Annotated in this window: 103 protein-coding genes (1 of these 103 running past the window's edge); 51 read left to right on the plus strand and 52 right to left on the minus strand. The window is 53.7% G+C overall.

What is annotated here, in order from left to right; genetic code table 11:
• Positions 1-614: DDE-type integrase/transposase/recombinase (locus tag MWU62_RS16090; protein ID WP_247113765.1), on the plus strand; the 614-nt coding region annotated here is incomplete at its 5' end.
• Between the two features lie 322 nt (positions 615-936).
• On the opposite strand, the gene MWU62_RS16095 is transcribed toward MWU62_RS16090, so the two are convergent.
• Positions 937-1,470, minus strand: a complete 534-nt coding sequence (locus MWU62_RS16095; protein WP_247115843.1) for a shikimate kinase — start codon at positions 1,468-1,470, stop codon at positions 937-939.
• Between the two features lie 108 nt (positions 1,471-1,578).
• Between MWU62_RS16095 and MWU62_RS16100 the strand changes: the two genes are divergently transcribed.
• Complete coding sequence (locus MWU62_RS16100) at positions 1,579-1,830, plus strand: TIGR03643 family protein (protein ID WP_281494951.1); 252 nt, start codon at positions 1,579-1,581, stop codon at positions 1,828-1,830.
• 93 nt (positions 1,831-1,923) lie between these two features.
• Positions 1,924-2,844 (plus strand): lipid A biosynthesis acyltransferase, encoded by a 921-nt coding sequence (locus MWU62_RS16105; protein ID WP_247115844.1) that lies wholly within the window; start codon positions 1,924-1,926, stop codon positions 2,842-2,844.
• A gap of 64 nt (positions 2,845-2,908) precedes the next feature.
• Here MWU62_RS16105 and MWU62_RS16110 read toward each other — a convergent pair whose 3' ends face one another.
• On the minus strand, positions 2,909-3,364 hold the full coding sequence (locus MWU62_RS16110) for an MgtC/SapB family protein (protein WP_247115845.1): 456 nt from the start codon (positions 3,362-3,364) through the stop codon (positions 2,909-2,911).
• A 14-nt stretch (positions 3,365-3,378) separates the two neighbouring features.
• Complete coding sequence (locus MWU62_RS16115) at positions 3,379-4,545, minus strand: AI-2E family transporter (RefSeq protein ID WP_247115846.1); 1,167 nt, start codon at positions 4,543-4,545, stop codon at positions 3,379-3,381.
• Between the two features lie 239 nt (positions 4,546-4,784).
• Between MWU62_RS16115 and MWU62_RS16120 the strand changes: the two genes are divergently transcribed.
• The 4 genes from MWU62_RS16120 to ahpC all read left to right on the plus strand — a co-directional run bounded on the left by MWU62_RS16120 (position 4,785) and on the right by ahpC (position 8,291).
• The gene (locus MWU62_RS16120; RefSeq protein WP_247115847.1) at positions 4,785-5,795 is read left to right on the plus strand and encodes a DctP family TRAP transporter solute-binding subunit; all 1,011 of its coding nucleotides are present in this window, start codon (positions 4,785-4,787) and stop codon (positions 5,793-5,795) included.
• Positions 5,795-6,289 carry a TRAP transporter small permease gene (locus MWU62_RS16125; RefSeq protein ID WP_247115848.1) on the plus strand — a complete coding sequence of 165 codons (495 nt, stop codon included), beginning with the start codon at positions 5,795-5,797 and terminating at the stop codon, positions 6,287-6,289. The genes MWU62_RS16120 and MWU62_RS16125 overlap by 1 nt, the downstream gene beginning before the upstream one ends.
• Entirely contained in the window at positions 6,279-7,583 is a 1,305-nt protein-coding gene (locus MWU62_RS16130; RefSeq protein WP_247115849.1) for a TRAP transporter large permease, read from the plus strand. The genes MWU62_RS16125 and MWU62_RS16130 overlap by 11 nt, the downstream gene beginning before the upstream one ends.
• Positions 7,584-7,727: 144 nt before the next feature.
• Positions 7,728-8,291, plus strand: a complete 564-nt coding sequence (ahpC, locus tag MWU62_RS16135; protein ID WP_247115850.1) for an alkyl hydroperoxide reductase subunit C — start codon at positions 7,728-7,730, stop codon at positions 8,289-8,291.
• Between the two features lie 108 nt (positions 8,292-8,399).
• Here ahpC and MWU62_RS16140 read toward each other — a convergent pair whose 3' ends face one another.
• Complete coding sequence (locus tag MWU62_RS16140; RefSeq protein WP_247115851.1) at positions 8,400-9,131, minus strand: DUF3581 domain-containing protein; 732 nt, start codon at positions 9,129-9,131, stop codon at positions 8,400-8,402.
• 306 nt (positions 9,132-9,437) lie between these two features.
• Between MWU62_RS16140 and ahpF the strand changes: the two genes are divergently transcribed.
• Positions 9,438-11,003, plus strand: coding sequence for an alkyl hydroperoxide reductase subunit F (gene ahpF, locus MWU62_RS16145; RefSeq protein WP_247115852.1), 1,566 nt, complete (start codon positions 9,438-9,440; stop codon positions 11,001-11,003).
• 123 nt (positions 11,004-11,126) lie between these two features.
• On the opposite strand, the gene MWU62_RS16150 is transcribed toward ahpF, so the two are convergent.
• The 3 genes from MWU62_RS16150 to MWU62_RS16160 form a co-directional block, all read right to left on the minus strand.
• Positions 11,127-11,795, minus strand: coding sequence for a transglutaminase-like domain-containing protein (locus tag MWU62_RS16150; RefSeq protein WP_247115853.1), 669 nt, complete (start codon positions 11,793-11,795; stop codon positions 11,127-11,129).
• Between the two features lie 139 nt (positions 11,796-11,934).
• Positions 11,935-12,669, minus strand: coding sequence for an RNA methyltransferase (locus tag MWU62_RS16155; RefSeq protein ID WP_247115854.1), 735 nt, complete (start codon positions 12,667-12,669; stop codon positions 11,935-11,937).
• Positions 12,666-14,303 (minus strand): NAD(P)/FAD-dependent oxidoreductase, encoded by a 1,638-nt coding sequence (locus MWU62_RS16160; protein WP_247115855.1) that lies wholly within the window; start codon positions 14,301-14,303, stop codon positions 12,666-12,668. Before MWU62_RS16160 ends, MWU62_RS16155 begins: the two co-directional genes overlap by 4 nt.
• 184 nt (positions 14,304-14,487) lie before the next feature.
• Here MWU62_RS16160 and rlmE point away from each other — a divergent pair, with 184 nt between their 5' ends.
• Complete coding sequence (rlmE, locus tag MWU62_RS16165) at positions 14,488-15,108, plus strand: 23S rRNA (uridine(2552)-2'-O)-methyltransferase RlmE (protein WP_247115856.1); 621 nt, start codon at positions 14,488-14,490, stop codon at positions 15,106-15,108.
• A 72-nt stretch (positions 15,109-15,180) separates the two neighbouring features.
• Here the strand turns inward: rlmE and MWU62_RS16170 are convergent, their stop codons facing one another.
• The 3 genes from MWU62_RS16170 to MWU62_RS16180 form a co-directional block, all read right to left on the minus strand.
• Positions 15,181-16,338, minus strand: a complete 1,158-nt coding sequence (locus tag MWU62_RS16170; RefSeq protein ID WP_247115857.1) for an iron-containing alcohol dehydrogenase — start codon at positions 16,336-16,338, stop codon at positions 15,181-15,183.
• A 100-nt stretch (positions 16,339-16,438) separates the two neighbouring features.
• Positions 16,439-17,020, minus strand: a complete 582-nt coding sequence (locus tag MWU62_RS16175; protein WP_247115858.1) for a TetR/AcrR family transcriptional regulator — start codon at positions 17,018-17,020, stop codon at positions 16,439-16,441.
• Between the two features lie 19 nt (positions 17,021-17,039).
• Entirely contained in the window at positions 17,040-18,095 is a 1,056-nt protein-coding gene (locus MWU62_RS16180) for a histone deacetylase family protein (RefSeq protein ID WP_247115859.1), read from the minus strand.
• Positions 18,096-18,254: 159 nt separating this feature from the next.
• Between MWU62_RS16180 and MWU62_RS16185 the strand changes: the two genes are divergently transcribed.
• From MWU62_RS16185 to MWU62_RS16195, 3 genes are all read left to right on the plus strand, one after another.
• Complete coding sequence (locus tag MWU62_RS16185; RefSeq protein WP_200362683.1) at positions 18,255-18,545, plus strand: ferritin-like domain-containing protein; 291 nt, start codon at positions 18,255-18,257, stop codon at positions 18,543-18,545.
• Between the two features lie 15 nt (positions 18,546-18,560).
• On the plus strand, positions 18,561-19,274 hold the full coding sequence (locus MWU62_RS16190; protein WP_247115860.1) for an SGNH/GDSL hydrolase family protein: 714 nt from the start codon (positions 18,561-18,563) through the stop codon (positions 19,272-19,274).
• Positions 19,275-19,382: 108 nt separating this feature from the next.
• Positions 19,383-20,909 (plus strand): NAD(P)/FAD-dependent oxidoreductase, encoded by a 1,527-nt coding sequence (locus tag MWU62_RS16195; RefSeq protein ID WP_247115861.1) that lies wholly within the window; start codon positions 19,383-19,385, stop codon positions 20,907-20,909.
• Positions 20,910-20,918: 9 nt separating this feature from the next.
• On the opposite strand, the gene MWU62_RS16200 is transcribed toward MWU62_RS16195, so the two are convergent.
• Positions 20,919-21,986: a transporter substrate-binding domain-containing protein gene (locus MWU62_RS16200; protein WP_247115862.1), complete on the minus strand. Its 1,068-nt coding sequence runs from the start codon at positions 21,984-21,986 to the stop codon at positions 20,919-20,921.
• Between the two features lie 334 nt (positions 21,987-22,320).
• Between MWU62_RS16200 and MWU62_RS16205 the strand changes: the two genes are divergently transcribed.
• Positions 22,321-23,628: a DEAD/DEAH box helicase gene (locus MWU62_RS16205; protein WP_200362675.1), complete on the plus strand. Its 1,308-nt coding sequence runs from the start codon at positions 22,321-22,323 to the stop codon at positions 23,626-23,628.
• Between the two features lie 91 nt (positions 23,629-23,719).
• Here MWU62_RS16205 and MWU62_RS16210 read toward each other — a convergent pair whose 3' ends face one another.
• Together MWU62_RS16210 and MWU62_RS16215 are read right to left on the minus strand one after the other, a co-directional pair.
• Positions 23,720-24,445 carry an OmpW family outer membrane protein gene (locus MWU62_RS16210; protein ID WP_200362673.1) on the minus strand — a complete coding sequence of 242 codons (726 nt, stop codon included), beginning with the start codon at positions 24,443-24,445 and terminating at the stop codon, positions 23,720-23,722.
• Positions 24,446-24,602: 157 nt separating this feature from the next.
• Positions 24,603-25,073 (minus strand): helix-turn-helix domain-containing protein, encoded by a 471-nt coding sequence (locus tag MWU62_RS16215; RefSeq protein ID WP_247115863.1) that lies wholly within the window; start codon positions 25,071-25,073, stop codon positions 24,603-24,605.
• Positions 25,074-25,214: 141 nt separating this feature from the next.
• On the opposite strand from MWU62_RS16215, the gene MWU62_RS16220 reads away from it, so the two are divergent.
• The gene (locus tag MWU62_RS16220) at positions 25,215-26,327 is read left to right on the plus strand and encodes an NADH:flavin oxidoreductase (RefSeq protein ID WP_200362669.1); all 1,113 of its coding nucleotides are present in this window, start codon (positions 25,215-25,217) and stop codon (positions 26,325-26,327) included.
• A gap of 97 nt (positions 26,328-26,424) precedes the next feature.
• On the opposite strand, the gene pntB is transcribed toward MWU62_RS16220, so the two are convergent.
• A complete protein-coding gene (gene pntB, locus MWU62_RS16225; protein ID WP_247115864.1) occupies positions 26,425-27,819 on the minus strand; it encodes a Re/Si-specific NAD(P)(+) transhydrogenase subunit beta in 1,395 nt (464 codons plus the stop codon).
• A gap of 12 nt (positions 27,820-27,831) precedes the next feature.
• A complete protein-coding gene (locus tag MWU62_RS16230; RefSeq protein ID WP_247115865.1) occupies positions 27,832-29,409 on the minus strand; it encodes a Re/Si-specific NAD(P)(+) transhydrogenase subunit alpha in 1,578 nt (525 codons plus the stop codon).
• A 157-nt stretch (positions 29,410-29,566) separates the two neighbouring features.
• Here MWU62_RS16230 and MWU62_RS16235 point away from each other — a divergent pair, with 157 nt between their 5' ends.
• Both MWU62_RS16235 and MWU62_RS16240 read left to right on the plus strand, forming a co-directional pair.
• On the plus strand, positions 29,567-30,205 hold the full coding sequence (locus MWU62_RS16235; RefSeq protein ID WP_200362663.1) for a MarC family protein: 639 nt from the start codon (positions 29,567-29,569) through the stop codon (positions 30,203-30,205).
• A 9-nt stretch (positions 30,206-30,214) separates the two neighbouring features.
• Complete coding sequence (locus MWU62_RS16240; protein WP_247115866.1) at positions 30,215-30,778, plus strand: gamma-glutamylcyclotransferase; 564 nt, start codon at positions 30,215-30,217, stop codon at positions 30,776-30,778.
• Positions 30,779-30,913: 135 nt separating this feature from the next.
• On the opposite strand, the gene MWU62_RS16245 is transcribed toward MWU62_RS16240, so the two are convergent.
• Positions 30,914-31,831: a DMT family transporter gene (locus tag MWU62_RS16245; protein ID WP_247115867.1), complete on the minus strand. Its 918-nt coding sequence runs from the start codon at positions 31,829-31,831 to the stop codon at positions 30,914-30,916.
• Between the two features lie 122 nt (positions 31,832-31,953).
• Here MWU62_RS16245 and MWU62_RS16250 point away from each other — a divergent pair, with 122 nt between their 5' ends.
• From MWU62_RS16250 to MWU62_RS16260, 3 genes are all read left to right on the plus strand, one after another.
• Positions 31,954-32,901: a LysR family transcriptional regulator gene (locus tag MWU62_RS16250; protein WP_247115868.1), complete on the plus strand. Its 948-nt coding sequence runs from the start codon at positions 31,954-31,956 to the stop codon at positions 32,899-32,901.
• A 118-nt stretch (positions 32,902-33,019) separates the two neighbouring features.
• Positions 33,020-34,411 (plus strand): D-arabinono-1,4-lactone oxidase, encoded by a 1,392-nt coding sequence (locus MWU62_RS16255; RefSeq protein ID WP_247115939.1) that lies wholly within the window; start codon positions 33,020-33,022, stop codon positions 34,409-34,411.
• Between the two features lie 37 nt (positions 34,412-34,448).
• The gene (locus MWU62_RS16260; protein WP_247115869.1) at positions 34,449-35,741 is read left to right on the plus strand and encodes a DSD1 family PLP-dependent enzyme; all 1,293 of its coding nucleotides are present in this window, start codon (positions 34,449-34,451) and stop codon (positions 35,739-35,741) included.
• A 68-nt stretch (positions 35,742-35,809) separates the two neighbouring features.
• On the opposite strand, the gene MWU62_RS16265 is transcribed toward MWU62_RS16260, so the two are convergent.
• From MWU62_RS16265 to MWU62_RS16275, 3 genes are all read right to left on the minus strand, one after another.
• On the minus strand, positions 35,810-38,311 hold the full coding sequence (locus MWU62_RS16265; RefSeq protein WP_247115870.1) for an acyl-CoA dehydrogenase: 2,502 nt from the start codon (positions 38,309-38,311) through the stop codon (positions 35,810-35,812).
• A gap of 128 nt (positions 38,312-38,439) precedes the next feature.
• Positions 38,440-39,330 carry a prenyltransferase gene (locus MWU62_RS16270; RefSeq protein ID WP_247115871.1) on the minus strand — a complete coding sequence of 297 codons (891 nt, stop codon included), beginning with the start codon at positions 39,328-39,330 and terminating at the stop codon, positions 38,440-38,442.
• Between the two features lie 11 nt (positions 39,331-39,341).
• Complete coding sequence (locus MWU62_RS16275; protein ID WP_247115872.1) at positions 39,342-40,286, minus strand: AEC family transporter; 945 nt, start codon at positions 40,284-40,286, stop codon at positions 39,342-39,344.
• 147 nt (positions 40,287-40,433) lie between these two features.
• On the opposite strand from MWU62_RS16275, the gene MWU62_RS16280 reads away from it, so the two are divergent.
• Positions 40,434-41,627 (plus strand): PatB family C-S lyase, encoded by a 1,194-nt coding sequence (locus MWU62_RS16280; RefSeq protein WP_247115873.1) that lies wholly within the window; start codon positions 40,434-40,436, stop codon positions 41,625-41,627.
• Here MWU62_RS16280 and MWU62_RS16285 read toward each other — a convergent pair.
• Together MWU62_RS16285 and MWU62_RS16290 are read right to left on the minus strand one after the other, a co-directional pair.
• Positions 41,620-42,000 carry a hypothetical protein gene (locus MWU62_RS16285; protein ID WP_247115874.1) on the minus strand — a complete coding sequence of 127 codons (381 nt, stop codon included), beginning with the start codon at positions 41,998-42,000 and terminating at the stop codon, positions 41,620-41,622. The two genes, MWU62_RS16280 and MWU62_RS16285, sit on opposite strands and share 8 nt — an antisense overlap.
• Before the next feature lie 53 nt (positions 42,001-42,053).
• On the minus strand, positions 42,054-43,403 hold the full coding sequence (locus tag MWU62_RS16290) for a succinylglutamate desuccinylase/aspartoacylase family protein (RefSeq protein ID WP_247115940.1): 1,350 nt from the start codon (positions 43,401-43,403) through the stop codon (positions 42,054-42,056).
• Positions 43,404-43,661: 258 nt separating this feature from the next.
• Between MWU62_RS16290 and MWU62_RS16295 the strand changes: the two genes are divergently transcribed.
• Positions 43,662-43,820 carry a YqaE/Pmp3 family membrane protein gene (locus MWU62_RS16295; RefSeq protein ID WP_200362641.1) on the plus strand — a complete coding sequence of 53 codons (159 nt, stop codon included), beginning with the start codon at positions 43,662-43,664 and terminating at the stop codon, positions 43,818-43,820.
• A gap of 49 nt (positions 43,821-43,869) precedes the next feature.
• Here the strand turns inward: MWU62_RS16295 and MWU62_RS16300 are convergent, their stop codons facing one another.
• The gene (locus MWU62_RS16300; protein WP_247115875.1) at positions 43,870-45,525 is read right to left on the minus strand and encodes an MBL fold metallo-hydrolase; all 1,656 of its coding nucleotides are present in this window, start codon (positions 45,523-45,525) and stop codon (positions 43,870-43,872) included.
• A gap of 188 nt (positions 45,526-45,713) precedes the next feature.
• On the opposite strand from MWU62_RS16300, the gene MWU62_RS16305 reads away from it, so the two are divergent.
• Positions 45,714-46,139 (plus strand): thioesterase family protein, encoded by a 426-nt coding sequence (locus tag MWU62_RS16305; RefSeq protein WP_247115876.1) that lies wholly within the window; start codon positions 45,714-45,716, stop codon positions 46,137-46,139.
• Here MWU62_RS16305 and MWU62_RS16310 read toward each other — a convergent pair.
• From MWU62_RS16310 to MWU62_RS16330, 5 genes are all read right to left on the minus strand, one after another.
• Positions 46,125-47,417, minus strand: a complete 1,293-nt coding sequence (locus tag MWU62_RS16310; RefSeq protein ID WP_247115941.1) for an MATE family efflux transporter — start codon at positions 47,415-47,417, stop codon at positions 46,125-46,127. The two genes, MWU62_RS16305 and MWU62_RS16310, sit on opposite strands and share 15 nt — an antisense overlap.
• 309 nt (positions 47,418-47,726) lie before the next feature.
• Positions 47,727-48,224, minus strand: coding sequence for a thiol peroxidase (gene tpx / locus MWU62_RS16315; protein ID WP_247115877.1), 498 nt, complete (start codon positions 48,222-48,224; stop codon positions 47,727-47,729).
• Positions 48,225-48,322: 98 nt separating this feature from the next.
• Complete coding sequence (locus MWU62_RS16320) at positions 48,323-49,543, minus strand: Bcr/CflA family multidrug efflux MFS transporter (RefSeq protein ID WP_247115878.1); 1,221 nt, start codon at positions 49,541-49,543, stop codon at positions 48,323-48,325.
• A gap of 219 nt (positions 49,544-49,762) precedes the next feature.
• Positions 49,763-50,674 carry a LysR family transcriptional regulator gene (locus MWU62_RS16325; protein WP_247115879.1) on the minus strand — a complete coding sequence of 304 codons (912 nt, stop codon included), beginning with the start codon at positions 50,672-50,674 and terminating at the stop codon, positions 49,763-49,765.
• Positions 50,675-50,720: 46 nt separating this feature from the next.
• Positions 50,721-51,872 (minus strand): alpha/beta fold hydrolase, encoded by a 1,152-nt coding sequence (locus MWU62_RS16330; protein WP_247115880.1) that lies wholly within the window; start codon positions 51,870-51,872, stop codon positions 50,721-50,723.
• A 167-nt stretch (positions 51,873-52,039) separates the two neighbouring features.
• Here MWU62_RS16330 and MWU62_RS16335 point away from each other — a divergent pair, with 167 nt between their 5' ends.
• A complete protein-coding gene (locus MWU62_RS16335) occupies positions 52,040-52,933 on the plus strand; it encodes an acyltransferase (RefSeq protein WP_247115942.1) in 894 nt (297 codons plus the stop codon).
• A 15-nt stretch (positions 52,934-52,948) separates the two neighbouring features.
• Here MWU62_RS16335 and MWU62_RS16340 read toward each other — a convergent pair whose 3' ends face one another.
• The 10 genes from MWU62_RS16340 to folE all read right to left on the minus strand — a co-directional run bounded on the left by MWU62_RS16340 (position 52,949) and on the right by folE (position 65,016).
• Positions 52,949-54,982, minus strand: a complete 2,034-nt coding sequence (locus tag MWU62_RS16340) for a VacB/RNase II family 3'-5' exoribonuclease (protein ID WP_247115881.1) — start codon at positions 54,980-54,982, stop codon at positions 52,949-52,951.
• 70 nt (positions 54,983-55,052) lie between these two features.
• Entirely contained in the window at positions 55,053-56,771 is a 1,719-nt protein-coding gene (locus tag MWU62_RS16345) for a diguanylate cyclase (protein WP_247115882.1), read from the minus strand.
• Between the two features lie 175 nt (positions 56,772-56,946).
• Positions 56,947-57,396 carry a DUF411 domain-containing protein gene (locus MWU62_RS16350; RefSeq protein ID WP_247115883.1) on the minus strand — a complete coding sequence of 150 codons (450 nt, stop codon included), beginning with the start codon at positions 57,394-57,396 and terminating at the stop codon, positions 56,947-56,949.
• A gap of 141 nt (positions 57,397-57,537) precedes the next feature.
• Entirely contained in the window at positions 57,538-60,165 is a 2,628-nt protein-coding gene (locus MWU62_RS16355; RefSeq protein WP_247115884.1) for a heavy metal translocating P-type ATPase, read from the minus strand.
• 6 nt (positions 60,166-60,171) lie between these two features.
• A complete protein-coding gene (locus MWU62_RS16360; RefSeq protein WP_247115943.1) occupies positions 60,172-60,603 on the minus strand; it encodes a MerR family transcriptional regulator in 432 nt (143 codons plus the stop codon).
• A gap of 221 nt (positions 60,604-60,824) precedes the next feature.
• Positions 60,825-61,145 carry a hypothetical protein gene (locus MWU62_RS16365; protein WP_247115885.1) on the minus strand — a complete coding sequence of 107 codons (321 nt, stop codon included), beginning with the start codon at positions 61,143-61,145 and terminating at the stop codon, positions 60,825-60,827.
• Between the two features lie 68 nt (positions 61,146-61,213).
• Positions 61,214-63,382 carry an EAL domain-containing protein gene (locus tag MWU62_RS16370; RefSeq protein WP_247115944.1) on the minus strand — a complete coding sequence of 723 codons (2,169 nt, stop codon included), beginning with the start codon at positions 63,380-63,382 and terminating at the stop codon, positions 61,214-61,216.
• A gap of 192 nt (positions 63,383-63,574) precedes the next feature.
• Positions 63,575-64,012: a CoA-binding protein gene (locus tag MWU62_RS16375; protein ID WP_247115886.1), complete on the minus strand. Its 438-nt coding sequence runs from the start codon at positions 64,010-64,012 to the stop codon at positions 63,575-63,577.
• Between the two features lie 35 nt (positions 64,013-64,047).
• The gene (folX, locus tag MWU62_RS16380; protein ID WP_216006932.1) at positions 64,048-64,422 is read right to left on the minus strand and encodes a dihydroneopterin triphosphate 2'-epimerase; all 375 of its coding nucleotides are present in this window, start codon (positions 64,420-64,422) and stop codon (positions 64,048-64,050) included.
• Between the two features lie 24 nt (positions 64,423-64,446).
• On the minus strand, positions 64,447-65,016 hold the full coding sequence (gene folE, locus MWU62_RS16385) for a GTP cyclohydrolase I FolE (protein WP_247115887.1): 570 nt from the start codon (positions 65,014-65,016) through the stop codon (positions 64,447-64,449).
• Positions 65,017-65,226: 210 nt separating this feature from the next.
• Here folE and MWU62_RS16390 point away from each other — a divergent pair, with 210 nt between their 5' ends.
• Entirely contained in the window at positions 65,227-66,150 is a 924-nt protein-coding gene (locus MWU62_RS16390; protein ID WP_247115888.1) for an alpha/beta hydrolase, read from the plus strand.
• Here the strand turns inward: MWU62_RS16390 and MWU62_RS16395 are convergent.
• Positions 66,147-67,214, minus strand: a complete 1,068-nt coding sequence (locus MWU62_RS16395; protein WP_247115889.1) for a GGDEF domain-containing protein — start codon at positions 67,212-67,214, stop codon at positions 66,147-66,149. The genes MWU62_RS16390 and MWU62_RS16395 overlap by 4 nt on opposite strands.
• A gap of 206 nt (positions 67,215-67,420) precedes the next feature.
• Here MWU62_RS16395 and MWU62_RS16400 point away from each other — a divergent pair, with 206 nt between their 5' ends.
• Positions 67,421-68,503, plus strand: a complete 1,083-nt coding sequence (locus MWU62_RS16400) for a patatin-like phospholipase family protein (protein WP_247115890.1) — start codon at positions 67,421-67,423, stop codon at positions 68,501-68,503.
• A gap of 19 nt (positions 68,504-68,522) precedes the next feature.
• On the opposite strand, the gene znuB is transcribed toward MWU62_RS16400, so the two are convergent.
• The 11 genes from znuB to pilG form a co-directional block, all read right to left on the minus strand.
• Positions 68,523-69,347, minus strand: coding sequence for a zinc ABC transporter permease subunit ZnuB (gene znuB, locus MWU62_RS16405; protein ID WP_247115891.1), 825 nt, complete (start codon positions 69,345-69,347; stop codon positions 68,523-68,525).
• Positions 69,334-70,122 (minus strand): zinc ABC transporter ATP-binding protein ZnuC, encoded by a 789-nt coding sequence (gene znuC, locus MWU62_RS16410; protein WP_247115892.1) that lies wholly within the window; start codon positions 70,120-70,122, stop codon positions 69,334-69,336. Before znuC ends, znuB begins: the two co-directional genes overlap by 14 nt.
• Complete coding sequence (locus tag MWU62_RS16415; RefSeq protein WP_247115893.1) at positions 70,115-70,606, minus strand: Fur family transcriptional regulator; 492 nt, start codon at positions 70,604-70,606, stop codon at positions 70,115-70,117. The genes znuC and MWU62_RS16415 overlap by 8 nt, the downstream gene beginning before the upstream one ends.
• A 76-nt stretch (positions 70,607-70,682) precedes the next feature.
• Positions 70,683-71,141 carry a chemotaxis protein CheW gene (locus MWU62_RS16420; RefSeq protein ID WP_247115894.1) on the minus strand — a complete coding sequence of 153 codons (459 nt, stop codon included), beginning with the start codon at positions 71,139-71,141 and terminating at the stop codon, positions 70,683-70,685.
• 11 nt (positions 71,142-71,152) lie between these two features.
• Positions 71,153-72,205 carry a chemotaxis protein CheB gene (locus tag MWU62_RS16425; RefSeq protein WP_247115895.1) on the minus strand — a complete coding sequence of 351 codons (1,053 nt, stop codon included), beginning with the start codon at positions 72,203-72,205 and terminating at the stop codon, positions 71,153-71,155.
• A complete protein-coding gene (locus MWU62_RS16430; RefSeq protein ID WP_247115896.1) occupies positions 72,205-79,722 on the minus strand; it encodes an Hpt domain-containing protein in 7,518 nt (2,505 codons plus the stop codon). The genes MWU62_RS16425 and MWU62_RS16430 overlap by 1 nt, the downstream gene beginning before the upstream one ends.
• A gap of 11 nt (positions 79,723-79,733) precedes the next feature.
• Positions 79,734-80,633, minus strand: coding sequence for a CheR family methyltransferase (locus MWU62_RS16435; protein ID WP_247115897.1), 900 nt, complete (start codon positions 80,631-80,633; stop codon positions 79,734-79,736).
• A gap of 27 nt (positions 80,634-80,660) precedes the next feature.
• Positions 80,661-82,736 carry a methyl-accepting chemotaxis protein gene (locus MWU62_RS16440; RefSeq protein ID WP_247115898.1) on the minus strand — a complete coding sequence of 692 codons (2,076 nt, stop codon included), beginning with the start codon at positions 82,734-82,736 and terminating at the stop codon, positions 80,661-80,663.
• A 93-nt stretch (positions 82,737-82,829) separates the two neighbouring features.
• A complete protein-coding gene (locus MWU62_RS16445; RefSeq protein WP_247115899.1) occupies positions 82,830-83,375 on the minus strand; it encodes a chemotaxis protein CheW in 546 nt (181 codons plus the stop codon).
• Positions 83,376-83,395: 20 nt separating this feature from the next.
• Positions 83,396-83,758 (minus strand): twitching motility response regulator PilH, encoded by a 363-nt coding sequence (gene pilH / locus MWU62_RS16450; protein ID WP_200202388.1) that lies wholly within the window; start codon positions 83,756-83,758, stop codon positions 83,396-83,398.
• A 34-nt stretch (positions 83,759-83,792) separates the two neighbouring features.
• Positions 83,793-84,185, minus strand: coding sequence for a twitching motility response regulator PilG (pilG, locus tag MWU62_RS16455; RefSeq protein WP_071268417.1), 393 nt, complete (start codon positions 84,183-84,185; stop codon positions 83,793-83,795).
• 297 nt (positions 84,186-84,482) lie between these two features.
• On the opposite strand from pilG, the gene gshB reads away from it, so the two are divergent.
• From gshB to MWU62_RS16495, 8 genes are all read left to right on the plus strand, one after another.
• Positions 84,483-85,436, plus strand: a complete 954-nt coding sequence (gene gshB, locus MWU62_RS16460; RefSeq protein ID WP_247115900.1) for a glutathione synthase — start codon at positions 84,483-84,485, stop codon at positions 85,434-85,436.
• A 45-nt stretch (positions 85,437-85,481) separates the two neighbouring features.
• A complete protein-coding gene (locus MWU62_RS16465) occupies positions 85,482-86,348 on the plus strand; it encodes an energy transducer TonB (protein ID WP_247115901.1) in 867 nt (288 codons plus the stop codon).
• Positions 86,345-86,911: a YqgE/AlgH family protein gene (locus tag MWU62_RS16470; protein WP_247115902.1), complete on the plus strand. Its 567-nt coding sequence runs from the start codon at positions 86,345-86,347 to the stop codon at positions 86,909-86,911. The genes MWU62_RS16465 and MWU62_RS16470 overlap by 4 nt, the downstream gene beginning before the upstream one ends.
• Positions 86,904-87,335, plus strand: a complete 432-nt coding sequence (gene ruvX, locus MWU62_RS16475) for a Holliday junction resolvase RuvX (RefSeq protein ID WP_247115903.1) — start codon at positions 86,904-86,906, stop codon at positions 87,333-87,335. The genes MWU62_RS16470 and ruvX overlap by 8 nt, the downstream gene beginning before the upstream one ends.
• A gap of 15 nt (positions 87,336-87,350) precedes the next feature.
• Positions 87,351-87,860 carry a bifunctional pyr operon transcriptional regulator/uracil phosphoribosyltransferase PyrR gene (gene pyrR / locus MWU62_RS16480; RefSeq protein WP_200362571.1) on the plus strand — a complete coding sequence of 170 codons (510 nt, stop codon included), beginning with the start codon at positions 87,351-87,353 and terminating at the stop codon, positions 87,858-87,860.
• Between the two features lie 27 nt (positions 87,861-87,887).
• The gene (locus MWU62_RS16485; RefSeq protein WP_247115904.1) at positions 87,888-88,919 is read left to right on the plus strand and encodes an aspartate carbamoyltransferase catalytic subunit; all 1,032 of its coding nucleotides are present in this window, start codon (positions 87,888-87,890) and stop codon (positions 88,917-88,919) included.
• A complete protein-coding gene (locus MWU62_RS16490) occupies positions 88,916-90,217 on the plus strand; it encodes a dihydroorotase (protein ID WP_247115905.1) in 1,302 nt (433 codons plus the stop codon). The genes MWU62_RS16485 and MWU62_RS16490 overlap by 4 nt, the downstream gene beginning before the upstream one ends.
• 215 nt (positions 90,218-90,432) lie before the next feature.
• Positions 90,433-91,470, plus strand: a complete 1,038-nt coding sequence (locus MWU62_RS16495; protein WP_247115906.1) for a putative solute-binding protein — start codon at positions 90,433-90,435, stop codon at positions 91,468-91,470.
• A gap of 73 nt (positions 91,471-91,543) precedes the next feature.
• On the opposite strand, the gene MWU62_RS16500 is transcribed toward MWU62_RS16495, so the two are convergent.
• On the minus strand, positions 91,544-91,822 hold the full coding sequence (locus tag MWU62_RS16500) for an HU family DNA-binding protein (protein WP_247115907.1): 279 nt from the start codon (positions 91,820-91,822) through the stop codon (positions 91,544-91,546).
• Positions 91,823-92,218: 396 nt separating this feature from the next.
• On the opposite strand from MWU62_RS16500, the gene MWU62_RS16505 reads away from it, so the two are divergent.
• The 8 genes from MWU62_RS16505 (at position 92,219) to MWU62_RS16540 (ending at position 100,231) form a co-directional block, all read left to right on the plus strand.
• Positions 92,219-93,166, plus strand: a complete 948-nt coding sequence (locus MWU62_RS16505) for a hypothetical protein (protein ID WP_247115908.1) — start codon at positions 92,219-92,221, stop codon at positions 93,164-93,166.
• A 27-nt stretch (positions 93,167-93,193) separates the two neighbouring features.
• Positions 93,194-95,257, plus strand: coding sequence for a TRAP transporter large permease subunit (locus MWU62_RS16510; RefSeq protein ID WP_247115909.1), 2,064 nt, complete (start codon positions 93,194-93,196; stop codon positions 95,255-95,257).
• Between the two features lie 266 nt (positions 95,258-95,523).
• Positions 95,524-96,777, plus strand: a complete 1,254-nt coding sequence (locus tag MWU62_RS16515; RefSeq protein WP_247115910.1) for an immunity 49 family protein — start codon at positions 95,524-95,526, stop codon at positions 96,775-96,777.
• A 133-nt stretch (positions 96,778-96,910) separates the two neighbouring features.
• Positions 96,911-97,312: a hypothetical protein gene (locus tag MWU62_RS16520; RefSeq protein WP_247115911.1), complete on the plus strand. Its 402-nt coding sequence runs from the start codon at positions 96,911-96,913 to the stop codon at positions 97,310-97,312.
• A gap of 281 nt (positions 97,313-97,593) precedes the next feature.
• Positions 97,594-98,760: an immunity 49 family protein gene (locus MWU62_RS16525; protein WP_247115912.1), complete on the plus strand. Its 1,167-nt coding sequence runs from the start codon at positions 97,594-97,596 to the stop codon at positions 98,758-98,760.
• Positions 98,761-98,893: 133 nt separating this feature from the next.
• On the plus strand, positions 98,894-99,289 hold the full coding sequence (locus MWU62_RS16530) for a hypothetical protein (protein WP_247115913.1): 396 nt from the start codon (positions 98,894-98,896) through the stop codon (positions 99,287-99,289).
• Positions 99,290-99,418: 129 nt separating this feature from the next.
• The gene (locus MWU62_RS16535) at positions 99,419-99,607 is read left to right on the plus strand and encodes a hypothetical protein (RefSeq protein WP_247115914.1); all 189 of its coding nucleotides are present in this window, start codon (positions 99,419-99,421) and stop codon (positions 99,605-99,607) included.
• Positions 99,608-99,670: 63 nt separating this feature from the next.
• The gene (locus MWU62_RS16540) at positions 99,671-100,231 is read left to right on the plus strand and encodes a hypothetical protein (RefSeq protein ID WP_247115915.1); all 561 of its coding nucleotides are present in this window, start codon (positions 99,671-99,673) and stop codon (positions 100,229-100,231) included.
• Between the two features lie 115 nt (positions 100,232-100,346).
• On the opposite strand, the gene MWU62_RS16545 is transcribed toward MWU62_RS16540, so the two are convergent.
• A complete protein-coding gene (locus MWU62_RS16545) occupies positions 100,347-102,233 on the minus strand; it encodes a serine/threonine-protein kinase (RefSeq protein ID WP_247115916.1) in 1,887 nt (628 codons plus the stop codon).
• Positions 102,234-102,238: 5 nt separating this feature from the next.
• Entirely contained in the window at positions 102,239-102,529 is a 291-nt protein-coding gene (locus MWU62_RS16550; protein ID WP_200362556.1) for a PAAR domain-containing protein, read from the minus strand.
• A 301-nt stretch (positions 102,530-102,830) separates the two neighbouring features.
• Between MWU62_RS16550 and tagH the strand changes: the two genes are divergently transcribed.
• The 10 genes in view from tagH to tssC are tightly spaced (at most 52 nt apart) and all read left to right on the plus strand, a layout consistent with a single transcriptional unit that may run on beyond the window.
• Positions 102,831-104,099: a type VI secretion system-associated FHA domain protein TagH gene (tagH, locus tag MWU62_RS16555; RefSeq protein ID WP_247115917.1), complete on the plus strand. Its 1,269-nt coding sequence runs from the start codon at positions 102,831-102,833 to the stop codon at positions 104,097-104,099.
• Positions 104,096-104,560 carry a type VI secretion system lipoprotein TssJ gene (tssJ, locus tag MWU62_RS16560; RefSeq protein WP_247115918.1) on the plus strand — a complete coding sequence of 155 codons (465 nt, stop codon included), beginning with the start codon at positions 104,096-104,098 and terminating at the stop codon, positions 104,558-104,560. Before tagH ends, tssJ begins: the two co-directional genes overlap by 4 nt.
• Positions 104,561-104,612: 52 nt before the next feature.
• Positions 104,613-105,935 carry a type VI secretion system baseplate subunit TssK gene (tssK, locus tag MWU62_RS16565; protein WP_247115919.1) on the plus strand — a complete coding sequence of 441 codons (1,323 nt, stop codon included), beginning with the start codon at positions 104,613-104,615 and terminating at the stop codon, positions 105,933-105,935.
• 29 nt (positions 105,936-105,964) lie between these two features.
• Positions 105,965-107,269 (plus strand): type VI secretion system protein TssL, long form, encoded by a 1,305-nt coding sequence (tssL, locus tag MWU62_RS16570; protein ID WP_247115920.1) that lies wholly within the window; start codon positions 105,965-105,967, stop codon positions 107,267-107,269.
• A gap of 17 nt (positions 107,270-107,286) precedes the next feature.
• Positions 107,287-110,796, plus strand: a complete 3,510-nt coding sequence (tssM, locus tag MWU62_RS16575; RefSeq protein ID WP_247115921.1) for a type VI secretion system membrane subunit TssM — start codon at positions 107,287-107,289, stop codon at positions 110,794-110,796.
• A gap of 16 nt (positions 110,797-110,812) precedes the next feature.
• Positions 110,813-111,490, plus strand: coding sequence for a type VI secretion system-associated protein TagF (gene tagF, locus MWU62_RS16580; protein WP_247115922.1), 678 nt, complete (start codon positions 110,813-110,815; stop codon positions 111,488-111,490).
• Position 111,491: 1 nt separating this feature from the next.
• Entirely contained in the window at positions 111,492-112,277 is a 786-nt protein-coding gene (locus MWU62_RS16585) for a protein phosphatase 2C domain-containing protein (protein ID WP_247115923.1), read from the plus strand.
• Between the two features lie 15 nt (positions 112,278-112,292).
• A complete protein-coding gene (gene tssA, locus MWU62_RS16590; RefSeq protein WP_247115924.1) occupies positions 112,293-113,438 on the plus strand; it encodes a type VI secretion system protein TssA in 1,146 nt (381 codons plus the stop codon).
• Positions 113,439-113,480: 42 nt separating this feature from the next.
• A complete protein-coding gene (gene tssB, locus MWU62_RS16595) occupies positions 113,481-113,990 on the plus strand; it encodes a type VI secretion system contractile sheath small subunit (RefSeq protein ID WP_200362537.1) in 510 nt (169 codons plus the stop codon).
• Positions 113,987-115,343 carry the 5' portion of a type VI secretion system contractile sheath large subunit gene (tssC, locus tag MWU62_RS16600; protein ID WP_216006967.1) on the plus strand. 140 nt of this gene lie beyond the right edge of the window, so 1,357 of the gene's 1,497 nt are visible here — the first part of the coding sequence; it begins with the start codon at positions 113,987-113,989; the stop codon falls past the right edge of the window. The genes tssB and tssC overlap by 4 nt, the downstream gene beginning before the upstream one ends.

The following is a 115,343-nucleotide window of genomic DNA, read 5'->3' on the forward strand; positions in this document are numbered from 1 at the left end:
GTCCGTCCGCTGTGCGTGGCCAGCATTGGTACCTGTACCTGATTATGGACATATACAGTCGCAAGATCGTTGCTTGGGAAATCCATGAAATGGAATCCGGTGAACTAGCCAGGAAACTGGTCGAGCGTGCATTGCTGCGCGAGAGCTGCTGGCACAACCCGCCGGTGTTGCATGCCGATAATGGAGCGCCAATGACGTCTTATACGCTCAAGGCCCGGCTGGCCGATCTGGGCATGCTGATGTCGCACAGTCGTCCGAGAGTGAGCAACGATAATCCATACTCGGAATCGTTGTTCCGCACGGTCAAATACTGCCCGGAGTGGCCCTCAAAAGGCTTTAAATCGCTCACGGCTGTGCGTGAATGGATGCTGGCGTTCGAGTGCGCCTACAACGAAAGACATCTGCACAGTGGTATCAACTTCGTAACACCGGCAGATCGGCATCGTGGCGTTGATCACCAGCGCCTGGCGCATCGGAAAATGGTTTATGAAAGAGCAAAGCGCAGGAATCCACAGCGCTGGTCTGGCAATACCCGGAACTGGGAAGTCACCGGTCCGGTATCGCTCAATCCTGGCAAATTGCAGGAGGTTGAGCTTAATAGATTAGCTGCTTAGGTGCAGCTATTTGGACAACTGGGTTGAAAATCGCCGCTTCCATTGGAGGCCCTAGTCGGGTGAATCTAAAATTTCGAGGAATAGAATATGAGTTTAAGGCTTATCGGTACCATTGGGACATTTCTTTTGGTTTTTCTGGGGCTAATGTACAAAGTTGGCGACTTTAACACTGAAGAGTTCTTTGTTTTTCTTGGATTGGCGTCGATCGCGGGCTTAATCGCTTGGTTTAAGCTTTTCAAGCCAGGCCCTCAACGGGAAAGCAACTAAGGGCAGGTACTCGGTCATAAGCCACTATGGCGGTTGGTGGAGACCCCCGGTCACACTAAAAAGCCAAGGCCCCGATTTCAGTAGTCATGGCGGCTTTTAGGATTTCTTCACACACCTGATTTTGGCTTTTGTGCTCGCCGTTAACGACCACATCGGCGTAGCGGGTATATAGTCCGTGGCGTTCGGTAAACAAGTCTTCCAGTGTCTGCTCTGGACGTTTGGATATGCCTCTTAGGCTGAAGTCGCCAATACGCTGTCGCACCGTTGTGAGAGAAATATCCAAGAATACGATGATGCTGTTTTGCTTAAGGTGCTGCATTGCGCGGTCGCTGTAAACGGCACTCCCGCCGGTAGCAATCACGTGGCCTGTTACGTTTAAATTGCACAAGACCTGTTCTTCAATACGGCGCAGAGCCTCATAACCCTCACCATCAACAATAGACTGTAAGGTTTGGCCTGAGTGGGATTGAATTAGCAAGTCTGTATCTACGAAGTCCAGGGCACCAGCTTTGGCTAGCAAAACACCCAAAGTGCTTTTGCCTGAACCTGGCATACCGATTAGTACAACATTGTTTCGCGGTGACGACATAGTTACAGCCTACTTATTCATCCGAAGGGCGTCGAAAGGTTTGTGATGATACAAAACCACACCTGCTCCGTAATGTTGAGGGTAATCGTAAAGAGAGGATAGCGCACGATGAGCCCCGCTGACGAGTCTCGGGTCATTGAAATGGCTTGGGAAGATCGAACCCCATTTGAAGCAATTTTCCGGCTTTATGGCATGTCGGAGACGGACGTAATACGGTTTATGCGACGGTCGCTCAAGCCCGGGAGTTTTAAGCTGTGGCGTGAGCGGGTATCGGGGCGTTCAACAAAACACCTGAAATTGAGAGATCCCAAGGTTGGGCGCAGTCATTGTTCAACACAGTACAAGCACCGATCTCGTTAAATCACCTTACTTTTATAATTATTCGTAGTATCAACTACACCATGGCTTGAAAATGTGTCAGGCTCATCGCAAAATTTTTGCGGACACGGAAGTATGGCCAGATCATCCAAGTATAAAAAAACGCCCCTTTGGCACCCACGTTTGTGGCCATCATGGGTAATTGTATTTTTACTATATCTCCTTTCTTTTTTACCCATGTCATCCAAGCAGCGGCTAGGTGCTCGATTAGGTCGTTTTTTGAGTCGCAAGCTCAAATCCCGTGCGCGAGTGGCTGATCGAAACCTCGAACTCTGCTTTCCTGAGCTAGATAAAGAAGCACGCAAAAAGCTTGTGCAAGACAACTTTATTGCCTGCACCCGCGGGTTTCTGGAAAGCGCTCATGCATGGTGGCGTGATATATCGCCCTATTGTGAGGTGGCCGAGGTGCAGGGGTTGGAGCATCTTCGAGAAGCTCAAAGCATAGGTAAAGGTGTGCTTTTGATAGGCGGCCACTACAGTATTTTTGACTTTGCGTTACCGCTGGTTGCCTGCCACTTGAAAAAACCCGGATATGTTTATCGGCCTAATAACAATCCGGTTATTGACCGAATGATTGAAAACGGCCGCCGCCGCCACTTTGGTATCCGGCCGTTTACTAAGCGCGAATTACGGCCAATGGTGACTTTTTTGAAGAAAGGGGGCGAAGTTTGGTTTGCCTGTGATCAGGATTTCGGTGGTAAAACGGAACTGTTTGTGCCGTTTTTTGGTGTGGAAGCAGGCTGTATTACCTCTTCAAGTTACATTGCTAAAGTCTCCGGCGCATCGGTTATTTGTGTGAGCCATCTACGGATGCCAGATGGCGGCTACCGTGTTGTTTTCTCTCCGATACAGGCTGGTTTTGGGGCTGATAAAGTTAAGGATACCGAGGTTTGGAATCGGTATATTGAAGACTCAATTCGCGAACAGCCTGATCAGTATTTGTGGTTGCACAAGCGGTTCAAATCCCGCCCCGAAGGAGGGTGTAAAGTCTACTGAGCAGGTGGGCTTCCTTGTGCGGAAAAGCGTGAAGAGCTAACTAAGCAACCCTGGCAAGCGGGTTTCAGTCGCCATTGATGACCTCATGCTGGAAGCGGCCGAGCACCGACATAATGATTAACGCCATTAAGGTCACCATGCCTGCTAGGGCAAAGATTCCCAGACCACAGGCCACGCCAATGGCGCCTGCCATCCAGATCGATGCCCCCGTGGTTATACCCTGAACGCTGCCACGGCTTTGTATAATGCTGCCAGCCCCGAGAAATCCGATCCCGCCGATAACCCCTTCTACAATACGAGTTGGATCAATGCTCGCTGAGGGATCGCCTTCTGCTGTAGCAAACAGAATGTGCATGCCCATGATGATAAAAGCAGAAGCCCCGAGCGATACAAGCATGTGAGAGCGCAAGCCCGCTGCCTTGCCTCTAAACTCTCTCTCCAGCCCTAAAACAAGGGCTAGGCCAGCTGCCGCAAGAAGCCGGATGAACATATCCAGCACAGGGATTTCTGTATCGAACATGGCGTACCTCTCGCTTATTTGCCCAACAGCTCACCCACGGGGCGCAGGTTTACAATGTGGTCGCATAAAGACTTTATAATCATGAGGATAGGCGTGGCTATGATTAGCCCTATCGGCCCCCAGAGCCAGCCCCAAAAAAGCAGGCCGATAAAGATCGCTACGGCGTTCAGGCTGGATATCTGGCTGGTAAGCCAAGGCGTCAAGAGATAGCCCTGAACACTGGTGATGGCCAATGAGGTGCCAGCTACGATAATGGTCATATCCATTTCACCAAACTGGAGAAATGCTGCAATGCCGGTACCGACCAACACCAAAAACGGGCCGAGGTAGGGTATCGCACTGGCGATACCGGCAACCACGCCCCAAAGCATCGCCTGCTCCACGCCGAGGGCTAGAAATGCAATCCAGGTAACCAGCCCCACGAACAGGGCACCAAGCAGCATTACAAAAAGAAACCGCCGCACCTGGCGGTGAAAGTCGACCATAATCCGGGCAGCTTTACGCATGCGCCCGAACGATGGGCCTGAAAGCTTTACAATCTTGCGTTTATACAGCGACCCTACTGCCAGTATGAAATACACCAGAAGTAACACGGAAAAAAACTGCGAGATAAGTACCAGTGCCGCCGGCGAGCCTTTCAACACGTATTGCTGAATATCCATCGGTTTATCTACTATGCGCACCGGCGTCACGCCTTCATGTGCTGGGTGCTTGTCACTTTGCCCCTTAGCTGCGGATTCCTCGATTTTTTTAGCGGCCACCTGAGCTTTTTCCATCAGTCCCTGCTCTTGGTCCGGAGCTTTAGCTTCATTGCGCTGAAATTCATTGATCGCGACAGGGATCTTGTCCAGCATAGCCATGGCTTCACGTTGTAGGGGGATGCTGGTTGCGGCTATCGCTCCAAGCAGTGTGATCATGACGACGGCAGCGCTTAGGGCTCTGGGGAGCCTCAGCCGGTCAAGTGCTGAGACTAGTGGATCGAGGGCGTAGCTGATTAAAACTGCGACCATTAGCGGAAGGAGCACCGCCTGAGCCCAATTGATAAAATAGATGGTGGCTATGCTGGCGAGGATAACCATCGACGTGCTGCGAACACTTACGGCTTCAATCAGCGCTTGTTCGGGGTTGCGGTTGTTAGCGGCATTATTTGGGCCGAGCTCACTTTGTTCGTTGCTTGCCATGGTTTCCACTGTGGTAGTTATCAGGTCTATATCCCGTCAATTGTAGACCGCTCTGGCGGTGCGCGAGCAAAAACAACAGAGTTGTAATGACGCGCCAACTTTTATTACGAGGTGCCGGGCTCTACTCAAGTGCTTTTCTTTTGCGTCGCGGCAACACCCGCTCCTATAATCCCTCACTACCGTGATGTGCTCGGCATCTATCCCCGAGCTTTGCCATGCCAATAAAAAAGGAAAACAACATGTTGAAAACCCGCTCTTTAATCGCTGTTGCTGCGGCGACTTTGTTGCTCAGCTCCGCTGCGAACGCCCAATACAAAGATGAATACACAGTTTCTACGGTTTTGCCGTCTGCATTTCCTTGGGGACAGGCTGCCGATAAATGGGTTGAGTTAGTGAAGGAACGCTCAGAAGGGCGCATCAACATGAAAATCTACAGCAACTCCCAGCTGGTTTCCGGAGACCAAACCAAAGAGTTTTCTGCCATGCGCTCCGGGTTGATTGATATGGCCGTAGGTTCGACCATCAACTGGTCGCCTCAGGTGCCTGAGTTGAACCTGTTCTCCTTGCCGTTCCTGATGCCGGATAACGCTGCGATTGATGCCATTACTCAAGGTGATGCTGGCAAGGCAGTGTTCAAAGCGATTGAAAAGCGCGGTGTAACGCCGTTGGCTTGGGGTGAAAATGGCTTTCGTGAGCTGTCCAACTCCAAGTTGGCTATCAGCGAGCCAGCGGATCTTGAGGGCTTGAAAATTCGAGTTGTAGGCTCGCCTTTGTTTCAGGACACCTTCTCCGAGTTGGGCGCTAACCCCACGCAAATGAGCTGGGCAGACGCTAAGCCGGCACTGACCACCGGAGCGGTTGATGGTCAGGAAAATCCGCTTTCGGTTTTTGACGTAGCGCGTATTGATCAGGTTGGACAGGAACACCTCACACTTTGGCACTACATGGCCGACCCGCTGGTATTTGCGGTAAGCAACCGTGTTTGGGGCCAGTTCAATGCGGAAGATCAGGCGCTGCTGAAACAGGCGGCAATCGACGCTGGCAAATGGGAAATTGAAAAATCCCGTGCCGAGCTTGCAGACACGCTTCAGGCCATCAAAGATCGTGGAGTAACCGTAACGGAGTTGACTCAGGCACAGCACGATGCGTTCGTGAAGGCGACTCGTCCGGTTTATGAAAAGTGGACACCGCGCATTGGTGAAGACCTGGTGAAACAGGCCCAGTCTGCTGTCGCTAACCGTAAGCAGTAATGTCCTCACGACCCCCGAAGTTCCGGCCGGAAGCCTGGTTGGCATCGTTGGCGCTGATCGCAATCTGTGTGATCAGCTTGGGCAACGTGATTGTCCGCTACACCACCGATGCCTCCTTTGCGTTCACTGAAGAGTTCTCGGTGTTTCTACTGGTAATGCTTACGTTTGCTGGGGCCGCTGTGGCTGCTCGCAATAATCAGCACATCCGAATTGAGCTGATTGAGCATTACCTGCCACCCGCTGCGTTGAAGGTATTGTTTGTGGTGCAGTGGCTGGTGGGCGTGTCGGTTATGGGGGTCACGACTTGGTATGGCGCTATTTTTGCGATGCAAGAATACGACTGGGAGTCCTTATCGCCCGGGTTGGGGTTGCCCAACTGGATATATGTAATCTGGTTGCCGCTGATGTCAGCTGCCATTATTTTCCGGATGACCCAGAACTTCATCGACCGCATGCGGGGCAAGAAAGACGCGGAGGTCATCCATGAATCCTGATCTGTTGATGATCGGTAGCTTTTTGGTGGCATTACTGCTGGGTGTTCCCGTCGCCATCGCGCTGGGGTTTGGTGGGTTGGTGGGAATCGTCGCTGGCTTGTCACCCGACATGCTCGCGACGTTTGGCACCAACACCTACAACAGTGTGTCTAAGTACCCGCTGATTGCGATACCTCTGTTCATCCTCACCGGGCTTATTTTTGAGCGGGCAGGTGTGGCGGCCAGTTTGGTGCGCTTTGCTCAGGCCATTATCGGCCCTCGTCATGGCAGCCTAACGGTTGTTGCAGTTCTCGTGTGCCTTATCATGGGCGGAATGAGCGGTTCAGGGCCTGCAGATGCGGCAGCCGTAGCTATGGTGATGCTGCCCAGTATGCGCAAGGCGGGCTACCCGCAGCCATTTTCTGCCGCGCTGATTGCGGCTTCATCCTCCACTGCCATACTGATTCCCCCATCCATTGCATTGATTCTCTATTCTATTGTGGTGCCGGGTGTGGATTTACGGGCGCTGTTTGCTGCAGGCTTGTTTCCGGGCATTCTGGCCGGGTTGTCGCTGCTGGTACCGGCGCTGTACCTCGCCCGCAAGTTTGGTTGGGAGAACCCCGAAACCTCGGAGCGCCCGCCTTTCTGGCCCAGTTTCAAGGCGGCGTTGCCCGCGTTGTTTGCACCGGTCATCATTCTAGGCGGTTTGCGCTCCGGGCTATTTACCCCCACCGAAGCCGCAGTGGTCGCCGTGGCTTACGGTGTACTTGTAGGCTGCGTGGTATACCGAAACCTGAGCTTACGCAGCTTGTTTGATCTGATGACCGACGCGGCGGTCACATCCGGTGTGGTTATGTTGATCATTGCGCTGGCGGGTATTTTCGCCTGGGCGGGAACAACGCTGGGTACCTTCCAACATCTGGCGGATGGACTGCTGTCTCTCTCAGAAAACGGTTGGGTGTTATTGGGCTTGGTGATGGTGCTGGTGTTGATTGCTGGCATGCTACTGGATGCGGTGTCGATTTACCTGATACTCATCCCTATTGTATTACCGTTGATGAACCATTTTGGCTGGAACCCTGTGTGGTTCGGTATTTTGCTGGCAATGAACATCGCCATTGGGCAATTCACACCACCCGTAGCGGTTAACCTGATGGTTACAACACGTATTGCGAATATTCGCCTGGAACATACCATTGGCTGGGCGTTGGTCTTTATTGCCGCTATGAGCGTCAGCTTGCTTTTGGTGATGCTGATGCCCGGAATTGCCCTCTGGCTTCCGGAGCAGCTTGGTTATGTTGTTGGGCCTTGGTAGAAGCGCAATAACAAGGTAATGATAGGGAATAGGTAAGCCCTATTGCTATCTTAAATATAATCAATTTTACTAAAGCTGCCCCTTTGCTTAATATTGCGATCGTAGATTCATTAACACGCAAACGAACCAACAGGAGTCATACTCATGGGCGTGATCAACAGCGAAATCAAACCATTTAACGCAACCGCCTTCAAACAGGGCGAGTTTGTAGAAATTTCCGAAGCCGATGTTAAAGGCAAGTGGGCGATCTTTTTCTTCTACCCAGCAGACTTCACCTTTGTTTGCCCAACAGAATTGGGCGACGTAGCAGACAACTACGAAGAGCTGCAGAAGATGGGTGTTGAAGTATTTTCCGTGTCTACCGACACGCACTTTACCCACAAAGCATGGCACGATAGCTCCGAGACCATTGGTAAGATCAACTACTTCATGGTTGGCGACCAGAATGGCAGCATCACCAACAACTTTGGTGTGATGCGCGAAGGTCAAGGCCTTGCAGACCGCGCTACCTTCCTGATCGATCCTGATGGAATCATTCAGGCAATGGAAATCACTGCAGAAGGTATTGGCCGTGATGCAGACGATCTGATGCGCAAAGTGAAAGCTGCCCAGTACGTGCGCAACCACCCAGGTGAAGTGTGCCCGGCTAAGTGGAAAGAAGGCGAAGCGACATTGGCTCCGTCTCTAGATCTTGTTGGCAAGATCTAAGCTTTTTACAAAACGGAAAGCAGGTAGTGCAGGCTCGCTAAGAGCTTGCTACTAAAACAAAACCCCGGAGTTCCCGGGGTTTTGTGTGTTTGCGGCTAACGAATACGGTTAGGGCTCGACCGTATCGACACCGTACTGGGATCCGCGAGCCTTCAGTCGATAGAATTCTTCAACCACGCCCGCCATGGCCTCTGGGCAATAGGGTCGGAGTCCGCCCAGAACAAGGCGTTTGGATACTTCACCCACAGCTTGGCCATTGGAGTTGAGCCGGTACTCAAGGGTGACATTACCGCGTTTGCCACTGTCTTCCAGCTCAGCCTTGTGAAGTTCCAGCTCAGGTGATGATGCATCCAGATTATCCAGAGTCAGGCTCATGCTCTCGTACATCACCATGGGCCGATCGGGATTGAACATCACGCCCTTTGATTCCATCAGTGGTATCAAGGTGTGCGGGAAGTTCTTGCCAGAAGCCGCTACATAACAACGGGTAAACTCTTCAATCACTGTTTCATCCCGGGTTATGTCGCCACTGCGTGTGACTTCCAGGTACACCTTGTCGTTCTGGTCGCAAACTTGAATGGACTCTTCACCGTTTTCGCGGAACTCCAAAGGAACCCCGTCTCCAAGCAGGGCGCGGAACTGGAAGGTCATCTGCCGGGAAAGGCCGAAGCGAGAAACCACTACGGCAAAAAGTAGGTCCCCGGGAACACAGAAGCGGCGGGCATCGGGATCGTGAATCGGGTTGAAATCTCCGGCTACTTCCTTGGCAAATTGGCTGGCCTGAGGGGCGGAAATATATACGCGTCCGTCTTGAATCGAATAAAAACGGTCTAGAAACATTTGCTACCTATCCTGAATGCAAAAGGGTGACGACACTGCGTCTTGCAACATGGTACCGAGGTCTGGCGTGTATGGGTATGCGCTATTTGTACATTCACAGGATCAGGTGCTTTTTTGAATGCGTTTTTAATGTTGTTATTGTCATGCAATCAATAGCATTCGGCTATCAATTCGTTTGCATCAATTAATTTGAGCATTTAGTTGCGAGTGCGTATCTTTAAATCATATCCCAAACAAAGATCGTTTGAGGTGTGAATTCAATCACTCAAGCGATCGCTTTAAGAATCGACAAAGGAGAATCCGTACATGTTGGATGCCAATATTAAGCAGCAACTGAAAGCCTACATGGAAAAACTGCAGCAGCCGATTGAGTTAGTGGCAGCCTACGACGATGGCGCTAAGTCTCAAGAGTTGCGAGAGCTTCTCGAAGAAATCGAGCCAATGTCTGAGAAGATCAGCTTGCGCACAGAAGAGTCGAATGATGTGCGCCGTCCTTCCTTCGCGATAAACCGCGTGGGCAGCGACATGGGTGTTCGCTTTGCGGGCATTCCCATGGGCCACGAGTTTACTTCACTGGTTTTGGCCTTGTTGCAGGTGGGAGGTCATCCATCCAAGGCGTCTCAGGATGTCATTGAGCAGATTCAGCAGTTGGATGGTGAGTTCGAGTTCGAAACCTACTTTTCGCTGTCGTGTCAGAACTGTCCGGATGTGGTGCAGGCTCTGAACCTGATGAGCGTACTGAACCCGAATATTCGCCACACGTCTATTGACGGTGCCTTGTTTCAGGACGAAGTGGAAAAGCGCGAGGTTATGTCTGTGCCCAGTGTTTACCTGAATGGTGAGCCTTGGGGTCAAGGACGTATGACTCTGGAAGAGATTGCGTCCAAGCTGGATACCAAATCTGACGAGAAGGAAGCCGAGAAGATTAACCAGAAAGACACCTTTGAAGTGCTGGTGATTGGTGGTGGCCCGGCTGGCGCAGCCGCCTCTATTTATGCCGCTCGTAAGGGTATTTCGACAGGCATTGCCGCAGAGCGTTTTGGTGGTCAGGTTGCGGACACCATGAGTATCGAGAACCTGATTTCTGTGCCTTACACCGAAGGCCCGAAGCTGGTGGCGGCCATGGAGCAGCACGTTAAAGAGTACGACGTGGATATCATGAACATGCAGTTGGCCGAGAAGCTGATTCCGGCGTCGAAGCCCGGCATGCCCCATGAGATACGTCTTGCTAATGGCGCGTCACTCAAAGCACGCACCCTCGTACTCTCTACCGGTGCTCGCTGGCGCCCGCTGGGTGTTCCCGGTGAGGCGGAATACCGCAACAAAGGCGTTGCCTACTGTCCGCACTGTGACGGCCCATTGTTTAAGGGCAAGCATGTTGCTGTGATAGGTGGTGGTAACTCCGGTGTGGAAGCGGCGATTGATCTTGCCGGTATTGTGCGCCATGTAACGCTGATTGAGTTTGGCGCTGAAATGCGCGCAGACGACGTGTTGCAGAAAAAACTGCGCAGCCTGAATAATGTGGACATTATTACCTCTGGCCAGACTACCGAAGTGGTTGGTGAGAATGGCAGGGTGAGTGGCCTGAAATATACAGATCGCAACACGGGTGAAAATCATCACGTGGAACTGGAAGGTGTATTCGTGCAGATTGGTTTAGTGCCGAACACCGAATGGCTGAAAGGTGATATTGAACTGAGCCAGCATGGTGAAATCATCATCAACGACCGCAACGAAACCTCTATTCCGGGTGTGTTTGCGGCTGGCGACGCTACCACAGTGCCGTTCAAACAGATTGTGATCTCTATGGGCGAAGGCTCGAAAGCTGCACTGAGTGCGTTTGATTTCTTGATTCGCAATTCTGTGGAATAAAAATGGAATAGAGGAAGCTGGCAAAACAAACATGAGCCGGGGCGAACGCTCCGGCAGTGTTTTGGGCATGCTGGGAAGCACTGAAAACGGCATTCGTCACGCAGGCGAGTGCCGTTTTGCGCTTCAGCTCCCGGAAATATCCTGTACCAGACTGCCTTCGATCGCGTCTGGCGCTTTTCCATCCGGAAACAGGTGCCCGTAAGCGGCTTTTATTCCAGATAAAATGAAATCATGGGGAACGTCGTCGAAAACACCATGATCGTTCACATACTCCATGTGTGCTTTGCCGGATTCTGTGTATTCCTGAAACACCGAGTCGTTCACCCCGTCAAACTCCAGCGGTTCTACCTTCATCAACTCACAAAGCTGTTTGTTGAACGCAGGGGTAGCCTTTACCCAGTGGCCGTTTAGGTACAGTTCGATAAACCCGTGCATACGAAAAATATCTGAGCGCAGCCACTCAATAAGCTTGGGGCTTGATAGATGATTACGCACATCAGCGAGGCCCAAGCGGCTGGGAATGCCGATAGCCCTTGCTGCGGCGCCGAGCAATACTGCCTTAGGAATGCAGTAGCTTTCACCGGTTTTTAGTGCGTAGCTGGCGCTGAAGGTTTTGGGTTCGGGGCGGAAAACGTAGGGGTTGTAGCTCACGCTGTCCCGAACTGCTAAATAGAGGGCTTTAGCCTGCTCTACCTCGTCATCCGGTACGCCTTCCAATTGGCTGGCAATCCAGTCTTTCAGTTCGGGCTGGTTGTAGTCGAAATACTCTGTGGGCTGGAGGTAGCGTTCCATTTTTGTTGTCTATCCAGTTAGGGGGGAACAGACCCCTGATCATCTCTGATTAGCTTGCTACACGCAATACCGATAACGATCATTGAAAGAGCCTGAATGAATCATCCTTGCGCCCTCGGTGACGGGCTAGGTATTGCGCTTATTCGCAGCGCCTGAGCTCATACGCACACATGTTGACTGCAGAGGCCAGATTCAGGGATTCAATTTTGCCATTGCCTGAAATGGTGTAGGGTTTTGCAGATATCTGGGTCAGGGCTTCCTGCGGCACGCCTCGGGCCTCGTTGCCGAACAGATAGCAATCGTGCTGTTGGAACGACTCGGCGGTCAGCCTGTCGCCGTTTAGATCGAGGCAGGCAATAGACGTGTAGCGGCTGTTTAAGCCAGCAAGAGGTACTTCGGTTTCAATCGGTACGTGGAAGATAGCGCCCATGCTAGCGCGCACCACTTTCGGATTGTAAGGGTCAACACTACCGGGGCTCAGCAGGCAACGAAAGCCGCCAAACCATGCCAGTGTGCGCAAAATAGTCCCGAGGTTTCCCGGGTCTTGAACTTCGTGCAGGTAAACGGCTTTTTCGCCGGGCTCTGGCGCCTGTACGCTCTCGCTGTTTGGCATGGGCACTACGGCGAGAATGCCCTGAGGCGTGCGGGTGTCGGCGAGCTGGGACATCTGGCGCTCGCTCACTTGATGGGTTTTGAACGGGCTGGCCCATTGTTCATACCCGCCTGTTACATACAACTCGGATGAGCTCAGTTCAGGTTTGTGAATAGCCGCTTTCTGTAGTTCCAAAACCAGATGTTCGCCTTCAACCAAATAATGGCTCAGCGACTGCCGGTATTTTTTTTGATGTAGCTTTTTGATGTCGTCCAGCTTCACAAATGAGCTCCGCTGTTATTTTCCAGATCTTCCAGCATGGCTAGAGCCAGCGCCTCAGCAACTTTTATACCGTCCACGCCAGCAGAAAGAATGCCGCCAGCATAGCCCGCACCTTCACCGGCTGGGTACAGGCCACGTGTGTTTAGGCTTTGCAGGCTGGTGCGATCTCTGGTGATGCGCACGGGCGAAGATGTTCGAGTTTCAATGCCGGTCAAAATGGCGTCTTTCCGGTCAAAACCCCGGATCTGCTTGCCGAAAGCCGGTAGGGCTTCACGGATGGCTTCGATGGCGTAAGGCGGCAGTGAGGGCGCTAAATCCCCTAACTTGATACCGGGCTTGTAGGAGGGCTCCACTTCGCCCAATTCAGTAGACGCTTTGCGTTTGATGAAGTCCCCCACCAGCTGGGCAGGAGCGCAATAATCACTACCGCCGAGTGTGTACGCTCGGGATTCCAGCGCCTCTTGAAATTCCACTCCGGCCAGAGGGCCGCCGGGGAAGTCTTCTTCTGGGTGAATGGCTACGACAATACCGGCATTGGCGTTGCGTTCGTTGCGGGAGTATTGGCTCATGCCGTTGGTGACAACTCGTTCAGGCTCAGAGGTTGCAGCCACCACCGTGCCGCCCGGGCACATACAGAAACTGTAGACTGCCCGACCGTTGCTGGCGTGATACACCAGCTTGTAGTCTGCAGCGCCTAAGGCCGGATGACCGGCGTATTTGCCTAAACGCGCATTGTCGATCAGAGATTGCGGGTGCTCGATGCGAAAGCCGATGGCAAAGGGCTTGGCTTCAATAAATACGTCGTTCCGTTGGAGCATGCGGAAGGTGTCGCGCGCGCTGTGCCCAAGCGCCAGAACCACATATCGGCTGTCTAATCGCTCGCCGGAGGCCAGTTCGACCCCGGCAACACGGCCATCGCGAACGCTCAGATTGGTGACTTTGCTTTCAAACCGGATTTCGCCCCCAAGGCGGATGATCTCTTCACGCATGGTAGCCACCACGCCAGTAAGCCGGAAGGTGCCTATGTGGGGCTTGCTTACGTACAGAATTTCATCGGGTGCTCCGGCCCGGATAAACTCATGCATTACCTTGCGGCCATAGAACTTCGGGTCTTTTATCTGGCTGTACAGCTTGCCGTCGGAGAATAGGCCCGCGCCGCCTTCGCCGAACTGTACGTTCGATTCTGGAGATAGCTGCTTTTTCCGCCACAGGGCCCAGGTGTCTTTGGTGCGGCGGCGTACGTCTGTGCCGCGCTCCAGCACAATGGGCCGGAATCCCATCTGGGCTAGAATCAGAGCGGCGAAAAGGCCGCAGGGGCCGAATCCGATCACAATCGGACGCTCGGTTAGGCCGGCGGGTGCCTTAGCAACTGGGTAATAGGCGGTATCGGGTGCTTGCCGGATGTGCTGGTCTTTTTCAAAACGGGCGAGAATGGCGTCTTCATTGCGCGCGTTTAGATCAACAATGTAAACGAACTTGATCTCAGTGTTTTTCTTACGGGCGTCGTAGCTGCGCTTGAATACGGTGAAATCCACCAGATCGGCGTCGTTGATGCCCAAGCGTTCGAGTATCGCGGCCCGGAGGGCGCTTTCGGGGTGATCCAGCGGCAGCGCCAGTTCGGTAAGGCGGATCATAATAGGTCCTGCGCGGTCTCTAGCCGCCAATGGCGGTTCAGATGCCGAGTATAAGAAATCGGAAAATAATGCGGCAATTGTACGTGCGGTTCGTGCGGTTGTCAGGGTTTTGCCGGGAGTGCCCGTGACACGTACAATGAAAGCTTGAGTAACCCCTTTTTGATACACCTTTTAAAGAACCCCTATGGCACGTTCCAAAAGCAGTGGCCGCTGGCTTGATGAGCACGTAAACGATCCCTTCGTGAAACAGGCGCAGGTCGATGGCTATCGTTCCCGGGCCAGTTACAAACTTCTTGAAATCAACAAAAAAGACAGGTTAATTCACCCCAACATGGTGGTGATGGATCTTGGCTCAGCGCCGGGAGGCTGGTCGCAGGTGGCGGTCAATTTGGTGGGCCACAAGGGCAGGGTGTTGGCGTCCGACATATTGCCAATGGATGCCATTGCCGGTGTGGAGTTTGTGCAAGGAGACTTTACAGAAGACTCAGTATTCGATGCCATTATGCAAGCGCTCGGCGATAGCCGTGTGGATGTTGTGATTTCTGACATGGCTCCGAATATCAGTGGTGTCACTGTAGCTGATCAGGCCTCATCGATGTACTTGGTGGAACTTGCTTTGGATATGGCTGGGCAGGTGCTCAAACCCAAGGGCAGCTTTGTGGCCAAGGTGTTTCAAGGCGAAGGCTACGATGAGTATTTGAAAGCCGCCAGAGAGGTATTCGATAAGGTGGTGGTGCGTAAGCCAGATTCTTCCCGCGCCCGCTCTCGGGAAGTTTATGTTGTGGGCAAGGGTTTCAAAGGCTGAATTTGCCGACCGTGTAAGCAAAAAAGGGGCACCTGAAGTTTCAGGGCCCCGCAAAAGGAAAACGGTTTTTGCTTACAGGCTTGCTTGAAGCACCCGACGGCATACATCGGGCGTGACGTCGCCGTGCTCACCAAGCGCTGTCATACCGTGGCTTTCGAGGCTTTTGATCAATGGCTCGATGTGCTCTTCGCCAAGGCCGTAGTCGCCAAGGCGCGTTTTAACACCGAGTGACTCGAAGAAGTCTTGAGTTTTTGCAATCGCGGCCTCGGCTTTTTCCTCAGTGCTTCCCTCACGAATACCCCACACCCGCTCGCCGTACTGAACCAATTTGTCCAGTTTGGATGCTTTGCGCTCACGTAGCATTGATGGCAGCACAATGGCTAACGTCTGAGCGTGATCCAGATTGTGCAAGGCGGTCAGCTCATGCCCCAGCATGTGTGTGGCCCAATCTTGGGGCACACCGCTACCAATAAGGCCATTCAAAGCCAATGTCGCTGTCCACATTAGGCTGGCCTTAACCTGATAGTTCTCGGGCTCCGCGATGGCTTGTTCGCCGATTTCGGAGAGTGTCAGTAGTAGGCCTTCTGCAAAACGATCCTGTACCGGCGCCTGAGCTGGGTAGGTTAGATACTGCTCAACCACATGAACGAAGGCATCTACAACGCCATTGCCTACCTGACGCAGAGGTAAGGTGTAAGTTTTAGTGGGGTCGAGTATTGAAAACTGCGGGAATACAAGGTCACTATGGAACGGTAACTTCGCCTTCAGCGACCGACGAGTGACCACGGCACCTTTGTTCATCTCAGAGCCTGTGGCAGGGAGAGTCAGCACCGAACCAAAAGGTAGTGCGCTTTTAATATTGCTGCCGCCTTTGAGAAGGATATCCCACTCATCACCCTCAAAAACCGCGGCTGCCGCTACAAACTTAGTGCCATCGATGACTGACCCACCACCTACAGCTAGCAGGAAATCTATATTCTGTTCGCGAACCTGTGCAACTGCTTTGGTCAACGTTTCAAAGCTTGGGTTTGGCTCAATACCGCCAAACTCGGTTACTTGACGGTCGCCAAGTGCTTGGGTGACTTCACCCAAAGTGCCGGTGCGGCGAGCGCTTTCCCCACCAAACAGTACGAGTACCTTGGCATCTTTAGGGACAAGTTTGTCGAGCTCGGCAATTTTGCCTTCACCGAAGGCGATGCGGGTTGGGTTGTAAAAGTTAAAGTTATTCATTTGGAATCCTTAATGTTGATTCTGCAAATATAAAATAGACCGGTCGACTAGTAATTAGGCAAAAAACAGCCACAACAGTCCGCGTGAGATAAACCTTGATTTAATTTACGAGCAGTTTTTGAGTGCACGCCATGGCATGCGCCATGTGTTGGTCGTCTCGATGAAGCTTGGTTAGCAGGCTTGCGCCAAGCCAAAGCTGATAAAGACTTGCCGCCAGTTGTCGGGCGCTTTGGTCAGGTATAGAGCCTTCAGTCATGGCGGCTTCAACGCATCGGGTAATTCCGCCGATAATCCGATCAGTGCCGTCTTTCAATGTCAGGCGCATGGCTTCAGATAAATCGGCGACTTCAGCGCTCAGCTTCACCACTAAGCAGTCCCTCAAACCTACAGGGCCGCAGTATTGTTGCTGCCAGTCTTGCCAGTACCTCACGAGTCGATCTAGCGCCGACTCGCTGCTATCACTGAATCGAGTCTCCAGATTGTCCATGTAATCGACAAAGTAAGCCTCCAGTACCGCTTGGCCAAAGCTCTCTTTCGACCGGAAGTAATGGTAGAAGGAGCCTTTCGGCACACCTGCTTGCTGGAGAATAGCGCTCAGGCCAACCGAGCTGAAACCTTGCGCCGCGAGAATATCGCGACCAGTAGTCAGTAGGTGTTGGCAGGTGTCTTTATGTCGATTCATGGCGCCATAGTAAAGATGATTAGACCGGTCGTCTAGAGTTTTCTTGTTTCTCGGACTCAAAGCCCTGCATTACGTTCACCACGTTCACTCCAATGGCTTCCACATCGTAACCGCCTTCCATAGTGAACACGGTAGGCAACCCGAGTTGAGCAATACGTTCGCCCAGTGAGACATAGTCTTTTGATTTCAGCTTAAAGAATGAGATCGGATCTTCTTCGAAAGTATCCACACCCAACGCAATTATCAGAGCACTTGGTTGGAAATCTGCAATGCGTTTACAAGCGGTTTCCAACCCTTTGCTCCACTGACTGTAGGGCGTTCCGGGGGGATAAATCACGTTGAGATTATAGCCTTTCCCATCGCCTTCTCCGGTTTCATCTTCAAAGCCCAGAAAGTGCGGGAATACTAGGTCCGGGTCTCCGTGCAGGCTTATGGTCAGCACATCACTGCGATCGTAGAAAATGGCCTGCGTGCCATTGCCATGGTGAAAATCCACATCCAGGACGGCAACACGTTCGTAGCCTTGGTCTCGAAACGCCTGCGCAGCAATGGCGGCGTTATTGAAGAAGCAGTAGCCCCCGAAGAGATCAGCATGGGCGTGATGGCCGGGTGGGCGACACAGCGCAAACGCAGCCCCTTCGCCGTTTGCCACCAACTTTTGTGCTGTTAGTGCGACGTTGGCAGAGGCGCAGGCTGCTTCCCAAGTGCCCTTAGAAATAGAGGTTTCGGCTGCAAAGCTAAAGTACCCTAGGCGGCCATCAATGTCTTTGGGCATGCGGGGTCGCATACCCCGGCCACACCACACAGCTGGAATAGCCTCCCCCGGTTTCCCTTCAGCCACCCAGTCTGCCCAGCAGTGTTCCAGAAACTCTACGTAATCGGCTGTATGCACCCGCTTTACAGGGTCCAAACCAAACTCGTCTGGCTCAATCACTTCTCCCAGAGTTTGTGACCTCACTCGGGCCAGAATGGTCTCCGCACGGGATGGCTTTTCATGGGGTTCGATCAGGATTCCGCCATCCAGCTCGGTTTTAGCAGAGCGGAGGCTGTGCAAAGGTGAGAAAACAGTTTTCATAGGGTGCTGTCCGGATCAGTTTGGTGTTCGACTTTGCCATAGCTTTTGCGGTGGCTCAAACTAAGCTAAGGTGTTTTGGTGGCGCATTTTGGTCTATTGTCAGAGCGTACAAGTATGCTGAGAATTACCTCATTCACTATCGGATAAAAGGTTTCTTTTATGGCGAACGAGAGTTATCACGAACCTGTTGGCGAATTGACTGATGAAACCCGCGAGATGCACCGGGCCGTAAGCTCCCTAATGGAAGAGTTTGAAGCGGTAGATTGGTACAACCAGCGGATGGACGCTTGCAAGGATCCGGAACTGAAAGCAATTCTTGAGCACAACCGCGATGAGGAAAAGGAACACGCCGCCATGGTGCTGGAGTGGATACGCAGAAGAGATCCGGTGATGGACAAGCACCTACGTGAGTTTCTGTTTACCGAAGGCCCGATTGGCCACCACGACTGAACGGGCGTAGTCGTTATGTTGTACCCCTTGTCGACGTTTGCGCTGGCACCGGTGCTTATCGGCCAGGGGCGCTATGTACGCCGGGTAACACCGAGTTTGCAGGAGCCTGAGGGAGACCGCCAAGGTAGCCTTGGCGAAGGGCAAGAGCTTCGCCTGCTCATTCTCGGAGACTCGGCTGCCGCCGGGGTGGGCGTGACTACTCAGCAGGATGCGCTGGCGGGCCAGTTGGTTCGGGAGCTTGCCAACGATCACCGGGTTATTTGGCGCTTGTTGGCAGAGACTGGCCACAAAGCGGTCGATGTTCTGGCTGCGCTCAATTCCTCGCCTCATAGTCATTATGACGTTGTGCTGGTTTCTGTTGGTGTTAATGATGTGACTGGCCGCACTGGTAACAGGCAGTGGCTTACTGCACTCAATGAGCTGTCGGACCGATTAATTAATGGCATGAGCGCCACCCGCGTTATTTTTACCGCCATTCCTCCGATGCATCTTTTTCCAGCCTTGCCGCAGCCTTTACGCTGGTATCTGGGTATGCGGGCCAAACAGCTGAACACGTTGATGGAAAGCTTCTGCAATAACTGGAACTCTGGGGTGGGCAGCCCTGAGTATCTTTGCATTTCCTTTCCTTTAGAGCCCGGTTTCATGGCTTCGGACGGCTTTCATCCAGGGTTGGATGCCTACGGAGTGTGGGCCGAGCACGCTGCAGCCAGTATTCGCAAGCTGGCCTAATATCAGGGGTTTTAGACCCCACCTGCCAACCACTACCGGTACCCTGTTGCGCTATCGTGATTCTCAATGTGTTCACTGAATAACGACAGCGAAACTGAGAGGCCGGCTATGAGCGAGCAGCACTTTGACGTATTGATTATCGGTGCCGGGGTGTCTGGCATAGGTATGGCTTGTCATTTGAAGCGGGAGTGTTCGGGCAAGACGTTTGCTATTCTGGAGCGGCGCCAGTCACTCGGCGGCACTTGGGATTTGTTCCGTTATCCCGGTATTCGATCCGATTCCGACATGTTTACCTTTGGCTACAATTTCCGCCCGTGGACTGGCGGTAAGGTGCTGGCGGATGGTGCATCCATCAAAAACTACGTTAGTGAAACCGCGCAAGAACATGGCATTGGACAGCACATCCGTTATGGCCTTGCGGTAAAAACCGCAGACTGGTCGAGTGTGGACAAGCGCTGGACGCTAACGGCGCTGAATGAAACAACAGGCAAAACCGAAAAATATACCGCCAGTTTTATGATTGGTTGCACCGGTTACTACAATTACGATCAGGGCTACAAGCCCGATTTTCCCGGCGAAGCGGATTTTAAAGGACAGGTTGTCCACCCACAGCACTGGCCCGAAAATCTGAATTACACGGGTAAAAAGGTTGTCGTTATTGGTAGCGGCGCGACGGCGATTACGCTGGTGCCCACGCTGGCCGAAAAAGCCAAGCATGTAACCATGCTGCAGCGCTCGCCTACCTATCTGATGCCCCTGCCATCAATAGATAAGGTAACGCTCGGTATTCAGAAGGTGTTACCTGCAAAAGCCGCGTACCGGCTCACTCGGGCTCGTAATATCACCGTTGCCCGGCTGCTTTACCAACGCTCCCGTAAGAACCCGAAATTCATGCGACGGCTGTTTTTGGGCGTTATCAAGCGCCAAGTGGGTGATCAAGCCGACATGCGCCACTTTACTCCGGACTACAACCCTTGGGATCAACGCTTGTGCGTGGTGAAAGACGGTGACCTGTTTGGTGCTCTGAAAGCGGGCAAGGCTTCCATGGCGACGGACCACATTGATCGCTTTACTGAAACCGGTATCCGCCTCAAGTCTGGTGAGCATCTGGATGCGGATATCATCGTTCCTGCAACTGGCTTGGATATTCAAATGCTTGGGGGCATCAAACCGAAAGTGGACGGCCAGGAAGTGGTTCTAAAACATAAGGTTGTTTACAAGAATGTGATGGTAGAGGGCGTACCCAACGCCGGTATGATCTTCGGGTACACCAATATCTCCTGGACCCTAAAAGCAGATATTGCCAGTGAATACCTATGCAGACTGATAAATTACATGGACCAGCACAAGGTGCGTGTGGCGGTCGCCAAAGATAATGAAAACAGCTTGGGTGAGGATACGGTGATGGGCGCCTTGGACGCAGGTTACGTTAAGCGTGCAGCGGATCGCCTTCCCCGTCAGGGTACCCACGGCCCGTGGAAAGCCGCGCAGAATTATCTGGCGGACGTGAAAGTTCTGCGGTTTGATCCGATTGAAGATGGCTACATTGAGTTTGATGGCAGGAAATCCAAGGCCCGCGGAAGCGAGCCCCGTGGTTTTCTCCGGCCTTTGCGCTCAGCGCTGTTCGGGTCCTGAGAAAAGAGTTCAATCTTTACCCAGATAGCTTGCCCGGGTGTCTGCCCAGCTATCCTCTTCTGTTACCCGAAGGACCTGCTGGGATATCGGTGCCCTCAGAGGGCTGCCGTCCGGGAGCGCTAGTGCGTAAAGCTGCTCTGCAAATACACCGGGAAGAACCGTCAGTTTCTGTTGGCCAAGTTGCAGGTTTCGGTATTGCATCAAGGCCCGGTCGTACACAATGGCATCGGTTTCGCCTTCGGCTACAGACACCATGGCGGAAGTGAGATCCGGGTAGGTTTGGTAGCGAATACGTTGCTCTTCTAGATAGCGCTGGCTGGCGGTATTACCAATGGTAGCTACTACCTTGCCGGGCAGGTCATCCGTGCCTTGAATGCCTGAGCGCAAGTTGCTCACGGTCAAAGAGGATGTGATGGCGGCGGTAAAGCTGGCCACCATAATCAAACCTGCAAACATCCAGATCAGGCCAATCAGTCGGCCTGCGAGAGAAACTGGCGCCTTGTCGCCATAACCTACCGTTGTCATGGTAACCGCTGCCCACCAGAAGCTGGAACCAATGCCTTCTGCGGCAGACCCTCCGAATTGCTCCGGGTTGCGGTGCCGTTCCACCAGCCAAAGCACAAAGCCAACGCCTAATAGAAGTGCGCCCAACCCGAGGACAACGCTGAGAAACTTCCAGCTTATTAGCGCTTTCAGACTGCTCAGCAAGCTTGTTTCCGGAACCGGCGGGACCGCAATCGACAGGCCGGTCTGATAGAAGGGGTGACTGAAATCGAAACGGGCTTCCCGATCGGCCGTCATGGTCAGAGCGCCCACGGCCACATCAATATCACCGTTTTCCACGGCGGCAAGCAGCTCGTTAAAGCTCATGGGAACCCATTCAAACTCCCGCTCCATGCCTGCCGCAACATCGTCCCAAAGATCGATACTGATGCCTTCCCAGCGCCCATCGTTTGCTTGCATAACGAACGGAGGCACTTCGGTAATGCCTATCTTTAAAGGTTGCTCTTGAGCCTGAGTGTGGCTGGCGATGCCCAGTGCAAGTAGAAAAATGCAGGATAGACTTCGTATAAACATAACTGTGTGCGTCCCCAAGGCAGGGTGGCGCTCCTTTTAAGTTAAGTGGGTTTGCGGCGATCAATAAATGTAAACTACAGGATTATCGGTTGTAATTCCTTATGGCCAATTCTATGAAGCTCTGTTACTGTGCACGCATCCTACCTCTAAGGATTCTGCAGTTTCCGGCTTTATAGCCGCGTTGCGAACCATCCATACGACCTGTCAGAGGACGTCACCCCGATTACCGGCGAGTGGCTGTAGTCGTCTAATATTCCATGAATCTTCATGGCATCTGCCCGCATTCGCCTAAAACGGTGTTCGTGGAGGCAGAACAATCAAGAGTTAATCAACTATGAGTTTTTCTTCACTCGGTTTGTCCGAGCAGCTTGTCCGTGCCACCGCCGATCAAGGTTACGATACCCCTTCTCCCATTCAGCTTCAGGCCATTCCTGCCGTACTTTCTGGCAAGGACGTGATGGCGGCAGCTCAGACGGGTACCGGCAAGACCGCCGGTTTTACCCTGCCGTTACTGCAGCGCTTGGCTGAAAAACCCCGCACGGGCAAAGGCCCTCGTGTACTCATTTTGGCACCTACACGAGAGTTGGCCGCACAGGTTCACGATAGCGTTAACCTGTACAGCAAATATGTTCCCACCAAGGCCGCTGTGGTTTTTGGTGGCGTAAAAATCAATCCGCAGATGATGAAACTGCGCAAAGGCTTAGATGTTCTGGTTGCCACCCCAGGCCGCTTGATGGACTTGTATCAGCAGAATGCTGTGAAGTTTAACGAAGTGGAAATTCTGGTTCTGGATGAAGCCGACCGCATGTTGGACATGGGCTTTATTCGCGACATCAAGAAAATTCTTGCTCTGTTGCCCGCCAAGCGCCAGAACCTGCTGTTCTCGGCGACTTTCTCCGGTGAAATTCGCGCATTGGCCCAAGGTCTGCTGAATAATCCGGTTCAGATCGACGTAGCGGTCAGAAACACCACCGCTGAAACAGTTAAGCAGTCTGTGTACGCGGTTGATCAGAGCCAGAAGACCGCTCTATTGAGCAAGTTGGTTCGTGAGAACAGCTGGGAACAAGTGCTGGTGTTTACCCGCACCAAACACGGCGCCAACCGCCTGACCCAAAAGCTGGAAAAAGACGGCATCACAGCAGCAGCCATTCACGGCAATAAGTCACAGGGTGCTCGCACCCGCGCTTTGGCCGATTTCAAACAAGGGCAGGTGCGCGTGTTGGTTGCCACGGATATTGCGGCCCGGGGTTTGGACATTAAGCAGTTGCCGCAGGTGGTGAACTTTGAACTGCCTAACGTGCCGGAAGACTACGTGCACCGTATCGGCCGGACCGGTCGAGCAGGTGAGAGCGGGCATGCGTTGTCGCTGGTAAGCGCTGATGAGCTCAAGATGCTGGTTGGCATTGAAAAGCTGATCAAGAAGCAGTTGCCGCGCAAGGAAATGGAAGGTTTTGAGCCAAAAAACCATGTGGCCATGAAGCCGAAAGCCAAGGCGGATCCGAGCAAGGCTCGTAATCGCAGTGGTGGTAACGGTCGGCCGGGCGGCAAGCCCCGCAGCTTTGGTGATAAGCCGGGCGGGCGTAGCGGTGGACGCAGCCAAAACGGCGGTGGCCAGCGCGGACGTTCAAGCCAGAGTGCGTGAAGAATAGACTAAGAGTGCCTGAAGCCAGATAGGCCTCGGGTAACTGACCAAACAATGCGGAGCTTCGGCTCCGCATTGTTGTTTTCAGGGATCAGAACTTGTAGGTGAAACCTACCATGTAAACCATGGGGTCGATCTCAACTTCAAATGTGTCTGCGTTAGTAACGAAGTTACCTGCGCCATCGTAAACTTTTACGGTAGCGTCAGTGTTGATGTCTGCCCACCAGATCGCCGCGTTCAAACCAAAGTTCTCACTGAGCATATAGTCGACACCAGCTTCAAACGCTACGCCAACGCTGTCATCAAGCTCCAGTTCAGTGGTAGCGCCTGCCAGCGGTACCGTTGCAGCTACCGCACCGTCTAGTGTGCTGGTGGTCTTGGTTTCAAAAAACGTCGTGTAATTCACGCCCACGCCCACAAACGGCTGAAGCGCAGAAGAGCTGTGCATTGGGAAGTATTGCAATGTCAGTGTTGGTGGCAAGTGCTTGGTTTCACCCAGTTTGCCCGCGCCGTAAAGGTCTCCGGCACCATTGATGTTGTGTTTGAACGGAGTCGCGCCCAACACGCCTACGCCCAGATTGCTGGTAAACATGTAGGTGGCACGAATACCGAGTTGGGTGTTGGTATCAACAGAAACACGTGCGTCAGCTCCAAAAATCGGCGCGCCACCAACTTTAATCACATCGCTTGAGTCATCGGGTGCCACATGAACAGCCCCGGCACGTAGAATGAAATCACCACCCTCAAAAGCTTGGGCTGCGGGCGCAACGGCCATAACGGCGGCTGCCATAACACTAAGTTTGAACGTACGGGACATAAACATCTCCTTAACCTGAATCGTTGTTGTGCTCAGGTTAAAGGCCACGGAGACAGGAAACTTGATATAGCGCAATAATTGCGATTAGGTGATTCGTGTTCCGGCATCAGATTGATGCAACTCAAGAAATAGGTCGGGAGCGTAGTTTTGCGGATTGTCAGGCGGGGTCTTTTTTGCTGCCAAGTGTTGGCTCACCAGATACAAACACATCTCGCACGGTGATTGGCTTGCCTTCGGCATTCTGAACTTGAACCGTTTGAATTGGTTGCCCGGTGGCCCTGTCTCGAAGATCCAAGGGGGCTTCATCGGGCGCAGGGTTCCACTTATCTCCCCATTGGCGCAGCGCAATGACTACCGGGAATAGATCACGACCCTTCTCGGTGAGGCGATACTCAAAGCGAGAGCCGTGCTCACCCACATCTACTTTCTTCAGGACGCCGTTTTCCACCAACCGGGCCAAGCGATCGCACAGGATATTTTTTGCGATGCCCAGTTCCTGTTGAAAATCCACAAAGCGCCGGGTGCCGTACATGGCGTGCAGCACAATAAGCAAGGACCACCAGTCTCCCACCTGATTCAGGGCGCGGGCGACGGAGCAGTTGGAATCATCAAAACGTTTTCTAGCCATGCGCTGAAGTGTACAGAATAGGGTTGCATCTTAAAACCAGATTAAATAAAGTTGCGTTAAGAGACCAAATTAGCAAGGTAGCTAACTTCTGTTGTCGAGTTATTGCCTTTAACGCCCAATGTTGTCAGGGAGTAGTATCGAATGACCATGAATCTCGGCCCCATGTTTGAACCTTTTGAGCTTCACAACCTTACCCTCCGTAACCGCGTAGCCATGGCACCTATGACCCGGAACTTTTCGCCCAAAGGCGTGCCCGGAGAAAATGTCGTGGCCTACTACCGGCGCCGTGCCGAAGCCGGTGTGGGCTTGATCATCACGGAAGGTACAACGGTAAACCACGTCGGTGCCAACGGTTACCCGAATGTACCCGCGTTTTATGGTGATGAAGCGCTGGCGGGTTGGAAGAATGTTGTCGATGCAGTACACGCGGCTGGCGGTGCCATCTTCCCGCAGCTTTGGCACGTGGGTGCGGTGCGCAAGGAAGGCACAGAGCCTGATCCTTCGGCTCCCGGTTATAGCCCATCTGGCCTATTTGCGCCGGGTAAGCCCAATGGCAAGGCTATGAGCAAAGGCGATATCGACGATGTGATCACCGCGTTTGCGGATGCGGCTCAGGATGCTAAAGCGCTGGGTTTTGATGGCGTTGAGATTCACGGTGCCCATGGTTACTTACTGGACCAGTTTCTTTGGGAAGGCACCAACCAGCGTGAAGATGAATACGGCGGCAGCATGGAAAACCGCCTGCGCTTCGTTGTCGAGATCGTGGAGGCAGTGCGCCATCGCGTGGGGCCTGATTTCCCCATTATGCTGCGCTTCTCACAGTGGAAACAGCAAGATTACGACGCAAAACTGGTGAACAGTCCTGAAGAGCTAGAGCAATTCCTCAAACCCCTCGTTGACGCCGGTGTGGATATTTTCCACGCTTCGACTCGTCGGTTCTGGGAACCTGAGTTTGAAGGCTCCAGCCTCAACTTGGCAGGTTGGACGCAGAAGTTATCCGGCAAGCCCACCATGTCGGTTGGCAGTGTTGGCCTAACGGAAGACTTTATTAGCGGCACCATGGCCAGCAAACAAGAGTCGGTTGAGCAGTCTGGTATCGACGAGCTGGTAGAGCGCATGAACAACCACGAGTTCGAACTGATTGCTGTGGGTCGGGCGTTGCTGCAAGACCCGGAATGGCTCATCAAAGTGAAGGAAGGACGGCTTGGCGAGGTAGATGACTTTGCCCGTAAGTCACTTACCAAGCTGTACTGAGCTTAGGCAAGCTATGCCCTCGTGATCGCAAAACACTCCCATCGCTTGAGCAAGCGATGGGAGTGTTTTTATGGAATTCTCACGTAGACTCTATGGCTTATTCCCGCAACCCGCTCACTAACTTGTCGATACTGTCTTTGGCATCGCCGAACAGCATGCGTGAGTTGTCCTTAAAGAACAGCGGATTTTCCACCCCGGAATAGCCTGTTGCCATACCCCGTTTAAGAATGACCACTTGCCGAGCTTTCCACACCTCAAGCACCGGCATGCCCGCGATGGGGCTGCCCGGATCTTCCGCCGCTGCCGGGTTTACCGTGTCGTTGGCGCCGATCACCAGCACCACGTCAGTTGACGGGAAATCCTCGTTGATCTCGTCCATTTCCAGCACTATGTCGTATGGCACATGAGCTTCTGCCAGTAACACGTTCATGTGTCCGGGCAGGCGACCGGCAACCGGGTGAATGCCAAAGCGCACATTCACGCCGCGCTCCCGCAGCAGCTTGGTCATATCGCTCACACCGCTCTGGGCCTGAGCTACCGCCATGCCGTAGCCGGGCACAATAATGACTGAATCGGCGTTGCGCAGCTCTTCGCATACCTCGTCTGCATTGGTTTCCAACGCTGTTTGTTCCGGCCCTGCAGCGGCAGAACTGCCACTGGTCTGACCAAATCCGCCGAGGATAACGCTGATAAACGAACGGTTCATGGCCTTGCACATGATGTAACTGAGAATAGCGCCACTGCTGCCCACCAAGGCACCGGTCACGATCAGCAGGTCGTTGCCCAGCATAAAGCCGATGGAAGCCGCGGCCCAACCGGAATAGCTGTTGAGCATGGATACAACCACCGGCATATCGGCACCGCCAATGGCCATGATCAGGTGCACCCCGAGAACGGCGGCAATAGCAGTCATGAGTACCAGAGCGACTAAGCCTAGCGCCATGCTACCGGTGTTCAAGAACCAGACACCTAACAGAATCGATACGCCTAGGGCGGCCAGATTCATCAGGTGTCGACCGGGCAGGGTAAGCGCCTTGCTATCGATACGACCGTCCAACTTGCCGCATGCCACTAGGGAGCCGGTGAAAGTGACGGCGCCGATAAAGATGCCCACAAACACTTCCACCAGCTTGATGGTGTGTTCGGCACCCGTGCTATGGATCAGCGGATCTATATAACCGGTGAAACCCACTAACACAGCGGCCAGACCTACAAAACTGTGCAGCAGGGCTACCAGTTGTGGCATTTGGGTCATTTCGACTTTGTTGGCGATGACAATACCGATACTGGCTCCCGCCAGCACAGCAATCACGATAGCGACAACTCCGCTGTCACTCACGCTGGCCATGGTAGCCACGAGAGCAATAAGAATACCGGCTACACCATAAAGGTTGCCCCGGCGCGCGGATTCTTGATGGCTCAAGCCTCCAAGGCTGAGAATAAACAATACGCTGGCGACCACGTAGGCCACACTGACGAGTCCTGTACTCATGGCGGTGACCCCTTATTTGCGGAACATTTTGAGCATGCGATGGGTGACCCGGAAGCCGCCCCCTACGTTGATGCTGGCAATCAGCACCGCCACAAAGGCCATAATCCCGACCGCGACGTTATCCGCCTGAGCCAGATGCAGAATGGCACCGATCACGATAATGCCGCTGATGGCGTTGGTGACACTCATCAAGGGGGTATGCAGGGAGGCGGTTACGTTCCACACAACCTGCCAGCCAATGAAGCAAGCCAGCACAAACACAGTAAAGTGACGCAGAAAGCTCTCCGGCGCATGAGCGCCCACGCCATACAGCGCAGCAAGGGTGACAACCAGCACGGCGCCTTTGCCAATCAGGCTACGGCGCTGGGATTCCTTGTGCGCAGCCGCTTTCTGCTCTGCCGAGGGCTCTTCTGTGCCGGGCGCTGGCTTAGGGCTGGTTGGTGTCTGGGGTTGCGGTGGTGGCCAGGTTACATCCTTGCCCAGCACGACGGTGAGGCCGCGAATAACGTCGTCTTCCATGTTCACCTGTGGCTTGCCGTCTTTATCCGGTGTCAGTTCGGTAAGTAGGTGAAACAGGTTGGTAGCGTATAGATCACTGGCCACCTTGGCCATGCGGCTGGGCAGATCTGTATAGCCGATCAGCGTCACATCATGTTGCTCAACGATTTTCCCGGGTTCTGTGAGTTCGCAGTTGCCGCCGCGCTCTGAGGCCAGATCCACAATCACACTGCCGGGTTTCATGGATTTCACCATGTCCGCCGTTATCAGTTTCGGTGCGGGCTTACCGGGAATCAGAGCGGTGGTGATGATGATATCCACCTCTTTGGCCTGCTCTGCAAAAAGCGCCATTTCCGCCTTAATGAACTCATCGCTCATCTGCTTGGCGTAACCGCCGGTGCCGCTGCCTTCCTCCTCGCCAAAATCCAGCTGCAGAAATTCGGCACCCATGCTTTCAATCTGTTCCTTCACTTCCAGTCGGGTATCGAAGGCCCGGACGATAGCCCCCAAACTGTTGGCTGCACCTACCGCCGCAAGCCCCGCTACACCGGCCCCGATCACCATCACCTTGGCTGGCGGTACCTTGCCCGCTGCGGTCATTTGGCCGGTGAAAAAGCGCCCGAAGTGATTGGCTGCTTCTACCACCGCACGATACCCGGCGATATTGGCCATGGCGCTCAGCGCATCCATTTTCTGCGCACGGCTAATCCGGGGCAGACTGTCGATGGCAAACGTGGTGATGTTGCGGGCCGCAAGCTTATTAAGAAGCTCGGAGTTTTGAGCTGGCCAGATGTAACTGACAAGAAAGGAGCCTTCCTTCATGAGGTCGGCTTCGTGCTTACCCAGTGCCGGATTCCGCATGGGCGCACGCACTTTTAGAATGAAATCCGCGTTGTTCCATAAGGAACGGGTGTCTACAGCGATTGTTGCGCCAACGGCTTCATAGGCTTCATCGCGGTAATGCGCCGCTTCGCCTGCTCCGGCTTCAACGGTAACTTCGTAGCCCAGATTGATCAGTTTGTGTACTGAAGGCGGCGTTGCTGCCACCCGCCGTTCGTCGCTAAATATCTCTTTTGGAATGCCAATCTTCATGATGCAAACGCCCTGTGTTTGAGCCGATGAAATGAAGGGGAGCTACACTCAGCCTAGTGCAAATTCGGGACTTTGCTTGCCATACGTCCTGTTGCGTACGGAAGGCATTGCGGATTGGCGCTATGCTTTGCATCTTTTTCCGGACCGGATATTTTTGATGATTGAAATGTTTTTCAGTACCTATGTCAGCAGCACGATTCGCTTCCTGTTTCTGTTGGCGCCCTTCTTTGCCGTCTCTATGTTTATTGCCTTGACCCGAGGGCTGCCTGCGGCTGAAAAAGCCTCGATTATTCGCCGGGCCTGTATCGCGGCATCCGTTATGGGCGTGATATTGTTCTTTGGCGGTCCGGTGCTGTTCAGTGCCATTGGCATTACCTTGAACTCTTTCCGTATTGGTGCCGGTACGCTGCTGTTCCTCACTGCCATCAGTCTGGTCACCAGCGGCACCCGTAACCACGCCACCGGCCTGCCGGAAGAAGAGCGGGATGATATAGCGGTTGTACCCTTGGCCGTTCCGGTGATGATCGGCCCCGCCACCATTGGTGCTATTCTGGTATACGGCGCTGAGCTCAAGAGTGCCCCGGAAGTTGCTGGCGGGCTGCTGGGCCTGCTTTCCGGCCTCCTGATTTTGGGTATTTTGCTGCACTTGTCCGGTTATCTGGAAAAAGCCTTGGGCAAAACCGGCCTTAACATCCTTTCAAAGATCAGCGGTCTTGTGCTCTCGGCCATGGCGGCAGAAATTGTGCTGTCCGGCATTACAGGTTTTATCGCCAATTCGGGGTTATTGGGAGCATAAGGAAGAGTAATGTCCACCGACACCACTGAGCACAACCGCAATCGACAGGACTTCTCCGGTATCGATTCGATCTGGTTGTTTGGCTATGGCTCGCTGATTTACAAAGTGGATTTCCCATATTTGGAAAAATGCCCCGCCTCGATTCAGGGCTGGGCCCGCCGGTTCTGGCAGGGTTCTCACGACCACCGGGGCACTCCTGAAGCGCCGGGGCGCGTAGTGACTCTGATCGAGCAGCCTGGAGCGGTTTGCAAGGGCATGGCGTTTCGGGTTTCACCAAAGGTTTTCGAGCATTTGGATGTGCGGGAAAAGAATGGTTATCTGCGATTCACCACAACTTTGACGTTCGATAACGGCAGTCACGGTGAGGGGCTGGTTTACATTGCCACGGAAGATAACGAAGCCTTTCTTGGCCATGCGCCGGATGAAGACATAGCGCGGCAGATTGCTTCTGCGGTTGGTCCGAGTGGCCCCAATTCTGAATATTTGCTCAGGCTTGCAGAGTCTTTGCGGGCATTGGGTGATGAGTGCACCCACACATTCTCAATTGAAGCCTGCCTAAAAGCAGACTCATAAACCGGGTACGCAATGCCAAACAAGCAGTAGGGGGAGAAACGCCTCCCGAAACTGTGCGGAGCCATGGATGGCGGAGCCAAGCGTACACGGACGTATTCACAGCGTGTTTCGGGAGGCGTTTCTCCCCCTACTGCGTCAGGCCTCCACCGAAGCGACCCGAGACTCTTCCCGGGTAGCAGGATTAAAGCCTCTAGGAGGTGATTTGCGACGCTGGTTCAGGCCGATCATCACCAATGGCACAATAACCATCAAACTGCCCGCCAGAAACCACCAGTCCGGCACTTCATTAAACCAGATCCAGCCAATACCTACCGCCCAAATCAGTCCTGTGTACTCGGCGCTGGTTACCTGGTTTGCATCCACCTGCCTGTAGGCGAGCAAAACGGTGATGTTGTACCCCAGAATAAAAAACGCCGAAGCTGCCGCTGTAAACAGAATTTCTGGGTGCCAAGTAGCACCCTGTTGCCACTCCCATACCGCCAGCAATCCAGACACCGGAATCACCAGCAAGTAGTTAAGAAACAGCTTGTGCACAGTGGTCTGGCCCTTGGGCAACTTGCGCACCATCACCGCGTTGATGGCCAGAGTAATCGCCGACCCCAGTGCAGCTACAGCCGCCCAATTGAATTCTACCGGGCGCAAAATAACGATGATGCCTGCAAAGCCGCTGAATACCGCAAGCACACTCAAAGGCGACAGCGACTCCCGGAAGATAACTACCGAAAACACCATGACCAGAATCGGCGCTGCGTAAAACACCGCGTTGGCTGTGGCCAGAGGCAGGTTGCTCAGGGCGACGATCATGCACAGCAGGCCTACCAGATGAACGTGCGCTCTTATGGCGTGAACTTTTATGCCGCCAAACAAGTTGGTGCGGTCGATCTTGCGGGCCAAAGGTAGCAGGAATAAGAGAGTGATCAGACAACGTAAAAACGCGAACTGAAGAATGGGCGCGCCCGGTTCCATCAGTTTGATAAATACGTCCGATATCAGCGCCATGGCGTTGCCAAGCACAAGCAAAAGAATAGCGCTGTTAACAGTTTTGCCTGACATCTTCTTTTCCTGATTGTTGGGAGTGACTAAAGCGCGCACGTAGGAAGTGGCAGTCTTAGTCTAGGTGCGTTTTAATATCCGATAAAATGATGTTTATTCGTAAGGCATTAGGAAATTAGATAATGAAGCTGCCACCTCTGAAAGCTTTGCCGGTATTCGAAGCGGTTGCCCGTCTTAACAGCTTTTCATTGGCTGCGGAGGAGCTGGCGGTATCCCAGAGCGCGGTGAGCCATCAAATCAAACAACTGGAAACCTATCTCGGTGAAAAGTTGTTTTGGCGCAGTGGGCGAACTCTCTCGATGACCGACGAGGGCCGCCAGTATCTGGATGCCATTGGTACGGCTTTGCTGCAGATAGAGCGCGCCAGTGAGCAACTTATGGGGCGCGAAGAGTCCCGGCTGCGGCTCGCGCTCTTTAGCTCCTTTGCGGTGCGCTGGCTTGTGCCACGGCTGCCAGATTTGCAGCGCCTGCATCCGCAGGTGGAGTTGGCCTTGGAAATGACCAGCCAAAATCCGGTGCTATCGGATCGGGTAGCGGATTGTTTTATTACCATCCACCGAGACTCTCCAGCCTACAGTTATGAGCTTTTGTATGTGGAGCGGCTTTTCCCGGTATGCAGCCAAGACTATTGGCAACGCATCCGAAGAGAGCTTGGGCGGGAAACGGACGTTACCGGGCGCGATGAGCCAGCTATGACCCCCGCCGAGGTAGCGCGCTTCCCTCTGTTATCCACCTACAGCATCTACGATAAAGCCGCTGGAGACTGGGAAGCCTGGTTTCAAACCGTGGCAGAGCCCTTGCCTTCCGGCAGTCGTGTTCAGCATTTCAGCCACATGCTGCTGGCTCTGGAAGCGGCGCGCTTTCATCAGGGCATTGCCCTGACCAACGACTACATGTTGAGCACCCGTAAAGACTCTGAAGAGTTTGTGCGCTTGCCTTGTCACCCGTTGGTAACCGGCGACCGGTTCTATTTCGCCTGGAAAACCAGCAGGCGCAGGGAGCGGAGTATTCAATTGCTAAGAGGCTGGCTGGTGGGTGAGGCCATTAGAGGGGGATTGAGGTCGGAATAGTGAAAATCGTCGGTATTCAATCCGATTTATGAGCGCTAGTACTCTCAAACAATCGTTGCGTAGCCGGTATCCTTGCACCAAGAACAACTTAGCTGCCAGAAAGCGCAGTGAGCAAGGAATCCACATGTCGTTAAATCGTCGCCAATTTTTACAAGTCGCTGGCGCCCTCGGTGCTCTGGGTGCTTTTGCCAGCCCCACTGCACTCGCACAGGCGCTGAACCCGGAACGCATGAGCCCATGGCGTAACTGGTCCGGTGCGCAGAGCTGTTTGCCAGCGCATCAATTAACGCCAAAAAGTCTGGATGAGTTGGTGAGCATCATTGCCAACAGCACTGGTACCATTCGCCCGGTTGGCGCAGGCCACTCGTTCAGCCCGCTGGTGCCAACCGATGACACGCTGCTTTCTCTAGGTTATTTCAGCGGAATGCTTAGCCATGATTCGGTAACCCATCAGGCAGAGTTTGGAGCCGGTACTTCCATGGCGCTTATGGGCATGGCATTGAATGAAGTGGGTCAGGGTTTTATCAATATGGCGGATATTGATCACCAGACTCTGGGCGGCGCTGTTGCTACATCCACCCATGGCACAGGCATCAAATATGGCTCCTATTCCAGCTATGTAGCGGGTTTGCAGCTAGTGACGGCGGGCGGAGAGGTTCTGGATTGCGACGCTAGCCGTAACCCTGAAATTTTCAATGCTGCCAAAGTATCCATGGGTGCATTAGGAGTTATCACCCGGCTAACCATGCAAAACCGCCCCGCGTACCGCCTGCGGGAAAACATGTGGGTCGCCAAAACAGAGGACTTGCTGGCAGATATAGACAAGCATGTTTCCGAAAACCAGCACTGGGAAATGCTGGTGATTACCCACTCTGATTACGCTCTGGCTGTTGCCTTGAACGAAACCGACGAGCCAGCCACCCCTCCGGTAAACAAGGCCGAAAGTGGCGGCAATGAATTCGTAACTCTGCTGGAAAAGCTCGACAAATACGGCAGTGACTTCCCGGCGGCCCGACGGTTTTTGCTCAACAACCTGCAGCACTTTGCCACCTTTGATGAGCGTATTGGCGAGTCCTACGAGATCTATTCCAACGTGCGTTCCGTGCGCTTTAACGAAATGGAATACTCCGTGCCTGCAGAGCAGGGCCCAGCCTGCCTACGAGAAATTTTGCAACTGATCGAGCGCGACAACCTGTCTACCTGGTTTCCCATTGAATATCGCTATGTGAAGGCTGACGATGCGCCATTGAGCATGTTTCAAGGGCGAGATAGTTGTGCCATTTCAGTGCACCAGCATTACAGCATGGATTACCACAACTTTTTTGCGGCTATAGAACCGGTCTTCTGGAAGTACAACGGCAGGCCCCACTGGGGCAAGCTGCACACATTGAACTCGCGACATCTGAAACAACTTTACCCCCAGTGGAGCGAGTTTACCGGGCTACGGCAGAGTCTGGACCCGCAGGGGCGATTTTTGAACGGCCACTTACGCAAAATTATGGGGGCGTGAGGGAAATTTTGAAGGAGGCTTTTAAGGAGAGAGCATCGTGAATCGTCGTGGTTTTCTGTTCACCGGCCTGCTGGGTGGTGCCGCTATGCTGGCCAGCGCTGCATGGTTACGTCCTGCAGACAAAGGCAGGCCTTATAAGGCCTATTTTCTAGCCCTGAACGCAGAGCTCAAAAACACCGGGCCTATGCGGCCGGTTTTGCTGGTAGATCTCGATCGGCTTGATCACAACATTGATGTGGTGACTGCCTCTGTGCAACGCAGTGGCAAAGCCTTGCGTCTGGTTGAAAAGTCACTGCCTTGCCGGGGCCTATTGCAGTACATTGTTAGCCGCACGGGCACAGACAAGTTGATGTCCTTCCACCAGCCTTTTTTGAACCAGACTGCCGAGTATTTTCCGCAAGCAGACATTTTACTGGGTAAGCCGCTGCCAGCCCGCTCGGTTCAGGTGTTTTACCAGCAGCATCAGGGGCAGGGTGATCCAACCGCGCGCATTCAGTGGCTGATTGATGCCCCCGAGCGGTTGCAGGAATACCTGCAGATAGCGCAAGCACGTAACAGCAAGTTCCGGATCAACATTGAGCTGGATGTAGGCCTGCATCGAGGCGGTGTGGCCAATAACAACTCGTTGGATGCTCTGCTTGGCCTGATTGCAAGTAACCCGGAGCATTTGGAATTCACGGGCTTTATGGGTTACGACCCCTTTGTGGGCATGAAGTTGCCTTCGGTTCTCGGTTCTCCAGAAGCACTTCTTAGCAAGGTAATGGCGCGCTATCAGGGCTTTGTCGATTTCACCCAAAAGCAATACCCGGCACTCTGGCGGGAAAGTCTTACGCTCAATACTGCAGGTAGTCCAAGCTATCGACTGCACGAAACCGAAACCCTGAGCTCGGAGCTGGCGGTGGGCTCTGCCATGGTGATGCCCACGCACTTTGATTTGCCATCATTGAGTGATCACGTGCCTGCAGCATTTATTGCCAGCCCGGTTTTGAAATCCACGGGGCCGGTAAATATTCCAGCGCTGGACGGCAAATCAAAAATCTTCTCATGGTGGGATGTAAACCAACGTGCCAGCTATTTTATATATGGTGGCAACTGGCTGGCCGATTTTGTTGCACCAGAGGGCCTACAGAGCAACAGCCTGTATGGCAGGAGCTCTAACCAGGAGTTGGTTAATGCCTCACCGGGCGTAGGGCTTGGAGTGGGCGATCAGGTGTTTCTACGGCCGCAGCAGAGCGAGTCGGTGTTGCTGCAGTTTGGCGACATATTGGCTGTGCGGAAGGGCAAGATTGTAGAGCACTGGCCAGTGTATCAGGACGGCTCAAGAGCATAGCTATCGAATCATAGAGTTGGCGGCCAGCGCCTGAAACACTCGCCGCCAACAATACTGCAGAGTTTGTACTACTCTGCTGCAGGCCTTTCAACCACTTTGCGTTTACCTTTGGCGCATCGAGACAGCGCCTTTAGGCCCTCTTCATCAAAGGCATCTACCCGGATAACGTCATACAAAGCCGTCAGTGCTTCTTCGAGTTTTTCGCACTCATCGGCTTTCACAACGCCCTCGGCGCAAGCCCAGTCCACCAGTTCTTTGCGCTGGTGGCCCATCAACAATGCGATACCGTCCAGATCGTCTTCATCACGATTGCGAATAGCGTCGTGCAGGCGGCTGCGCATGTCGGCGGTTTCGTTTGCCAGTTTGTAGGCATTCAAAACCCGACCAAGAGGGTCATCCGGATCCGTGGTGGTGTAGGCACCTCGGCTGATGCGCTGGCGTAGTGGGGTGTCCTTAACAATGCTAGCGGCTACGCGGGTACCCAGCTTGTCGTCTGGCCCGTTAAGACCCGTGGCACCCAACGGGAACACCAGCAGGCGCAGCGGCCAGCGCAGAGCCGGTACCGGGAAGTTGATAATGGCTTCGCGCATGGAGTCTTGCAGGTCGCGCAGGCAGGTTTGTAGGCACCACTCCACCACCGGGCGCTGGTCATCCGGGTAGCCTTCCTCATGCCACTGCTTAATAACTGCGGATGCGTAGTACAACTGTACGAGGCAGTCTGCCATTCGCCCAGAGAGGCGTTGCTTGGCTTTAAGGCCTCCGCCTACGGAGAGCAGAGTGACATCGGTCATCAACGCAAATGCGGCTGAAAAGCGCGCCAGCTGGCGGTAAGACGACTTGATGCTGCCCTGTGCCGGAACCGACTCAAGCAAACCACCGGTAAGGCCTAGAACCAGAGCCCGCAGAGCATTCCGCGTGGTGTGGGCCAGATGGCGGTAGAAGATACCGTCGAATTTTTTCGCGGCCTGATCTTCGTCTTCCATACCGGCGGCGGCAATTTCTTCAACTATAAACGGGTGACAGCGAATGGCGCCCTGGCCAAACACCATCAGGCTGCGGGTCAGAATGTTTGCACCCTCCACCGTAATACCGATGGGCACCGCATTGTAGGCGCGGGCCATAAAGTTGCGTGGGCCAGTAATGACGCCACGGCCTGCGACTACGTCCATTGCGTGGTTGATCACTATCCGCATCAAATCAGTGTTGCGATACTTCAGAAGTGCTGAAGGCACGGCTGGCCGAACGCCTCGGTCTAGCATGCCGGAGGTGAGCAAGCGAGCTGCATCCATCATGTAGGTGTAGCCTGCGATAGGCTCCAGAGCTTCCTGAACACCCTCAAACTGACTGATGGAGCGGCCAAATTGCTCGCGGGTATAGGCGTAGGATCCGGTTGCCAGACTGGCAACCTTACCAGCACCGGTACCCAAAGCAGGCAGGGAAATGGAGCGGCCAATGGACAGGCACTCCAGCAGCATGGTCCAGCCTTTACCGAGCATTTCCTGGCCACCGATAACCTGATCCATGGGGATAAACACCTCGGTGCCCCAGGTGGGCCCATTCATGAATACGGTATTCATCGGTAGGTGGCGAGCACCGGCGTGTACGCCTTCCGTATCACGGGGAACCAGAACGCAGGTTACGCCTATGTCGGCATTATCGCCCAGTAGGCTCTCGGGATCGTAAACCTTGATGGCTAGGCCAACCAGCGTAGCAACCGGAGCTAAGGTGATGTAACGCTTGTTCCAGGTAACTTTCAAACCCAAGACTTCTTTGCCGTTCCACTGGCCTTTGCACACGATGCCTTTATCGGGAATGGCGCCCGCATCGGAGCCAGCAATCGGCGAGGTCAGGGCAAAGCAGGGGATTTCTTCGCCGCCTGCCAAACGGGGCAGGTAGTGTTTTTTCTGCTCATCGGTGCCGTAGTGCATCAACAGCTCACCCGGGCCGAGGGAGTTGGGAACCATAACGGTAACGGCCGCAGACACACTGCGGGTAGAAATCTTCATCACGATTTCCGAATGGGCTGTATTAGAGAAGCCCATACCGCCGTCTTCTTTCGGAATCACCAGGCCGAAAAAGCCGTTTTCACGGATAAACTTCCAGGCTTTTTCCGGCAGGTCGTAGTGTTCGTGGGTGATTTTCCAGTCGTCCAGCATGGCGCAGAGTTTTTCTACCGGGCCATCGAGAAACGCCTGCTCTTCGCTTGTTAGGTGCGCAGGTCTGGCATCCAGTAGTTTGGACCACTCTGGCTTGCCGGAAAACAGCTCGCCGTCCCAGTCTACAGAGCCGGATTTCAGTGCTTCTTCTTCTGTGGAGGAGAGCTTCGGAAGGCGGCTGCGAACCCAGCCCAGCAGGGGGCGGCTAAATTTGTCGAGGCGCAGTTCGCTAGGAATAACCAGAATCAGGGCCAAAGCTAAAAAAAGACCGCCAAACAGAACACTGGCAATGTGCCATTCATCCTGAAACACCCCAATCAGGGTTGCGATGGACATCACCACAGCGGCGGTGGTGCCGCCAATTCCTACATAAATCAGAATCAGGGCACTAATGAGCAGTAAAAGTACACTCATGTGTAGACCTCCGTATCGTGAAAGAAATCAGAAAATTTCTGGATTAAGGAACCTCTAAATAACCTTCGGTCAAAGTCGCTTTACTTGCAAGGGCAATGCAGCAGCGCATAGATTGCCATTGCGTTAGCTTAAAGGTTCAAGCCAACAATCAGCAGGGCCAAGGTGGCTAGAAGGATGGCCACATTGGTGCCCAGCAGTGTGTTGAGCGAATCCGGTTGGTTGAGGGCGCCCGGAAGTTTCCAAACCAGCCAAAGTGCAAAGGGTGCGGTTGCTAATGACAGTATAGACGGCAATGGCAACCAGCCGGTGGCTATGCCCATTACCAAAACAGCATACCCCGAGAGGAACAATGCGGATACCAGACGGGCAGCGGCACGGGTGCCAAGGGTAATAACCAAGTGGCGACGGCCTATTTTGCGATCGGCCTCGGCATCGGGTATCTGATTGATAAGCAGCAGTTCGCTCACCAGCAAAAGGCTGATCACCGATACGGTGATGGCCGTGGCATCAAGCCTAGCCCCTAGTGCCACCAGAGTGCCTAAAATCATCACTGGCCCGAACCCCATTCCCGGGGCAAAAAGGCACAACAAAGGGGAGCGGGTAATCCAACGGGTGTAGGTAAGCACAAGTACAACACCGGCAGTGCCCAAAACTAACATGGGAAGCCCGCGCTGCCAGAGAAAATACAGGCCGATAAGGACAACCAAGGCCAGAGTGCCGAGGGCAGCTACCAAAACGCGCTTTGCCGCGCTGGGAGTCTCCGGGAGTGCTCCGCTGCCACCTGAGAAGGGTGTGCGGGAGGTAATCAGGTCGAGCCCGGAGACAAAATCCTCATATTCATTGAGCAGATTTACCGCCGCGTGGGCCAGCAGTGCGCCAACAAACACCAGCAGTGTATCCAGCAATGCCGGTGGCGAACCCTGTTGCCAGGCCACTGCAACGCCCAGCCCAACGCATAAAGGCGCAAGAATAAGAAAGTTAGGGCGGGATGCGCGCACCACCGCAACAGTTTCAGACATTCGTTATTTCCTCAGATATAACCGGCAGCAAAAACCAAACCGAGCACAATCGGCATAACAATAAGGCTGCCAAGATTACTAATGAGTACGAGAGAAGCCACCTTATGGGGCTCTTGTTGGTATTGCTCTGCCACCATGTAATTGAGCACTGCGGGAGGTAGGGCTGCAAATACCCAAAGAGAAGCGATTTGCATGCCGGGTAGATCAAGCAGTGCAATCATGGGCCACGCCAGCAATAACCCACTGACCGGACAGGCAATGGCGCCGAGCATGCCCAGTTTCCAGTCGCTAAAGTCGATATCCAACATGCGCACGCCCAGCGTAAACAGCATGAGTGGTATGCAGATTTCGCCGAGCATATTCAGAGAGTGTAATAGCCAACCGGGTAGAGCAACGCCGCCAATGTTCACCGCCAGCCCTGCGATACTGGCAAACACAATGGGCAGTCTCAGGCGCTGTAAAATGGACGTGTGTGGGTCTAGCATGTATAGCCCCACGGAGAAGTGCAGCAGCATTTCCACAATAAATAGCACTATCGCGGCTGGTAGAGCCGCCTCGCCGAAAGCCAGAACCAACAACGGGATACCCATGTTGCCGGAGTTGTTGAACATCATCGGCGGCAGAAAAGTTTTTAGATTCAGATTGAGAACCCGCGCTAGTGGATATAGCACAATTCCCGAGCCTAGAACGACAACCGTTGCCGCCAGTGCAAGCCCGGCGTAGTCCTGTAGTGGTGCTTGCTGGTCGGCCAGCACTGCAAAAACCAACATGGGAACAAACAGTTCCATGTTCAGTACGTTCAGTCCCCGAATATCCGGGGTGCGAAACCGACCGTAAAGGGCGCCGCAACCTGCAATAAGAAATACCGGCAGCAGGGTCGAAAGAATCTGGCCAATCATTAAAAGCTCCAACGGGCGCGGGATGGTGTGCAGATAAACGGTTAGGTTCGCAAGCATTTCGGTACTACCGCAAGCATTATTGCACTGAACTCGACCAAAGCAGAATGCGCTGGCCCAGAACAGGACACCTTGGTTGCGATGGTGGCGGTACCCACTCACAATAAGCCGGACTATTTAATTGCTAACCGGTTGTGGAGTTCGCCAGTGACAGTCCCGTTTGATCAAGCGCTTAATCGCGAGAACACCCGTTCGGTAAAATTTGATGCCCGCAAGGCCGTGTTTGGCCGTGAGGACGTGATACCGGCTTGGGTGGCAGACATGGATTTCCCTGTGCCAGCGGCCATAACCGAGGCGTTGTCTGAGCGCGCCGCGCACCCGGTTTATGGCTATACGCTATTTCCCGAAAGCTTGTACCAATCAATAGTGGATTGGTTTAGTGAGCGGCATAGCTGGAAAATTCAGCGCGAATGGATTTTGATGGCGCCCGGTGTTGTACCCTCCTTGCATGCGGCGTGCATGGCTTATGCTGGACCGGGAGAGGGTGTGATTGTTCAGCCACCGGTGTATCCGCCTTTTTTCAGTTCTGTGCGTTTAAGTGGCCGCGCTCTTGTTGAGAACCCTTTGATACGCGATGAGCAAACCGGGCATTACCGGATGGACCTGGATCATTTGGAAATCTGCGCAGCGCGCGCCGATGCCCGTTTACTGATGCTGTGTTCACCCCACAACCCGGTTGGCCGAGTTTGGTCCGAGCAGGAGTTGGAAGCGGTTCTGGATATTGCCCGCCGCCATGATTTGATGGTGATTTCCGATGAAATTCACTGCGACCTGACCTTTGCCGACAAGCCTCGCCACCGCGTGCTGGCAACGCTCGCTCGACCTGATGACGCACTTGTTACGGCTATAGCCCCAAGCAAAAGCTTCAACATACCGGGGCTTGGGTTATCTGCGCTGGTTATTCCAAATAGGGATCAGCGTAATGCCATGAAGGCCGTGTTCGACTCCATGCACTTGCCCCAGTGCAATCCGTTTAGCATTGCTGGATTTGAGGCGGGTTACCGCCACGGTGGGTCTTGGCTGAATGAATTAATGGCCTATTTGCAGAAGAATCGTGATTTTGTGCTGGAAACGGTCAATGCCCGTCTACCCGGTATTCAAGCCAGTTCACCTGAAGGTACTTATCTCATGTGGCTGGATTGTCGAAACTTGGGGCTGGATGATGCCGCGTTGAAACAGTTTTTTGTGCAGGATGCCGGAGTGGGCATGAACCCCGGCATTTCGTTCGGTGATCAAGGCAGTGGTTTTATGCGGCTCAATATTGGCTGCCCCAAAGCGATGCTGGCCGAGGTCCTGAAACGCATCGAGAAGGCGTTACAGGATCGCAAAGCTGCTAATTAACCACAGAACAGTGGTTCTTTATCTGCTCCCAAAAAGCCGGTTCGTTCATCCCCGGCATATCGCCTTCGGTGGTTTTAATGGCTTTCCACACCTTGCCGCCGTGGCTTGCCATCTCGCCTTCTTTGTAGGTTTTTGCATAAAGCCAATGCTCAGGCTGTTCGCAGAGGCCCGTGGTGGTTTCTCCAGAGGTGCTGGTTGACCCGGAGGTTGAGCTTGGGGCTATGTCTACATCCACAATCTCGTCAGGCATTTGCAGCTTGGGGGCTTCTTCACCCTGAGCGCAGGCAGCAGTAGCAAAAGCCATGATAAGCAGTGCCAGCAGAGAGGACGCCATTAAAGGATGGAGAGATTTGAACGTTTGATGTTTGAGCATAGTAGGCTCCTTAGAGGGTATATCAGACCGTTCTAGCTAAAAACGATAGGATACTATTCTCCGGGGACTTTTGCCTCCGTGCCTATGTGATAGGCAGCAAAGCCCGCCATAACTACCTGATCCACGGCCATGCCAATGATTCTGCCATCGTTAGTGGAATGAATAGGGTATTGAGCGTTGGTGATCGGATCTGCGATGTAACCGAGAATCTGACCCTTGGACACTTTGGCACCCAATTTGACCTCGCTGAACAAAATGCCGCCGTGGTTTGCTCTAACCCAAGCCGAGTTGTAGTAAACAGGCTGGGGATCGCCCCATACGAACATCCGCGAGATCATCCCCTGTTTTTCCATCAAGCTGGTTAGGCTGTTTACGCCAGCATCAATCTGGTGCTCTTGGATGCGGTGGGACTCCCCAGCTTCTAAGGTAACTGCGCGAATGCCTGCATTCACAGCGGCAGTGCGCAGCATTCCGGATGATCCCGTGCTGTGTACCACAGCCATGCGGTCAAAGCCCCGGGTAAACTCAGCCACCGTGGGGTTGTTCATATCGGCGCGAAGCTGCGGCAGGTTAGTTCGCTTCAGTGAGCCTGTGTGGATATCCACCAGCATGTCGCAGTGCCGGATTATGTTCTCGAAAAGCGAGTGGGCAATGCGATCTGCCAGGCTACCATTTGGACTGCCGGGGAAGTGCCGGTTTAAATCGCGGCGGTCTGGTAGGTAACGGCTACCCTGCTGGAATCCCGGTAGGTTCACAATGGGGATGCCCACCACGCTGCCACTTAGTTTTTCCGGATCAAGGTCGTACATTGTCTGGCGGATGATTTCGATGCCGTTAAGCTCGTCACCATGAATGGTGCCTGTCAGGCATAGAGTAGGGCCAGCATTAACGCCATTGACCACCAGTACGGGTGTGGGCTGCGACAAGCCTGCAATCTGAATATTGGATGACCATGCCAAGCGTGTGGATGTGCCGGGCAAAACTTCGCTATCAAGCAAGACCAAATTATTAGCGGGCAGAGGCTCTTTTGCTTCTGATTGGGATGCTTGCGGCACCGGCGCTTCGGCAGCGGGTACGTCGCCTTCCGGAGTTTTGTCTACCACCTGTACTTCATCGCCCGAACTGTCCCCACTAGCCGGGTTCTTCGGCGGCTCTGGAGTCGGTGCCGGGGCAACTTCTTTCAGGTCAATGTTAGGCGCTACCGTTTTTGGTTTGGGTTTAGGCTTCGTCTTTTTGACGGGGGGGGCGTCCTCGGAGGGTGGCGCATTATGGGCGTCTTGCAGAGGCTCCGAACGCTCTACATCTTCAACGTTTTCGTCTTCAGCTAGCTGGGCCAGTAGCGCATCCTGAGTGGGCTGTGTCTTGCCCTTGCTAATATTGCCGGAGGGCTCTGCCAGAGTCATTGAAGGCAACACCAGCAGGAGCGTGCACAAAGTGATTGAGCGGGCGGTCAGCGCTTGCGGCCTGTAAAACAGCATGATTCCTCACAGGTTATTTACGAGGGCCCAAGGATAAAGGCCAGCCGGTGGTCGTGGATATGGCAATAACAAAGGTTTAATGCCATTTTCATGATGTAGCCATTAATAATGCGGCTATGGATAGTATGGTTATGGAGTGTATTCGAACCTTACCCGTTATATCCGACACAAGGAGTTATCTGTATGGACTTTTTGCGAATTATTATTGCCATTCTGTTACCGCCGCTGGGCGTGTTCCTACAAGTGGGCCTTGGGAAACACTTTTGGATCAACATCTTGCTGACTATTTTGGGCTACATTCCCGGCATAGTGCACGCGGTGTACATAATCGCTAAAAAGTAGCCATTGTTGCCACTGGCAGATGCGCGGAGCATTTGCCAGTGGCTATGGCTCAGGTGGTTGGCGTTGCACGCCAGATACCGTCTGTGTGCAAGGCTCGGCCATCGGCCTCTAGCTTCAGCAGGTGCGCTAAGGCGGAGCGGGCAGCAAGTCCGTGAATAGCGGTGGGCACATCGCCGTAAGCCTTGCTGGTGAGGTCTTTCAGGTTTACGGGCGATAGCTTGTCGAGCGCTCGCGCAATCTTGTGTTCTCTGGCCAAGCGGTGGGTGATCAGGTAATCGATGATGGCTTCCGGTTGGCCCATCAAAAAGCCGTGCGCCGGAGCAATGAAGCGGATCGGCTCTGCCAGTAGATCATAGAGAGATTCCAGATAAGCTTTCATGTCGCCGTCGGGTGGGTTTATAACCACCGTTGAGCCTTGCATGATGTGATCTCCTGAAAACAAAAGTTCTTGATCACTTAACAGAAAACATAGGTGGTTGGAGGCATGCCCCGGCGTGTGCAGTGCTTTGAGTGAGCCCGCATCGGTTTCGATAATATCGCCATGTTCAGGCTGTTCATCCGGCGCAAATGCCTGATCTTGCGAAGCGCCTGCGGGTGCCTGCCGCCCGTACACCCGGCAGCCGGTTTTTTCTTTTAAGGCCCGGGTACCGGGGGAGTGGTCCAAATGCGTGTGGGTAACCACGACTGCATCAATTTTGCCACCCGTCACCTCTAGAATCTGTTCGATGTGCCCTTCATGATTTGGGCCTGGATCGAGCACGGTAAAGCGCTCGTGGCCCAGAATATAGGTGTTTGTGCCCGGACCGGTCATCATCCCAGGGTTGGGTGCAGTAAGGCGGATCACGCCCGCGGCAACCTCAACAGGCTCACCGGAAACAACCTCCGCTTTTGTGGTGCCTTCGCCTTCTGGGTCTAGCTTAACGGCCTCATCGTAGGCGGGCGAATCCGGCTCCAAAAACACCGGCTTACCGCGACGGATCGCTGGCCAAGGGTCGCTGGGGTAGGACTCTGGCGGATTGGCCCAGGCGTAGCGCATCAGGGTTTCCACAGAATCAAAATCGCGCAGAACCCGCAGCGTTCTGATGGTGGGTAATGTCATCAAGCGCTTGCCAGCCCGGTGTTCCTCCAGTGCCTGCGCCGGGCTGAGCCACACGTGATCTATGGTTTCCTCGCCATCATGGCTCACCAGCTGGTTCTTGGGCGCTTCGGTTACAAAGAACCGAGTATCAAAGCGCCGGGGAGGACCGGGCGGGGTAACCCAGTGGCTAAGATAGGCCAGCCTGTCTAGCGGAATAGTCAGTTTGTGGCGCTGGCATAGTTCCGCTAGCGAGAGCTCGCATTTGAACACCGCCGTGCGATCTGCATGAACCGCATGATCTCCGGTTATTAGGTGCCTATCTGCATCCACCGCCAGCAGCATGCCAGCCTCTTCAAAGCATTCCCGAACGGCAGCCAGCATATAATCCGCTCCGCCCTCGCTCAGGCTCATGGTATGGCTGATCTCAGTATCCTCTGGCCCCATCGCGTGTTCGCGCCCGTGTGATTCCTTCTGATCTACCGCGCCCCCGGGAAAAACGTAGTAGCCGGGTAAAAAAACGGCGTCCCAGGTGCGTTGCAGCAGTAATATCTCAATGCCACCAGGAGTGTCTCTCACCAGTGCCAGAGTGGCCGCAGGGCGAATATCCGTAGAGCTCTTATTGTTCAAAACCGTAACCTCCGCTTGCCTTTACATCCAACGCAGTTGCCAAACCTAATGCACGAAGGGTGGGTTTAGCGCTAAAGACCTACAACGAAGATAACCGATTTTTGCGTCAAGATCTTGAGGTGAACGCGGCTGTGCTAAAGAGTATCATCCACTGCCGCACCCAAAATTTTGCTACACAGGTATCTCAAGTGGCCCGAATTAAACTTTCCTTCCCAGATGACGTTTTCTGTTTTGAAACCCTTATGCAGGTTCGCACAACAGACATTAACGGCGCGAACCATCTGGGTAACGATGCTCTGGTCTCAATGCTCTCGGAAGCACGCGCCCAGTTTTTGATTGGTTATGATATCCCTGAAAGCGATAGCAGCGGCGAGGGCATTATTGTTACTGATTTAGCCACCATGTATCAGTCTGAATCCTTTTTTCCGGAGATGCTGCGCTTTGAAGTGGGGGTGATGGACTTCAATAAATATGGTGGGGACTTTGTGTTCCGGGTAACCAAAGTAGAGAGTGGCCAGCCCGTTGCTTTGGCAAAGTATGGGTTTGTGTTTTTTGACTACCTGCAAAAGAAGGTGGTGCCCATGCCGGAGAGCTTTCGGTCACGCTTTGCCTGATTCGTTTCCGTTTTTGCGGAGGTGCTTCATGCCGGTTCGGTAGAAGCTGTACGCCATAATGCCGGCAAACAGGTTTCCCACCAATGCACCACTCATCAGCCCATATATGCCGTTGAGTTGGCTACCCAGCCAAAGCAGCGGTAGGAAGCACAGAAACAGCCGCAGGGATGAAACCAGTAGTGCCCGCAAGGCAAGGCCAAGGGCATTGCACACAGACACCATCAGCATGCACACGCCGAGGCCGCTGTAGCTGAGCGGTACGCGAACAAGGTATGCCCCCAGAATTTCCTGTACCTGTTGGTCGCTACTAAACAGATCAGAAACTAGGCCAGAGGCGACTAACCAGAGCAGGCCAATGGCCAGTTGCCATCCCACCACAAAACGCACTGCAATCCGAACTAGCTTGCGGATTTGTTCTATCTCGCCTGCGCCTAGCATGCGGCCGATCATGGGTGGCATGGACATGGTGAGTGCGAGTACCACCACAATGGAGAAAAATTCCAGACGTGTTCCCAGGCCCCAAGCGGCAACTGCGGCTGAGCCGAAGCCAGCGACCATGGCGGTTGCCAGCATGGCAGAGACGGGGGGCATGAGTTGGCTCACCATGGCAGGGGCCATGATGCTATTGAGTTGTTTCAAGGCGCGGCCCAGAGCGAGTTCGCGAAGGTCGAATCTAGCCCAGCCTCGCTTCAGCAGTTTTGGATAGATGAATAGGCAGCCGATTCCGAATGAGGTTACGGTGGCCCAGGCCGCACCGGGAAGTCCCCAGCCGAATACGAAGATATAGAGTGGGTCCAGGGCGATGTTGGCAAGGCTGGTGGCAACCATCATGTAGCCGGGCAGTTTGGTGTCGCCATGGGAGCGGCAAATGCTGTAACCGAAATATAAAAATGCGCCGATCCAGGCGGAGAACAGCCAGGGCACCCAGTAGCTGCGCACCATTGGGAGCAGGGTGTCGTCTGCGCCGAGGGCGGTCATGATGGGGGTTTGGAAAAGCCATAAGATAATGCAGAGCACAAATACCAGTGCACTGCCAACGGTGATGACCAGCCCGCCTAGGCGAAACGCCCTGAGTTCGTCGCCTACCCCGAGTGTGCGTGAAATGATGGCGGTGGTGGCAATGCCCAGCCCTACCTGTAGCCCTATGATGAGTTGGTGCATGGGCAGTGTGAAGCCCAGAGCAGCCAGTGGATCGCGGCCAAGCTGGCCGATAAAGGCGCTGTCTGCGAGCTGGAATGTCATGAGTGAGAGCGCGCCAAACAGCATGGGCCAAGTCATGTTGTAGAGTTGGCGGGGGAGGCTGGCGGTTTGGGTGGTGTTGCTCACGGGTATGGGGTGGTGCCTTGGTGTTGGATTGGGAGTGGGAGTCTAACAGGTTTGTTTTTTTGTTTTGGTGTTAGCCTTCCGGGCGGCAGTGCCTTTACAGACACGCCGTGAACCCATCCATGGGGGCTTGGCATTGCCATCCTTGGCAATGCACAGTCTGTAAAGGCACTGCCGCCCGGAAGGCCTCGTGCCCTGAAACAGCCTGCAGAGCACTCTTCTTTGACAGGCTCAGGCCGGTTCAGCCTGAGTGAAAGGTCGGAATCAAAGAACCTTAAACGCTGCGTCGTAGTCCGGCTCGTCGTGGATTTCGCTGACGAGTTGGCTGTGGATGACTTTGTTGTCTTCATCCAGAACTACCACAGCGCGGGCGCAGAGTCCGGCCAGTGGGCCGTCTTGGATGGCTACGCCGTAGTCCTGCTGGAAGCTGTAGTTGCGGAAGGTTGAGAGGGTAACCACGTTTTTGAGTCCTTCTGCACCACAGAAACGGGCTGCTGCGAAGGGTAGGTCTGCTGAGATAACCAGTACAACGGTGTTGTCTAGACCACTGGCTTTCTCGTTGAATTTACGAGTTGATGCAGCACACACGCCGGTGTCGATGCTGGGGATGATGTTCAGGATTTTGCGTTTGCCAGCCCAGCTTTCGAGTTTTACTTCTTCCAAGCCGCTGTTGGTGAGCGTGAACGGTTGTGCTGTGTCACCTTTCTGCGGAAATTTCCCGCTCAGTTCAATGGGGTTGCCTTCGAGAGTGACTGTGCTCATGAATTGCTCCTTTAGTGATACGGATATGTTCGGTAACAGCTTACTCTGTTTAGTTCATTTTGGATGAGTTTGCATCCCTTCGAACAGTATCAAGGTAACTACCGGCTGGATACCGTTTGCGGTTCGAAGCCAGGAGCGGGGTGGCGTTGAACCAGTAGCAGGTAGCTGCCTAGAGACAAAGCGGCGCAGCAGGCGATGATGGCTGCCATCACTAGTGAGGTGCCGTCATGCAGATGGCCTACGAGTACGCCAGCGCAGGCGGCAATGGCCATCTGGGCAAAGCCGAACAGGGCTGAAGCTGAGCCTGCCATGCGGGGGAAGTTAGCCATGGCACCTGCCATGGTTTGGGGCATCACCATGCCGGTGCCGGCCATAAACAGGGCCTGCGGCAGGATAACAGCCCACACACTGAAGACCTCGGCCAGCGCCAAGGCCACCATTAAGCTGCCTCCTGCAACGGCAATGACCAGCCCGCGCACCAGTATTTGATCTGGCACCAAGCGGCTGCCAAGGCGTATGGCTGCGAGGTTGCCGGTTATATAGCCAACCACGATACCGGCGAAATACAGGCCGAACTGTTGCGGGGGTACTTTAAGGAAATCAATCAGCACGAACGATGAGCCGGAAAGAAACGCAAACAGCCCGGAGAACAGCAAGGCGTTGGTCAGGGTATAACCAAGAAAGCTGATGTCTGTGCCTATGGCGCGGTAGTTTCTTAGCAGGCTGCAGAGTTTCAGTGGCTGACGGTATTCTGGGCGCATGGGCTCAGGTATACCAAAGGCGACCACTACGGCCATGATGAGGGCGTAGCCACCTAGTGCGAGGAATATTGAGTGCCAACCCAGCCCGGCTACCATTAGGCCGCCTAGCGTGGGTGCTACGGCGGGTGCTAATGCCATGATGCTGGCAAGAAGTGCCATGATTTTTGCGGCTTCGCGGGGTGTATAGATATCGCGGATGGCTGCGCGGCCCAGCACCGGCCCGGCGGATCCGCCGAGTGCTTGTAAAAATCGGCAAAGGATCAGGGTTTCGATGTTGCTGGCGAATGCGCAGCCGATGCTGGCGATGGCGAACAACACGAAGCCGCCAATCATGATGGGTTTGCGACCGAAACGGTCCGCTAGAGGGCCACACACCAACTGCGCTATGGCAAAGCCAGCCATGTATAGGCTCAGTGTTAGCTGAACCTGACTGGTACCGGTGCCAAAGTCGCTGCCGATTTGCGGCAGTGCCGGCAAATACATATCGGTGGCCAGCGGCCCGAGAGCGACGGCGGCAGCGAGTAGTATGGTTGTCCATATACTGGTGAGTGCTAGCATCTACTATCCATACCTTGGGGGTGGCGATTGAGGGGGCGAGGCTTCCAAAACACGCTGTGAATATGTCCGTGTACGCTTGGCCACGCCATCCATGGCTCCGCACAGTTTTGGAAGCCTCGCCCCCTCAATCGCAGTCAACTTTGGAGTGGATTCTAGGGGGAGGCTTGCGAAAAAATAACAGGGGCGCTGCTCATAGCATATATGAGCAAAACAGATGGGTTAGTCGTTCAGGCCATTCATGGTGGCGGCTACGGTGTTTATCTGGTTTCTCAGCCAGCGGTGCGCCGGGTCGTTTTGGTTGCGGCGGTGCCACACCATCAGCAGGGTAAAAGGGTTGAAAGTGAAGGGCAGAGGTACCCAGGAAAAATCCCGAAGTAAGTGTTTGCTCATGCGCTCAGGCGCGGTAACCAGCATGTCAGTGCCCCGGAGGAATTCCGGTAGGCCGGAGAAGTTGGATACGGTAATAACGTTACGGCGGGTTAGGCCGCGGGCAGATAAACCGGCTTCCAGGGCGGGCTTTTCTCCGGTGCCGAATACCAATGCTATGTGGTCGGCTTTCAGGTAATCGGTAACTGTTTCCGGCGCTTCTCGCTGGCTTGGGTCGTAAAAAACCACCATGCGGTCGCCCATCAGCCCTCGTTGCATAATGTCGGTGGCTTCCGGGGCGTGGGGGGAGATGATCAGGTCGCAGATGTTTTTGCGCAGCATGTCTGCCGTGGGAATACCGGAGGCAATGACCTGCAGCGTAACGCCAGGCGCTTGTAGGCGCAGGCGCTGCATGAGTTTTGGGAGCAGCATGTCTCGCTCGTAGTCGTTGGCGGCGATGATGAACGAGATTTCGGTGGTTTCTGGCGTGAAGGGTGGGCCAGAGGACAGGGAGTGCAGGTCATCCAGAATCTGGCGAATGTGGGAGCCGGCTTGCACTGCATAGCGCGTGGGTGTGATACCGCGCCCGGACTTAACGAATAGGGGGTCACCCAAAGCTTTCCGGAGCCGGTCCAGAGTATGGCTTACAGCCGACTGGCTAACACCAAGCTTAACGGCCGCCCGCGACACACTGCCCTCATCAAGAACCGTGACAAAGGTATGGAGCGCGCGGATATCAAGATTGAATGTATCAATAAGGTTCATGGGTAGCAGTGTAATCCACAACCGCCGCTGCCGGAACCTAGTGTGATCAATCTGAACGCAAAGCCAGCCACTGTGCGATTTCCAGCCAGCTTTCCCGGGGCGCTTTGCTGCCAGCCAGAATGCCCATGTGCCCGCCGTGGGTTATGCGGAAGGTTTTGTCTGCGGAGCTAACATGATCCATCAAGCTCTTCGCTGCATCCGGTGTCACCATGGTGTCTTCGCTGCCTGCGATGGCCAACAAGTTGGCGCTGAAGTTGTTCAATTGTACTCGATCATCCCCAATCTGAACTGTGCCTCGGGATAACTGGTTGTCGATCCAAATACGAACGACTGCGTCTTGAACCACTCCGCCAGGGTAGGCCACCATACGATCAAGAAAGGCAGAGGTGGTGGCATGGCTGGTTACAAACTCCCGATCTCCCAGCCGGACAATCAGCTCCCAGTAACCCATAAAGCTGCCAATAGGGTTGGTGAGTTTGAAGCCAATGGTGTTGGCCCAACCCGGACTGTGGAACCAATGCGGTCGGAGGTTGTGAAGCTTGAATCCGGTGCGTTTGTGAATTGAGTTGGACACATCGGCCAAGCGCTGATTCAGCAGTCCGAGAATGCCCGAAGCATGGCTGTCGATAGGTGACCCCAGCACGATGGCGTTACGCACATGCTGGTCTTTGCTCAGGGCTGAATAAAACAACGTAAACATGCCGCCCATGCTCCAACCGTGCAGTGATAATTCCTGTTGGCCACTGTGCTCACGCACTCTGTCTAGAGAGGCGGGCAGGAGTTCAGCTACGTATGTGTGGAGGTTGTAATGGCTGTGCGCACGTGTGGGTTTACCCCAGTCAATAAGGTACACCTCAAAACCCTTTGCGCGCAGAAATCTCACCAAACTGCGCTGGGGGAAAAGGTCGTAGATCAGCATGTTTACCGCCAAAGGCGGAACAATAACCACAGGTGTTCGATGACTTTTTCTTTCAACAGGAATCGTTATGTCATCCAGTTCGATGAAATCTTCCTGTAGAGGGGGGTAGTAACGCAGGCTAACCAGCCCATCGGTATGGAGCATTTCGAAAGGCGTTTGTCCTGCCTGCACGAGACTGGAGGCGCGAAATACGCGGTCGAAAGCATTGCCCGCATAGTGCGTTGTTTGCTGCGCCAACTCTGCTGCTTTCTCGGTCGCGGCTTTGATAAAGTCAGGCATTAAAAGAATCCTGGTAAAAAAAGTGAGGCTATCGTGCAGCGTTTGGCTGCGCTATGGCAGTGCTGTCACTTCTGGCTGGCAGTCTGGTCACAATCAGCCACTGCCCATCGCAGGTGGTGATTGGTATGATTGCCCACCATTGGTTAAATAATCACAACAGGAAACCTATGCTCAGCTTCCTACCCGCTCCCGTTATCGGCGTAATCAACTCTATTCTGTTGGCAATCAATACGCTGTTTTGGTGTTTGTTGCTCTATATTCCAGCGCTGTTGAAGCTCATTATCCCCCATAAGGGCTTCCGGGTTCTGTGCACCCGCATCATTATCTGGATTTCGGAATCCTGGGTGGCGTGCAATACCGGCTGGATGAAGCTAACCCATGGTACGCAATGGCAGGTTACCGGCGCGGAAAACTTGCGCCGTGAAAGCTGGTACCTAGTGCTTAGTAATCATCAGAGCTGGGTGGATATTTTTGCCATGCAGCGGGTATTTAACCGTCGTGCGCCTTTTTTGAAGTTCTTTTTGAAGCAGCAGCTTATATGGGTACCGGTTATCGGGCTGGCTTGGTGGGGGTTGGATTTCCCGTTTATGAAGCGGTATACCCGAGAGTATTTGATCAAACACCCGGAGAAACGTGGCGAAGACCTGAAAGCCACCCGCCGTGCCTGCGAGAAGTTTCGTTACACCCCGGTGAGCGTCATGAACTTTGTAGAGGGCACCCGGTTTACCCCGGCAAAACACGAGAAACAAAAATCACGCTACAAGCACCTGCTTACCCCAAAAGCCGGTGGTGCCGCTTTCGTACTGGACACCATGGGCGATTCGATTCAGACGCTGGTTGATGTAACCATTGCCTACCCGGGCGGTGCACCGTCATTCTGGGATTTTATTTGCGGCCGGGTGAAGGAAGTGAAAATGGAAATTCATACCGTGACCATTCCAGAGCACCTTAAGGGCCGGGATTATGCCACTGATGCGGAGCATAGGCGCAACGTGAAGAACTGGCTGACGGAGCAGTGGCAGGCTAAGGATGCCCGCCTAGAGGAAATGCTCCGCCCATAGTTCTTACAAGCGGCGTCAGCTTTTGCTGTCGCCGCTCTCCAGTGCATTCTCCTGCACATCTTCTTTTGCGCCTTCCTTGCCAGGCACTTTCGGCTTTTCATCCGCGTCAACAAGTTTGAAATTGATCTGCCGACGTTCTTCTTCCACGCCTGCAAAGCTCACTTTAACCGCCTGTTCAAGCTGGAAAATGCGTCCGTTTTTGTTGTGAATCAGGCGCAGTGTGATCGGATCGAAGCTGTACTTGCCGTTTAGATCTTTGCAGCTAACAAAGCCTTCGAGACCAGTGGCTTCCAAGCGAACAAAGAATCCTGCTGGAATGGTTCGGCTGATGACACCATCCATAGGTTCATCACTGAGGGTTTTGGCGAAGTCGCTCTTCAGCCAAGTTTCCAGACTATTGGCCGCCTGACGTGCTTTGAACTGGGTGGCCTGAAGTGCCAGCAGTTGCTCGCTGCTCAGTGTCTTCATGGGGGTGTCCCAGAGTGCTGATTTGATCACCCGGTGGACATACAGATCAGAATACTTGCGCAAGGGCGATGTAAACGTGGTGTAGGCATTCAGCCCCATACCTTGATGGGGTGCTGCGGTAAACGTCAGCTCCGCCCGCGCCAATTGGCGCGAAAGAATGGTCTTCACCGGCACGTCCGCTTCCAAGTCTGATGTTTGTATCATCAGCGCTTTGAAGCCTTCCGGTGTGGTGGCATCTATATCCGCCAAGTGCGGCGCATAGCCTTCAATCAGCGCTCGAACATTGTCGGCGCGATCTTCCCGTAGCCCGGGGTGTTGGATGAACAGGCCTGAAGGCTGTTTAGTCAGAAAGTCTGCAGCGCAGCGATTAGCTGCAACCATGCACTCTTCTACCAGACGATGGGCTTCGTTCTGGATGGAAGGTTCGATGGCGCGAATACGTCGGTTTTCATCCAGCCTTAAGCGAAACTCCGGCCGGTCGCCACTCAGCAGAGCGTTCTCGCTGCGCCATTTTCGCAATGCCGTTGCAGCCTGATGTAGCTGGTCCAAACTGTTACAAACTGAGTCTGGCAGTGCTTTTATGTCTTCGTCTTCACGCCCTTCGATCAGGTTTGAGACCAGATCGTAGCTGAGTTTGCCATGTGAACGGATAACGGCCTGATGGAAGCTGTAATCACCCAAGCTGCCGTCGTTGTTGACCTGCAAATCGCACACGAGCGCCAGCCGCTTCACGTCTGGCATGAGTGAGCACAACCGGGTGCTGATGGCGTCTGGCAACATGGGCAGCGGTTCGCCCGGGAAATAAATGGCAGTAGCGCGCTTGAAGGCTTCAAATTCCGCCGCACTTTCCGGCTCAATCACCGCAGACGGATCGGCAATAGCAATCGATAACGCCCAGCCTGTAACGTTTGGCTCTGCCAGCAAAGCGTCGTCCATGTCTTGGGTGGCCGGGCTATCAATAGTCACATAGGCGCGGTCTGTGCGGTCTTCACGATCTGTTTCGAGGGCATCAATGGCTGCCTCGTTCAAGTTATCTGCTTGTTCTGTTACGGCTGTAGGCCAGACGTCTGCCAAATCGAAGGTTGCAAGAGTCAGCGCACGCTCAATACCCGGCTCACCGGCTTTACCGATAACCCGTAGAACCTTGGCTTGGCCTTTCCCATCTTTGATGGGGTGCTTGTGCATGCAGCAGTATAGATAGTCATCTGGCTCTGCGTTCATGCGCTCTTTTGGCGGAATAAAAATCCAGCGATTGATGCCGGGGGTTTCCGGCACCACAAAATGCCCTTTACCTTTTACAAGGTAGCGCCCAACAAAGGTGCTTAGTCGGCTTTCAATGAGCTCGTCTATTAAACCTTGGGTTTTACCTTTTTCAACTTCCAGCTCGGTGACACTAACTCTGTCACCCGGGAGCACTTTTTGCATTTCTTCTGGTGGCAGGAATAGATCCCGCCCTTCATCCAGTGCGACGAATCCGAAGCGGCCGTTGGTGGCTTTAACCGTTCCGGGGAAAACAACTTTGTTTTCCTCAATGTCAGACTTTAGCTGGCGCAGCTGGTTTAGAGCGTCGGCATTGAGCATGAGTTAACCTGACTGAAAAAATGAATGATGGGGCGGAGTATAACGGTTATGGCGGTACGAGTCAGACCTGTTACACAGAGCTTACTTCTGTATTTTCCGGACTGTTGATGCAAACTCGGTTGCGGCCTTCGCTCTTGGCCCGATATAAGGCTTGATCTGAATTTCTCAAAATTTTGCCCATGTCGTCTCCGGGCTTTGAAAAATAGCCGCCAACGCTAACCGTTACCGGTGTGCCTGTTTTGCGGCTTTCTTGCTCAACGTTTTCGCGAATACGTTTGGCGATGTGTTCTAGCGTTGTTGGATCGCATGGGGAGAGCAAAATTACAAATTCATCGCCGCCCCAGCGCCCAGGGTGATCGTATGAACGAAGGGTGGCTTTTAGCCACAAGGCAACCCGGCAGAGAATTTCGTCACCAGCTTGATGGCCTAGTTGATCGTTTATTGACTTGAAGTGGTCAATGTCTAGCCAGATCACACCAAAACCCTTGCCCGATCGCTCTGCCCGATAAATTTCCTCATCCAGAGCTTCATCCAAGCCTCGGCGGTTTTTCAGGCCGGTGAGAGGGTCCACCCGAGCCAGTTCGTGCAATTCATCGGTTCGCTGGGCAACCTTGTTTTCTAATTCCCGAGTAGAGTCACGCAAGCTGACGGTCATTTTTTCAAAGTGATCAACAAGTCGACCGATCTCGTTATCGGGTTTGTCCAGACGCGGTAGGGTAAAGCTCCCGCTCCGAACTTTCTCCACTGCCGCTTCCAGTCCGACAATGGGTTTTACGATGCGCGATTGGATAATGAGGTGGAATACAATTAACGTGATTAGAAGGCTGGCGATAAACACAGCCACCAGAGGCCAAAGGTAGCTTTGTGGCAGCAGAGTGTTGAGGTCTAGCAGGGTGATTTCGAACCAACCAATAGCAGGTAAAAATGCCACGCCTGCCAGATGCTCACGACCTTCTACAGTAACGAAGCCGCTTTCGACATGGCCTGACTTGCCAGCGTTTTTCTTCAATAACTGCAGCATGCCAAGAATTTTCTGTTTATCTTCGGGGGCTTCAAACAGGAGGTCGACGGTATTTTTCTGGCCTTCAGGTTTTACAACACTGGCGAAATCAATGTAATTGCGATCCCGGTAGAGCTGAATGGCGCCGTTGTAGTCGACAAACAGGGTGGTGATGCCTTCCTGATTGATATCGACAATATCTTGCAAAAACGTATCAAGATTCATTCCGGTGCCAACCATACCCACGATCCGCTTGTCAGCATCACGCATGAGAACATCAATCCAAAGCTTAGTGACGCCCAGTTCGGTATCGGGGTTCACGTTCAGATGAAAATCCCGGCCTTCTTCAATTAACTGATAAAACCACGCATCGTCAGGCTTTTCCGAATTCAGAATGTAACGGAACTGCTGGTCTGCAAACTCATTTTTTTCGTTATTGAAGTAGTAGCGGCCGCTGTCTCTGAGCGCTACAAAATAGCTGTTATCACGGAAGTTGGTACGGAAGCTCTCCATCTCGCGGATAGCGTTGGTTTCGAGGGCTTGGTTCTCGGGGTCTTTTGCCCAATTAATCAGCGCGGTAGAGTCGGCCATTTGCCGGGCGAGGCCGATTTCTCGCTCCAGAGATTGTAGTAGGCGAGCGCTATCGTAGCGCACCTGTATCTCTGCCACTTGACGCCCCCAACGTTCAATCAAATCGGCAGATAGCTCTCGGTAGGCCAGCCAAGAGGCGCATGCAGCGACAATGATCAAGCCTGCGGCGAGGCTGAGAAACCGGGTTTTAAGACTCAAGAAGTGCTGGCTCCGTTTTCCGGGGTGTCGGAGTCAATAATAGTGCACTGTCAGCCCCGTGTGTAGAAAACTAGGCCAGAAAACCCTGAAAACCTGTTAAAGGTCATGGCCGGTGCTTTGGGGCACCGGCGGGCTTAGGTTCAGGTGCTCGTACTTTTGGGCTCTAGTCTAGGGTTCAGTTGTGCTCGGAAAAAACCTTGGTTTGCCCGTTATCGTTGAACATCAGCACTTGGTAGTGGTCTTTGCGGTCGCCCATTTCCATACCGGGGGAGCCAGCGGGCATGCCGGGAACAGCTAGGCCTCTGGCCTTTGGCGCGTCGGCGAGAAGCCGCTGAATATCGCTAGCGGGTACGTGGCCTTCAATCACATAGTCACCCACGAAAGCGGTGTGGCAGCTCGCCAGATTGGGGCTAAGTCCAGCTTCCATTTTGACACGGTTCATGTTGTGGGTGTCGGTGACCTCCACATCAAAACCATTGCCTTCCAGATGGTCAACCCAGTCTGTGCAACAACCGCATGTTGGCGATTTATAAACATGAATACTCTGTGCAGCGCCTGCTGCCAGTAGAGGGGTGCTAAAGCCGAGCGCGCCGACCAGAGCCATTCCGAGAATCTGCTTTTTCATGGTTTTTCTCTCTTTAACGTTGTGTTCAATGGTGGCTGTGATCCTGCGCCTGCGCATCACTATCTGTTGACGAAAGCCAGAACCACCACACTGTGGCGGCCATCAGAGCAAGTCCTACGGTATTGACCAGTATTGCTTCCATCAGTTCCGCTCCTCTTTTGGTGCTTGGCCTGACGCTTGGACCGGTTTATGGCTGGTTTTAAACAGGCGCAGCCGGTTGGCGTTGGTAACAACGGTTACTGATGACAGCGACATGGCTGCGCCAGCCAGAATCGGACTCATCAGAATGCCCCAAACCGGATACAACAGGCCAGCGGCAACGGGAATGCCTAGCGTGTTATAAACAAAGGCGCCAAATAGGTTTTGGTGAATGTTTTTTACGGTAGCCCGGGAGATTTCTATGGCATCCGGCACACCGTGCAAAGAGCCGCGCATTAGCGTAATGGCCGCGCTTTCGATGGCGACGTCTGTGCCTGTGCCAATGGCGAAGCCCACATCGGCAGCCGCCAGCGCAGGAGCGTCGTTGATGCCGTCGCCCACCATGGCAACCGTGTAGCCTTTGCCGCGCATTTCATTCACCACATCGGCCTTGTCTTCCGGTAGAACTTCGGCGCGGTAATCGTCGATACCCGTCTTTGCGGCAATGGCTTTGGCGGTGGCGTCTATATCGCCGGTAACCATCATTACCCGTATACCCGCATCGTGTAGGCGCCGAATGGCGGCTTCTGAATCCGCTTTTATAGCATCGGCCACGCCCATAACGCCCAGTAACTCCGTGCTGCGGGCAAGAAACAAGGGCGTGCCGGCTTGCTCGGTGATGGAGTTCTCTGCATCTGCCAGGCTATCCAATGATACGCCTTCGGCCTCCAGCCAGCGGCGGTTACCCAAGCGAATCTTGTCGCCTTCATACTCGCCTGCCACGCCTTTGCCATTCAGTGCTTCAAAGTCAGTCACTTTAAGTGGTTGTGCGCTTTGCTCTTTTGCTTTGTTAACAATGGCTTCCGCAAGCGGGTGCTCGGAGTGCTGCTCCAAGCCTGCAGCTAGCGCCAGAAGCTGTTGTTCATCGCCATTTACCGCATGCACGCTGGTCACCGCCGGGTGACCTTCGGTGATGGTGCCGGTCTTATCAAGAATCACTAAATCCAGTTTACCAGCTGTTTGCAGGGCATCACCCTGACGAATCAGGGCGCCATACTCCGCCGCCTTACCAACACCCACCATCACCGACATAGGCGTAGCTAGCCCTAAAGCACAGGGGCAGGCAATAATCAGTACGGTCGTAGCTGCAACCATCATGTGCACAACCGCGGGCTCAGGGCCAACGTTGTACCAAACCAGCGCAGCGGCGATGGCAATCAACATAACGCTGGGTACGAACACCGATGATATTTTATCTGCCAACCGCCCGATGGCAGGTTTTGAGCCTTGCGCCTTCTTCACCAAATGAATGATCTGAGCCAACGCAGTTTCGCTACCCACCCGCGTGGCCTCATAAACAATTCCGCCGTGGGTATTGAGCGTACCGGCAGAAACATCGTCATCCACGCCCTTGCATACCGGCATGGGCTCACCCGTGAGCATGCTCTCGTCTATACGGGTGCTACCTTCAACAACGCGCCCGTCTACGGGCAAATTCTCACCGGGGCGAACCCGAATGTGGTCGCCTTTGCGCACCTCCTCCACCGGGATATCTTGCTCCTGCCCATCACGGATAACCCGCGCGGTTTTTGCCCGCAAATCCAACAGCCGACGCACAGCCTCGGACGTTTTGCCTTTTGCCCGCAACTCCAAAGCCTGACCCAGATTGATCAAGCCGATAATCATCGCCGAAGCTTCAAAATACACATGCCGAGCCATCTCGGGTAAAGCATCGGGAATACTCACCACCGTGATGGAATACAACCAAGCAGTCCCTGTACCCAGCGCAATAAGCGTATCCATATTGGCATTATGGTGCCGGAAGGCCTTCCAGGCCCCGCTGTAGAAATGCCCACCCGTACCGGCCATAACCGCTAGCGTGAGCAAACCCAAACTCAGCCAAATACCTTGATTCGACTCGGTTACCGTCATGGAGCCAAACCCCATGCCGTAGATCATCATGGCAACGCCCAGCCCCAAGCTAATCGCCATCTTCACCAGTAGAGTTTTATACCGCTTCTTGTCCTCTTCCTGCTTCTTATCATCTGCGGCATCCGCATCTTCAATCACACTGGCGCCGTAACCAGAACTTTCTACGGCCTTAATCAGAGCCTGTGAATCCGACACCCCGGTTGCCGTAGCCGTGTCATCCGCAAGATTCATATGGGCATGGGTAACACCGGGCACCGACTTCAGTGCCTTCTCAATGGTATTTACACAGGAAGCGCAGGTGGCACCGGTAACAGCCAGATGCACCTCATCATCTCCGCGAGCCGGTTTCGGCTTTTCAGGTGCGCTCTCCGGAGGCTTAGCTTGGCCGCCTTCATCTATCGCTTGGTCTAACGGTGCATCAGCGGTGGCAGCCTTGTCAGCTTTGGAAGCGCAGCAACTGGTAGGCTTCTCTGCAGCAGCCACCGGCTCTGCCGGGTACCCCGTCTCAGTCACAACCCGGGCCGCCTCTTTGGCATCGACACCCTCCGGCAAGGACACCGTCTGATCCTCCAGACTAACCTCAACCAAACCCACGTCACCGGTGAGCGGCTCCAGAGCATTACGAATCTTCTTGGCGCAGCCCTGACAAGTCGCGCCGGAAATACTCAGAGTAGGCTTCAACACAGATGCTTCGTTCATAGTGATTTACTCCTCAACCTGCTTTGCGGGAGCCTTGTCATCCCAATGCTCAATCAACCGACAAATGGTGTGACCATCCGGCGTACCGTCGGGCATATCCTGCCAGGCGGCCAATGCTGTTTTCATACGCTTACGCAACTGCTGCAACTCATCAATCTCGCGCTCCACGTCCGCCAGCCGCTGCTGAAACACATCCCGAACCATGGGGCAGGGCGAGTGATGATCATCCGCCTGATCCAAAATCTGCCTAACCTCGGGCAATGAAAACCCCAACTGCCGCGCCTTGCGAGCAAAACGCAAACGGCGAAGATCCTCAGTGTCGTAATGCTGATAATTGTTATCCGGATTCCGAGTAGGTTTGAGCAACCCTTCCCGTGTATAAAAACGCACGGTGTCCGGATTAACCCCAGCAGCAGTAGCAAGTTCTTTAACTTTCATATCCAGCAGCACCGCCAAATTCCAAGGAGCGGCGGTGTGGAAGGCCTGTCCGAAAATGCTCGGAGCCATGGATGGCGGAGAGCAAGCGTACAAGGACGTATTCACAGCGGTTTTCGGACAGGCCTCACACCGTCGCGGCTATCACCGAAGTAGGATAGCTGAGCATATAGAAGATTTAAGGATAGCCTAAAACCTATGACCTACTCACAGGTCAAAGGTTTTCAGGAAGAGGGGCTTTTCGCCCGAAGGAAGGTACCGCAGCTTTTGCACTGATCAGGGGCCATCAACTTAGCCTGCCAGCCAATCTTCACGCCACATGCAGGACAAGCCAGACGCAACTGCAAAATAATAATAGGAGTAACCAAAGCCACAAGCAGAAACCCCAAAGGCCCCCAACTTTCGCCGCTGGAAAGCCCTAGCTGGCTACTGAACACCAGAATAATAACCAGAGCCACAAACGCAAAAATGAAATAATTCCGATTCCAACGCTCCCAGCGGCGAAGCTTGGCATCCTGTTCCGACGTTAAATAACCCGTGGCCATAAAATCTCACCTAAGAATTCAATCACTGCCAACGCAATGGTGGGGATCACAGAAAATAATTACAAACCTCAATCGACCATCGCACACTTTTCAAGCTCACCGCTGGCCAGCGCTTTTTCCAACTCCGCCGCCGGAACAGGGCGGCTGATCAAATACCCCTGAGCTATATTGCAACCCTGACTTTTAAGAAAATCCAACTGCGCTTGAGTTTCCACACCCTCGGCAACCACCCGCAAGCCCAGATTGTGGGCGAGATTAATCACCGCTCGGGTGATCACGGCATCATCGTGGCGCTCAGTCACCTCCGTAATGAACGAACGGTCGATTTTTAGAAGATCCACCGGGAAGTCTTTCAAATACGCCAAAGAAGAATATCCCACACCGAAATCATCAATCGCCAGTTGCACTCCCAAATCATGCAAACGGAACAGCTGATCCCGGTTGTGCTCAATGTTCTGAATGAAAATCTCCTCCGTAAGCTCGACTTCTAAACGATCAGCCGGAATACCCTCGCCATTCAGAGTATCGCGTATGTAATCTACCAAATGCTCATCATCCAACTCCCGCCCAGATAAGTTCACCGCCACTCTAAGGTGTTCAAAAGGTGTGCCCTTCCAGGCAGCTAATTGACGGCAGGCGGCCATAACCACCCAGCGCCCGATATCGGTAATCCGGCCACTTTCCTCTGCTAACGGAATAAACTCTCCCGGCGCTAGAAGGCCCCGACGGGGATGCTGCCAGCGAATCAGCGCCTCGACGCTTTTGACCTTGTTGCTGTTCAGGTTTAGCTGTGGCTGGTAGTGCAGCACAAACTCATTGTTCGCAAGCGCCTGACTCAGGTCCTTTTCCAGTTCAAGACGCATTACCTCCCGCTCCTGCATACCCTCAGTATAGAATTGGTAGGTATTACGGCCTTGATCCTTAGCCCGGTACAGGGCGATATCGGCGTTGCGCAGGAGGGTATCGGCGTCTAGACCGCTCTGGGGATAAACGGCAATGCCTAGGGTTGCGGTAATATTGTGAGTTTCGTTCTCGACTACAAAAGGCATTTCAAAACACTGTTTTATCTGGCCCAGTAAGTGAATGGTATCGTCAATATCCTCCACATACTGTTGGCAGATCATAAACTCGTCACCACCGGAATAGGCTACTGTAATGCGCTCGTCACTGAGTTGGTTCAGGCGTCCGGCAACCTGAGCCAGCAACGCATCACCAAACTGGTGCCCTAGAGAGTCGTTCAGCATCTGAAAGCGGTCGAGATCCAGCATCACAAACGCCACTTGCCGCATCTGGCGATCCGCAATTGTCAGCGCATGGGCCAAGTCTTCCATAAAAAAGCGCCGGTTCGCCAAACCGGTGAGAACATCGGTGGATTCCAGCCGCACCAAGTCTTGTTGCATAGCTTTGCGTTGGGCAATTTCCTCATCCAGCACCCGACGTGTTGCCAGCAAATCCCGATTGCGTTTGAGTGTGAGTTGCAAGAAAAGTGTCGCAAGACTGGCCACCAACCCCGTAAAGACAAGCAAAATGAAAACCCAGCGAGGCCAAGGGCTGGTTTGTTTATTCACCCATGCCGGGGAAGGTTCAAGTGTTATCTGCCAGTCCAGAGTCGGCAGCTCGATTGGTACGGTGTGGGACATGGAGTCACCGGCACTCTCGAAAGCGCTCAGAGCATAGACCTGTGTACCTTTACTTAAAAGTTCGATGCGGAACATTGCCGGTTCCCGGGTTGCCAGCAGTTCGCTAGCCAGTGTTTCCATTCTGAAAACTGCAGCGATAAAACCATTGTTGTCTGGCCCGGCTCCCACCGGCGCATAGATAACAACGCCTTTGCCTCCCTGTCGTAACTCCAGTACATCGGAAATATCGATATCGCCTGAAAGCTTCGCAGCCTCGAGAGCCGTTCTACGTTGTTCGTTGAAGGCAACGTTGAACCCAAGGATTGTGCTATTCAGCGAAGGTGGCTCTATCCAGCGGATAACATTGCTGCGGTCGATCCACTCGATCAGAGAATAAATGCGGTAGTCTTCTAGATAATTGCGGGCATCCTTCCGCCATTGACTTTCCGGGATTGCCGGATCCACTACCATTCGGTCGGCCATCCGTTGGATGGCGCCCGCATGAGCCAGAAACTCACGCTCCAGATTGGCAGCCATGAGCCTGGTTTCGTTTTCGAGGTTGGCTTGGATCTGACCGGTATATTGGTGAATCAAGCCCCAGCGAAGCCCTGCTGCCATGGCGAAAAATAAAAGAAAGATCACCCCTGGAAATATGGGATGCAGCAACCGCTTCACCAAAGGCCCGTGTTTTTGGGGTGATTGTTTCAATACGTGCACCGTTTAACATTAACCTGACGCATTAGTGTAACGGCAGCTTGTAACAAATAATAAATCAATTTTCGCTAAAGATATGCCCAGTTGCATTGCAGGTCATGTTCTGGAACTTACTGTGGGGATACCCAGCCGAGGAATCTCTTGCTTCGGGCACTTGTCCATCACCACCGTTAGCCCGGCAGCTTCCGCCCGCGCGGCTCCGGCTTCGTTGATCACACCAATCTGCAGCCAGATAACCGGAATATTGAGTTCTATCGCCTGATCAATTACTGCGTCCGTGCGCTCTGGCGCCAGAAACAGTTCCACCATATCGACCGGTTCCGGCAGCGAGGCAATATCGGCGTACACTGTCTCGCCCAGCACTTTTTGACCGGCGAGGCGGGGGTTAACAGGAATCATCCGGTATCCGTGGTGCTGCATATACTCCATGACCTCGTGAGAGGGCCTGTGGGTTTTCTCGCTGGCGCCTACAAGAGCAATGGTGCGAACGCTTTCAAGAATTGCGCGCATTTGATCGGGTTGATTGCTTGGCATGGTGATGGCCCCTATGGTGCGTTATCGGTATTGAATCAACGGTGCGCCTCAAGACAAACAGACACAGATTCGGCATAGCGTAACGCGTGGGGCTTGTCGATTTCCACTTGCGCCCACTGCACCGCCCCATGCTCCATAACGATATTGAGCACCTCGTGAGTTAGGCGCTCCAGCAGCGCAAAGCGGTTGCCGTCCACGTGACCAATAATCTGCTTGGTAATGGTGCGGTAATTGAGCGCCGCAGTGATCTCGTTGCGGTTAATTGCCTCTGTTGCATCGTAAGTCAGGCATACATTGATGATCACATCCTGCTGATTGTTTATTTCCTCTTCCTTTATGCCTATGTAGGCACGCAGCAGCAAATCCTTTATTTGTACTCTTGCCTTGTGGTCGCAGGAAACCTTTGTCATACCGCCTCCATCAGGCCGTCGCGATTAGCGATTGCCGCTGATCAAATTAAAAAACTCTGTGCGTGTTGCCTGAGACTTCCGGAACTGGCCCAGCATCATCGAGGTTTTCATTTTTGAGTTCTGTTTCTCCACACCACGCATCATCATGCACATGTGTTGGGCTTCGATAACAACGGCGACGCCTTTGGCACCGGTAACGCTCTCAACCGCTTCGGCGATTTGTCGGGTCAGGTTTTCTTGAATCTGCAGGCGACGGGCGTACATATCCACAATGCGTGCAAACTTGGACAAGCCCAAAACACGGCCTTGGGGCAGGTAAGCGATGTGACACTTGCCGATAAAGGGCAGGACGTGGTGCTCGCACATGCTGTAGAGCTCAATGTCTTGCACCACAACCATTTCGTCCATCGTGGATTCAAAGACCGCGTTGTTAACAAGGTCGCTGAGATCCTGCTGGTAGCCTTGGGTAAGGAACTGCATGGCTTTGGCGGCGCGCATGGGGGTATCCTGCAGACCTTCACGGTTGGTGTCTTCACCCAGCCCGTTGATGATGGCGCGGTAGTGCCCCGCGAGGTCGTCAAGGAGTTTGGTCATAGTGATATCCGGTTCTCTTAATGGTGCGGAGGTGGGGTATAAGGGCCAAAGCTTAAGTGAATTTGCCCTTTATCTCTACGATTTACGACTATGTGCACGGAAAAGACCAATCACCAATAGTAGTTTAAAGGCTACTGCTGCGCCGCTCTGGCAGGAGGGGCGGGTTTATTCTAAAGTCGCGGGCTATAAAGGTATTATCGGGGACAGCGCATGGACAAGGACAAACCGGGCAGCCAGGATCAACGAGTCTCTGGTTGCGAGGTGGTTGCACTTGAAGAGTGGCAACAGGGAGGCAAGTGGTTTACCTACGAAGGCCATGCAATATTCAGCCGTATGGCGGGTCAGGGTGAGCCGCTGCTCCTGATACATGGGTTCCCCACGGCAAGTTGGGACTGGAACCGGCTTTGGCCCATGCTGCTCCAGAATAACCATTTGCTGGCTTTGGACATGCTTGGGTTCGGTTTCTCCGACAAGCCCCGTAAGCACGCTTACAGCATTGAAGACCAATCAGACTTGATGCAAGGGTTGCTGGAAGGGCTTGGGCTCAGGTCGGTGCACCTGCTTGTCCATGACTATGGTTGCAGTGTCGCTCAAGAACTTCTGGCCCGTGAGCAGGAAGGGGTTTTGCCCTTCGAGATTGCCAGTGTCTGCTTTTTAAACGGGGCGCTGTTTCCAGAAGTGCACAGTCCCCTAATGATTCAGAAGTTACTGTGCAGCCCCTTGGGTGGGTTGCTCGGTAGGGGGTTGACCCGGCGTAGCTTCGAGCGGAGTTTTTTAAAGCTGTTTGGCAGCAAAAATCGCCCAAGCGATCAAGATACAGACGATTTTTGGCATCTGCTTACCTACAACAATGGCCGCGGCATCCTGCACCAACTCATCCACTTTATGGAGGAACGCCGGTGCCACCGTCACCGCTGGGTGTCGGCGTTGCAGAATGCCAAACAACCCATGTGCCTTATTTCAGGTGTCGCAGACCCGGTATCGGGCGCGGCCACGGCCCGACGATATCAGGAGTTAATTCCCGAGCCCGACGTGGTGCAGTTAAGGAATGTTGGACACTACCCGCACTTTGAGAGCCCTTGGGAGGTGTTTGCCGCCTACAGGGAGTTTCGCAAGCGCCACGCGGGACATTAACTTGCTATGGGTTTTGGGGGATTGTCCGGATCATGAGGCTCTGACGACGGGTGGCTGCTTGCACTGACAACCTGATTTCGCCCCCTTGATTTGGCCTTGTAAAGCGCCTGATCCGCTCTATTCAGCCACACAGACCAGGTTTCGCCTTTACTAACCTCGGCGATACCGGCACTGGCGGTCACTTTAATATTCTCAAGAAACGGCCGGGCGTTGATGCTGGTCAGCAGCTGTTGTGCTAGAAGGTTGCACTCATGCTGGTTGGTTTCAGGCAACACGATCATGAACTCCTCACCGCCGATTCGGAATAGTTTGTCGCTTTCCCGGAGGCGCTTACGCAATCTAAGAACCATCTCTTTAAGCACCTTGTCTCCCGCGAGGTGCCCCCATTGGTCGTTGATGAGTTTGAAGTGATCGAGGTCCAGTAGAATTAGGCTAGACACGCGTTCATAGCGTTCACGCATCTGGATTTGGCTGTTCAGAATATCTGCCAACTGCGATCGGTTGAGGCACCCCGTTAGAGGATCGGTAGTTGCCACACGGCTGAGCTCGTTCTGCAGCTTTCCCACCAGCCAGGCAAAAATCATGGAGAACACACAGGTAAGACCGAGCGAAAAGGTAATGCGCCAGAAATCAGCCTCGGGAAACTTCAGGAAAGAAACCACAGCCATAGTGGTGACAAAAATGATGTTGCTGGCTATGGCCTCCCTTAGAGGCAGCAAAAAAAACAGGGCTGATGCTGCCGGGTAGGCCCAGTATAGACCTGCGTGTCCGTTAATAGCTGTTGAATAGGCGGCACTCGCAACGGCAAGGAGCGGGAATAGCCTGCCTTTCAGGAAATAGGTGTCACGCAGCCACAACAGGGTGATCACAGCAAGCGCGTTAATACAGAAGAGAATCAACAGGCCGGAAAGTAGAAAGTGATGGTGCTGCCATTGCACTACAACCAGCGGAGCCACGGCAATGAATGCCCACAAGTGCAGGTGGTAGACCAGTTGACGTTTGAAACCAAGCACGGCGAAGGTTGGGTTAGTGGATGAGTGGTCGATAGAAGAAAACGTGTTCACAGAACACTCCAGCTAGGTTTTGTTTAGTCGCCCTGCATGTGCAATTGGGCTTGTATTCGAGTTTAGCATGGGTATTCAATTGTTCATCTGAAGTGTTTGTTTATTGGCAGTATTAGTGTTGTTCAGTTGGCCCCTTATGACCACTTCGCTAAAATGCTCTGGCTATTTGATTACCATTCACACTAAACCCTTATGGAAAAACCCTTATGACCGCCATCCACACTCGCGCTCCCGCACTTACTATCCGGGCGGGTCGCCGAACCCTGCAGCGGTTACAGGAAAAGCCCCTAACACCGGATGATGTGCACGTAGTACCCGGAGCTGCCGGTGGCCCTAAGGCTCTCGGTCTTAGTGGTTTGGACAAGGCAATTTTTGGTGACTGGCTACCTCGGGTTGAGCAGGAGCGCTCTTTGATTGGCTCGTCTATTGGTAGCTGGCGGTTTGCGGCGATTGCCTCATCGGACAACCCGAGTGCCCAACTGACCCGGCTAGCGGAGCTCTATACGGCACAGCGATTTGCGAAAGGTGTCAGTGCTGCCGAGGTGACTCGCCAAAGCGCTTTGTTTCTCGATGAGTTAATCGGTGGGCGGGAGGACTACATCCTTGGGCATCCCTGGTATCGTTTGAATGTAGTCGTTGTGCGCAGTTTGGGCATGCTAGAGCCAGATACCCGAGCCCGGCTAACATTTGGTTTGGTGACGGCCATCGGAGCCAACGCTGTCGGTCGGCGGCATCTGGGGCGCTTTATGGAGCGCGGGATACTTCATGACGCAAGATTGAAGGCGCCATTGTCGCCGCTGGCTGACTTTCGCAGCTACGAAGTACCCTTGAGCCGCGAAAACTTGCTGCCTGCTCTGCTTGCATCTGCGTCCATTCCCATGGTGATGTCCGGTGTTCGGGATATTCCGGGCGCCCCGAACGGTATCTATCGAGATGGTGGGCTGTTGGACTACCACCTTGATTTGCCCTACGAGCAGCCGGGCGTGGTTCTATACCCGCACTTCACCGACCGCGTGGTACCTGGGTGGTTTGATAAAACGCTGCCGTGGCGTCGTGGCGATGCAACTCGTTTGCAGGATGTGCTGTTGGTGGCGCCTTCTAGGGACTATCTGGAGCGCCTACCGGACGGCAAGCTGCCAGACCGTAAGGATTTCGAAACCTACTTAGGAAACGACAGCGGTCGGGAGCGCGCATGGCGCAGAGCCATTGCCGAGAGCGAGCGCCTGGGCGACGAGTTTCTTGAATTGCTTGAAACAGGCCGTCTGGTGAATGCTCTTCAACCGTTATGACGGCTGGCCAGCTTGCTGCTTAGGCAGAAGGACGCGCTGATAACTGGCCAGCGCTGCCATAAACGACTAGAAACGTAGCGAAAGCCGTGACCACAACGGAGGGGCCTGCTGGCGTGTCCAAATGCCACGACAGGCTTAGACCACCTGCCACCGCAATAAATCCGAACACGACGGCTAGAGCCGCCATTTGTTCCGGGGTGTTGGCTAAGCGGCGCGCCGTGGCTGCCGGAATAATCAGCAAAGCGGTAATTAGCAGTACACCGACCATCTTCATGGCAACCGCAATCACGAGTGCAAACATCAGCATCAACAGCAGGCGCAGGCGCTCGACGGGTACGCCTTCCACCCGGGCCAACTCTTCGTGGATAGTGCTCATGAGCAAGCCACGCCAAAGAACGGTTAGCAGCGATAGAATCAAAACAGCGCCGCCGTAAATCCATAGCAGGTCGTTGCGGTTCATGGCCAGTAGGTCGCCAAACAAAAGGCCGGTCAGATCGATCCGCACGCTCGGCATAAAGCTGAGTGCAACCAAGCCGATGGCCAGCGCGCTGTGGGCGAGAATGCCTAACAGTGTGTCGGTTGCGAGTGTTTTGTTGCGAGAAAACAACATCAAAGCCATGGCCAAAATTACACTGGTAATGATCACCCCTAGATGCAGTGGAACACTGATCAAAAAGCTTAGGGCTATTCCCAGTAGTGCCGAGTGGGCCAGAGTATCTCCGAAATACGCCATTCTTCGCCACACAACAAAACAGCCCAACGGCCCGGCGATCAGCGCCACACCCAAACCACCAATAAGTGCGCGCCAGAAGAAGTCATTCAGTAGCGTATCAATGATGCTCATGGCGGCACTCCTCATGCCCGGTGGCTAAATGGGATGCATCGGAGCCAACAACGTTGCCGTGCAGGTCGTGACTGTGGTTGTGATGGTGGTGATACACCGCCAGAGACTCGGCTACTGGTCGGCCAAAGGTTTCAATAAACGCTGGGTCGTGCGAGATGTCGGCAGGGTAGCCGCTGCAGCATACGTGTTGGTTCAGGCAAATAACCTTATCGGTGGCCGCCATAACCAAATGCAGGTCGTGGGATATCATGATAACACCACAGTTGAGCTCGTCTCTTAGCTGGCGGATAAGATCGTAAAGCGCTGCCTGGCCGTTGATATCAACGCCCTGAGCTGGCTCATCAAGTACCAGAAGGTCGGGCTTTCGGACCAAGGCTCTCGCCAGTAAAAGTCGTTGTTGCTCGCCCCCAGATAAGTGATGCACCGAGGCTTTGAGTAGATGACTAACTCCGGTTCTTGCCAGTGCAGACTCACACTCCGCAAGCGACTGGCCACTGAGCAACATAAAGCGTTTGACGCTTAGGGGGAGGGTTGATTCCAGACTCAAATGCTGGGGCACATACCCGATAACCAGATCCTGTGCACGCATGATACGACCACTGGTAGATACCTGAATACCCAGAATGGTTTTGATCAACGTGGTTTTACCCGCACCGTTAGGGCCGATGATGGTAATGATGTCGCCCCGGTGCAGCGATAAGTTCACCCGATCAACAACCAAACGGTCGCCAAACCTCACGGTAAGGTCTTCGATGGTAACCAGTGCTTCACTCATGATGCTGGTCCGCCTGACAACCGGGGCATAGACCTGCTACCTCCAGTGTTATTGCTTCGGGTTGAAAGGCTTCAGCACTGGCGGCATTTTCGATGGCGGTGGTTACAGATGATTCCATTAACTCGAGTACGTTGCCGCAGGCGCGGCAGATAAGGAACATTCCAGTGTGATGTTTACCGGCATGGGTGCAGCCAGTAAAAGCATTGAGGGATGCTATCCGATGCACCAGACCGTATTGCTGAAGAAAATCCAGAGCCCGGTAGACCGTTGGTGGCGCAGCGTTATGGCCTTCCGAGGTCAGTTTTGCCAGCACGTCGTAGGCACCGAGGGGCTTGTGGGATTGCCAGATGAGTTCCAGAACCCGTTCGCGCGTGGGCGTTAGGCGGGCATTCTGTTGTTGGCAAATGGCTCTGGCTTCAGCCAGCGCATGACTGACACAAGCATCATGGTTGTGTGGGCGGTACGGGAGCGCGCGGGAAGACATAGTCGGAATCCTGCAAGGTTTGCAACATTATAACATTTGCAGGTGCCCAGATGCCAAGACGGTAAATACTTAGGGCTTAAGCTAAGGACTCGTTGGCAAGGGTTTCCAGATAGTCCAAGTTGGGAATCCAGGCTGTTTCGCCATCAACGTCAACCAGCATTAAATCGGCAGGCCCGTTTTCAGCCTCGAGTTGTTTGATCTGCTCTTGCCCAATTCGAACTTGACTGGGAATGCCCTGAGTAATCAGAGCAATAAAGCGAAGCTTTTTGTTGGCACTAACACTGTTGAGCACAACAATCCGGCCACGGTTTTCACCGGGCACAGTCAAATTGCCACCATTGGCCGCATCGTAGGAGACAACCGGTAAACTCAGCCCCCTCCAATCGAGGAAGCCCGCAAGCCAGTCGGGTGCCCCGGTACCAGCATCGTTGCTGGCATAGTCCACCACCTCGGCAATGGATACGTTAGGCAGTAAAAGCTGTCGCCCGCTCACAGGAATCATGACGCAGGAGAGGGTTTGGCTGTTGTCATTCATTGCTTGTGTCCTCAGGCGGAGCCCCGTTTCTGCCTGCCTTTAAGCAAGCAGGATTCTTCGATGGTTTTAACCAGTTCCCGGGCTAGCTGCTCGGGTGTACCGCAGAAGCTGGCGCAGCCAGTAGCGGCGACAGAATCTGGCATTGAGCTGTTGCCACAACTGGTGCTTTCCTGCACCCAGATTCGGCTTCCATAAGCTTTAAGCAAAGGCGCTGCTATTGCACCATCATTACCCATGCCGGAAAACAGGATTGCATGACAGTGAGCGCCATAATGGTCGGCCGTATTCAGTAGCACCTTATCAATCGAGGGGCTATAAGGCCCGGGCCAAGGTGTGTCCTGTTCTGTTAGAACACCGGTCGTATCAAACTTCCATTCGTGCTCGACTGGCATCAGCACTACATCGCCATTTTTCACCCTATAGTTCTCTTCTGCATGCCGCAGCTTGTAATGGGCATGACGGCCAAGCACCCGGGTGAGCACTTCGGCAAAATTACCATCAATATGCTGGGCGTACACGAAACCGACTGGCAGGCCCGGTGGCAGGCTGTCCAGAAAGGCTTTCACTGCGGCAGGGCCACCAAGCGAAGCACATAATACCCAGATTTCGTCAGCCACAGAGCCGGGGGCTGCCGGTGCGAGCCACTGTGGCAGCTCGGATGATACCGGGCTTTCCGGAACCCGCACTTCAAGTTCTTCGATGCTGGCTTTGGAATCCAGCTGGGCAAGGTCACCCAGTTGCTGCTCCAGCTTGCCCAGTAACCTTCGCTCCCAGCGAAAGTAATTTGTGGTGCCGGAGCTGGGTGCTTGATCCAGCCCGAACAGAACCGGCGCTTCGGTATTATCCAACAGGTAATCAAACAGCGCCGGGTGGTCTGCCTCGTCTTCCAGTGTTACCAACCAGAGCCCGGCTTCCGGAAAGTCGGGGTGGCTCTGCAACCGCTCCGGGTCGCCGGAGAAACAAACATCAAGGCCGAACTTGGCGGCGGCTGCCTGCAGTCGATGCCGCTGCAGGACAATGTCCGACACGATTCCAACTCGAGCCCGACCGCTTTGGCCGGTCATTACTGCTTACCGGTTAGCCGTTCAATGGTCTTCAGCAACTCGGTCTCCTGGAACGGCTTGCCGAGGTATTCATTCACGCCGATAGCCAGTGCCCGTTCACGGTGCTTTTCGCCGGTTCGGGAAGTAATCATACAAATTGGCATATCGCGCAGGTTGTCATCGTGCCTTACGAAGCTGGCAACCTCAAAGCCATCCATACGCGGCATTTCAATATCCAGAAGCATGATGTCCGGCTTGTGATCCTGCAATTGCGCTACAGCATCCAAACCATCTTTTGCGGTGATAACTTCCATACCATTACGTTCAAGTAGGCGCGAGGTAACCTTGCGTACGGTAACCGAGTCGTCCACCACCATGATAACGGTGGGCCGTTCTTCAAAGCGGGCGGACTCCCGAACTTTTTCGAGTTCGGTTAGGCGCTGACGCTCAGACAAGATATCGGAACGAATCATGGCTGGCAGATCAAGAATTACCACCACGTTACCATCACCCAGAATGGTGGCACCGGATACGCCTCGAACAGTACCGAATTGCGGCCCTAGCGATTTAACAACAATTTCTCGACTGCCCATCAGGTTGTCTACCTGAAGTGCCATGGGTTGTTCTGCGCCACGAACCAGAATCACTGGCAGCGGCAAGGCTTGGCCCTGCAGCTTGGGGTGGTGGTCGCTGTTCAGCAGGCTGCCCAAATACTGCAAGCGGTACTCCTGACCTGCGTATTCGTACATGGGAGCATCCGGCTTGTAATATTCCTCAAGCTCGTAGGTGCTAACCCGGACGATACCTTCGATGGTGTTGAGGGGGATGGCGTAGAAGTCTTCACCTGTGGATACCATTAGAGCGCGGTTTACTGAAACGGTGAACGGCAGTCGAACGGTAAATACAGCACCTCTTCCCACCTGCGATTCAATTTCTAGGCTTCCACCGAGCTGTTTGATCTCACTGGCTACCACGTCCATGCCAACGCCGCGGCCGGAAATCTGTGTCACGTTTTGGGCGGTTGAGAAACCGGGTTGTAAGATAAACTGGAGAATCTCACGCTCGGAGAGATCTTCATCCTCCTGCAACAGCCCCTGACGAATAGCCTTGTCCCGGATCACGTTAGAAGGTATGCCAGCACCATCGTCCACCATGCGCAGCACTACATCGCCGCCTTCGCGGGCCAGAGACAAGGTAACTTCGCCTGCTTCTGCTTTACCCTTTTTCTTACGGTCAGCCGGGCTCTCGATACCGTGGTCGATGGCGTTGCGCAACATGTGCTCCAGCGGCGCAATCATACGCTCCAGAATGTTGCGATCCATTTCGCCTTCGGCATTGCGAACATCAAACTCGACTTTTTTGCCCAATTCGCCACTGATCTGACGCACGATTCGACGTAGGCGCGGCACCATGGAGACAAATGGAATCATTCGGGTCTTCATCAGACCTTCCTGAAGCTCGGTATTGATACGAGATTGCTGAACCAGCAGTGTTTCTGTATCCCGAACCCTGTCAGCCAGCGTCTCACGCAAATCCGCAAGGTCTGAGGAGGATTCCGTTAGCGCCCGCGATAACTGCTGGATGGATGAATACCGGTCCATTTCCAGCGGATCGAAGTCGTCTCCGTAATCCGGCCCATGCTCTTTCTCGGCGCTGAACAGAATTTGTGCCTCGGTTTCGATTTCCATCCGGCGCAGCTGTTCCCGCAAACGCTCGATGGTCGCGGCCATTTCATCCAAGGTGTGGCCGAAATCACTGCTTTGCTGTTCCAGTCGGCCACGGGTAATACTGGTTTCACCCGCTAGGTTAACCAGTTCATCCAACAATGGTGCGGATACCCGTATGGTTTCCTGAGCGGCACGCTGAGCATCCGCCGCTCTATCCCGAGCCTTAGCCCGGACAGGCTTGGGTGCAGGTTTAACCTGAACTTCTGGCTGTGCCGGGGTTTGAACCTCAGATGCCGCTTCGGCATCGGGCTCAATAGTTGCTGCATTGGATTCGTAGCGCCCTCGTATATCGGCAACCAGAGCAATAATGCCATCATGATCCTGAGTAATGGCTTGCCATTGACTGTCATCAGGAGCCTGACCGCCCAGATCAATCAAGCGTGTTTCGAAGCTATGAGCTTTGTCACCCAATTGGGAGAGCTGGGATAAACGTGCGCCGCCTTTCAATGTATGGAGTGCGCGCTGTGCTTCCTGATTGAAGTGGCTGTTGGCCGGGTCTTTGCGCCAGTCGGCAAGAAGCTGCTCCAACTGGTCCATGATCTCGCCAGCTTCTTCCAGGAATATCTCTAGAATCTCCGGATCGATGGCGTCTTGATCGGCGCTTGCCTCTTCTTCCTGTGGTGTCTCCAGGCTTTCGGTATCCAGTGCCTGTGCACTGCTGAACGCTGCAAGTAGGTCAGCCTCTGCTACCGGTTCCCTCCCTTGCGCCAGTTCATCAAGCATGGCCCTCAGGTTATCTAGCCCGCGTCCGCTCAGAGTGAGCAGAAGCTTCTGATTGCCCGGGGTCGACATGAGTAGATCGAGTGCGCCTGCCCAGGCTTCCGCCAATTCTGCAATGGGGTCAACATCAGACAGCCGGGCGCCACCCTTTAGAGTGTGCAATTCTTGCTGAAGCTGCCCAGCGCCGTTCATTGTCTGAGGGTCTTCACGCCATTGGTCTAAGCACTCGCTGATGGCGTCATGGATCTCATGACCTTCATCTAAGAAAATGCTGGCGATATCGTTGTGTTCACCTTCATCTTCATCTTTATCTTCGGCGTACGCGTCCGCTGGCGTGATTTCAGGAGAGGCTACAGGGGTCTCGATTTCCTCAGACTCTGCTTCGGTGGGCACAGGTTCGCCACTGAGAATTGCCTCAACCTGATTCACCAAATCGATGGCGGGCGGGCAGGGCTTTTGGGTAGCAACCTGCTCAACCATTTGCGCTAGACGGTCGTGACAGGCAAAAAGTACGTCGTTCATGGCACTGCTGGCTTCTAGCTGGCCTTCGGCCACTTTCTCGAATAGATCCTCGAGCACGTGGGTTAGGTCACCAATGGCTTCAACGCCAGCCATGCGGGCGCCACCCTTCAAGGTGTGAACGTCGCGCTGAAGTTCTGCGGCAACCGAACGATTAGATGGGTCTTCACTCCAGGTGTGCAGAGCACTGCCCGTTGAGTTGATCAGGTCATAGGCCTCTTCAAGGAAGATGCCAATGAGTTCCGGATCCATGTGCGAAAGATCGGTTCCGACCTCTTCCGTATCTGGCGCTTCTGCTTCTTCAAGCTCCAGCAGCGGCGGCAAGATATCTTCAGATTCTACGCTGTCCGGCTCATCGGGTAGCGCCACATCTGTAACTGGCCGCGAGCTGCCAGTGCTATCCATGTAAGCGTGGATTTCACTGATGAGATCCGGCGCAGGGTGAGGCAGCTCCTTGGCATCCAGACTGTCCACCATGGCAGCCAATCGGTCATGACAACGGAATAGAAGGTCTGACAACTCTTCGTTAACGGACAGCCGTTTTTCGGTCAGCCCTTCGAACAGGTTTTCAAGCTCATGGGCCAGATCGCCTACTGCTGAAATATCGGCAAGTCGAGCGCCGCCCTTCAAGGTGTGAAGGTCTCGCTGTAGCAGGCGCAGTATTTCTAGACTGCCGGTAGCTTCGCTCCAGCTTTGCAGGGCTTCCGCCGTGCTGTTGATGAGTTCCCGCGCCTCTTCGAGGAAAATCTCTGCGAGTTCGTCATCTAATTCACTGTCAGAGACGTCGGCATCGCCATCATCTGCCCAGTCGGTTTCAGGTAGAGGTAGGTCGGACGTTGGCTGCGGCTCTTTGCTCGTTTCATCAGCAACAGAGGGATCAAGCTCGTCCATGTCGAAGCTGAGGTCGATTTCTTCCAGATCTTCTGTGAACTCTTGGTCGAAGGCGCTTTTACCTTCGTCGGCTTCGGAGAAAGATGCGGTCAGTGCTTCAAGCTCCGTCACCAGTTCGTCGCCAGATTCGGTAGCCAGCCCTGCGGCAACCTGATCCATCATATTGATCAGGTGCTCGTGGGCGTTGCGCAGGGTCGCGAAGAACTGTTCATCCGGTGCTTCGTTCCGGGCTGCGGTGGCCACGTAAACTTCTTGCAAGGCTTCTGACAACGCTGCGACATCCGGTAGCCCAGCGTCGGAGGCAGCGTCGGTAAGCTGCGTCAGCTCTGCTGTGAGGCGCTGAATCGGATCTTGGTCTTGAGGGTTTTCTGCCCACTGCGCAAGAATAAGATCGGCATCCAGAACAACGTCCAAACCTTCATTGAGGAATAGCTGAACCAGCTGAGAAGGCGCCGGTTGTGTACTACCGCTGGTATCTTCACTGTAGCTGTGGAGTGTTTCGTTGGAGATGCGCTCCAGCTTTTCCAGAAACTCGTCAGTGCCGGGCAACGAGGCTTGGGGTTGCTTGCGTATCTGGGCCAAGCCTTGTGTCAGGAATTCGCAGGCCGTTTCAATCAGTGAAAGCACGTCACGGTCGGCGCGCAGATTTTGCGCGCGGGACTCTTTTACGAAGCGCTCAAGCGGCGCAATAACCGCTGCAATTGGCGCTATGCCTGCCGTATGCGCGCTGCCTTTGAGGGTATGTAATGCCCGTGAAAGGTTATCAGTGTAGGAAACGCTAATCTTGTCACCAGCAGATGCCAGATACTCTTTGAGGGTTTGCAGATGGGTCTCTGTTTCGCTCTCGAAGATATCCAGTAGCACCGGATCGGCAGCTTCATCCTCCTCATAGAGTTCGGCTTCAGTGCCTTCTATTTCAATAGAGCCAGATACACTATCGGCTTCGGCGGCAGGCATGGTGCTGGCATCCGGGATTTCACCGTCCGCAAGCGCTTTCGCCCGCGCTTCCAAACCTGAGGTATCAAACGAAGGCGGCTGATGGTTTTCAAAATCACTGACCAGAGCCGGGAAAACTTCGGTGGCATCTTCCAGCAGACGAGCAATGTCGTCGTTCATGAAGGTACTGCCGTCGATCACACGGTTCAGCAGGTTCTCTACCGACCAGGCAAGCTCTCCCACAACCAGTGCACCGACCATACGGCCGCTGCCTTTGAGCGTATGATAGGCACGGCGGACTTCAGCAAGTGCGCTACGGTCATCGTGCTGACGCAGCAACATGGGCAGGTATTCACGGATGGTGTCCAGAACCTCGCCCGCTTCTTCGACAAAAATCTCCAGAATTTCGTCGTCAATCAAGTCGTCCTGTTGCTCAGAGCGGGAAGCTACTACCGGCTCTGGAGAAGTCTCAACAATGGGCATCTCATGCGGGGTTTCGAAGGTCTCCGGCGTTTCAGCCTGCTCGCCTTCGCTGCGACGGGTTGTTGCCATGGCTTCGCCACGCTCAATCAACTCGGCAACGTCACCCGTGGTTTGGCCATCGCGGAACTCATGAATCAGCGAGGGAATGCGGGCGTTCGCTTCATCGATGTATGAGAACAGATCGTCATTAGGCTTGATGCTTTGATCAATAACTCGGTTCAGCAGATTTTCCACAGACCAGGCGAGCTCGCCTAGGCTGGTAGCGCCAACCAAACGACCACTGCCTTTGAGCGTGTGGTACGCGCGGCGGACTTCGGTCAGTGCCGGACGGTCGTCGTGGTTTTGACGGAGACGCGGGTAAAATTCGTGGATTGTCTCCAGAACTTCTTCGGCTTCCTCTACAAAAATGCCGAGAATTTCGTCGTCCAAAAGTTCTTCATCGGAGCCTTTGGTTTCGAGTTGTTGCGCTGTGCCACTTGCGATGGGCGCATCTTCTTCAGTAATAGGCTCAACTACCGGTATTTCTTCCGCTGCGGGCTCTGTGCCCCAGGTGGGTTCCTCGCCTACCGGGAAGCCAAGGCTTGCAAGGCTCTCTTCCGCGATGCGCAGAATATCTTCGTTATCACTGATGCCTTCTGCCAGTCGCTCAAGGTAGTACTCGATGCTGGTGATTGCATCGGCAAGGGTATCGAGCTGCTTCCAATCCGGAACGTGCCTGTCACTGAGCAGAACGTCTGAAATGTAGCGTTCAGCAGAGGCTAGCATGCTGGCCACGCGCTCCAGTGGCACCAAGCTCAGGCCGCCACGAATGCTGTGAAGCAGGCCGGGAACATGTTCGATTTCCCGAATGTCCCATTGGGAGGCAATAAAGTTGATGACCGCTGACTTTACCTGCTCCAGCGTATTGCGGGATTCCCTCAATAGCGCGCTGCTGGCCTCGCCGAGCTCTCGAGAACCCTGATTGCTTGGCAGGTTATCAATGTTGCTTCCGGAAGATTCCGGTTGCCGGTCACTGTCGAGCCCGGCAAGGCTGGCTTCCACATAAAGCAGAGCGCCGGCTATGTCCATCATGGTGCCGTCGTCGACTAACTCACTCTGAACACTCAGTTTTTCTATAAGCTCGATTTGATCGGTAATAACCTTTCGCGGTATGCCTAAACCCAGCACAGCAAGGGTATTACCCACCTGCACCAAGCCGGGAAGAAGGTCTTCGAGTTCGCTGTTTTGACGCAGCTCTGACCGCACAAACAGGTCTAGCTGGTCTTTAAGTTTTGCAAGTTCTTCGTTGAGCGCACTAACAACAGAGTGAATCGCTTCACGGCCTGGACCGGAGACACGATTTCGGGCAGCGACCACATCATCGTCAGACGGCAGGGCCTCACCTAGTTGGTAGCGGCTGCGCAGATCCCGGACGTTTTCGGAATCCAAATCCCGCGCCCGAGCGACGTAATAAAGTAGGTGCTTGAGCAGGGCATCGGGCGCTGGCTGTGAGAGAATATCTGCGTGCTCGTCGGTAAGGCGGCGGATTTCACTGTCGAGCTCACGCAGCAGGGATTTTACCGCAGCGTTAACCGGATTGGCTTTTGCCTGAAGGGTTTCCACGAAAGCAGCAGCTGCTTTCCAGAGTTCCCCGCGCGGAGTTCTCTGGCACAAGCGAATCAGCCTGTGGATAACCTTTTGCAGGTATACAAACTGGGCGTCGAGGTCTTCTTCGCGAATAATACCCGCAAGCGCAAACTGGTACATTTGCCGAAGCTTGCGAATATGGCCAAGCACCGTGGGGTCCTGCAGCCGTTGCGAGACACTGCTCGCTACCTTCATGCGTGAGGGCGCCAGATCGGGCTTGAACAGAGACGTGTCTGAAAGCAGGGAATCACCGCGTGCTGCCCGCAGATCGTTCAGCAGAGGTAGCAGCACCATGGGAAAATCATCTTGGCTACTGGCCAGATGCTCCAGATACTGTGGAAGCTGCAGAATGGCCTGCATCAGTACCTCAACGGCTTCGTCCACGCTGGTGACGCTGTTATCCAGCACCGCCTGAGTGAGCTTTTCCATTTCTTCGGTCAGCAGAGCCGCACCGTAAAGCTCAACCATCTGCAGGGTGCCATGCACCTGATGGAGATAATTCAGGCAGAAACGCAGGCGTGCCGTGTCGTCACGATTTTCGACATACGCCTCAAGCGCATGCTGACCTTGGGTCAGCGTGTCCTGTATTTCGCCCCGAACCCAGTCGAGGGCGATGCTGTCATGGTGATTGCCCATAACCTCTCCGGTTATTCTTCGTCAGTCTGGCGTTTTATCCACGCCAGTACATGTTCCGAGGGTACCTTTTGAAGACCCGGGGGCTGCCAATCGGTCAGCTCTCCCTGGCCCAGAACCAGTAATCCCCCGGGCGCCAGCCGCTCTGCAAGTCGCCTGACAATGTCCCGCCTGCGCCAGCGACGGAAATAAATCAGCAAGTTCTGGCAGAAAATAATATTCATTCCGTGCATGGGCGCTTTATCCAGATCCAGTACATTCAGTCTGGTAAAGCAGACCCGTTCCCGGATGCTTTCGATAATTTCAACGGTATTCCGCTCGGCCGGGCGGAAGTACCGGGTTTTCATGTTTTCTTCCATGCCCAACAGTTTGCGGGCATTGAACTGGCCGGTCCGGGCCTTTTCAATAACCGGTGTACTTATATCCGAACCGGTTACGCCATACAGCGGTTGCAGCCCTAGTTGCGTCATGCACTCGTTCAGCACCATGGCCAAGGTGTATGGCTCTTCGCCGGATGAGCAACCAACACTCCAGGCCTCAATCGGCCGTTTTCGGAACTGCTCCCTTGGCCGCGTAAGAACGTAGTCGGCAACCAGTCGGAAGGCATCAGGGTCCCGAAAAAAACGGGTTTCCTGCACCGTAAGCCGGTCAACCAGCGTTGACCATTCCCGTATGGCATCCGGCCCTGAGACAATCGTTTCGTAATAGGCTTGATAGCTGCTGCAGCCTATTTCTCGCATTCGGATAGCCAAATTGGTTTCCAGAAACGAGCGGCGCTCTGCAGGCAGCGTCATGCCGGTACGGTGCTCCAGTAGTGCTTGCCACTGGCTGAACTGCGCCTCATCCATTTCAGGAAGACGGCGCAGAAACCAGATGCTCTCGGCAGGTGACGGAGTGTTATGAAGTTCAGACATAAACCGCCATTAGCCTCGGGCTGAAAATCAGCCCACCACCGGAACGTTGCTGTCTTCCTCTTCATCGTGGCCTGCCAGATCTTCTTCTGGCAACGTAAAGCCGGCAACGGAGGACCGAAGCTCGGAAGCCATTTCTGCCAGATTCCCGATAGACTTCGCAGTAGCGTTGGTACCGGACGATGTCTGGGAGGTGATTTCCTGGATAACGTTCATCGTATTGGAAATGTGGGCCGCAGAAGACGACTGCTGGCGTGCCGCGTTGGAGATGTTCTGGATCAGCTCCGCAAGGCTCATGGATACGTTCTCGATTTCTTCGAGAGCGATACCCGCGTCTTGTGCCAGACGTGCACCACGTACCACCTCGGCGGTGGTGTGTTCCATCGAGATAACCGCTTCGTTGGTGTCAGACTGGATCGTCTTAACCAGCGCTTCAATCTGCTTGGTCGCTGCGGAGGAACGTTCCGCAAGACGCTGAACTTCGTCCGCAACGACCGCAAAGCCTCGACCCGCATCACCGGCCATAGAGGCCTGAATCGCAGCGTTAAGAGACAGAATGTTAGTTTGGTCGGCAATGTCGTTGATCAGGGATACGATGTCACCGATTTCCTGAGAGGACTCACCAAGGCGCTTGATACGCTTGGAGGTTTCCTGAATCTGCTCACGAATGTTGTCCATGCCGCGAATGGTGTTCTGTACCACTTCGGCGCCCTTCTTGGCGATAGCAACCGAGCGCTCCGCAACCGCAGAAGACTCAGCAGCGTTAGAGGATACCTGGTCGATGGACACGGCCATTTCGTTAACCGCAGCAGAGGCGCCTGCAATTTCTTGCGCCTGATGCTCGGAAGCGTCTGCCAAGTGCATCGCAGTAGATTGGGTTTCCTGGGCAGCAGAAGCTACACGTACCGCTGTACCACGAATCGCCTGTACCAGCCCGCGCATTTGGTCGATCGCGTAGTTGATGGAGTCAGCGATGGCACCGGTGAAGTCCTCAGTTACCGTGGCCTCAGTGGTAAGGTCACCATCAGCCAGATCGGCCAGTTCGTCGAGCAGTCGCAGGATTGCGTTCTGGTTCTGTTCGTTTTGTTCCTGAGTCGTCGCCAGACGAGCCTGAGCTTCTCGGTACAGGGCTAGACCGATAAACACAACCATCGCAACCATGGCCGCCAGAATAATAAAGGCCAGAGTCGGGCTTACGAGACGCGAGCCACTTTGGGCGCGGAAACTCTCGGCAAGAACAGACAGCTCTGAAAGCAGAATTTCTGAGTTCTGGAAAATGTCGCTGGCCGCAGTACGTACCTTGAAGAGGTCGGGAGAGGCTTCAAGGATGGCGTCTACGTTTTGGGAAATGAACTCGAAAAGCTCATCAACCGCTTCAAGACCATAAATGGCGTCTTCATCATCAACCTTGGAAATGCCCATGTTGGGATTTCCGGTCAGCTGGCCTTCGAGTACCCGGCCAAACAGGCTGGCGTCACGGCCGAAGCGGTCAGCAGCAATGACGGCATCCTCATCACCGGAGAGTACGTTGTTTACCGAGCGCACAATACGCTCTGCAAGCAGTGATTGGCGTTGGGCCAGAGCAATCTGTTCCGCCGGAGCGCCACTATCCAGCAGGATTTGTACGATATCGTCGTACTCCACCTGAAGCTGGGGGATGGTTTCGTTCAGGGTGCGCGCTACTTCGTGCAAGCCCAGCACTGCGTCCCGAGTGGACAGAATGCTATCGGCGTTCTCGCGTACCGTATTCCAGTGCTGTTGAACGCCGCTTCCGCGGGCTATTTCACTGGCTGGCAGGCCGGTTTCCGGGTTGCCTTCAGTCACGTTGGACCAGAGCTGCTGGAACTCATCGCGGGAACGACGCAACTGGTTAAACGCCTCGGCGGTACCGCCAGCAGCTTCAGTCGCGTTTTTCGCGATTTCCTGTGACAGCACCCTGAGTTCAGCGGCGTTGGCGATATATTCCTGATCGTTCTGGCTATCCCTGTTAATGATAAACAGGACCACAACGAGCAGGACGGTGAGTGCGATCAGTGAGGTAATCAGGCCAGCAACAAGCTTGTTGCCCCCCTGACCCATACCGATTCTTCCGGCTCTGTTTTTCATTTTCTGGCTCCCGGCCTCTATCTGGAATTTGGCAAGTTGTTTTTAATTAGGTTTCAGGCAGTCAGGGTGTTTTTCCTGCCACTGTCATCACCCTTACCACTGTGCGACGTCAAGAAAGCGTTCGTCTTCGAGCAGGTCGACGGCGGAGAACACTTTCCAGACTTCTTCATTTCGTTCATAACCGCCTGCGACAAACGGCTGAACGTTTTCAGGCACACCAGTAGGTGCTGCCTTGAAACTGTCGGTTGCAAAGTACTGCATACCCAGTACGGAATCGACGACTAACCCGCTGAAAATATCCCCCTGCTCAATAACAAGAACCCGCCGTTCCCTTTGGTTACGGGAAGAGCGGGGAATGTCAAAGAAGCTGGCGAGATCGACCAGAGGGAGGAGGCGCCCGCGAACGTTGGCAGCCCCCATGAGAAACGGCCGTACTCCCGGAATGTGCGTAAACCGAGGTACGTGCAGTATCTCAGTGACCTCACCCATGGGGGCCACATAGCGCTCGCCTGCGAGAACAAAGCCGATGCCGTTCCAAAGTTCAACGGCTTCTTCCTGTTCGGGTAGGCCAGCGGCCATGGATCGACTACGCCGGGCGATATCCGTCAGAACGGTAAAAGGGGCGGCCTGTGCGGACATGCTTACTCCACAGTTGGGGATCAGCCAATCAGACTGTTGATTGTTTTGATCAGGTCGTCTTCGTTTACCGGCTTAACCAGATACCCTTTGGCGCCTTGACGGGTGCCCCAAACACGGTCGGTTTCCTGATCCTTGGTGGTGACAATAATCACCGGAATGGAAGCCGTTTCCGGAGCCCGGGTTAGCTGGCGGGTCGCCTGAAAGCCGTTAAGGCCGGGCATAACCACGTCCATGAGCACCAGATCTGGAGTCTCAGCGCGGGCCTTGGCAACACCATCTGCGCCGTTGTCGGCTGTAAGCACTTCATGTTTGTGCTTTTCCAGAATGGTGGAGATTTTCTTAACCTCGGTAGGAGAGTCGTCAACAATCAGAATGCGAGCCATTGGTTCCTCGATGGTTCTTTGGTGTCAGCAGGGTTTACTGTGGCGTCACGGGTATGTAGTGACGAATCGTATTGAGCAGCTCATCCTTGCTGAACGGTTTGGTCAGGTACTGGTCAGAGCCGACGATGCGGCCTTTGGCCTTATCGAACAGTCCGTCCTTACTGGACAGCATGATAACGGGCGTCTTTTTAAATGAGGAATTGTTCTTGATGAGCGCACAGGTTTGGTAGCCGTCCAGGCGGGGCATCATGATATCCACAAATATGATGTCCGGCTGCGAATCGGCAATCTTTGCCAGAGCATCAAAACCGTCTGTCGCGGTGATAACCTCACAGCCAACCTTTTTTAGGAGGGTTTCTGCGGTGCGACGGATGGTTTTGCTATCGTCGATCACCATGATCTTCAAGTTCTCGAAGTTGTCATCCATTGTCCAGGTGCCTTGCGCTCAGCGACTGTCATTGTTTTCAAACGAGGGTTTTAACATAAACCTTAAGGTTCTTCTGTAAACCCCGTCCATTTATAGATTATTGATGGCCTGATAAAAAGTATTACTTTGTGACCAAATGTACTTTTGCCTGCAGCATCACGTAATTTACTAGAGATTTCTCGGGATGCATTCACGGCTCGGGTACAATACCATCTGATTTCCTAGCATAGCACTTATTGTCCGGTTCGCTCTGCAGACCGGTTCTGTTTTTTCACTCCTCAGGAGCTCAAGGGCACTATGACAGTTCGACTCGGGATAGTGATGGATCCGATTCAGGATATCCACTTCAAAAAAGACAGCTCTTTGGCGATGCTACTGGCAGCGCAAAACCGTGGCTGGGAAATCGAATACATGGAGTTGCCGGATCTCTACATGGAAGGCGGCAAGGCCATGGCCTACACGCGCAGTTTAACGGTTCGAAAGGACCCAGAGGACTGGTACAGCTTTGGTGCTGACAGAGACCGCGCGCTCGGCGATCTCGATGTTATCTTGATGCGCAAGGATCCGCCCGTAGATCGTGAATTTTTGATTGCCACCTATATTCTTGAGTCTGCTGAGCAACAAGGCGCGTTGGTAGTCAACCCGGCGGCCACGCTGCGAGACTGCAACGAGAAGCTGTTTGCTACGCAGTTCGAGGATTTGACCCCACCTTTGCTGGTAAGCCGCTCATCGAAGCGTTTCCGGGAGTTTTACGCGAAGCATGGCGACATTATTATGAAGCCAGTGGACGGCATGGGTGGTCAGTCCATTTTTCGCGTCAAGGAGAATGACTTCAATTTGGGTGTGATTATTGAAACCCTCACCAACAATGGTGAGTATCAGGCCATGGCCCAGAAGTTCATTCCGGAAATCAGCGACGGTGACAAACGGATTTTGATGATTGAGGGCGAGGCAGTGCCTTATTCCCTTGCGCGAATTCCTTCGCAAGGCGAAAATCGCGGCAATCTTGCGGCCGGTGGCCGGGGTGAAGGTCGTGAGCTGACAGACCGCGACCGCGAGATCTGTACGCGGGTAGCGCCGGTTATCAAGGAGAAAGGTTTGATGTTTGTTGGGCTGGACGTGATTGGCGATTATCTGACCGAAATTAACGTGACCAGTCCGACCTGTATCCGGGAGTTGGACGATACTTTTGGAACAGACATCGGGAGCATGTTGATGGACGCCGTTGAGAAGCGTCTTAACCAGAACTGACGGGAATACCATGGAACAGGGCCAACGACAGAGACGGGCGCACTGATGGCGGTGCAGGTAAGCGAATTCGATAGGTTTTCCTTCACGTTGTTTATGGCGCTAGTGGTGCATGCGGTTGTGGTGCTGGGAATTACCTTTGCGCCTGAATCGCCGCGCTCATCTGCCCAGACCATGGAGATTACCCTGTCGCAGTTTGATGACGAACAGGCACCGGAGAAGGCCGACTTTCTGGCGCAGACCAATCAGCAGGGTAGTGGCACGGAAGAAGAGGCGCTGGAGATGACCACGCCGCAACCCTCTGAGATCAGCCAGCCTGAGGTTGCGCAAGTGCAACCGGAACCAAGGGCACAGGTTGAGCCAGTACGCCGTCAGGAGCGGGCGGTTGTGCAGACCGAGAGTCGTTCAAGCCGACAGGTTCAGCAACCCGAACAGTCCGCCGAACCGGAAGATGAGCCTCTGCCGGTAAGGGAAAAGAAAAGCTTGATGGATCGTAGTCTGGAGATCGCCAGTCTTGAGGCCCGCTTTGATGCACAGCAACAAGCCTACGCCCGAAAACCCAGGGTTATGCGGGTAACGGCCGCCTCCACCTTAAAGTCCACCAATGCATGGTATGTGCAGAACTGGGTGAGTAAGGTGACGCGGGTTGGCAATATAAACTATCCCACTGAAGCTCGCCGTGCGGGAGTTTATGGCACCTTGCGCATGCTAGTCTCCATGCAGAAAGATGGCTCCATCAAGGAAGTAGCTATTCTGCAATCGTCAGGAAGCACTCTGCTCGACGATGCGGCGATTCGGATTGTCAGGATGGCGGCACCCTTCGCACCCTTTCCTGACGACATGAAAAAAGACGTGGACGAACTGGAAATCATACGTACTTGGTCTTTCCAGCAACGGGGACTCTCATCCGGATGACGGCATCAAAACACTCTCCACACAGCCTTAAACACCACTTTCTGGTGGCCTCGCCCTATCTCGCCGACCCCCGATTTCATGGGGCGGTTGTTTACCTGTGCGAACATTCAGATGATGGCGCGCTTGGTTTAATGATCAACCAGCCTCTGGATATTCACTTGGGGGAAATTCTGGAGCAGCTTGACCTTCAAGGTGGCGAGCTCGATCTACCGGTGTTTAGCGGTGGCCCGGTTGAGCAAGAGCGGGGTTTTGTTCTGCACCCACCGGGCGCCAGTTGGCAGAGCACGGCCGAGGTGGCCAACGACGTTATGCTGACCACATCCCGCGATATACTTGCAGGTATTGGACGAAACGAAGGCCCGCAAGAGTTTTTGATGGCGCTGGGGTATTCCGGTTGGGGAGAAGGGCAGTTGGAAGAAGAGCTGGGCAGCAATGCCTGGTTGGTTTGCCCGGCAAACACCGAGATTTTGTTTCGAACGCCTTGGGCTGATCGTTACAAAGCGGTTCTGGACCTGATTGGCATCGACCTTAACCAGCTTAGCGAAACGGTGGGGCATGCCTAAGGTCGGCCAACGCAGTGTAATGGCATTCGACTTCGGCCTGCGCCGCATTGGTGTGGCTACCGGGCAAGAACTGCTTGGTACAGGTCAGCCTCTAGCCATGATTCCTGCCGATAACGGAACCCCTGATTGGAGCCAGCTTGAGAAGCTGCTGGTGGAGTGGCGGCCGGATCTGGTGTTGGTGGGCTTGCCCCTGAATATGGACGACACCGAGAACGACATGTGCGGTCGTGCCCGCAAGTTTGGTAAGCGCCTGCACGGCCGCTTTCACGTTCCAGTAGAAATGGTAGACGAGCGCCTGACCAGCTACGAGGCCAAAGGCCAAGTGATGGCTGCCGGTGGTAGCCGGGATTATGGTCGCCACGGAGTGGACGACCGCGCAGCAGTGCTGATACTGGAAACCTGGTGTCGGCTGCAAAGTGAATAACACAGTGAGGATGGAATGAGCGCATTGCTTGATGTAGACCAGCTGATGGATAAGTTGGAAGCGGGGCTGCGTGGCCTGCTTAATGAGCGAGGTATTGAGTCACCGGTGCTTATTGGTATTCGCACGGGTGGTGTCTGGGTCGCGGACATTATTGGTAAGCGCTTGGGAATAGAAGAACCGTTCGGCGAGTTGGATATTTCCTTCTATCGGGATGATTTCAGCCGAATTGGCTTGAACCCGAAAGTGACGCCCTCAAGCCTGCCTTTCGATACCGAAGGCCGGGACATTATTCTAGTTGACGATGTCATCATGAGCGGCCGCACTATAAGGGCTGCGATGAATGAGCTGTTCGATTATGGTCGCCCAGCCAGTATCATACTCGCCACTTTGATCGATCTAGGTGCCCGTGAACTGCCTATTCAGCCTGATGTGGCCGGGCAGTCACTGACCTTGGGTATGCAGCAGCGTGTGAAGCTGCGTGGCCCAGACCCGCTCCGGATAGAGCTTCAGGAAACCGAGCAGTAAACCCCCGAACTCGATAGCAGGCAAATCATGACCGCAAATGCAGCTTCCCCTAATCACTTACAGCTAACCCGGGATGGCCAATTGCGGCATTTCCTGACTCTGGACGGTTTGAACAGGGAGCTGCTGACCGACATACTCGATACCGCCGACTCTTTTATCGAAGTTGGCGAGCGAAGCATCAAGAAGGTGCCTCTTCTACGAGGCCGTACAGTGGTCAACTTGTTCTTTGAGGCCAGCACCCGCACGCGCAGCACATTTGAGCTTGCTGCCAAGCGGCTCTCGGCAGACGTACTCAACCTCGACATTAATACCTCGGCCACCTCTAAAGGCGAATCGCTTTCAGACACGCTTCTCAACCTTGAGGCCATGGCTAGCGACATGTTCGTAGTGCGCCATGCCCAAAGCGGAGCCCCGCACTTTATTGCCCAAAGTGTGACCCCCGGGGTCGCCATTATCAACGCGGGCGATGGTCGCCATGCACACCCCACTCAGGCCATGCTGGATATGTTGACCATCCGGCAACACAAAGGCGGCTTTGAAGGCTTAAAAGTCGCCATAGTGGGGGATATTTTACACTCTCGGGTGGCTCGCTCCCAGATACGCGCCCTGAATGAACTGGGCGCCGAGCAAATACGAGTTATTGCGCCCGGAACCCTCCTGCCAAGAGATGTCGAAAGCCTCGGCTGCACCGTGGAATACGATATGGCCAAGGGTATGAAGGATCTGGATGTCGTTATCATGCTGCGCCTGCAAAAGGAGCGCATGGAGGGGGCGCTACTGCCTAGCGAGCGGGAGTTTTACCGGCTTTATGGTTTGAGCCAAGACAAGTTGGCGCTGGCGCACCCAGAATGCATTGTGATGCACCCAGGGCCGATCAACCGAGGTGTAGAGATTGAATCAGCGGTCGCGGATGGCCCGCAATCGGTTATTTTGAATCAAGTAACTAATGGCATAGCTATCCGCATGGCGGTGATGTCCATGGCGATGGGTGGGCAGGTCGCCGAGCGCCAGCAAAAATTGAACGAATTGAACGAGTTGAATGAGAGAGGTCTGGCATGAGCGGCAACACAATATCCTCCAGCGCCAGTCTTAAAATTACCGGTGGCCGATTACTTGATGGCCATCGTAGTGAAACCCCGAATCGCGCTTTGTTGATACGAAACGGACGCATTGCCGCTACCGGGGAGGCGGCTGAAGCAGCCGGCGCTGACCAAACGTTTGATGCCAAGGGCTGCGTGATTACTCCGGGATTTGTTGATTTGTATTGCAACCTGCGCGAGCCGGGTAACGGCCAAAAGGGCAATATAGTTTCAGAAACCCGGGCAGCTGCCCGAGGTGGCTTTACTACCGTCTGTGCGTCGCCAGAAACCTCTCCCGTTAATGACTCCCGGGCCGTTACCCACTTGATCCAAGATGGTGCCGATGCTGGCTCTCCTATCCGTGTTTTGCCCGTAGGTGCGTTAACTCGAGGCTTGGAGGGCGAGATGCTCAGCGACATGGCTGGCCTAACCGCGGCTGGCTGTATTGCCTTAGGCAATGGCTCCCGTGGCGTACGCAATGCCCGAGTGCTTCGCCGTTGTATGGCCTACGCCCAAACGTTTGGACTGACCGTGATGCTGCGCCCGGAAAACCAGTCCTTGGCCGCAGACGGCTATGCCCACGATGGTCTGGTAACGGCTCGTCTTGGCTTGCTGGGTATTCCGGAAGTGGCAGAAACCGCATCCGTGATGGAAATGCTGCTGCTTGCGGAAGAAACCGGTGTGAAATTACATCTGAGCCAGCTTTCCTGCGGGCGCAGTGTAGAAATGGTTGCCGACGCGCGACGCCGGGGGATTGCCGTAACCGCAGACGTGGCCATGCACCAGCTTGTGTTTACAGAAGACGCCTTGGCAGGTTTTGACAGCCGCTTTCATTTGCGCCCGCCTCTGCGTTCAGAGGCCGACCGAAAGGCATTGGTAGCAGGGGTTCGCGAAGGGGTAATTGATGCCATTGTAAGCCAGCACCTGCCCCATGAGAGTGCTGCCAAACAGGCGCCATTACCAGACACAGAGCCAGGCCTTTCCAGCATCGAAAGCGTATTGTCGTTGGGCCTTGGGCTTGTTAAGCGGGGCGAGTTAACTCTTGCTGAGCTGGTTCGCGGGCTAACATCCGGCCCGGCATCGGTCATCGGCTTACCTGCCTCGATCAGCCAAGATGAGATAGCCGACCTGTGTGTATTCGATCCAGACGCTAATTGGACGCCAAGTAGCCAGTCTTTAGTCTCGGCGGGGCATCATGCGCCTGTACTTGGCCAACCGTTGCCCGGAGTGGTTAGGCTTACGTTGGCCGAGGGCCGAGAGGCGTGGGGCGGAGCTTAAAAACCATACAGCCCGCATAGAAATGCGGCAGGGGTTGGCTAACCTCTGTCGACACCATCACATAATCCAAAGTTTTGCTCAAAAAGCCCTTGAGGGAGGGCACCTGTGCCAACGTATTCTTGCGCTTGCCAGCATACTGTTGGCTCAATAGATGCGGCCTTGCTTATACAGCGACACGCACTCTGGCCAAACAATAATAGCTCAGGAGTTATCCCTTGAAATCAGTAACCTTCCCGAAGCGGGTGGCCTTGGCAGCCACTCTGTGCGCTAGCCTCATCCTGCCTTCACTTGGACACGCCCAGACAAACGCGAATAACAGTGGCGATGTTCTCGAAAGAAGCTTCTGTGTGTTTGATCCAGTCGGGGCCAATGGACCGCTATTCGCAATCACCAAGACCTTTCAGCCCGTTGCCCTTAAAAACGGTATCAAGCTAAACCTGAGCGCTTACACTGACGAAAAAGTTGCTGCTGAAGACTTTAAAGCTGGTCAGTGTGATGTGGTGTTGCTTACTGGTACTCGCGCTCGTGAATTCAATAAGTTCACCGGCAGTTTGGAAGCTATGGGCGCCGTACCGGGCGAAGAGGAGATGCGGCTGCTTTACAATACGCTTAGCCAACCCAACGCTCGCCCTCTGCTGAAAGAGGGGCCTTATGAAGTGGCCGGTGTGTTCCCGGCTGGTGCTATTTACCTTCACCTTCGTGATCGCTCCATTAACTCTGTTGAAAAGCTGCAAGGTAAGCGCGTAGCAACATTGGACTTCGATGAGGCGTCAGTTCGCATGGTTCGCCATGTAGGTGCGTCAGTGGTCGGCTCCAACTCCGCCAACTTTGCGGGCAAGTTCAATAACGGCAGTGTGGATGTCGCCTACGCGCCAGCCGTAGCCTATTCTCCGTTAGAATTGTACAAGGGCGTTGAGCCAAACGGTGGAGTGCTGAAGTACGCACTGGCATACATGAACTTCCAAGTCATTATCCACAGCGATCGCTTCCCTGACTCAGTGGGCCAGATGGTGCAGGATGAGGCGATCAAGCGCCTAGACGAAGCCTACGAAATTATTGCTCAGGCGGAAGCCGAGATGCCTGAAAACGTATGGATGACTCTGCCGCAGGAAGTGACTGCCGAGTACGACAAGATGCTGCGTAATGTGCGCCTGTCGCTGCTTGAAGATGGCGTGTACGACGAACGCGCAATTAAACTGATGAAAGCCATTCGCTGCCGCGTGGATGCCACCCGGTCAGAGTGCGCTTCCTGATAATTTATTGCCACTGAACCGCCCCTCTTCAACAAAGTGGGAGGGGCTATTCAGGCAGATTATTGGGTGCGCACTAGGCTGAGCGGAGTGCGTCTTTAAAAGCTTTGCCTGCTTTGAAGCCGACAGTTTTACTGGCGGGAATATGGATGGAGGCCCCGGTTTGGGGATTTCTACCCTCGCGAGCTTCACGGGTGCGGATATTGAATGTGCCGAAGCCGATCAGGGTTGTGTCCTCTCCTCTGCTAGCGGCAGCTGAAATCTGGTCAGCAAAAGCGGTAATTACTTCGGCGGCTTTTTCTCTTGTTAGGCCAGTGCGTTCAGCGATAGCTGCCGCGAGTTCGGGTTTGCGCATCGAGTATCCCTTTTGTTTTTGTTCGTCGGAACCGTCGCCCAACCGGCCTACGGTTGCTTGAATCTATAGCGGCTTGCGGCTCTTTGTGCAAATCGGCGTGTGGGTTAAAACTGTGTGCATAAGCGTCATTTGCGGCGCCAGTCTCAAAAAGCGCGAACGCTGTAGGCCATAATGCGCGGCTGACAGCGGATTCAGAATAACAATGCAAAACGTTCAAAAGGTTCAGAAACCATGATGCAAACCACCGGCATTTCATATTCAGAGACGTCCGTCCGGGACTGTTCACGCTCGTCGTCTTTCGGGCAAAGGTTGAAGCATTCGGCCTCTCGTCTCAAAGGGGTTGCAGTCGCTCTTACCCTCGGGTCGCTGCTGTCGGGATGTGGTGTTGTGAATCACATGATTTATAAAACCACCGGCGATGTAATGCAGGGTTTTTCTCGCGACCACACGATTCCCTATCTGATGGCTAGCGGTGATCTGGCTATGGGTTGTGCCATGAGCGAGGCTACCGCTCCATTGTTAATGTCTTTCGGCAGGGTAACTAATGAACCAGATCAGCTGGCTGTTATGCTCTATCTTTCGGCTGGTGGTTGTGCCGAAGAAGAAGGTCGTGAGCACGAGCTAGCGGCACTGGCTGCCATGTACGAAAGAAAAGGTAATGCAGCAGAGGACGCCATCATCCGCCAAAAGCGGGCTTATTCTCTGGCCGCCAAGCGTTATTTGAAGGGTTGGCAGCATCACAACACCTATTACGGTGAGCCCGGCACCGGAGAGTGCCCGGACTTTGACGATGATATGGATGAGTTTATCTACTTTGCAGGTTTGCTCGCAGGTTTGCAGGCGCTTAACTCAGAGATCCAATCAACCTCCTCCATCGGTGTTCCCAAGAACGTAGGCTCTATTGTAGCCCGGGCCACCGGCTGTCTTGAAAGTGAGAAGTGGTGGGGCGCCCCGATGGCCTTGAAAGCGACCGTTTGGGCAATGATTCCCGGTGCGCAACCAGAAGGTGAGGATGCCTTTGAGCGCCTCGCCATGACTGATCGTCAGGGTGAAGGGGCAGGCGTGCGCCTTAGCCATGTATTCCACGCAATTGCCGCCACAAACAAGGGCGATGAAGCAATGGTGAAGTCGGTGGTTCGCCAACACGCCGAGTCCCTCAAAGAGCAGCCTTCCAATGATGAGTGGGCGTTTGTCGATGCTATGGCGACCAACATGATTATCGCAATCTCCGACCGCCTATGGGTGGAGAATACCGGTCATCGTACGCCGCTAGGCCAGCTTGGCACCTTCTGGGATGACCAGAAGGCAGAGGTTGAGACCATGGACTTGGATGGTCTGCTGTAACCCGTTAACGTTCCAGAGTGTAGAGTCATGTCTAAGGGTAGTTTTCGTCGTAACGGGCTGGAGTGGTTCTCATCACTGCCTGCTTGCCTGCTATTGCTGTCTGTGGTGCTTTTTTCCACAAGCAGCGATATTCACAACCAGATGCTGCGTGGTGGTGAGCAGCTTTGGAGCGGCTACTACAAGCTACGCATGGACCCGGCTGCACCAACCTGTAATCCAAATCGGGATATTGAAGCTGCGGTGGCCCATGAGCTGGCTCAAAAACCAGCAGCTGACGACCCCATGGCAGCTCTCTTGGGCGCCCAAGACAAAGACCCTGCCGATGTTCGCCTCGCGATTGAGCGCTCTGTAGCCGAGTGCAAGGCCGCGTTCCAAAGTTACGAGAGCCTTCAAGGCCAGCTTACTCCCGGTGTAAAAGCGTATCGTGCGATAGAGCTGTTTATTGCCGATCTCATTGCCTTTGGGCTCGTCTCTCAACGCTACATTTTGGTGATCTTGGTTATGCTGTGTGCTGCCACAGCAACGCTCACACGCCACCATATTGCTATGCGCGCCATGGAAACCCGTTTGGACTATACGGTTTCTCTAACGCTTCAAACCGTTGCCAACGCAATGCTGTTGGGGTCCAGCCTGATATTCCGCCAGTCCAGTGTGGGCTCAGACGTATCGATATCTTCCGAAGATCTGCTACTGCATAATTTTTGGGTTGTGGGGTTTGCCTGCCTCACATTGGCCAGCCTCTATAGGCTGATCCGCGCACCCTCAGGTCTTGCCCCGGGTGGGCAGTTGAACAAAGCGTTTCTTGCGGTGCCGCTGTATACCGTGATGTGTCTCATATCGGGAACCTACTTCGCATTGATTGGCCATGCCTCGGGCATTGGTATCTATCTCGGTAAAATGATGGAGTTGGCAGACATGTTCCTTAATGTGGGGCTCTATGTTTGGGTAGGCATGATGCTTAAACAAACACGTCTGGCGACGCTGGTGTTTAACCTATTCCGGCCCTGGCGTATGCCGCCGGAAATGCTCGCTGTTGTTGCGGTGCTTGTGGCCGCCGTTCCTACCGCCTATACCGGCGCCTCCGGGATTTTTGTAATTGCTGCAGGCGCAGTGATTTACAGCGAATTACGCGCTGCCGGTGCGCGTCGTCAGCTTGCGCTTGCGGCCACAGCCATGTCGGGCTCTTTGGGTGTGGTGTTGCGCCCTTGTTTGCTGGTTGTCGTTATTGCCTACCTCAACCGTGAAGTGACCACAGACGACCTGTTCGGGTGGGGGATATGGGTGTTCGTGTTGACCGCGGTCATGTTTAGCACGGTTGCGCTCACGGTAAACCGCCAGAGTAAATTTAATCTGGCGCCAGCGGCTGAGGCCATGCCCGCGACACTTCAAGCGTTGCGGTCGCTGGTTCCTTATGTACTGGTGATTGTGGGCGTTGTTTTGCTCTACCGTTTTGCTTTAGATGTGCGTATGGACGAGTTTTCGGCACCGCGCCTACTGCCGGTGATTATGTTGTCCATACTGCTGTATGAGCACATTAGCTTTAAGAACAACAAGGGCAGCGCCTCCGGCGAGATTAACCATCAAGGGTTAGAGCGCAGTGTGCGTGGTGCCACCAATGACACCACAGCGGAAATTGGTGCCTTGCTATTATTGTTAGGCCTGTCGGTTAGCATCGGTGGTGTGATTGAGCGCTCTGAGATCATGCAGGCATTTCCTCAGGCATTCGACAGCGCATGGTCTGCCATGTTGTTAATGGTGGTTATTCTGGTGATTCTCGGGATGATTATGGACGCCTTCGGTGCCGTCATCCTTGTGACCGCAACAGTAGCGACCATCGCTTATTCCAGCGGCATTCACCCTATTCACTTCTGGATGGTTACGCTGGTGGCTTTTGAGTTGGGTTACCTGAGCCCACCGGTCGCGCTCAACCACCTGTTAACGCGACAGGTAGTGGGTGAAGCCGAGGTTCTAGCTGCCCAGCAGGAAACCGGCACCTTCTACGAACGCCACGAGCGCATCATTATGCCGCTGATCGCTATGGGTATTTCGCTGGTGCTGGTGGCTTTTGTGCCGTTGATGTTTTACGCCTGATCGATGCGGTGCAAATGGCTTTAAAGTGAATGGGAGTGTGCGTTCTTACGTCGTGCCCTAAAGCGTCTCCAGCACACTCCCTGATTGCAAAGAACGCCTGCAATAGCCAATCTCCCACACCACTCTACGAACCTGCTTACATTCGTATCATCCAGCTAAGGATAGGATCTGCGTCCTCTTTTGAAAGTCGACGCTGGCGCCTAGCCAAGGATGCACATGGCTATTCGATATCTGATAACCGGAATTAGAGATACGGAGAACGCTGTATGATTAAGCGCCACCACACGCCAAATATCGCTTCCTATGAGTATTGTCTCGAAAGGTATAAAAAAATGCTGGTGAGAGCTCCAGCTGTTATTCAGCAAACCCCTCGCTCTGCTTTACCCGCCTTTTTCAACTCCTGTCGCGAGTTTTTTGCCACAGAAGCTTCGGTCCATCCCGGCTCCGATCTGGCTTGGCACGCCCTGTGTCTAGCCGAGCAACTGGGAACCGGCCACTTTCGGTCTGTGTTGAACGATGGTCAAGAATTGCAGCTGCGCTTTGAGGATCGGCAGTTACCCATTACCGGCAAATATACGGCAAACAATACGGATATTGGTGTCTGGTTGAAGGTGTTTTGTTTTGGGGTGATGACGCGCAGTGGTGAAGCGCTGAAGGTTCTCAATCAGGTGGGTGAGGACATGTTGCTGCAGGCTGAGAAAGCGCCCGCTACAAAGTACGAACTAGCGCTCACCGCCTTGCTCAAAGGCGTCTACAACCCCGAAGCGAATCTAGCCCAGTTGCTGCTGGATTCAAAAGCAGCCTTTGACCCCGTCGAGCTTCACGATAGCCGGTTTTTCTATGTGAGCCGCATCCTGCTGCCCATTGATTCGATTATTCGAACCATCTTCGCTGGAGATCAGGAGGATGCCTTCAATGACCACATGGAAGAAGCTCTGCGCCTGCATCAGGAATACTGGGTTAAGGTTTCAGATATAACAGAAGAAGGGCTGGTGTCTGTGCCCCTCACGGCTCTTGCCGTCATGGCCTATGACCACAAAGGCTACCGGGTTCGGGTTGAAAATGAATACATCCCAGACTGGGTCGTAACCGCCGATCGGTTTACAGCATTAACCGAGGTCAAGCCCGCTCCCAGCGGCACAGCGGTGTTCAAAAACACCCCCGTGCAGGTCAAACAAGCAGTACTACGGGACGACTACGACGAGCTGGAAGCCTACCGCGAGATAGACCACAGCGAGTGGCTACCGGATTTGATCCACGCCTTCGAAACATCCGACGATTGGAACGTGCGCGATGCATTGGCCTACCTGCTGCAAGACCGCCGAGGCGACCCAGCGATGAAAGGGCTTTATGAACAGGCTCTGGAATCGCCCACCCTGATGATCCGCGCCATTGCACTTATTGTGCTGCATGGCGATATCGACCTTTGGGATACGGTGATGGTGGATAACGAATTCAATGAGGAAGCCGTTGCTCGGCTTAAAGGCGAGTATTTGAAACGGGAGACTCAAAATTCTTAATCTTGGAGAAAGGCCTCAAGGAAGTAACGCACACACAACAGCGCTGTTGTGGCTGCTTCTGCTGTGCTTAATGACGCTCAGCGGCTGCGCTTCACCCAGCTCCTTTCGCTCGATAATGCAGAGTTCCGGCGAAATGCCTGAGCTGGATAGAAGCGACAGCTTGACGGGGCCAGATACTGACAATAATGGCATTCGAGATGATATTGATCGTTATCTGCTGACGGTAGAGGCCAGTGAGGCGGAGATGTTGGCTTTGGTTCAAGTTGCTCGGGGTTTTCAGGCCGTGCAAGCGTCAGATCTCAGCAGTGAAAACAAGTTGAGAGAGTTGGATGATGTAACACTTAAGGCTAGTGCCTGTGTAATGGAAACTTATGAGAGCGCGGTTGATGCCGATAGAGAGAGTCGAAAGCTGCAAGGCTACACGGCGAACACGCGGAACAGAACAAGGCACTACATTAAATATAACCAATTACGCGATGGAACTATATTTAAGCTGCCAAAGGTTGGGGTTTCGTGTGACAGGGTTGCTCAGTGAGCAAGCTCCTGAATGCAAAGAACGCCTGCAATAGCCAATCTCCTGCACCACCCTACGAACCGGCTTACATTCGTATCATCCCGCTAAGGATAGGATCTGCGTCCTCTTTTGAACGTTGACGCTGGCGCCTAGCCAAGGATGCGCATGGCTATTCGATATCTGATGACCAACACGAGTGATACGGAGAAGACAGTATGATTAAGCGGCACTATACGCCGAACGCATCGTCCTATGACTATTCGGCTAGGTGGTATAAAAGGAGACTGGGGAAGGCTCCGGCTATGATTCAGGAAAATCCTGATTCGGCACTGCCTGGTTTTTTTGACACTGGTCGCGAGTTTTTTGCCACAGAAGCTTCGGTCCATCCCGGCTCCGATCTGGCTTGGCAAGCCTTGTTTTTAGCCGAGCAACTGGGAACCGGCCACTTTCGGTCTGTGTCGAACGATGGCAAGGAATTGCAGCTGCGCTTTGAGGATCGGCAGCTACCTATTACCGGAAAATATTCGGGAAGCCATACGCATTTTGATGTCTGGTCCAAAATGTTTTTTTTCGGTGTGATAGCACGCAGTCGTGAGGCTGTGGAGGTGCTCAGTCAGGTGGACGAAAGCGTATTTATGCAAGCTGAGAAGAGACCGCCCACAAAGTACGAACTGGCGCTCATAGCCTTGCTCAAAGGCGTCTACAACCCCGAAGCGAATCTGGCTCAGTTGCTGCTGGATTCAAAAGCAGCCTTTGACCCCGACGAGCTTCACGATAGCCGGTTTTTCTATGTGAGCCGCATCCTGCTGCCCATTGATTCGATTATTCGAACCATCTTCGCTGGAGATCAGGAGGATGCCTTCAATGACCACATGGAAGAAGCTCTGCGCCTGCATCAGGAATACTGGGTTAAGGTTTCAGATATAACAGAAGAAGGGCTGGTGTCTGTGCCCCTCACGGCTCTTGCCGTCATGGCCTATGACCACAAAGGCTACCGGGTTCGGGTTGAAAATGAATACATCCCAGACTGGGTCGTAACCGCCGATCGGTTTACAGCATTAACCGAGGTCAAGCCCGCTCCCAGCGGCACAGCGGTGTTCAAAAACACCCCCGTGCAGGTCAAACAAGCAGTACTACGGGACGACTACGACGAGCTGGAAGCCTACCGCGAGATAGACCACAGCGAGTGGCTGCCGGATTTGATCCACGCCTTCGAAACATCCGACGACTGGAAAGTGCGCGATGCATTGGCCTACATGCTGCAAGACCGCCGAGGCGACCCAGCGGTGAAAGGGCTTTATGAACAGGCTCTGGAATCGCCCACCCTGATGATACGAGCCATTGCGCTTATTGTACTGCATGGCGATATCGATCTCTGGGATACGGTGATGGTGGATAACGAATTCAATGAGGAAGCGGTTGCTCGCCTCAAAGACGAGTATTTGAAACGGGAGACTCAAAATTCTTAATCTTGGAGATAGGCCACAAGGAAGCAATACGCCAACAACAGCGCTGCTGTGGTTGTCTTTGTTGTGCTTCATGGCTCTCAGCGGCTGCACTTCACCCAGCTCCTTTCAATCGATAATGCAGAGTTCCGGCGAAATGCCTGAGCTGGACAGAAGCGACAGCTTAACGGGGCCAGATACCGACAATAATGGCATTCGAGACGACATTGATCGTTATCTGCTGACGATAGAGACCAGTAAGGAGGAGAAGCTGGCGCTCATTCAGAGTGCTCGGGCATTCCAGTCGGTGCAGGCGGCAAACTTGAATGATGACAGGGAGTTGAGAGAAATCTCTGATAAATTAGTTAGAGGTACTGGTTGTGTGATGCTCACATATGAAAGCTCAGTCGCAGGTAGTCAAGCAAACCGCAAACTCCAAGGTTATACAGCAAATACTCGAAACAGAACGCGGCATTATATTAAATATAACGATCTGATGGATGGCAGCGTTACGAAGTTGCCTAGTGATGTCTGCGATGACATTGCTCAGTGAATAGCACCCTGAACACGAAGAGCGTCTGCAATAGCCAATCTCCTACACCACCCTACGAACCGGCTTACATTCGCATCACCCCGCAAAAGATAAGATCTGCGCCCTCTTTTGAAAGTCGACGTGGCCTACATGCTGCAAGATCGCCGAGGCGACCCAGCGGTGAAAGGGCTTTATGAACAGGCTCTGGAATCGCCCACTCTGATGATCCGCGCCATTGCGCTTATTGTGCTGCATGGCGATATCGATCTCTGGAGCGTCGTGATGGTGGATAATGAATTCAATGAGGAAGCCGTTGCTCGGCTTAAAGACGAGTATTAAAGCCGGGTGGGTTAGGTCTCTTTGCTGCGCGCCGTATTAAAAATGAACGATGAGGAAAGATATATGAAGAACATCTCAAGAGCACTGATATTGGCTATGGCTGCATGGTCGCTGCCAGTGTTTGCCGATAGCCTGCAACAAAGTGATGTAGACCGGTTTATCGCCAAAACACCGGCTGTTTTTACCGTTATTGCCTCCGTGGACCAGCGGCTGAGTAAGCAAGAAAAGAAACGATTTCAGGCATCTCTGATGAAGATGCGTCCCTACACCACCATGGCAGACATGATGGAGGACAAGCCCGATAACCTGTTGCTTGATGGCGTTAGTCAAAAAATAGGCTATGAAGATTTTCAGCACTACGCGAAAGTGGCAGATCGGTTTTTTTCGGTTGCCATGAGTGCCCAGATGGTTGAACAGTTGTCCGGCTTAGGGCAAGAAAACCCGGAAAACATCAACAACCTTTTCCGCCATCTTGGTGACCCAAGCAAGCCTGAAGAAAAGCAAAAGCGCTTATCTGAGGCGTTTGAAAAAATGTGCCAAGAGAGGTGTGTGAATCCTGATGATGTTGATATCGTCGCGCAGAATTACTTGCCACTTAGTAAAGTGCTTCGCTTGAAAAAGTAGCCGAAAGGCCTTTATAGGGCCACAAATAACTAAATTAAAATCGAACTGCCTCTTGCGTGTCTAGTTGGTCTAGCCATTGTTTCAGCGAATTAAGGCCCGCCACGGCTCGATGCGCTTAGCGCATCAGTGTCGTGGCGCGTTTTACCAATGGCTGAGCACGGCTAGTCTGGTTTCTGGCCAGTAGAATATCTGCTTGAGAAAGGTAGGCCTCGGCCAAGCGTTTCTCTGCTGTTACGATCTTTTCGAAGTCCTCAGGAACAACCTTTTTTAAGGCTTGTATGTCCTCATAAACCGCATCTAGCTGACGACTTGAGCGAGCGTTCTTGATGGTAACCGGCCATGTCTCAAATTTCTGAGAATAGAACACAAGTGCCGCACTACTGGGGAACACCTGATCACCTTCGGCGGCTTGATTGTCTTGGTACTGAGCCAACTCTTTGGCAGCCTCTCCAAGCTTTTCGAGAGCAAGGCGCTGTTCTTTCGTTTCCGGCGACTGTGCGAAGAAGCGATTCCCGATGGTTAGCAGTTGTGCTTGTTTTGGAGCATCAAATGCCTTAAAGGCCGAATCCACTTGAGAGAGATATTCTTTAACGGCTGCTGGCGATGGGCTAGGCGGCGTATCCCCCAAAAACTCAAGATTAGAGCCTAGTTTTACCAAGGCGTCAGCGCTTTCGGCTCCTTTATAGTTTCCCTGCTCCAGAGTGGATTGGATTTCATTGGCAATGGCACTTTGCAGGGTCTTTTGCCTATTCTCGATTCGGTTTTGAACACTCAAAAGCTCCCCGTCCCTTGGGAAGAGGGTGGTCGCATTCTCAAGCACTGAAAGCGCCTGCACTATGTTTGGTAAACCGTTCTCCTCATTGGGCTCAAGCGCCTTATCAATACGTGATAGGAAGTGGTTGACCAAAGGTGTTTGTTGGAGCTTGAGAAGCCCCGCTTGATCGAGCTCAGACATTCCCGGTAACTGTTGCAAAAGCTGCTCCGCAGGGAGGTCTTTTAGTGCCAGATTATGTTGTCTCTGTTCTGTCAGAGCCTCTGCGGTAAGCCTTGCTTTGGCAGACTCGGCTGTGCCTATCTGCCAAGCAGCAATACCCGCAGTGATCGCGGCGGTGGTGACCACCGTTTGCCCGACCGACAGCCAAGGGGTTGGCTTCAGGGCGCTTTCTGTTTTCTGGATAGAAAGCTGCTGCGGGGTTCCGAGCAGTTGCTGCTTCAGAGTTCGCCATGTTTTCAAAGGTAGGTTGCCGGGCCGCTTTAATTTGGCCGATTGCCGCTCTTTCTGTGATGGCGATTGTCGATTGAAGGGATGCTTGGAGCTCAAAAGCTCGTAACATATGCAGGCGAGGGCGTATATATCGCCCTCGCCGGTAGGCTGCTCACCCTTCGCTATTTCGGGCAGTGTGTAAGCTGGCGTGTACCCGTAAATAGATGTCTCGTCGAGACCGGGGTTCAGAAAGTCCTCTTGAAGCGGATCGCTCAGTACCCGGGATACGCCGAAGTCGAGGAGTTTGATCTGGCCGTTACGCGTAAAGAAAATATTTGAGGGCTTTAGGTCTGCATGCACAACGTTGTTAGCGTGAGCGTATTTCAGTGCAGACACAATCTGCGCGACAATTTCTTTCACCCCTTTCCACTTCAAACCGCTGGGCCGCGAGCGCTGGATCATGCGTGTAAGTGGCTCACCTTCAAGCAGCTCCATGACCATAAAGCAGGTATCACCATCCTGTTGCAGGTCTTGCACCCGGATAATATTGGGATGGCTTAGGCTTTTGGTTTTGGCGGTTTCTCGGGCGAGCACGCCAAGTACGCCGTCTTGGGTCAGCATGTCGTGCTTGAGGATTTTGAGCGCGACTTTGCAATCGGCGGCCCCTGCTTGCTCTAGCTGCAAATCCACCGCCCGATACACGTCACTCATACCGCCTGAGGCAATGAGAGCTTCAATTCGATAACGCTGGTTTAGTGTTTTATCAAGCCACTTATGTTTATTGCCCTTGCTTTCCACCGTGCTCACCCTCCCGTTAGAACCGTAGGGTTTCCGACGACAATCTTCCCGCCATGAACGGTGGCGTCGCCTAAGCGCGCTACCGGCAGACCGTTTGCGAAAACCGTTCCGGAGCCCTCAACGACAACATCGGGCGGGCCAACGCAAATGAGCTTGTCTGAAAGCCTTGCAATAGGTAGGCCGCCAACAAAAACGTTTGGAGATGCTGCGAGGGTGGGGCCACCAACGTGCGGCACGGGGCCGGTTGTGGCGGGGCAGATATGAAAAGCTCCAAGAAAAGCAGTCGGCTTGCTCATGAGCAATACGTCCCTGAAATAAATCCGTCCATTGGTTTTACAGAGCGTGATGTTCGGCGATCCGAAAAGGTAGGTCAACCCCCTTGTGTGATCTTTGCCTACATTTGTGAAGTCCGTGTTTAACAGGAATTGACAGTTCCAAGAGGCTAGAATAGTATCCATCAGTCAAGCCGCACTGGCGGTTGTTGAATTGAATGTAATCCGTTCCGACGTTCTTACAAAATTGGTCCAAGGAAGGTGCAGAAACCCGTGTCGTTATGACACTGCTTTCTAGGTTTTAGCTCCAAGGGAAGAGCGAGTGATGTTGTTAGAGCTCAAAGTTACCAGCTATCAAAGGCTGTCGCCCTCAGTTACCGGCCAAAAGACGGTTGAGCCCAACGATGTTGTTGTTATTGGGCGAGCCACCGATTGTGACTGGCATTTACCCGATCCGCTAAAAGTACTCTCCTCCCGGCACGCCGAGATTCGTTTTTCCGATGGCGGCTACATGGTTACGGATACGTCCACTAACGGCGTGTTTCTGAACGGCGAAGCCTCGGCCATTGGTCGTGGTAACACTGTGGCGATCAAATCTGGAGATTGCCTGCGTCTTGGTGACTTTGAAGTTGTAGCTTCTGTCGTTGCAGCGTCGACAGAGCAGCTTGAGTCCGATTTTTCGAAGTCATTAGAAAAAAAACCATTAGAAAAGAAGCCACTGGAAAACCACCCAGAACAGTCGCCCCCCATTCAAGTTCAAGCCGAAAGCTCTGAGTTGCCTCTGAATAGCAACCATGTTGTAGGCGACAGCCCTGCAGCAGCAGGTGCTTTCGGAGATTTTCTTGCTGCGGGCTTGGGCGAAAGGGTTATGGCGGATAGTCATGTGCCAATGCAAGAGCCCGCGATTCCCGGCGAGTGGCATTGGGGGCAGGGAGGTGAGCAGTCCCAAGGCGCTGCGACAGCGCAGGGTATGCCCGTCTCGTCTCCAGCGCCAAGAGACCATGCCACTGCTACCCCGAGCCAGCAGCCTGATGCGCTAGCAGCCCTAGCTGAAGGCCTTGGGCTCCCCTTAGAAAAGCTAGAAGGTGCCGGGCCAGCTGTATACAGGGACCTCGGAGGTCTCACCCGGGTACTTTTAGATCGCCTGCTGGATATGATCCACATGCGCGCCCGTCAGAAGCAGCAATTGCGTGTGGCTCAGACACTGTTCCAGCGGAGTGAAAATAACCCCCTGAAGTTCTCCGCTACACCTCAGGATGCGCTGGATAGCCTTCTTATTCGGCCCCATGCTGCCAACTTAGGGCCGGTGGATGCTGTAAACAAAGCGTTTGATGATCTTTTCTCCCATGAGCAGGCACTGCTCAAAGGTGTGGAGTCTGTAGTTCAGGATCTTCTAGCGGATACGCCGAATGTGACGGGCACAAAAAAAACAACGGGGCTGTTTGCTCGCCGTAAAGCCTTGGAAACAATTACCCGTCATCGTGCCTGGCAGCGGGACGTTTACGGTAGCACCGACAGCATGCTCAGGAGCGACGTATTTGTCGAAGCCTACGAGCAGGCCGTCGGCCAGAATGAGGGGATTGCCAAAACATGATATACGCCATGCGCTGGGTGACGGTCTTGGTGGCCGCAATAGCTTTAACGGGCTGTGTTGTTGCAAACGCCATAGTGACGCCCTATACCGACTTACACTTCGCCTCCCACGGAAACATCAATCCGGATGCGAGCGGGCGATCCTCACCACTGGTGGTAAGAGTTTATGAGCTCAAGTCTGCAGCTAAGTTCAAAGATGCGGGCTTCTTCGAGATTTACGATGATGCGGAAGCCCTGCTCGGTGAAGATTTGCTAAGCGACGTTGAGATTATTATTCGGCCAGCTCGGGGGCATGTTCACGAAATGCGATTGCATAAAGATACTACGCACATCGGAATCGTGGCCGCTTTTAGGGATATTGAGATTGCTGAGTGGAAGTTGACGCTCGCAGCAGATCCTCGTGGTTATGACAATCGAAGAATCAGCATAGACAGCCGTGCGATTGCCCGGGAGGACCGCTAACACACTACGTGTGCGGTCAGTTCAGAATGAATAGCAATGGGTTTTAGATATCATGGAACGAATAGCTAAGGTCGCTTGGTCTGAGGGTATGCTGCTTCGGCCACAGCATTTTCAACAGCAGGATCGTTTTTTGTACCAGTCGGCGCGAAGCCGACATGCTCGTACCGCTGTGCACGGATACGGCATTTCAGAACTGGAGATGGATTCTCAGGCTCTCGCGCTTGGTCAGGTGTCACTGGTTAGGGCGGTAGGAATTCTGCCGGACGGCATGCCTTTCGCCTTCGATCAAACCGATGAGCTTGTATTAGAAGTTCCGCCAGATGCCAGAGATGAACTGGTGTATCTGGTGCTGCCCATGGAAAAACTATCGGGCACCAATATTGCCGCAGACAGCTCCACTCAGGGAGCTCGATACCGTTTTGAAGAAAATCGCTTGCTAGATGATTCTGCAGAAGATGGTGAGGAAGAGCTTTTGGGCTTGGCGCACCTTAATCCTCGCCTCAAGCTCGGGCGCGATGATTTGGCAGGGTTTGCGTGCCTTTCTGTCGCTCGCATTGTTGAGGTGGTGAACGAGAAAGAAGTGAAGCTTGATCGGAGCTTTATTCCGCCGACATTGGATGTGGCAGCCGTTGCCCCCTTGGCGTCATTCCTACGTGAAATCCTTGGCATGGTTAAGCAAAGGGCCAAGGCGCTAGCGGTACGAATGCAAAAAGGCGCTGAGCAATCATCAACGCTGTTTGATGTGTTGATGCTGCAAACGCTGAATCGTTGGCAACCTATGCTAGAGCACCTGAAAGGCGCACCGCAAGTGCACCCGGAGCGCTTCTACGAGTTGGCAATTACCTTGACCGGCGAGCTGGCACTCTTTGCACGCGCAGACAAAATGGTGCCGTCATTACCCCCGTACCGGCATGAACAATTGACGGAAACCTTTGGCGATTTGGCTGCGTTGCTGAGCCAATCACTGAGTACCGTTCTTGAGCAAACTGCGATTGCACTGAAGCTGGAAAATGCTCAGTACGGAATCCGAGTTGCGCCTTTGCCTGACGGCAGCCTTCTTGAAACCGCTCAATTTGTACTTGCGGTTAAAGCAGACTTGCCAACGGAAGACATCCGCCGTCGCTTGCCAGCGCAGATCAAGCTCGGCGCTGTAGAGCATATTCGTGACCTCGTTAACAACCACTTGCCGGGTATACCGGTAAGTGCGCTCCCCGTGGCGCCAAGACAGATTCCTTACCACGCCGGCTATCACTACTTTTTGCTGGATGGAAAAAGTGAGCGTTGGCAGCACCTCAAGCAGAGCGGCGGATTGGCGGTTCACGTGTCCGGTAATTATCCGGGGCTTGAACTCGAACTCTGGGCCGTCCGGCAGTAGCCGACACACACTCAAGCAGGGATTGCTACATGAACGACAGCACCGTCCTCAAACCTCGACCAGGCGCCCGACAGGCACCCGGCCCAGCACCACATGCTGCTCCCCGCCCGGCAGACGAAACTGTTATAGCTACGCCCGCAAAAAGTGCTTCTGGTTTTAGTCGGTTCAAGTTGCCCCAGACTCGTTTGGGGCCCGTTTGTGATCACGCATCTAAGCTGCTTTCTCTGGCTGTTCGGTTGCCCACCGCAGAATTGGTTGATGATGTTGCAGAGCTTCGTAGGCGGTGTGTGGAACTGGTTCGTGAGTATCAGGCCAGCCTTCAAACGGACGGCCTCACAGCAGAAACCGTCGAAACAGCGTCGTATTGTGTGTGTGCACTTATTGATGAAATCGTGCTCAACAGCAGTTGGGGCGAAAACGGGCACTGGGCAGCGCATTCACTGCTGTCAGAGTTTCACTCTCAAACTTGGTCGGGCGCCTATTTCTTTGACCTGGTTGCGGCCGCAAGGCGCACGGCAAATACAGATGTTCTGATGCTTCAGTACCTGTGCTTGTCGCTGGGCTTTAAAGGCAAATATCGCGTTGAGTCACGCGGGCAAGAGGAGCTGGATACGCTCAGAGATTGCCTATATCACGAAATATGTTCTGCCCGTGGTTCCTTAGGTACTCCATTCGAGAAGGCCTGGGAGCAGAAAGTTCTCAGCGGTCCCGGCGTTACGCTAGGCGTCCCTGTATGGGTCGGTGCCGCAGTCGCTGCAATGATATTGCTGGTTTTCTATATGGCTTTTTCGCAGCGACTCGATTCTATCGCAGAGCCGGTATTGGCGAATATGGCAACACTGGCAGTCCCTGAAGTAAGAGTGCCCACGGGTCAGGTAGGGCCGGGACAGGGTGACTACCTCAGACGAGTGCTCCAAACCGAAATCGACAGGGAGCTGGTCACGCTCAACGACAGCGATGGCGGCAAGATTACGCTGAGTATCGGGAATGAATCGCTGTTTGAATCTGGTGCCGCTGTTCTGCGAGAAGATGTGCTGCCACTCATGAATAAGATTGCCCGTGCGCTGGAATCGACAGAGGGAACCGTCATGGTAACCGGACACACCGATAACCAGCCTATCGCAACAAGCCAATACCCCTCTAACTGGCACCTGTCACTCGCCAGAGCGACAGCGGTTTCTGACGAGCTTGCAGGCTCGGCAAACCTGCAAGGCAGATTGTGGCCTGAGGGCCGTGGTGATACGGAACCCCGTTTTGACAATGCTACCTCTGAGGATCGTGCCCGTAATCGGCGCGTTGAAATCAGCCTGGTTCCTGAAGCCCTGAATGATTGATTACGTGAGGTAACCCCATGGCATGGATTCGCCGAATTTGGTCCCGGATAACCCCAAGAACAATCTTTATTGTTCTTGGGTTTGTCGCACTTACGGTATTGGTATGGTTTGGTGGCCCGTTGCTGGCCATCGCGGACTGGAAGCCATTTGCAAGCAAGTTGGCTCGAATTAGCTTTCTATTGACGCTCGTTGTTCTTTACCTCGGTGTTCAGTTGTGGCGCTCTCGACGTGAGCGTCGTGACAACGAACGCGTTGTAGAAGAAATGATGGCTACCGATCAGGGTGATGAGCTGCTTCAGGAAGAGCTGGAAACCCAGCGCAATAACATGCGCAAGGCCCTTGCGCTTGTGCGCAAATGGAAGTCTGGGCGCTTTAGTTCTGTCTATCAGCTGCCCTGGTACATGATTGTAGGCGCGCCTGGTTCTGGCAAATCCACTGCATTGCTCAACTCGGGCTTGGAGTTTCCGCTAAAAAGTGAAATGGGGTTGGATTCGGTTAAAGGTGTTGGTGGTACCCGTTATTGCGATTGGTGGTTCACTAACCGTGCCGTGATCATTGATACAGCAGGCCGCTATACCACTCAGGAATCAGGTGATAAACGAGACTCAAAAGGCTGGAATGCATTTCTAGGGCTACTGAAGAAGTATCGGCCCCGCCAACCAATCAATGGGGTGATTGTTGCCGTTAGTGTTGCCGATATGCTGGAACAGACGCCTACGGAACAGGCCATTCACGCAAGGGCGATAAAACAAAGAGTTCAGGAGCTGCGGAATCGTCTAGGCGTTGTTTTCCCGGTCTACGTGATGCTTACCAAGTTTGATCTTTTGGAAGGTTTTGTAGATACCTTCGGGATGCTCTCTGATCAGGAAAGAGAGGATGTTCTTGGTGTCACATTTGATTTGGGGGCGGTGACCGATCCTGAGAAGTTGCCGGCGGCCTTCGAACACGAATTTGATCAACTGCTGAATCGCCTTAGCGGGTTTTTACTGCACCGGCTGAAGCAAGAGCGGGCGCCTGACACCCGCAGCCGAATTTACGAGTTCCCCAAGCAAGTAGCGCTGCTCAGAACACCTTTGTGGAATCTGGTCAAAGATGTGTTTTTCCCCTCGGCTTACGAAGAAGTGCCGTTATTGAGGGGCGTTTACATGGTGTCTTCGGAACAGGGCCAGTCCGGTTTCGATAAAGTGTCTGGCATTGTCGATCAACAGTTCCGGCTCAAGTCATCGAAGGTGGGGAAAAATCACAGCGCTCAACCTAGTGGCGGCTATTTCCAGCGGAAACTGTTCGATCAGGTGATCTTCTCCGAGCATGGGCTTGCGGTGACTGATAGCGGTAAAGCTCGGCAGCGAATGTTTGTTCGCCGCATCGCCTTTGCAGCAATGGCTGTTCTGACGGTTGGGCTTGCCGCAACTTGGTATGTTGACTATGCCCGGTCGAGGGACGCCATTGCGGGTTTTGCAGAGCGAACCGACGGGTTAGCGGATACGTTAAATTCGGTTCCGGACGATGCCCAGTGGTTGATGCTCGAAACCGTACTTAATGAATCAGCGGCGCTGTCGGGTGGCAATGAGATTCCAGAGACCCACGGTCTATCGTCTCTTGGCCATTTTCAGATCCAAGCCCTGTATCAGGGTGCCACAGGTGTGTACGGCCGGGTTCTTCAATACCGGCTTGCCAAAACGCTGAAGGATGCTCTGGAAGAAGATATTCAGTTGCATCTGGATAACCCTGAGTATTTGTATGAGGCACTGAAAAGCTACCTGATGCTCGGAGATCGTAGTCGCTTCAATCGGGATCAGGTTTCGTTGTGGTTGGCCTATTTGATGGGAAACCATTTGCCCGGAGAGATTAATCGCCCTCATCGAGAAGCGGTGTTGGAGCACTTTGAAGCTTATTTGGATCTTGAGCAGCCTCTGCGCGTATCACAAGGTCTTGTGGAGGTCGCGCGGAATGAACTGACCTCCGTGCCGCTTTCGGAACGGGCATATCAGCGTATTCGATTGGATGCTCAGGCCGCAGGTCTTCCTGAATTCCGGTTGCCAATGGTGTTGGGCACAGTTGCTGCAGAGGTTTTTGAGCGGCGCTCGGGTGAAAGCTTACATACGGGTATACCGGCGCTATATACCAAGGCAGGATACCGCGGCGTTTTTGAGCCGGAGCGGGATCAGATTGTCAGCCATCTACTCGAGGATTCCTGGGTATATGGAGATGATTCAGCTGCCTACCGCAACCTAGACGAGGACAGAATTAAGGCGCTCGTTGAGGATCATTACTTCAGGGATTACATCCATGCATGGGACTCCCTGATGTCTGATCTTAAAATTCGTTCGTTCAGCAGTCCTGAGCAGGGTCGCTATTTGACGGGCTTGCTCAGTGGTCCGGATGCGCCGTTGAATCGATTAGTGTCTGCCGTCAACTACAACACACAGCTGGCCGCCACAGAAGCGGAAGGTGCATCAGCCGCAGATGCTGCAAAAGGTCAGGCCATGCGTGAGGCTGGTCGAAAAAGCCGTGCGCTTGATCGGTTGAATCGAATTCTCCCCCTCACAGGTAAAGAACAGCCCCAGACCACTCTGGTGGACGACACCTTTAAGGTTTTGCATAGCATCAAGGAAGAAACCTTCCAAACGCTACAAAGCAAAACCCGCACAATGTCCCAGTATTTTTCTGAACAGTCAGATGGTGCTAATAGATTTCAGACAGTTTCTCGTGCTGATTTCAATTCCGCTGTGACTGGTTTCTACGCCACCGTTGGAAACACTCAGTCCACGCACCTTAAATCGATTGTCTCGGATTTTGCGCGTGAATCCAGAGGTTTGGTACGAAGCTCTGCAACGCAAAAGATCAACGGTCTTTGGCGCAATCAGGTGTATCGGGAGTTCAAATCGGCCATCGCCGGGCTCTATCCGCTAGAACCGAATGCATCAGATGAGGTGAGTCTGGCGGATTTCAGCCAGTTCTTTGGCCATGGCGGCACTATCGACGAATTCTTTAATAAATACCTCGCTGATCATGTGGACACTTCGTCAAACCCTTGGCGGCTATCAACAGACCTCAACATTCGGAGAGACAGTCTGCGCTTTTTTCAAAGGGCGAACCGCATCCGCAATGCGTTCTTTGAAGATGGAACTAAAAACCTGAAAGTGCCCTATGCCGTTCAGCCAGTTTACTTGGACAGTCGCGTAACCCAGTTCTCGATTGAGGCGGGCGGAGATCAGATGGTTTACCGCCATGGGCCAGCCAGAAAACATCACTTTGAGTGGCCGGGCACCAGTGGCGATGCAGTGCGGATTGCAGTCAACCCTGGATCGACATCTGACGCGGTTGTTCAGCGGAAGTTTCAAGGTGAATGGGGGCTTTTCCGGCTACTCGCTGCTTACGGTGGAGTTGGAGGTGAGGGCCGAGATCTTACGCTGGAAATCATGCTCAGTGACTATTTGGCTCGATTGAGAATTGAGCCGGCCTCGGTAAGGCATCCCTTCGCCGACGGGCTGATTGAAAACTTTACATTGCCAGCACGTTTGTAGGTCAGGGAGCGAAAGCATGTGGGGATATATGGGCAAGGTGCCAGCGCGAGGAGATTTCATCACCGTGGATGTACGCCCGGATGTAAGAGATCTCTTCTTCGAGTGGTGTCAGACCTCGCTTGCTGTGAGCAGGGATCAACTGGAAGGGCAATGGATGGATGCCTACCTCACGTCACCGATCTGGCATTTTTGCTCTGCCCCCGGAGGTATGCTTGATTCCGGCTTGTTGGGCACGGTTATTCCGTCGGTTGATCGCGTGGGTCGTCACTTTCCGTTTCTGGTGGTTCGCGAGTTTGCGGGCCAGGTGCTTGATGGTTGGCGCCAGCCGGAATGGGCATCGTCTATGGAAAACTGCATTCTCGATGTTTTGGAGGACGGCTGGCATGAAGAAGTTTGGCGTCAACAACTGTCTGCTATTGAGCCGCCGGAGCCCACAAGCGCAAGAATGCAGTGGCCAACGGGGGCGGGCAATTTGGTATTCGCCTCATCCGGCAGCGAAACCGACTGGTTAGAGGCCATGTTGCGAAAAGATCGAAGAACAACCATCTGGTGGACTCAGGGTTCAGCCTTTGTAGAGCCAGTAACACTGCTTACCGATGGCCTACCAAAGATTGGCCAGTTTGCTTCGATGATGGTCGGCCAATGGCACAACCACGGCTGGCTGGAAGCTGAATTTATAGGGCAGGGTGCCTGAGATGCGTTATTCCTCGGCTCAGTTCACACACACCGGCGCCGTTCGGGATCATAACGAAGACGCTTATCTGTCGTTTCCTGAGGACGGGCTTTGGGTTGTCGCTGATGGTATGGGTGGGCATCAGGCGGGTGAAGTAGCCAGTCAGTTGATATGCGATACCGTGAGTTTAGAACGGCAGCGAAGCGGCAGTTCCATGAGCGCGAATGAGTTGGAAAAGGCGATACATCTCGCCAATCAACGTATACGAAAATATGGCGATGAGCAGCTACCCGGGGCCACTTTGGGCTCAACGATGGTGGCACTAAAGATCACCGATGACCGATATAAAATTCTCTGGATTGGCGACAGCCGGGCTTACCTACTGAGGGAGAGCAAGCTAAAGCGGTTGTCAAAAGATCATAGCCAAGTCGCAGACCTTGTAGAGCAGGGGGTTCTCTCAGAAGAGGAGGCAGAATCACATCCACTCGCCAACGTGATCACACGTGCCTTGGGTGTAGAGGCAGAGCCTTTGATTGACAGTGTAGAGGGCAAAGTGATGCCCGGAGATCGTTTTCTTTTATGCACGGATGGTATTAGCCGCGAGTTTGAGCGCGAGGAATTGGAACAGTTTCTTATGGAAGAGCCTATTGAGGATATCAATCAGGCCCTCCGCCATGCGGCTTTGGTGAAGGGGTGCCGGGACAATATCACTTCAATTATCGTACAGGTTGAACCACCTGTTGGGTTGGCCGGTTTAGCAGACAGCGCCAGAGATTCGACACTTCCGCTGGGCCAGTGGAACCTTTAACAGGTGGAGACGCCAATGACACATGAAGCCAATCGACTGTTTCCGCTTGAGTCTCTGCTGGCGGATATATCGCCAGAATTACCCTGTGGGGATGACACTCGCGAGGATAGCTCGCCGGTTTCTCCTTATTTTACGCTTAAGGATCTTAGGAACCAGGCCAGAGCGATAGAACGCCAAGTGCTTATTGGTGAGGAACCACCGCAAACGCCGCAGTGGCGCCAGCTTCTTGATGAGATTCCGGCCGTATTGGAAAGCCGATCCAAAGATCTTGAGTATGTCGCCTGGCTGATTGAGGCCTTATGCAGGGAAAAAGGATTTGAAGGCCTAGCTGAGGGTTTTGAGCTTGCCCGTGAGCTGATCGATCTGCATTGGGAGAACCTCTATCCGCAGCCTGACGAAGAAGGCCTAGATACTCGGATAGCGCCGTTGGTTGGCCTAAATGGAACGGACGGCGAAGGCACTCTTATTAAGCCAATCATTTCAGTGCCCTTGTTCTTCGATGGTGATGGGGTTACCTGCTACGCAGCCTGGCACGCTGAGCAGGCTACTGAAGTAGCTCGCCTGGATGAATCCAAAGCCGAATCGAGAATCCGCAGCGGTGCTATGTCGCCCGACCTCTTGGCAACCGCTGTGCAAGAAACACCGACCGAGCATTTGGTGCAAACCCGACATGCGCTAGAACGTGCGCATTCTGAGTTTCGCGCTCTGTCAGATGCCATGGATCGAGCCATGGGCGGTGACCCTCAGCCGACGACCAATATTTCAAAGGCTCTTGATCGCTGTTTGATCATGCTTAATCACAATGCCGGTGAACGTATTGATCGGCACTTGGAAACGCAACAGCAGGAGCTGGATGTCAGTGCGGATCCAGATACATCGCATGAGGATGGCTCACCGAATACGACCGCGAAGCCTGCCGGTATAGACACGGTTAGAGTTGCTATTGAGAGCCGGAAAGAGGCACTGGAGCAGTTACGTAGGCTGTCAGATTTTTTTCTCAAGACGGAACCTCACTCTCCGGTTTCTTACGCGATTTTACGGGCAGTTCGATGGAGCGAGCTGTCATTGCCTGAACTTATGGACGAACTGATATCCGACAGTGGAGCCCGGGACGGGTTCTTTAAATTAACCGGTGTGCCTGCCCCCGAGCAGCAGGAATGACCACTGGCAAACCAACAGTGACGCTCAAAAGGAGACAGCAATATGGAAAGCATCCACAACAAATTGTCCCGGGTTCGCAAGCCCCGGGTACACATAACCTACGATGTGGAAACAGAGGGAGCCCTGGTAAAAAAAGAGCTGCCTTTTGTAGTTGGCGTGATGGGGGACTTTTCGGGCAACAATAATGCCGACGTTAAACCATTGAAGGACCGCCGCTTTATTCAGATTGATCGCGACAACTTTGATGAAGTTATGCGTCGGATGAGCCCGAGCCTGCGGCTTAAAGTTGACAACAAGTTGTCAAATGACGGCTCCCAGATCTCGGTGGAGCTGGGCTTCAATTCGATGGAAGATTTTCAGCCAGCAGCGATCGTTAATCAGGTCGAGCCTTTGCGGCACCTGATGGAAACACGCAACAAGCTACGTGATTTGTTAACCAAGGTCGATCGTTCCGAAGAGCTTGAAGAATTGCTGGAGCGAGTGCTTAACAACGCAGACGATCTTCAGGCACTGAGCTCAGATCTGAGCAGCACAGAGGAGGACAAGGGATGAGTCTTGAAACACGCACCGAAGACGCGGTACTAGAGCATGAGGCAGGGTCGGTCAGCTTGCTGGAGCAAGCCATTGGCGCAACAAAGCAAACTGAAAGCAGTCGCGCCGAGGAGCTAATTCGAACGCTGACTGAAGAGGCCATGAAAGGCACGGTGACCTGGAACAAAAATCTGGCCATCACATTCAATCAGGCTATTTCGCGTCTCGACCAGATGATTTCTGGCCAGCTTGCTGAAATTCTGCATCAGGAAGAATTCCAAAAGCTGGAAGGTTCATGGCGTGGTATGCACCATTTGGTGATGAACTCCGAAACCAGCGCTATGTTGAAGATCCGTGTCCTTAACCTCAGCAAGCAGGATTTGCACAAGGATTTGTCGAAGGCGGTTGAGTTTGACCAGAGCCAGATTTTCAAGAAGATTTACGAGTCTGAGTTTGGCACGCCAGGTGGTGAGCCTTACGGCATGATGATTGGCGATTACGAATTTAATAGCCACCCGAATGACATTGAGACCTTGAGCCTGATGTCGAACGTAGCAGCGGCGGGCTTCTGCCCATTTGTGTCGGCTGGGTCTTCAGGCATGTTTGGCTTTGATGACTGGACTGAGCTCTCCAAACCTCGCGACCTTGAAAAAGTATTCGAATCGCTCGAGTACACTAAGTGGCGCTCGTTCCGCGATAGTGAAGACTCCCGCTTTGTTACCCTCACGATGCCTCGGGTTCTCGCGCGTCTGCCTTATGGCAAGGCGACCAAGCCGGTCGAAGAGTTTGGATTTGAAGAGCTGGAACTGGATGCCGAAACCGGCATGGCTGTGACGCCAGATCACGATGACTACTGCTGGATGAACGCTTCTTACGTACTTGGCAGCCGCATGACGAATGCGTTTTCCAAATACGGCTTCTGCACGGCGATTCGTGGTGCCGAAGGTGGCGGTAAGGTAGAAGGCCTGCCAGCTCATATCTTCCGTAGCGATGATGGCGACCCCGACCTCAAGTGTCCAACCGAAATCGGCATCACCGATCGGCGTGAGGCTGAGCTGAGCAAACTGGGCTTCTTGCCGCTGTGTCACTACAAGAACACGGACTATGCGGTTTTCTTTGGCGCTCAAAGCTGTCAGAAGCCAAAGATCTACGATAATCCGGATGCAACTGCAAACGCCGCAATATCCGCGCGTCTGCCTTACATGATGGCAACTTCACGTTTCGCCCACTACCTGAAAGTGATGGCGCGCGACAAGATCGGCTCGTTCATGGAAGCGGATGACGTTGAAAACTGGTTGAACCGCTGGATTATGGGTTACGTCAATGCATCTGAGGGCGGTGGTCAGGAAATCCGTGCAAAATTCCCCTTGGCAG

Source organism: Marinobacter sp. S6332 (assembly GCF_023016045.1).
Lineage (GTDB): Bacteria > Pseudomonadota > Gammaproteobacteria > Pseudomonadales > Oleiphilaceae > Marinobacter.

Excerpts from the sequence above, each read along its gene's own strand:
- MWU62_RS16095 (WP_247115843.1), bottom strand. The coding sequence starts at position 1,470 with ATGTCGTCACCGCGAAACAATGTTGTACTAATCGGTATGCCAGGTTCA.
- MWU62_RS16100 (WP_281494951.1), top strand. The coding sequence starts at position 1,579 with ATGAGCCCCGCTGACGAGTCTCGGGTCATTGAAATGGCTTGGGAAGAT.
- MWU62_RS16105 (WP_247115844.1), top strand. The coding sequence starts at position 1,924 with ATGGCCAGATCATCCAAGTATAAAAAAACGCCCCTTTGGCACCCACGT.
- MWU62_RS16110 (WP_247115845.1), bottom strand. The coding sequence starts at position 3,364 with ATGTTCGATACAGAAATCCCTGTGCTGGATATGTTCATCCGGCTTCTT.
- MWU62_RS16115 (WP_247115846.1), bottom strand. The coding sequence starts at position 4,545 with ATGGCAAGCAACGAACAAAGTGAGCTCGGCCCAAATAATGCCGCTAAC.
- MWU62_RS16120 (WP_247115847.1), top strand. The coding sequence starts at position 4,785 with ATGTTGAAAACCCGCTCTTTAATCGCTGTTGCTGCGGCGACTTTGTTG.
- MWU62_RS16125 (WP_247115848.1), top strand. The coding sequence starts at position 5,795 with ATGTCCTCACGACCCCCGAAGTTCCGGCCGGAAGCCTGGTTGGCATCG.
- MWU62_RS16130 (WP_247115849.1), top strand. The coding sequence starts at position 6,279 with ATGAATCCTGATCTGTTGATGATCGGTAGCTTTTTGGTGGCATTACTG.
- ahpC (WP_247115850.1), top strand. The coding sequence starts at position 7,728 with ATGGGCGTGATCAACAGCGAAATCAAACCATTTAACGCAACCGCCTTC.
- MWU62_RS16140 (WP_247115851.1), bottom strand. The coding sequence starts at position 9,131 with ATGTTTCTAGACCGTTTTTATTCGATTCAAGACGGACGCGTATATATT.
- ahpF (WP_247115852.1), top strand. The coding sequence starts at position 9,438 with ATGTTGGATGCCAATATTAAGCAGCAACTGAAAGCCTACATGGAAAAA.
- MWU62_RS16150 (WP_247115853.1), bottom strand. The coding sequence starts at position 11,795 with ATGGAACGCTACCTCCAGCCCACAGAGTATTTCGACTACAACCAGCCC.
- MWU62_RS16160 (WP_247115855.1), bottom strand. The coding sequence starts at position 14,303 with ATGATCCGCCTTACCGAACTGGCGCTGCCGCTGGATCACCCCGAAAGC.
- rlmE (WP_247115856.1), top strand. The coding sequence starts at position 14,488 with ATGGCACGTTCCAAAAGCAGTGGCCGCTGGCTTGATGAGCACGTAAAC.
- MWU62_RS16170 (WP_247115857.1), bottom strand. The coding sequence starts at position 16,338 with ATGAATAACTTTAACTTTTACAACCCAACCCGCATCGCCTTCGGTGAA.
- MWU62_RS16175 (WP_247115858.1), bottom strand. The coding sequence starts at position 17,020 with ATGAATCGACATAAAGACACCTGCCAACACCTACTGACTACTGGTCGC.
- MWU62_RS16180 (WP_247115859.1), bottom strand. The coding sequence starts at position 18,095 with ATGAAAACTGTTTTCTCACCTTTGCACAGCCTCCGCTCTGCTAAAACC.
- MWU62_RS16185 (WP_200362683.1), top strand. The coding sequence starts at position 18,255 with ATGGCGAACGAGAGTTATCACGAACCTGTTGGCGAATTGACTGATGAA.
- MWU62_RS16190 (WP_247115860.1), top strand. The coding sequence starts at position 18,561 with ATGTTGTACCCCTTGTCGACGTTTGCGCTGGCACCGGTGCTTATCGGC.
- MWU62_RS16195 (WP_247115861.1), top strand. The coding sequence starts at position 19,383 with ATGAGCGAGCAGCACTTTGACGTATTGATTATCGGTGCCGGGGTGTCT.
- MWU62_RS16200 (WP_247115862.1), bottom strand. The coding sequence starts at position 21,986 with ATGTTTATACGAAGTCTATCCTGCATTTTTCTACTTGCACTGGGCATC.
- MWU62_RS16205 (WP_200362675.1), top strand. The coding sequence starts at position 22,321 with ATGAGTTTTTCTTCACTCGGTTTGTCCGAGCAGCTTGTCCGTGCCACC.
- MWU62_RS16210 (WP_200362673.1), bottom strand. The coding sequence starts at position 24,445 with ATGTCCCGTACGTTCAAACTTAGTGTTATGGCAGCCGCCGTTATGGCC.
- MWU62_RS16215 (WP_247115863.1), bottom strand. The coding sequence starts at position 25,073 with ATGGCTAGAAAACGTTTTGATGATTCCAACTGCTCCGTCGCCCGCGCC.
- MWU62_RS16220 (WP_200362669.1), top strand. The coding sequence starts at position 25,215 with ATGACCATGAATCTCGGCCCCATGTTTGAACCTTTTGAGCTTCACAAC.
- pntB (WP_247115864.1), bottom strand. The coding sequence starts at position 27,819 with ATGAGTACAGGACTCGTCAGTGTGGCCTACGTGGTCGCCAGCGTATTG.
- MWU62_RS16230 (WP_247115865.1), bottom strand. The coding sequence starts at position 29,409 with ATGAAGATTGGCATTCCAAAAGAGATATTTAGCGACGAACGGCGGGTG.
- MWU62_RS16235 (WP_200362663.1), top strand. The coding sequence starts at position 29,567 with ATGATTGAAATGTTTTTCAGTACCTATGTCAGCAGCACGATTCGCTTC.
- MWU62_RS16240 (WP_247115866.1), top strand. The coding sequence starts at position 30,215 with ATGTCCACCGACACCACTGAGCACAACCGCAATCGACAGGACTTCTCC.
- MWU62_RS16245 (WP_247115867.1), bottom strand. The coding sequence starts at position 31,831 with ATGTCAGGCAAAACTGTTAACAGCGCTATTCTTTTGCTTGTGCTTGGC.
- MWU62_RS16250 (WP_247115868.1), top strand. The coding sequence starts at position 31,954 with ATGAAGCTGCCACCTCTGAAAGCTTTGCCGGTATTCGAAGCGGTTGCC.
- MWU62_RS16265 (WP_247115870.1), bottom strand. The coding sequence starts at position 38,311 with ATGAGTGTACTTTTACTGCTCATTAGTGCCCTGATTCTGATTTATGTA.
- MWU62_RS16270 (WP_247115871.1), bottom strand. The coding sequence starts at position 39,330 with ATGTCTGAAACTGTTGCGGTGGTGCGCGCATCCCGCCCTAACTTTCTT.
- MWU62_RS16275 (WP_247115872.1), bottom strand. The coding sequence starts at position 40,286 with ATGCTTGCGAACCTAACCGTTTATCTGCACACCATCCCGCGCCCGTTG.
- MWU62_RS16285 (WP_247115874.1), bottom strand. The coding sequence starts at position 42,000 with ATGCTCAAACATCAAACGTTCAAATCTCTCCATCCTTTAATGGCGTCC.
- MWU62_RS16290 (WP_247115940.1), bottom strand. The coding sequence starts at position 43,403 with ATGACTCTGGCAGAGCCCTCCGGCAATATTAGCAAGGGCAAGACACAG.
- MWU62_RS16295 (WP_200362641.1), top strand. The coding sequence starts at position 43,662 with ATGGACTTTTTGCGAATTATTATTGCCATTCTGTTACCGCCGCTGGGC.
- MWU62_RS16310 (WP_247115941.1), bottom strand. The coding sequence starts at position 47,417 with ATGACTTGGCCCATGCTGTTTGGCGCGCTCTCACTCATGACATTCCAG.
- tpx (WP_247115877.1), bottom strand. The coding sequence starts at position 48,224 with ATGAGCACAGTCACTCTCGAAGGCAACCCCATTGAACTGAGCGGGAAA.
- MWU62_RS16320 (WP_247115878.1), bottom strand. The coding sequence starts at position 49,543 with ATGCTAGCACTCACCAGTATATGGACAACCATACTACTCGCTGCCGCC.
- MWU62_RS16325 (WP_247115879.1), bottom strand. The coding sequence starts at position 50,674 with ATGAACCTTATTGATACATTCAATCTTGATATCCGCGCGCTCCATACC.
- MWU62_RS16330 (WP_247115880.1), bottom strand. The coding sequence starts at position 51,872 with ATGCCTGACTTTATCAAAGCCGCGACCGAGAAAGCAGCAGAGTTGGCG.
- MWU62_RS16335 (WP_247115942.1), top strand. The coding sequence starts at position 52,040 with ATGCTCAGCTTCCTACCCGCTCCCGTTATCGGCGTAATCAACTCTATT.
- MWU62_RS16340 (WP_247115881.1), bottom strand. The coding sequence starts at position 54,982 with ATGCTCAATGCCGACGCTCTAAACCAGCTGCGCCAGCTAAAGTCTGAC.
- MWU62_RS16350 (WP_247115883.1), bottom strand. The coding sequence starts at position 57,396 with ATGAAAAAGCAGATTCTCGGAATGGCTCTGGTCGGCGCGCTCGGCTTT.
- MWU62_RS16355 (WP_247115884.1), bottom strand. The coding sequence starts at position 60,165 with ATGAACGAAGCATCTGTGTTGAAGCCTACTCTGAGTATTTCCGGCGCG.
- MWU62_RS16360 (WP_247115943.1), bottom strand. The coding sequence starts at position 60,603 with ATGAAAGTTAAAGAACTTGCTACTGCTGCTGGGGTTAATCCGGACACC.
- MWU62_RS16365 (WP_247115885.1), bottom strand. The coding sequence starts at position 61,145 with ATGGCCACGGGTTATTTAACGTCGGAACAGGATGCCAAGCTTCGCCGC.
- MWU62_RS16370 (WP_247115944.1), bottom strand. The coding sequence starts at position 63,382 with ATGGCAGCAGGGCTTCGCTGGGGCTTGATTCACCAATATACCGGTCAG.
- MWU62_RS16375 (WP_247115886.1), bottom strand. The coding sequence starts at position 64,012 with ATGCCAAGCAATCAACCCGATCAAATGCGCGCAATTCTTGAAAGCGTT.
- folX (WP_216006932.1), bottom strand. The coding sequence starts at position 64,422 with ATGACAAAGGTTTCCTGCGACCACAAGGCAAGAGTACAAATAAAGGAT.
- folE (WP_247115887.1), bottom strand. The coding sequence starts at position 65,016 with ATGACCAAACTCCTTGACGACCTCGCGGGGCACTACCGCGCCATCATC.
- MWU62_RS16390 (WP_247115888.1), top strand. The coding sequence starts at position 65,227 with ATGGACAAGGACAAACCGGGCAGCCAGGATCAACGAGTCTCTGGTTGC.
- MWU62_RS16400 (WP_247115890.1), top strand. The coding sequence starts at position 67,421 with ATGACCGCCATCCACACTCGCGCTCCCGCACTTACTATCCGGGCGGGT.
- znuB (WP_247115891.1), bottom strand. The coding sequence starts at position 69,347 with ATGAGCATCATTGATACGCTACTGAATGACTTCTTCTGGCGCGCACTT.
- znuC (WP_247115892.1), bottom strand. The coding sequence starts at position 70,122 with ATGAGTGAAGCACTGGTTACCATCGAAGACCTTACCGTGAGGTTTGGC.
- MWU62_RS16415 (WP_247115893.1), bottom strand. The coding sequence starts at position 70,606 with ATGTCTTCCCGCGCGCTCCCGTACCGCCCACACAACCATGATGCTTGT.
- MWU62_RS16420 (WP_247115894.1), bottom strand. The coding sequence starts at position 71,141 with ATGAATGACAACAGCCAAACCCTCTCCTGCGTCATGATTCCTGTGAGC.
- MWU62_RS16425 (WP_247115895.1), bottom strand. The coding sequence starts at position 72,205 with ATGACCGGCCAAAGCGGTCGGGCTCGAGTTGGAATCGTGTCGGACATT.
- MWU62_RS16430 (WP_247115896.1), bottom strand. The coding sequence starts at position 79,722 with ATGGGCAATCACCATGACAGCATCGCCCTCGACTGGGTTCGGGGCGAA.
- MWU62_RS16435 (WP_247115897.1), bottom strand. The coding sequence starts at position 80,633 with ATGTCTGAACTTCATAACACTCCGTCACCTGCCGAGAGCATCTGGTTT.
- MWU62_RS16440 (WP_247115898.1), bottom strand. The coding sequence starts at position 82,736 with ATGAAAAACAGAGCCGGAAGAATCGGTATGGGTCAGGGGGGCAACAAG.
- MWU62_RS16445 (WP_247115899.1), bottom strand. The coding sequence starts at position 83,375 with ATGTCCGCACAGGCCGCCCCTTTTACCGTTCTGACGGATATCGCCCGG.
- pilH (WP_200202388.1), bottom strand. The coding sequence starts at position 83,758 with ATGGCTCGCATTCTGATTGTTGACGACTCTCCTACCGAGGTTAAGAAA.
- pilG (WP_071268417.1), bottom strand. The coding sequence starts at position 84,185 with ATGGATGACAACTTCGAGAACTTGAAGATCATGGTGATCGACGATAGC.
- gshB (WP_247115900.1), top strand. The coding sequence starts at position 84,483 with ATGACAGTTCGACTCGGGATAGTGATGGATCCGATTCAGGATATCCAC.
- MWU62_RS16465 (WP_247115901.1), top strand. The coding sequence starts at position 85,482 with ATGGCGGTGCAGGTAAGCGAATTCGATAGGTTTTCCTTCACGTTGTTT.
- MWU62_RS16470 (WP_247115902.1), top strand. The coding sequence starts at position 86,345 with ATGACGGCATCAAAACACTCTCCACACAGCCTTAAACACCACTTTCTG.
- ruvX (WP_247115903.1), top strand. The coding sequence starts at position 86,904 with ATGCCTAAGGTCGGCCAACGCAGTGTAATGGCATTCGACTTCGGCCTG.
- pyrR (WP_200362571.1), top strand. The coding sequence starts at position 87,351 with ATGAGCGCATTGCTTGATGTAGACCAGCTGATGGATAAGTTGGAAGCG.
- MWU62_RS16485 (WP_247115904.1), top strand. The coding sequence starts at position 87,888 with ATGACCGCAAATGCAGCTTCCCCTAATCACTTACAGCTAACCCGGGAT.
- MWU62_RS16490 (WP_247115905.1), top strand. The coding sequence starts at position 88,916 with ATGAGCGGCAACACAATATCCTCCAGCGCCAGTCTTAAAATTACCGGT.
- MWU62_RS16500 (WP_247115907.1), bottom strand. The coding sequence starts at position 91,822 with ATGCGCAAACCCGAACTCGCGGCAGCTATCGCTGAACGCACTGGCCTA.
- MWU62_RS16505 (WP_247115908.1), top strand. The coding sequence starts at position 92,219 with ATGATTTATAAAACCACCGGCGATGTAATGCAGGGTTTTTCTCGCGAC.
- MWU62_RS16510 (WP_247115909.1), top strand. The coding sequence starts at position 93,194 with ATGTCTAAGGGTAGTTTTCGTCGTAACGGGCTGGAGTGGTTCTCATCA.
- MWU62_RS16515 (WP_247115910.1), top strand. The coding sequence starts at position 95,524 with ATGATTAAGCGCCACCACACGCCAAATATCGCTTCCTATGAGTATTGT.
- MWU62_RS16520 (WP_247115911.1), top strand. The coding sequence starts at position 96,911 with ATGCCTGAGCTGGATAGAAGCGACAGCTTGACGGGGCCAGATACTGAC.
- MWU62_RS16525 (WP_247115912.1), top strand. The coding sequence starts at position 97,594 with ATGATTCAGGAAAATCCTGATTCGGCACTGCCTGGTTTTTTTGACACT.
- MWU62_RS16530 (WP_247115913.1), top strand. The coding sequence starts at position 98,894 with ATGCCTGAGCTGGACAGAAGCGACAGCTTAACGGGGCCAGATACCGAC.
- MWU62_RS16535 (WP_247115914.1), top strand. The coding sequence starts at position 99,419 with ATGCTGCAAGATCGCCGAGGCGACCCAGCGGTGAAAGGGCTTTATGAA.
- MWU62_RS16540 (WP_247115915.1), top strand. The coding sequence starts at position 99,671 with ATGAAGAACATCTCAAGAGCACTGATATTGGCTATGGCTGCATGGTCG.
- MWU62_RS16550 (WP_200362556.1), bottom strand. The coding sequence starts at position 102,529 with ATGAGCAAGCCGACTGCTTTTCTTGGAGCTTTTCATATCTGCCCCGCC.
- tagH (WP_247115917.1), top strand. The coding sequence starts at position 102,831 with ATGTTGTTAGAGCTCAAAGTTACCAGCTATCAAAGGCTGTCGCCCTCA.
- tssJ (WP_247115918.1), top strand. The coding sequence starts at position 104,096 with ATGATATACGCCATGCGCTGGGTGACGGTCTTGGTGGCCGCAATAGCT.
- tssK (WP_247115919.1), top strand. The coding sequence starts at position 104,613 with ATGGAACGAATAGCTAAGGTCGCTTGGTCTGAGGGTATGCTGCTTCGG.
- tssL (WP_247115920.1), top strand. The coding sequence starts at position 105,965 with ATGAACGACAGCACCGTCCTCAAACCTCGACCAGGCGCCCGACAGGCA.
- tssM (WP_247115921.1), top strand. The coding sequence starts at position 107,287 with ATGGCATGGATTCGCCGAATTTGGTCCCGGATAACCCCAAGAACAATC.
- tagF (WP_247115922.1), top strand. The coding sequence starts at position 110,813 with ATGTGGGGATATATGGGCAAGGTGCCAGCGCGAGGAGATTTCATCACC.
- MWU62_RS16585 (WP_247115923.1), top strand. The coding sequence starts at position 111,492 with ATGCGTTATTCCTCGGCTCAGTTCACACACACCGGCGCCGTTCGGGAT.
- tssA (WP_247115924.1), top strand. The coding sequence starts at position 112,293 with ATGACACATGAAGCCAATCGACTGTTTCCGCTTGAGTCTCTGCTGGCG.
- tssB (WP_200362537.1), top strand. The coding sequence starts at position 113,481 with ATGGAAAGCATCCACAACAAATTGTCCCGGGTTCGCAAGCCCCGGGTA.